105 protein-coding genes and 1 riboswitch (1 of these 106 only partly in view) are annotated in these 115343 nt (G+C 40.1%); of the genes, 88 read left to right on the top strand and 17 right to left on the bottom strand.

Annotated features, from left to right (window positions below):
* The 11 genes from ACQKKO_RS00765 to pcp all read left to right on the top strand — a co-directional run.
* Positions 1 to 539: the 3' portion of an ABC transporter ATP-binding protein gene (locus tag ACQKKO_RS00765; RefSeq protein WP_498643338.1), read on the top strand. The gene continues 397 nt to the left of window position 1, outside the view; 539 of the gene's 936 nt are visible here — the last part of the coding sequence; the start codon falls outside the window, past its left edge; its stop codon occupies positions 537 to 539.
* 1 nt (position 540) lies between these two features.
* Positions 541 to 1506: an oligopeptide ABC transporter permease gene (gene opp4B, locus ACQKKO_RS00760; RefSeq protein WP_498643336.1), complete on the top strand. Its 966-nt coding sequence runs from the start codon at positions 541 to 543 to the stop codon at positions 1504 to 1506.
* Between the two features lie 22 nt (positions 1507 to 1528).
* Positions 1529 to 2422, top strand: coding sequence for an ABC transporter permease (locus ACQKKO_RS00755; RefSeq protein ID WP_498643334.1), 894 nt, complete (start codon positions 1529 to 1531; stop codon positions 2420 to 2422).
* 17 nt (positions 2423 to 2439) lie between these two features.
* Positions 2440 to 4281 (top strand): oligopeptide ABC transporter substrate-binding protein, encoded by a 1842-nt coding sequence (gene opp4A / locus ACQKKO_RS00750; protein WP_498643332.1) that lies wholly within the window; start codon positions 2440 to 2442, stop codon positions 4279 to 4281.
* A 306-nt stretch (positions 4282 to 4587) separates the two neighbouring features.
* The gene (locus tag ACQKKO_RS00745) at positions 4588 to 5040 is read left to right on the top strand and encodes an Lrp/AsnC family transcriptional regulator (RefSeq protein WP_498643330.1); all 453 of its coding nucleotides are present in this window, start codon (positions 4588 to 4590) and stop codon (positions 5038 to 5040) included.
* Between the two features lie 32 nt (positions 5041 to 5072).
* Positions 5073 to 6062 carry an ABC transporter ATP-binding protein gene (locus tag ACQKKO_RS00740; protein WP_498643328.1) on the top strand — a complete coding sequence of 330 codons (990 nt, stop codon included), beginning with the start codon at positions 5073 to 5075 and terminating at the stop codon, positions 6060 to 6062.
* A complete protein-coding gene (locus ACQKKO_RS00735) occupies positions 6059 to 7066 on the top strand; it encodes an ABC transporter ATP-binding protein (RefSeq protein WP_498643326.1) in 1008 nt (335 codons plus the stop codon). The genes ACQKKO_RS00740 and ACQKKO_RS00735 overlap by 4 nt, the downstream gene beginning before the upstream one ends.
* A gap of 91 nt (positions 7067 to 7157) precedes the next feature.
* The gene (locus ACQKKO_RS00730) at positions 7158 to 8945 is read left to right on the top strand and encodes a peptide-binding protein (RefSeq protein WP_498643324.1); all 1788 of its coding nucleotides are present in this window, start codon (positions 7158 to 7160) and stop codon (positions 8943 to 8945) included.
* Between the two features lie 65 nt (positions 8946 to 9010).
* Positions 9011 to 9976 (top strand): ABC transporter permease, encoded by a 966-nt coding sequence (locus tag ACQKKO_RS00725; RefSeq protein ID WP_479823145.1) that lies wholly within the window; start codon positions 9011 to 9013, stop codon positions 9974 to 9976.
* Positions 9977 to 9987: 11 nt separating this feature from the next.
* The gene (gene opp4C / locus ACQKKO_RS00720) at positions 9988 to 10899 is read left to right on the top strand and encodes an oligopeptide ABC transporter permease (RefSeq protein WP_498643322.1); all 912 of its coding nucleotides are present in this window, start codon (positions 9988 to 9990) and stop codon (positions 10897 to 10899) included.
* A gap of 159 nt (positions 10900 to 11058) precedes the next feature.
* Positions 11059 to 11658 carry a pyroglutamyl-peptidase I gene (pcp, locus tag ACQKKO_RS00715; RefSeq protein WP_498643320.1) on the top strand — a complete coding sequence of 200 codons (600 nt, stop codon included), beginning with the start codon at positions 11059 to 11061 and terminating at the stop codon, positions 11656 to 11658.
* Here the strand turns inward: pcp and ACQKKO_RS00710 are convergent.
* Complete coding sequence (locus tag ACQKKO_RS00710) at positions 11651 to 12289, bottom strand: YigZ family protein (protein WP_498643318.1); 639 nt, start codon at positions 12287 to 12289, stop codon at positions 11651 to 11653. The two genes, pcp and ACQKKO_RS00710, sit on opposite strands and share 8 nt — an antisense overlap.
* 258 nt (positions 12290 to 12547) lie before the next feature.
* On the opposite strand from ACQKKO_RS00710, the gene ACQKKO_RS00705 reads away from it, so the two are divergent.
* From ACQKKO_RS00705 to ACQKKO_RS00655, 11 genes are all read left to right on the top strand, one after another.
* A complete protein-coding gene (locus ACQKKO_RS00705) occupies positions 12548 to 13672 on the top strand; it encodes a sensor histidine kinase (RefSeq protein ID WP_498643779.1) in 1125 nt (374 codons plus the stop codon).
* Between the two features lie 66 nt (positions 13673 to 13738).
* On the top strand, positions 13739 to 14446 hold the full coding sequence (locus ACQKKO_RS00700) for a response regulator transcription factor (RefSeq protein ID WP_203088197.1): 708 nt from the start codon (positions 13739 to 13741) through the stop codon (positions 14444 to 14446).
* Between the two features lie 127 nt (positions 14447 to 14573).
* Positions 14574 to 15425 (top strand): DegV family protein, encoded by an 852-nt coding sequence (locus tag ACQKKO_RS00695; RefSeq protein WP_498643316.1) that lies wholly within the window; start codon positions 14574 to 14576, stop codon positions 15423 to 15425.
* Between the two features lie 22 nt (positions 15426 to 15447).
* Positions 15448 to 16818 (top strand): ATP-dependent helicase ComFA, encoded by a 1371-nt coding sequence (locus tag ACQKKO_RS00690; protein WP_498643777.1) that lies wholly within the window; start codon positions 15448 to 15450, stop codon positions 16816 to 16818.
* Positions 16819 to 17529, top strand: coding sequence for a ComF family protein (locus ACQKKO_RS00685; protein WP_498643314.1), 711 nt, complete (start codon positions 16819 to 16821; stop codon positions 17527 to 17529).
* 22 nt (positions 17530 to 17551) lie between these two features.
* Entirely contained in the window at positions 17552 to 17959 is a 408-nt protein-coding gene (locus tag ACQKKO_RS00680) for a TIGR03826 family flagellar region protein (protein WP_498643312.1), read from the top strand.
* Between the two features lie 35 nt (positions 17960 to 17994).
* Complete coding sequence (gene flgM, locus ACQKKO_RS00675) at positions 17995 to 18264, top strand: flagellar biosynthesis anti-sigma factor FlgM (protein WP_498643310.1); 270 nt, start codon at positions 17995 to 17997, stop codon at positions 18262 to 18264.
* 13 nt (positions 18265 to 18277) lie between these two features.
* Positions 18278 to 18769: a flagellar protein FlgN gene (locus ACQKKO_RS00670; protein WP_498643308.1), complete on the top strand. Its 492-nt coding sequence runs from the start codon at positions 18278 to 18280 to the stop codon at positions 18767 to 18769.
* A 15-nt stretch (positions 18770 to 18784) separates the two neighbouring features.
* Positions 18785 to 20464, top strand: a complete 1680-nt coding sequence (flgK, locus tag ACQKKO_RS00665) for a flagellar hook-associated protein FlgK (protein WP_498643306.1) — start codon at positions 18785 to 18787, stop codon at positions 20462 to 20464.
* A gap of 15 nt (positions 20465 to 20479) precedes the next feature.
* Positions 20480 to 21637 carry a flagellar hook-associated protein FlgL gene (gene flgL / locus ACQKKO_RS00660; protein ID WP_498643304.1) on the top strand — a complete coding sequence of 386 codons (1158 nt, stop codon included), beginning with the start codon at positions 20480 to 20482 and terminating at the stop codon, positions 21635 to 21637.
* A gap of 6 nt (positions 21638 to 21643) precedes the next feature.
* Positions 21644 to 22204, top strand: a complete 561-nt coding sequence (locus tag ACQKKO_RS00655; RefSeq protein ID WP_498643302.1) for a DUF6470 family protein — start codon at positions 21644 to 21646, stop codon at positions 22202 to 22204.
* A gap of 102 nt (positions 22205 to 22306) precedes the next feature.
* Here the strand turns inward: ACQKKO_RS00655 and ACQKKO_RS00650 are convergent, their stop codons facing one another.
* Positions 22307 to 22885, bottom strand: a complete 579-nt coding sequence (locus ACQKKO_RS00650; protein WP_498643300.1) for a hypothetical protein — start codon at positions 22883 to 22885, stop codon at positions 22307 to 22309.
* Between the two features lie 193 nt (positions 22886 to 23078).
* Between ACQKKO_RS00650 and fliW the strand changes: the two genes are divergently transcribed.
* The 6 genes from fliW to fliT all read left to right on the top strand — a co-directional run bounded on the left by fliW (position 23079) and on the right by fliT (position 27157).
* The gene (gene fliW / locus ACQKKO_RS00645; protein WP_498643298.1) at positions 23079 to 23522 is read left to right on the top strand and encodes a flagellar assembly protein FliW; all 444 of its coding nucleotides are present in this window, start codon (positions 23079 to 23081) and stop codon (positions 23520 to 23522) included.
* A 1-nt stretch (position 23523) separates the two neighbouring features.
* Entirely contained in the window at positions 23524 to 23760 is a 237-nt protein-coding gene (gene csrA / locus ACQKKO_RS00640) for a carbon storage regulator CsrA (protein ID WP_498643296.1), read from the top strand.
* Between the two features lie 76 nt (positions 23761 to 23836).
* A complete protein-coding gene (locus tag ACQKKO_RS00635) occupies positions 23837 to 24187 on the top strand; it encodes a flagellar protein FlaG (protein ID WP_498643294.1) in 351 nt (116 codons plus the stop codon).
* A gap of 108 nt (positions 24188 to 24295) precedes the next feature.
* A complete protein-coding gene (fliD, locus tag ACQKKO_RS00630) occupies positions 24296 to 26368 on the top strand; it encodes a flagellar filament capping protein FliD (RefSeq protein WP_498643775.1) in 2073 nt (690 codons plus the stop codon).
* Between the two features lie 28 nt (positions 26369 to 26396).
* The gene (gene fliS / locus ACQKKO_RS00625) at positions 26397 to 26798 is read left to right on the top strand and encodes a flagellar export chaperone FliS (protein ID WP_498643292.1); all 402 of its coding nucleotides are present in this window, start codon (positions 26397 to 26399) and stop codon (positions 26796 to 26798) included.
* Positions 26798 to 27157, top strand: a complete 360-nt coding sequence (fliT, locus tag ACQKKO_RS00620) for a flagellar protein FliT (protein ID WP_498643290.1) — start codon at positions 26798 to 26800, stop codon at positions 27155 to 27157. Before fliS ends, fliT begins: the two co-directional genes overlap by 1 nt.
* Before the next feature lie 36 nt (positions 27158 to 27193).
* Here the strand turns inward: fliT and ACQKKO_RS00615 are convergent, their stop codons facing one another.
* The gene (locus ACQKKO_RS00615) at positions 27194 to 28162 is read right to left on the bottom strand and encodes a DUF6612 family protein (RefSeq protein WP_498643288.1); all 969 of its coding nucleotides are present in this window, start codon (positions 28160 to 28162) and stop codon (positions 27194 to 27196) included.
* Positions 28163 to 28568: 406 nt separating this feature from the next.
* Here ACQKKO_RS00615 and cspD point away from each other — a divergent pair, with 406 nt between their 5' ends.
* The 11 genes from cspD (at position 28569) to ACQKKO_RS00560 (ending at position 42338) form a co-directional block, all read left to right on the top strand.
* The gene (cspD, locus tag ACQKKO_RS00610) at positions 28569 to 28766 is read left to right on the top strand and encodes a cold-shock protein CspD (RefSeq protein ID WP_143846676.1); all 198 of its coding nucleotides are present in this window, start codon (positions 28569 to 28571) and stop codon (positions 28764 to 28766) included.
* 167 nt (positions 28767 to 28933) lie between these two features.
* Positions 28934 to 29494 (top strand): ribosome hibernation-promoting factor, HPF/YfiA family, encoded by a 561-nt coding sequence (gene hpf / locus ACQKKO_RS00605; RefSeq protein WP_498643286.1) that lies wholly within the window; start codon positions 28934 to 28936, stop codon positions 29492 to 29494.
* A 157-nt stretch (positions 29495 to 29651) separates the two neighbouring features.
* The gene (gene secA / locus ACQKKO_RS00600; protein ID WP_498643284.1) at positions 29652 to 32174 is read left to right on the top strand and encodes a preprotein translocase subunit SecA; all 2523 of its coding nucleotides are present in this window, start codon (positions 29652 to 29654) and stop codon (positions 32172 to 32174) included.
* 34 nt (positions 32175 to 32208) lie between these two features.
* Positions 32209 to 33313, top strand: a protein-coding gene (gene prfB, locus ACQKKO_RS00595) for a peptide chain release factor 2 (RefSeq protein WP_498643282.1) whose coding sequence is annotated in 2 segments (ribosomal slippage) — positions 32209 to 32280 and positions 32282 to 33313 — 1104 coding nt in all. Because the reading frame shifts where the segments join, the coding sequence is not laid out codon by codon here.
* Positions 33314 to 33464: 151 nt separating this feature from the next.
* On the top strand, positions 33465 to 34310 hold the full coding sequence (locus tag ACQKKO_RS00590; protein WP_498643280.1) for a YitT family protein: 846 nt from the start codon (positions 33465 to 33467) through the stop codon (positions 34308 to 34310).
* Positions 34311 to 34561: 251 nt separating this feature from the next.
* Positions 34562 to 35248 carry a cell division ATP-binding protein FtsE gene (ftsE, locus tag ACQKKO_RS00585; RefSeq protein WP_498643278.1) on the top strand — a complete coding sequence of 229 codons (687 nt, stop codon included), beginning with the start codon at positions 34562 to 34564 and terminating at the stop codon, positions 35246 to 35248.
* Positions 35238 to 36131: a permease-like cell division protein FtsX gene (gene ftsX / locus ACQKKO_RS00580; RefSeq protein WP_498643276.1), complete on the top strand. Its 894-nt coding sequence runs from the start codon at positions 35238 to 35240 to the stop codon at positions 36129 to 36131. The genes ftsE and ftsX overlap by 11 nt, the downstream gene beginning before the upstream one ends.
* 51 nt (positions 36132 to 36182) lie before the next feature.
* Positions 36183 to 37610 (top strand): murein hydrolase activator EnvC family protein, encoded by a 1428-nt coding sequence (locus ACQKKO_RS00575; RefSeq protein WP_498643274.1) that lies wholly within the window; start codon positions 36183 to 36185, stop codon positions 37608 to 37610.
* 123 nt (positions 37611 to 37733) lie between these two features.
* Positions 37734 to 39401 carry a YndJ family protein gene (locus ACQKKO_RS00570; protein WP_498643272.1) on the top strand — a complete coding sequence of 556 codons (1668 nt, stop codon included), beginning with the start codon at positions 37734 to 37736 and terminating at the stop codon, positions 39399 to 39401.
* Positions 39402 to 39516: 115 nt separating this feature from the next.
* Positions 39517 to 40980, top strand: a complete 1464-nt coding sequence (locus ACQKKO_RS00565) for a S41 family peptidase (RefSeq protein WP_498643270.1) — start codon at positions 39517 to 39519, stop codon at positions 40978 to 40980.
* A gap of 173 nt (positions 40981 to 41153) precedes the next feature.
* Positions 41154 to 42338, top strand: coding sequence for a PDZ domain-containing protein (locus tag ACQKKO_RS00560; protein WP_498643268.1), 1185 nt, complete (start codon positions 41154 to 41156; stop codon positions 42336 to 42338).
* 414 nt (positions 42339 to 42752) lie between these two features.
* Here the strand turns inward: ACQKKO_RS00560 and ACQKKO_RS00555 are convergent, their stop codons facing one another.
* A complete protein-coding gene (locus tag ACQKKO_RS00555; RefSeq protein ID WP_498643266.1) occupies positions 42753 to 43625 on the bottom strand; it encodes a TetR/AcrR family transcriptional regulator in 873 nt (290 codons plus the stop codon).
* A gap of 141 nt (positions 43626 to 43766) precedes the next feature.
* On the opposite strand from ACQKKO_RS00555, the gene ACQKKO_RS00550 reads away from it, so the two are divergent.
* Positions 43767 to 46901 carry an efflux RND transporter permease subunit gene (locus ACQKKO_RS00550; RefSeq protein WP_498643264.1) on the top strand — a complete coding sequence of 1045 codons (3135 nt, stop codon included), beginning with the start codon at positions 43767 to 43769 and terminating at the stop codon, positions 46899 to 46901.
* A gap of 54 nt (positions 46902 to 46955) precedes the next feature.
* On the opposite strand, the gene ACQKKO_RS00545 is transcribed toward ACQKKO_RS00550, so the two are convergent.
* On the bottom strand, positions 46956 to 48569 hold the full coding sequence (locus ACQKKO_RS00545) for a PucR family transcriptional regulator (protein ID WP_498643262.1): 1614 nt from the start codon (positions 48567 to 48569) through the stop codon (positions 46956 to 46958).
* Between the two features lie 154 nt (positions 48570 to 48723).
* On the opposite strand from ACQKKO_RS00545, the gene uraD reads away from it, so the two are divergent.
* From uraD to ACQKKO_RS00490, 11 genes are all read left to right on the top strand, one after another.
* A complete protein-coding gene (gene uraD, locus ACQKKO_RS00540; protein ID WP_498643260.1) occupies positions 48724 to 49233 on the top strand; it encodes a 2-oxo-4-hydroxy-4-carboxy-5-ureidoimidazoline decarboxylase in 510 nt (169 codons plus the stop codon).
* A 102-nt stretch (positions 49234 to 49335) separates the two neighbouring features.
* Positions 49336 to 50682, top strand: coding sequence for an allantoinase AllB (allB, locus tag ACQKKO_RS00535; RefSeq protein WP_498643258.1), 1347 nt, complete (start codon positions 49336 to 49338; stop codon positions 50680 to 50682).
* A 70-nt stretch (positions 50683 to 50752) separates the two neighbouring features.
* Positions 50753 to 51727 (top strand): factor-independent urate hydroxylase, encoded by a 975-nt coding sequence (gene pucL / locus ACQKKO_RS00530; protein ID WP_498643256.1) that lies wholly within the window; start codon positions 50753 to 50755, stop codon positions 51725 to 51727.
* Positions 51728 to 52084, top strand: a complete 357-nt coding sequence (uraH, locus tag ACQKKO_RS00525) for a hydroxyisourate hydrolase (RefSeq protein ID WP_498643254.1) — start codon at positions 51728 to 51730, stop codon at positions 52082 to 52084.
* A gap of 23 nt (positions 52085 to 52107) precedes the next feature.
* Positions 52108 to 53133: an XdhC family protein gene (locus ACQKKO_RS00520; protein ID WP_498643252.1), complete on the top strand. Its 1026-nt coding sequence runs from the start codon at positions 52108 to 52110 to the stop codon at positions 53131 to 53133.
* Complete coding sequence (locus tag ACQKKO_RS00515) at positions 53130 to 53744, top strand: nucleotidyltransferase family protein (RefSeq protein WP_498643250.1); 615 nt, start codon at positions 53130 to 53132, stop codon at positions 53742 to 53744. The genes ACQKKO_RS00520 and ACQKKO_RS00515 overlap by 4 nt, the downstream gene beginning before the upstream one ends.
* 4 nt (positions 53745 to 53748) lie before the next feature.
* Entirely contained in the window at positions 53749 to 54597 is an 849-nt protein-coding gene (locus ACQKKO_RS00510; RefSeq protein ID WP_498643249.1) for an FAD binding domain-containing protein, read from the top strand.
* Between the two features lie 32 nt (positions 54598 to 54629).
* A complete protein-coding gene (gene pucD, locus ACQKKO_RS00505) occupies positions 54630 to 56885 on the top strand; it encodes a xanthine dehydrogenase subunit D (protein ID WP_498643247.1) in 2256 nt (751 codons plus the stop codon).
* The gene (locus tag ACQKKO_RS00500) at positions 56882 to 57412 is read left to right on the top strand and encodes a (2Fe-2S)-binding protein (protein WP_498643245.1); all 531 of its coding nucleotides are present in this window, start codon (positions 56882 to 56884) and stop codon (positions 57410 to 57412) included. The genes pucD and ACQKKO_RS00500 overlap by 4 nt, the downstream gene beginning before the upstream one ends.
* 212 nt (positions 57413 to 57624) lie before the next feature.
* Entirely contained in the window at positions 57625 to 58866 is a 1242-nt protein-coding gene (locus ACQKKO_RS00495; RefSeq protein ID WP_498643773.1) for a Zn-dependent hydrolase, read from the top strand.
* Between the two features lie 13 nt (positions 58867 to 58879).
* Positions 58880 to 60109 (top strand): pyridoxal-phosphate-dependent aminotransferase family protein, encoded by a 1230-nt coding sequence (locus ACQKKO_RS00490; RefSeq protein WP_498643243.1) that lies wholly within the window; start codon positions 58880 to 58882, stop codon positions 60107 to 60109.
* Positions 60110 to 60144: 35 nt separating this feature from the next.
* On the opposite strand, the gene ACQKKO_RS00485 is transcribed toward ACQKKO_RS00490, so the two are convergent.
* On the bottom strand, positions 60145 to 61107 hold the full coding sequence (locus tag ACQKKO_RS00485; RefSeq protein ID WP_498643241.1) for a DMT family transporter: 963 nt from the start codon (positions 61105 to 61107) through the stop codon (positions 60145 to 60147).
* A 180-nt stretch (positions 61108 to 61287) separates the two neighbouring features.
* Positions 61288 to 61428, bottom strand: a riboswitch (FMN riboswitch).
* 234 nt (positions 61429 to 61662) lie between these two features.
* Here ACQKKO_RS00485 and uvrB point away from each other — a divergent pair.
* From uvrB to hisIE, 20 genes are all read left to right on the top strand, one after another.
* A complete protein-coding gene (gene uvrB, locus ACQKKO_RS00480) occupies positions 61663 to 63648 on the top strand; it encodes an excinuclease ABC subunit UvrB (RefSeq protein WP_498643239.1) in 1986 nt (661 codons plus the stop codon).
* 4 nt (positions 63649 to 63652) lie between these two features.
* Positions 63653 to 66529 carry an excinuclease ABC subunit UvrA gene (gene uvrA / locus ACQKKO_RS00475; RefSeq protein WP_498643237.1) on the top strand — a complete coding sequence of 959 codons (2877 nt, stop codon included), beginning with the start codon at positions 63653 to 63655 and terminating at the stop codon, positions 66527 to 66529.
* A 75-nt stretch (positions 66530 to 66604) separates the two neighbouring features.
* Complete coding sequence (locus tag ACQKKO_RS00470) at positions 66605 to 67699, top strand: DUF4097 family beta strand repeat-containing protein (RefSeq protein WP_498643235.1); 1095 nt, start codon at positions 66605 to 66607, stop codon at positions 67697 to 67699.
* Between the two features lie 60 nt (positions 67700 to 67759).
* Entirely contained in the window at positions 67760 to 67960 is a 201-nt protein-coding gene (locus ACQKKO_RS00465; protein ID WP_498643233.1) for a PspC domain-containing protein, read from the top strand.
* Positions 67953 to 68306 carry a phage holin family protein gene (locus tag ACQKKO_RS00460; RefSeq protein ID WP_498643231.1) on the top strand — a complete coding sequence of 118 codons (354 nt, stop codon included), beginning with the start codon at positions 67953 to 67955 and terminating at the stop codon, positions 68304 to 68306. Before ACQKKO_RS00465 ends, ACQKKO_RS00460 begins: the two co-directional genes overlap by 8 nt.
* A gap of 139 nt (positions 68307 to 68445) precedes the next feature.
* Complete coding sequence (gene hprK, locus ACQKKO_RS00455) at positions 68446 to 69381, top strand: HPr(Ser) kinase/phosphatase (protein WP_498643229.1); 936 nt, start codon at positions 68446 to 68448, stop codon at positions 69379 to 69381.
* 30 nt (positions 69382 to 69411) lie between these two features.
* The gene (gene lgt / locus ACQKKO_RS00450) at positions 69412 to 70257 is read left to right on the top strand and encodes a prolipoprotein diacylglyceryl transferase (protein WP_498643227.1); all 846 of its coding nucleotides are present in this window, start codon (positions 69412 to 69414) and stop codon (positions 70255 to 70257) included.
* A 13-nt stretch (positions 70258 to 70270) separates the two neighbouring features.
* Positions 70271 to 70918 carry a pyrophosphatase PpaX gene (gene ppaX, locus ACQKKO_RS00445; RefSeq protein ID WP_498643225.1) on the top strand — a complete coding sequence of 216 codons (648 nt, stop codon included), beginning with the start codon at positions 70271 to 70273 and terminating at the stop codon, positions 70916 to 70918.
* A complete protein-coding gene (locus ACQKKO_RS00440; RefSeq protein WP_498643223.1) occupies positions 70915 to 71430 on the top strand; it encodes an acyltransferase in 516 nt (171 codons plus the stop codon). Before ppaX ends, ACQKKO_RS00440 begins: the two co-directional genes overlap by 4 nt.
* A 128-nt stretch (positions 71431 to 71558) precedes the next feature.
* A complete protein-coding gene (locus ACQKKO_RS00435) occupies positions 71559 to 73226 on the top strand; it encodes a PucR family transcriptional regulator (RefSeq protein ID WP_498643221.1) in 1668 nt (555 codons plus the stop codon).
* A gap of 189 nt (positions 73227 to 73415) precedes the next feature.
* Positions 73416 to 74609 carry a M24 family metallopeptidase gene (locus tag ACQKKO_RS00430; RefSeq protein ID WP_498643219.1) on the top strand — a complete coding sequence of 398 codons (1194 nt, stop codon included), beginning with the start codon at positions 73416 to 73418 and terminating at the stop codon, positions 74607 to 74609.
* 168 nt (positions 74610 to 74777) lie between these two features.
* Positions 74778 to 75986, top strand: a complete 1209-nt coding sequence (locus ACQKKO_RS00425) for a cystathionine gamma-synthase family protein (RefSeq protein ID WP_498643217.1) — start codon at positions 74778 to 74780, stop codon at positions 75984 to 75986.
* Between the two features lie 302 nt (positions 75987 to 76288).
* A complete protein-coding gene (locus tag ACQKKO_RS00420; RefSeq protein WP_498643215.1) occupies positions 76289 to 77479 on the top strand; it encodes an ATP phosphoribosyltransferase regulatory subunit in 1191 nt (396 codons plus the stop codon).
* A complete protein-coding gene (hisG, locus tag ACQKKO_RS00415) occupies positions 77472 to 78104 on the top strand; it encodes an ATP phosphoribosyltransferase (protein WP_498643213.1) in 633 nt (210 codons plus the stop codon). The genes ACQKKO_RS00420 and hisG overlap by 8 nt, the downstream gene beginning before the upstream one ends.
* 3 nt (positions 78105 to 78107) lie before the next feature.
* Positions 78108 to 79388, top strand: coding sequence for a histidinol dehydrogenase (gene hisD / locus ACQKKO_RS00410; RefSeq protein WP_498643211.1), 1281 nt, complete (start codon positions 78108 to 78110; stop codon positions 79386 to 79388).
* The gene (hisB, locus tag ACQKKO_RS00405; protein WP_498643210.1) at positions 79381 to 79977 is read left to right on the top strand and encodes an imidazoleglycerol-phosphate dehydratase HisB; all 597 of its coding nucleotides are present in this window, start codon (positions 79381 to 79383) and stop codon (positions 79975 to 79977) included. Before hisD ends, hisB begins: the two co-directional genes overlap by 8 nt.
* Positions 79978 to 80619: an imidazole glycerol phosphate synthase subunit HisH gene (hisH, locus tag ACQKKO_RS00400; RefSeq protein ID WP_498643208.1), complete on the top strand. Its 642-nt coding sequence runs from the start codon at positions 79978 to 79980 to the stop codon at positions 80617 to 80619.
* The gene (hisA, locus tag ACQKKO_RS00395; RefSeq protein WP_498643207.1) at positions 80612 to 81346 is read left to right on the top strand and encodes a 1-(5-phosphoribosyl)-5-[(5-phosphoribosylamino)methylideneamino]imidazole-4-carboxamide isomerase; all 735 of its coding nucleotides are present in this window, start codon (positions 80612 to 80614) and stop codon (positions 81344 to 81346) included. Before hisH ends, hisA begins: the two co-directional genes overlap by 8 nt.
* Positions 81347 to 81350: 4 nt before the next feature.
* Entirely contained in the window at positions 81351 to 82109 is a 759-nt protein-coding gene (hisF, locus tag ACQKKO_RS00390; RefSeq protein WP_498643206.1) for an imidazole glycerol phosphate synthase subunit HisF, read from the top strand.
* Positions 82106 to 82729 carry a bifunctional phosphoribosyl-AMP cyclohydrolase/phosphoribosyl-ATP diphosphatase HisIE gene (gene hisIE, locus ACQKKO_RS00385; RefSeq protein WP_498643205.1) on the top strand — a complete coding sequence of 208 codons (624 nt, stop codon included), beginning with the start codon at positions 82106 to 82108 and terminating at the stop codon, positions 82727 to 82729. The genes hisF and hisIE overlap by 4 nt, the downstream gene beginning before the upstream one ends.
* Positions 82730 to 82927: 198 nt before the next feature.
* On the opposite strand, the gene ACQKKO_RS00380 is transcribed toward hisIE, so the two are convergent.
* From ACQKKO_RS00380 to ACQKKO_RS00365, 4 genes are all read right to left on the bottom strand, one after another.
* Positions 82928 to 83398 carry an Asp23/Gls24 family envelope stress response protein gene (locus ACQKKO_RS00380; RefSeq protein ID WP_498643204.1) on the bottom strand — a complete coding sequence of 157 codons (471 nt, stop codon included), beginning with the start codon at positions 83396 to 83398 and terminating at the stop codon, positions 82928 to 82930.
* Between the two features lie 21 nt (positions 83399 to 83419).
* Positions 83420 to 83629, bottom strand: a complete 210-nt coding sequence (locus ACQKKO_RS00375; protein ID WP_498643203.1) for a DUF2273 domain-containing protein — start codon at positions 83627 to 83629, stop codon at positions 83420 to 83422.
* Positions 83630 to 83641: 12 nt separating this feature from the next.
* Positions 83642 to 84193 carry an alkaline shock response membrane anchor protein AmaP gene (amaP, locus tag ACQKKO_RS00370; protein ID WP_498643202.1) on the bottom strand — a complete coding sequence of 184 codons (552 nt, stop codon included), beginning with the start codon at positions 84191 to 84193 and terminating at the stop codon, positions 83642 to 83644.
* Between the two features lie 566 nt (positions 84194 to 84759).
* Positions 84760 to 85995, bottom strand: a complete 1236-nt coding sequence (locus ACQKKO_RS00365; protein ID WP_498643201.1) for an ROK family protein — start codon at positions 85993 to 85995, stop codon at positions 84760 to 84762.
* 191 nt (positions 85996 to 86186) lie between these two features.
* Here ACQKKO_RS00365 and ACQKKO_RS00360 point away from each other — a divergent pair, with 191 nt between their 5' ends.
* The 5 genes from ACQKKO_RS00360 to ACQKKO_RS00340 all read left to right on the top strand — a co-directional run bounded on the left by ACQKKO_RS00360 (position 86187) and on the right by ACQKKO_RS00340 (position 94588).
* A complete protein-coding gene (locus tag ACQKKO_RS00360; protein WP_498643200.1) occupies positions 86187 to 88529 on the top strand; it encodes a beta-galactosidase in 2343 nt (780 codons plus the stop codon).
* 18 nt (positions 88530 to 88547) lie between these two features.
* Positions 88548 to 89990, top strand: coding sequence for an ABC transporter substrate-binding protein (locus ACQKKO_RS00355; RefSeq protein WP_498643199.1), 1443 nt, complete (start codon positions 88548 to 88550; stop codon positions 89988 to 89990).
* A gap of 72 nt (positions 89991 to 90062) precedes the next feature.
* Positions 90063 to 91055 (top strand): carbohydrate ABC transporter permease, encoded by a 993-nt coding sequence (locus ACQKKO_RS00350; protein WP_498643198.1) that lies wholly within the window; start codon positions 90063 to 90065, stop codon positions 91053 to 91055.
* On the top strand, positions 91052 to 91882 hold the full coding sequence (locus ACQKKO_RS00345; protein WP_498643197.1) for a carbohydrate ABC transporter permease: 831 nt from the start codon (positions 91052 to 91054) through the stop codon (positions 91880 to 91882). Before ACQKKO_RS00350 ends, ACQKKO_RS00345 begins: the two co-directional genes overlap by 4 nt.
* A gap of 27 nt (positions 91883 to 91909) precedes the next feature.
* Complete coding sequence (locus ACQKKO_RS00340; protein WP_498643771.1) at positions 91910 to 94588, top strand: family 78 glycoside hydrolase catalytic domain; 2679 nt, start codon at positions 91910 to 91912, stop codon at positions 94586 to 94588.
* A 391-nt stretch (positions 94589 to 94979) separates the two neighbouring features.
* Here ACQKKO_RS00340 and ACQKKO_RS00335 read toward each other — a convergent pair whose 3' ends face one another.
* The 6 genes from ACQKKO_RS00335 to ACQKKO_RS00310 form a co-directional block, all read right to left on the bottom strand.
* Complete coding sequence (locus ACQKKO_RS00335) at positions 94980 to 96077, bottom strand: NADH:flavin oxidoreductase (RefSeq protein WP_498643196.1); 1098 nt, start codon at positions 96075 to 96077, stop codon at positions 94980 to 94982.
* A gap of 146 nt (positions 96078 to 96223) precedes the next feature.
* The gene (locus ACQKKO_RS00330) at positions 96224 to 96403 is read right to left on the bottom strand and encodes a hypothetical protein (RefSeq protein ID WP_498643195.1); all 180 of its coding nucleotides are present in this window, start codon (positions 96401 to 96403) and stop codon (positions 96224 to 96226) included.
* Positions 96404 to 96457: 54 nt separating this feature from the next.
* Entirely contained in the window at positions 96458 to 97111 is a 654-nt protein-coding gene (locus ACQKKO_RS00325) for an SDR family oxidoreductase (RefSeq protein WP_498643194.1), read from the bottom strand.
* A 52-nt stretch (positions 97112 to 97163) separates the two neighbouring features.
* Positions 97164 to 97907 carry an SDR family oxidoreductase gene (locus tag ACQKKO_RS00320; protein ID WP_498643193.1) on the bottom strand — a complete coding sequence of 248 codons (744 nt, stop codon included), beginning with the start codon at positions 97905 to 97907 and terminating at the stop codon, positions 97164 to 97166.
* Between the two features lie 14 nt (positions 97908 to 97921).
* Positions 97922 to 98956, bottom strand: coding sequence for an NADH:flavin oxidoreductase/NADH oxidase (locus ACQKKO_RS00315; protein WP_498643192.1), 1035 nt, complete (start codon positions 98954 to 98956; stop codon positions 97922 to 97924).
* 114 nt (positions 98957 to 99070) lie between these two features.
* Positions 99071 to 99502: a MarR family winged helix-turn-helix transcriptional regulator gene (locus ACQKKO_RS00310; protein WP_498643191.1), complete on the bottom strand. Its 432-nt coding sequence runs from the start codon at positions 99500 to 99502 to the stop codon at positions 99071 to 99073.
* A gap of 466 nt (positions 99503 to 99968) precedes the next feature.
* Here ACQKKO_RS00310 and ACQKKO_RS00305 point away from each other — a divergent pair, with 466 nt between their 5' ends.
* The 4 genes from ACQKKO_RS00305 (at position 99969) to ACQKKO_RS00290 (ending at position 105329) form a co-directional block, all read left to right on the top strand.
* The gene (locus ACQKKO_RS00305; RefSeq protein WP_498643190.1) at positions 99969 to 102020 is read left to right on the top strand and encodes a beta-galactosidase; all 2052 of its coding nucleotides are present in this window, start codon (positions 99969 to 99971) and stop codon (positions 102018 to 102020) included.
* A gap of 238 nt (positions 102021 to 102258) precedes the next feature.
* Positions 102259 to 103155: a carbohydrate ABC transporter permease gene (locus ACQKKO_RS00300; RefSeq protein WP_498643189.1), complete on the top strand. Its 897-nt coding sequence runs from the start codon at positions 102259 to 102261 to the stop codon at positions 103153 to 103155.
* Positions 103156 to 103172: 17 nt separating this feature from the next.
* Complete coding sequence (locus ACQKKO_RS00295; RefSeq protein WP_498643188.1) at positions 103173 to 104048, top strand: carbohydrate ABC transporter permease; 876 nt, start codon at positions 103173 to 103175, stop codon at positions 104046 to 104048.
* Between the two features lie 18 nt (positions 104049 to 104066).
* Positions 104067 to 105329 carry an ABC transporter substrate-binding protein gene (locus ACQKKO_RS00290; protein WP_498643187.1) on the top strand — a complete coding sequence of 421 codons (1263 nt, stop codon included), beginning with the start codon at positions 104067 to 104069 and terminating at the stop codon, positions 105327 to 105329.
* Positions 105330 to 105348: 19 nt separating this feature from the next.
* Here ACQKKO_RS00290 and ACQKKO_RS00285 read toward each other — a convergent pair whose 3' ends face one another.
* Positions 105349 to 106191 (bottom strand): AraC family transcriptional regulator, encoded by an 843-nt coding sequence (locus tag ACQKKO_RS00285; RefSeq protein ID WP_498643186.1) that lies wholly within the window; start codon positions 106189 to 106191, stop codon positions 105349 to 105351.
* A gap of 77 nt (positions 106192 to 106268) precedes the next feature.
* Here ACQKKO_RS00285 and ACQKKO_RS00280 point away from each other — a divergent pair, with 77 nt between their 5' ends.
* The 8 genes from ACQKKO_RS00280 (at position 106269) to ACQKKO_RS00245 (ending at position 114958) form a co-directional block, all read left to right on the top strand.
* Positions 106269 to 108425, top strand: coding sequence for an alpha-galactosidase (locus ACQKKO_RS00280; RefSeq protein WP_498643185.1), 2157 nt, complete (start codon positions 106269 to 106271; stop codon positions 108423 to 108425).
* Positions 108426 to 108965: 540 nt separating this feature from the next.
* On the top strand, positions 108966 to 110006 hold the full coding sequence (locus ACQKKO_RS00275) for a tetratricopeptide repeat protein (protein WP_498643184.1): 1041 nt from the start codon (positions 108966 to 108968) through the stop codon (positions 110004 to 110006).
* Between the two features lie 82 nt (positions 110007 to 110088).
* Entirely contained in the window at positions 110089 to 111033 is a 945-nt protein-coding gene (trxB, locus tag ACQKKO_RS00270) for a thioredoxin-disulfide reductase (RefSeq protein ID WP_498643183.1), read from the top strand.
* Positions 111034 to 111348: 315 nt separating this feature from the next.
* A complete protein-coding gene (locus ACQKKO_RS00265) occupies positions 111349 to 111825 on the top strand; it encodes an 8-oxo-dGTP diphosphatase (RefSeq protein WP_498643182.1) in 477 nt (158 codons plus the stop codon).
* A 17-nt stretch (positions 111826 to 111842) separates the two neighbouring features.
* Positions 111843 to 112736: an RNase adapter RapZ gene (gene rapZ / locus ACQKKO_RS00260; protein WP_498643181.1), complete on the top strand. Its 894-nt coding sequence runs from the start codon at positions 111843 to 111845 to the stop codon at positions 112734 to 112736.
* Complete coding sequence (locus tag ACQKKO_RS00255) at positions 112733 to 113695, top strand: gluconeogenesis factor YvcK family protein (protein WP_498643180.1); 963 nt, start codon at positions 112733 to 112735, stop codon at positions 113693 to 113695. Before rapZ ends, ACQKKO_RS00255 begins: the two co-directional genes overlap by 4 nt.
* A 29-nt stretch (positions 113696 to 113724) precedes the next feature.
* Positions 113725 to 114675, top strand: a complete 951-nt coding sequence (gene whiA, locus ACQKKO_RS00250; RefSeq protein WP_498643179.1) for a DNA-binding protein WhiA — start codon at positions 113725 to 113727, stop codon at positions 114673 to 114675.
* Positions 114676 to 114703: 28 nt separating this feature from the next.
* Positions 114704 to 114958: an HPr family phosphocarrier protein gene (locus ACQKKO_RS00245; protein ID WP_498643178.1), complete on the top strand. Its 255-nt coding sequence runs from the start codon at positions 114704 to 114706 to the stop codon at positions 114956 to 114958.
* Positions 114959 to 115343 lie beyond the last annotated feature (385 nt).

Here is a 115343-nt window from a genome sequence, read left to right as displayed (position 1 = left end):
AAGAACTGCTTGAAAAGGTAGGCTTAAACCCTGAAAGCATCTTCAAGTATCCTCACGAATTCTCAGGGGGCCAAAGACAGCGAATTGGGATTGCTCGTGCTATTGCTTTGAAACCGAAGTTAATCATAGCTGATGAACCTGTTTCCGCATTAGACGTATCGGTACAGGCTCAAGTACTAAATTTCTTGCAGGAAATTCAAGAAGAATTAAACTTGACGTATTTGTTTATTAGTCATGACTTAGGGATTATTCGTCATATCTGCGATCGAATTGGGATTATGTATAAAGGACGTTTTGTGGAAGAAGGGACAAGCGATGACATCTTTAACAACCCTCAACATATTTATACAAAACGATTATTATCGGCCATCCCAGATATTGATCCAGATAGTCGAGATGAACGTGATGCAATGCGTAAAGAGGTATCTAGAGAATACGATGAATCGTTTAATGATTATTTCGATGAAGAAGGACAGGTTCTTGACTTGCAGCGAATCTCTGATACGCACTTAGCTGCTTTACCTGGAAAGGGTAATTAATATGTGGAAATTTATAGTTAGAAGGTTACTTGTAGCAATCCCACAAATTTTTCTCTTGTCTTTGTTAGTATTTATAATGGCTAAAGCAATGCCAGGGGATGCACTTACTGGATTGATTAATGATCCAGATCTATCTGCAGAGGCTGTTCAGGAATTAAGAGAAAGAATGGGAATTGATAACCCTTGGTATATACAATATAAAGATTGGATTATCGGAGCATTTCAAGGTGATTTCGGAAATTCATTCACTCAAAAAGTACCTGTTACAGATTTAATTAGTTCTAGAATTTGGAATACAGTTTGGTTATCTTTATTATCTACAATTCTAATCTATTTAATGGGTATCCCTTTAGGTATTTGGAGTGGAAAATATCATGACACATTAAAGGATCGTATTATTACAGGTTATACGTACATTGGTTTTGCGACTCCTTTGTTTATTTTCGCATTAATTATGTTATTAGTATTTGGATTTATGCTTAGATGGTTTCCGACGGGCGGAAGTGTTGCACCGGGACTTACGCCAGGTACATGGGAATACATTCTGAGCAAAATCTATCATTTAATTCTACCATCCTTTTCGATAGCATTAATAGGTCTTACTGGTACAGTTCAATATTTACGTAGTGAAATTATTGACACTAAACAAAAAGATTTTATTAAATTAGCGAGATCTAAGGGTGTTACTGAAAAAAGATTATATAATAACCACATTTTTAGAAACTCATTAATGCCAATTGCAGCTCTTTTTGGCTACGAGATTACATTGCTTATATCTGGATCGATATTTGTTGAATCTATTTTCACCTATCCTGGAATGGGGCAACTTTTTGTACAGTCAATTACCACGAGAGACTTTAGTGTGGTAACGGCAATTGTACTATTGTTTGGATTTGCATTTATCATTGGCGGATTATTATCAGACATCATTATGAGCATTGTAGATCCAAGAATTCGAATTAAATAATAGTGAGCTGGGGTGAAATGTTTTGGCTAAGAGTGTTGCCACGGTTACGGAAGAGAAAACACCTTCTGGTTTCCGTATAATTTGGCGGGAAATTATCCGCGATAAAATAGCTTTAGTTTCGTTTTTGATTGTTGCATTGCTTGCACTAGCTGTATATGGAGTATCTATCATCTTGGACAAAGATCAGATTGTTACAGTAGATTTGTTTGCTATGTACGAGCCGCCTTCATCTCAGTTTTGGTTAGGGACTGATTATGGGGGGCGTGATATTTTTGGTCAGTTGATTATTGGCACACGTAACTCTCTTTCTGTGGGTATACTCGTTACACTCATAAGTGGAGTTACAGGTATTCTTGTTGGTTTATCAGCAGGCTACTTTGGTGGATGGGTAGATAACATATTAATGAGAATACTTGATTTCTTTCAATCACTACCAACAATTATGATTATTATTGTTTTTGTAACAATTGTACCAAAGTATGATGTTCCAACATTTTCTTTGATACTGTCTATCTTCCTTTGGATGGGAATCGCAAGAATTATAAGGGCAAAAGCCATGCAGGAATCTTCTCTTGAATATGTTCATGCTGCAAGAACACTAGGTTCTTCACATCTAAAAATCCTTTTTGGACACGTTTTACCAAACGTTATGTCTATTATTATTGTTACCATGACACTGAATTTAGCTGCAAATATAGGTATTGAGGTTAGTTTATCGTTTTTAGGCTTTGGTTTTCCAGAATCTACGCCGAGTTTAGGGACATTAGTAGGCTATGCAAGAAATCCCCAGGTATTAGAGTTAAGACCTTGGATATGGTTACCTGCATCATTATTAATTTTCATTCTGATGCTGTGTATAAATAATGTCGGGCAAGCGCTAAAGCGGGCGACTGACGCAAAACAAAGAAGAGGATAAAAAGGAGGAGTCAGAGTATGAAAAAGTTTGATCGTACGAAGAAAAAAACAGCTTTGCTAGCTTCAACAACTGCAGTTATCTTAGCTTTAGCCGCGTGTAGTGGTGATTCAGATTCAGAAGGAGGTAATACTTCTGATGGTGGTGGAACATCTGACGCAGGTGATTCCGAAGAAACAGAAGATGCTTTGTTTTCTATTGATGACTTTGAAACAGTTAAGGGAGAGAATGGAGAAGAGATCATAGATGGTGGAACACTAAATGTAGCATTAGTTACAGACACACCATTCGAGGGAACATTACATCCTAACTTTTATCAAGGCACGTTCGATGCACAAATTCTAGATTGGTTTGAAGAAAGTCTAGTTAGTGTTGACGAGAACTTTTCGTATACACAGGATGGTGCTGCAACTTTTGAAGTGAACGATGATGGAGATGTATTTACATTCACTATTGGTGATAACGTCAATTGGTCTGATGGAGAACCTGTTACTGCTGAAGATTGGGCATTCTCTTTTGAAGTATTAGGGGATGAAGACTATGAAGGTGTTCGTTTTACAGAAGCTTCAAACGTTCAGGGTTTTAACGAGTACCGCGCAGGGGAAGCAGAAGATATTTCTGGATTAAATATTATTGATGATAAAACATTAGAAATTACATTTACTGAAGCAAATCCATCCCTACTTGCAAGTGGAATCTGGACATTTGCAATGCCTAAGCATATTTTTGAAGATGTTCCAGTAGCAGATATGGAGTCTTCACCGGAAGTAAGACAAAACCCAATTGGCTTTGGTCCATTTGTTGTTGATTCTATCACACCGGGAGAAGCAGTCGTGCTTAAGAAAAATGCAGATTACTGGCGTGGAGAACCAAATGTAGATGAAGTCGTACTATCAGTAGTGAATCCTCAAGTTATTACTCAATCAGTTGAAAACGGGGATGTAGATATTGCAATCTATCCAGGTGATCAATATGCTGACAACTATGAAAGCTTAACAAATGTTGAAATGCTAGGGATTATTGAGCCTGCTTACACATACATTGGGTTCCAAATGGGAACAATGGAAGATAATAAAAACGTGACGGATCCTGATAAAGCAGTGTCGGATATTAACCTTCGTAAAGCGATGGCTTATGCTGTAGATAATACAACTGTAGCTAATCAATTTTATGATGGCTTAAGATGGGCTGGTACTACATTAATTCCACCATCCCACCCTGCTTATCATGATGAAACAGTTGAAGGTTATACGTATGATCCTGAAAAGGCAGAGCAACTTCTAGACGAAGCTGGATATGAAGATATTGATGGTGATGGCCTTCGTGAAGATCCAAATGGAGAAAAGTTAACATTGAATTTTGCCTCTATGAGCGGAGGGGACACAGCTGAACCACTAGCTAACTATTATGTTCAAGCTTGGAAAGCGGTTGGTATCAATGTTGAATTATTAGATGGTCGCTTACAAGAATTTAATACCTTCTATGATCGTCTTAAAGCTTCGGATCAAGCAATTGATGTCTATCAAGGAGCTTGGGGTGTAGGTGCAGATGTTGACCCAACAGGTCTTTGGGGAGAAGAAGCTGCATACAACTATACTCGTTGGACTGATGAAAAGAACAATGAATTATTAGCACAAGGTACTTCTACAGAAGCACTTGATTCAGAAAAAAGACAAGAAATCTATAGTGAGTGGCAGGAATATATGGTTGAACAAGTTCCAGCATTCCCTACTCTATATCGTTCTCAATTGACAGCTGTTAATAATCGTGTTGTTAATTTTGCTCCGGCAGATGCAGAGGGCACAGGTGTTTACCTTAACGAATTAGGTTTAACGGCTGACACAGCTGAAACGGCTAATTAATATCTCGGAAGAAGAGTTTGGATCTAATCCAAGCTCTTTTTTTATTTCAGAAAAACATTACACAAAACTAGTGTATTTCAATTTTGAAAGATTCGTAACTCTAATTAATTTCTAGGCAGTTATCGTATTAAGCTAAGTGCTTTGATACGAAAAAATGAGCAATTAAATAACATTGTCAGAAAATTTACTAAAGAAATACTATTTAAATAAAAAGAATATTGCGTACTGTGTGAAAATCTATTATAATTTAAAAAACAATTCAAGAATTTGTTAAAAAGAGTAAGGGTTTAACTGAAAGGAGGGTTTATGGAAAAAATTGATGCGGTGGATCGAGCCATATTAATGCACTTACAAACAAACGGAAAGTCTGCCTTCACACGTATTGCATCCAGTTTGCAGGTAAGCGAAGGAACTGTTCGTATGCGTGTAAAAAAAATGCTAGAAAAAAAATACTTTCAATTTATGATTCATATGGATCCAGCTAGTGTTGGTCTGGAGGTTCAAGTCATTATTTGGGTGAAAACTCAGCTTGGTCAACAGGACCTGGTAGCTGAGGAATTAAGTCATCTCCCAGAAGTACGTTTTACAGCAGCTTTCTCGGGTCAGTATGATCTCATCGTTCAGGCTTATTTTAGGAATAAAGAGGAGCTCATTCAGTTTGTGAATAAGAAGTTAGCATCAATTAATGGAATTATTACATCCGATTTAAGTATTGAATTAAAACAATATAAAGATTCGTTTTCATATATTACAGATTAATAGAATATATGTGAGGTGTGAGGGGGGACAGGATGTCAGAGCCACTTCTTCAGGTTAGTCATTTAAAGACTTATTTTGAACCAAATAAAACAAGATTAGTGAAGGCTGTAGATGATATTAGCTTTCAAGTGAACAAAGGTGAGACATTAGCGGTTGTAGGAGAGTCAGGGAGTGGGAAAAGTGTTACGTCCTTAACCATCATGGGATTATTGTTCTCACCACCAGCAAAAATTGAGGGTTCTGTAAAACTAGAAGGGCAAGAGTTAATTGGGTTGTCTGATCGTAAACTTGATCAAATAAGAGGAAATGATATGTCAATGATTTTTCAAGAGCCCATGACCTCTCTTAACCCTGTATTTACAATTGGCAATCAAATTGCTGAGACCTTAATTAAGCACAAAAAGATTTCCAAGAAAGCTGCTAAGGACGAAACCATTCGTCTTCTAAAGCTAGTAGGGTTTGGTCGAGCTGAAGAGATGCTGAGGGAGTTTCCTCATCAATTATCAGGTGGGATGAGGCAAAGGGTAATGATTGCCATTGCTATGGCGTGTAACCCAAAACTTCTCATTGCAGATGAACCAACAACAGCATTAGATGTAACGATCCAACAGCAAATACTTGATCTCATGATTAAAGTAAAAGAAGAGTTTCAATCGTCTATCTTGTTAATTACTCATGATTTAGGTGTGGTTGCCGAGATGGCTGATCGTGTGTTGGTTATGTATGCGGGGCAGGTTGTTGAACAGGCAACTGCTTATGAGCTCTTCACAAATCCGAAGCATCCTTACACGGTAGGGCTTTTAAATAGCATGCCAAAGATAGATGATGAGCAAAAAGAGCGCTTAGATGCCATACCTGGAACGGTACCAGCGGCTCACAGGTTTCCAGAAGGATGTCGTTTTGCTCCGAGATGCCCGCACGCAAAAGAAGAATGCACAGCGAGTATGCCTCCACTTCTAGAGCTGGATCAACATCGATCAGTGCGTTGTGTTCTCTATAAAGAAGAGGCGGTGGGAGTATGACAGTAGAAAAGCAACCCTTAGTAGAGGTAAAGGGGTTAAAGAAATACTTCCCTATTAATAAAGGAATCTTACAACGTAAGGTAGGCGATGTAAAAGCCGTTGATGATGTAAGCTTTACTATTTATAAAGGAGAAACATTAGGAATTGTTGGAGAGTCTGGCTCCGGGAAGTCCACACTTGGTCGAATGGTACTAAAGCTTATTGATCCAACAGAGGGCGAAATCATTTTTAATGAACAGAATTTTGGTACTATTAAGAATTCTGAAACACGAAAGCTACGTAGAGATATGCAAATGGTGTTCCAAGATCCATATGCATCGCTAAACCCCAGGATGAGTGTTGGAGAGCTTTTAGAAGAGCCGTTGCTTGTACATAAGACCATTTCTAGCAAACAAGGCCGAAAGGAAAAGGCACTAGAGCTTTTAGAGAAGGTAGGGCTGCCTCGTGAAGCCTATTCAAAATATCCTCATGAATTCTCTGGTGGGCAACGTCAACGGATCGGAATTGCAAGAGCGCTGAGCACAAATCCTGAATTCATCATTGGTGATGAACCAGTATCAGCCTTGGACGTATCAGTTCAGTCACAGGTATTAAATTTAATGCAAGACCTGCAAAAAGAGTTCAACTTAACGTATATGTTCATTGCGCACGATTTAAGTGTAGTGAAACACATTAGTGATCGCGTGGCTGTTATGTATTTGGGTCGGATTGTTGAAATTGCTGATAAACATGCTCTTTACAAACAACCGCTTCATCCTTATACACAGGCTTTAATTGCAGCAGTTCCGTCTACTGACGTCACTGTAAAACGGGAGAAGGTGGCATTAACAGGCGAGCTACCTAGCCCTGCTAATCCTCCAAAGGGATGTGCTTTCCATACTCGGTGCCCACATGTTCATGAGCGGTGCAGGGAAGAAAGACCGTTACTTGTAGACCAAGGAAATGGACAACTGACAGCTTGTCATCTGTATTCAACAGACAACCATGAAGCAAAGGCTACGTAAGAAACTGTATATGCTTTAAGGAGGTGAGGGTTTAAAGGTTTTCTGTACGATGCATGCTCAAATATGGTAACGAAAAAGTGAGGGGGATTTGATGAAAAACAAACATTCTTGGTACGTCATAAGTGGTGCACTTTCTTTAGGGCTTATTCTTGGAGCCTGCTCTGGTGATACAGTAGATAGTCCATCTGATACAGGAGGCGGCACTTCTGATGGTGGCGGAGATAGTACAGAACAAGGTGGTCCGGTTGAAGGCGGAAACGTAAATCTGGCTATGTTCTCACCTCCTGAGAATCTATTTAACCCTATTTTTTATACGGCTTTATATGATGCACATATTTTAGACATTACACATGAAGGACTTGTGAGCCAGGACAACGAGTTCGGATTTATACCTAAGCTTGCTGAAGACTGGGAATTCAGTGAAGACAATACCGAGCTAACATACAACCTACGTCAGGATGTTAAGTGGCATGACGGCGAAGACTTTACTGCTGATGACGTTGTTTTCACATTTACGAGTCTAGCAGATCCGGATTACATCACAGCTGGTGGTGTACGTGTTGAGTATGTAGATAGCTTAGTAGGTTACGAGGAGTACAGCTCAGGTGAGGCTGATGAGTTTGAAGGCATTGAAAAGGTCGACGACTATACGGTCACTTTCAAATTCAAGGAAGCTAGTGTAAAAGCATTAGCTGATACGTCCCTTGCCATTATTCCTGAGCACGTGTTTGCAGAGATTCCTGTTGCAGAGATTCCGGAAGTAGCAGAATCTCGTGATGGTGGAGCTGTTATTGGAACAGGTGCCTTTAAATTAAAAGAATATATGGAAGGTGAACAATATATTCTTGAAGCGAACGAAGATTATTATGCTGGTGCACCTCATCTAGACACGATTACGTGGAAGATTGTTGGTCAATCGGTTGCAGCTGGAATGCTTGAAAATGGTGAATTAGATTACATCCCACGTGATCTTGCTCCACAAGATGCAGCGACAATTGAAGATATTGATGGTGTAGAAATCTTTGAACAAGCACAGTTAGGCTATCAGTACATGGGCTTCAAGCTTCATCATGGTCCTGATGATGCATTAACTGATAAGTCCACATGGGAAGTAAACGAAAAGCTTGATAGTAAAGAGTTAAGACAAGCGATTGCTTATGCCTTTAACCGTCAAGGAATTGTCGGAGATCCAGAAAAAGCAAACGGACTACTTGGTGGCCGTGGAAGTGTTCTAGATGCTCCATTCCCAGAAGCTTCGTGGGCGTATAATCCTGACGCGATCGAAGGGTACGAATATAGCCCTGAGAAAGCTGAAGAAGTTCTTGATGCAGCAGGGTATGTTGATACAAACGGTGATGGTTTCCGTGAAGATCCAGATGGAAATGAGCTTGTCCTAAACCTTGATTACCCAGTTGGAAATGAAACACGTGAGAAAATGGCACCAATCATTCAACAGGATCTTGAAGAAGTTGGCCTAAAAGTTGATCTTAAAACTCCACGTGAAGCACCGGCTCACTTTGAGCTAGTTGAAATGAATAACAATGAAGTTGACTTGTACTTAGCTGGTTGGTCGTTATCTTCAGGTGACCCGGATCCGGCATCACTTTACAAATCAACAGCTCCTTACAACTACCCAAGATGGGATAACGAAGCATCTGATCAACTATTGGATGATGCAGTTAACCCAGAGTTTGCCTTTGAACAAGAGTATCGTCAAGAGAAGTATGTTGAGTGGGCTCAGAACTTTGTAGACGAATTACCGGTTCTTCCAGTTTACTCGGAAAATGAAATTCATGCTTGGAACAGCAAACTGGATGGCATTACAATTAAACCGTTTACGTTTAAAGATGACACTCACTTATGGCAGTGGACTGAGTAGTACACCAACAGAGAGGCGTATGGCAATTACCATACGTCTTCTCACTATAAAAGAGGTGAACAACATTGACGAAGTATATCATTCGCAGAGTGCTTCAATTCATTCCAATGGTCATCTTAGCAAGTATCGTTGTGTTTTTTATGGCGTATCTCGCACCGGGTGATGCATTAAGTGGTGAAAATTTAGATCCGAACATTCCTCGTGAAGTGCTTGAGGAACGGAGAGAAGCGCTTGGCTTAAATGACCCCTTACATATTCAATATTTTAATTGGGCAAAACGTGCGGTTACAGGTGACTTAGGGATGTCTATGCACCATACGGGCAGATCGGTTTCTGATTTAATTGGAGGTAGACTTGAGAATACACTTAATCTATCTATCTTTTCTTTATTTATTACCATCATTATTTCTATTCCAATTGGAATTTATTCCAGTAGGAAACCTTATTCGATAGCAGATTATTCTGCAACAACGTTTGCTTTTATTGGTCTAGCAATACCCAATTTCTTTGCAGCCTTACTTGGAATCTATATCTTTTCATTTGGCTTAGGTTGGCTACCCTCTCAAGGTTCCATTTCCGCTCCGAATCTAGAAGGGTTAGATTACATTGCGAGCAAGTTAAAACATATGATTCTACCGGGCTTTACATTGGGATTGGCCAGTACTGCCATTTACATGCGCTATATGAGAACGGAAATGCTAGAGCTTCGTGGGAGCGACTTCATTCGAACAGCTCGAGCAAAAGGACTAGGAAATCGTTCCGTTTTGTATAAACATACGTTACGAAATGCTCTTATCCCAATCATTACATTACTCGGCTTAGAATTTGGTACGTTATTAAGTGGGGCTGTTCTAGTTGAAACGGTCTTTAACTATCCGGGATTAGGTACTTTGTTTGTAGGCTCCATCCAAAACCGTGATTATCCGGTAATTATGGGGATTAATCTAATCCTTGCTATGACAACTTTGATTGGGAACCTGCTTGCTGATGTGTTATATGCAGTGGCTGATCCGCGAATTCGTTATGATTGAGGTGAATCTTCATGGAGCCTGAACTTTCAAGACAACCGGATATTATTGTAGAACAAAAAGTACCTGATGAAGGAAAAAGCTTAAGTCCCTTTCAGCTAGCGCTAAGGCGCTTTTTGAAAAATAAGCTTGCGATTGTTGGAGTAATCATCATGATCTTAATGATCTGTGTAGCTGTTTTTGCAGATGTCATTGCGACACATGATCCGACTCGAGCTGACTTGCTTAATGTTGAACAACGAGCAAGTGCAGAGCATATCTTAGGCACGGATGGTTCTGGACGAGATAACTTTTCGAGACTTGTATATGGTGCGAGAATTTCATTGGTTATTGGATTTTTCTCGATGCTATCCACAGTTATTGTTGGAGGAACACTTGGGGCCATCGCTGGTTATTACGGGAAATGGATCGATGGGATCATCATGCGTCTAACCGATTTAATTCTTATTTTCCCTTTCCTACTCATGGTGTTAACTGTTGTTTCGATCTTGGAACGAATGAGTATTACAATTTTTATCCTAGTTATGGCCTTAACGAACTGGCCAAACATCGCTAGGGTTCTCAGAGGAACCTTTCTTTCAATCAGAGAGAAAGATTTCATTATGAGTGCTAGAAGTATTGGTTGTTCCGATTTTCGAATCATTCGTAAGCATTTTATTCCAAATGCAGTTGGACCTATTATCGTTAATGCCACGATTATGATGGCCATTATGATTATTATTGAATCTGGTTTAAGTTTTATTGGAGCAGGAATTCCGCAACCAACACCAACGTGGGGGAATATGCTTTCAGAGGCTCAAAGTATTCGGGTGTTACGGAATAATCCTGAAACATGGCTTCCTCCAGGTCTGAGTATCCTTTTAGTTGTTCTCGCCATCAACTTTATTGGTGATGGGTTACGAGATGCATTTGACAGTAAATCATAAACATGTAAAAACCGCGAGTGCTAATGCCTCGCGGTTTTTACATGTTCCTTCGTTTCCGAAAATATCTTGCTTTTTAGCTAAAAAGAGTCGTAGAATAGTGATACTCACAATCTTACATAAACATACATACAAAGAAAGATAGAAAGGACCATTCTTCTTATGAAAACTTTATTATTAACCGGGTTTGAACCATTTTTAGACCATCCATCAAATCCAACAGATTTTATAGCTCGTGCCTTAGATGGCGAACAACTTGGAAACTACGTTGTAAAGAGCAAGATTTTGCCGGTCGCATTTGATGAGTCAGCTAAAGTGCTGCTTGAAACTGAAGGGGAGTTATCTCCAGATGCAGTGATCATGCTAGGTTTAGCAGCAGGTCGCTCAAGCATCACACCAGAACGCATTGCAATCAATGTTCAAGGTGGGGCTGTTGATAACAAAGGTGTTAAATTGGAAGATGAAGAGATTGTGCCAGCGGGACCAGCCGGCTATTTTTCCACATTACCTATTCATGCCTTTGTACAAGCCTTGCATGAGCAAGACATTCCAGCTAGCATTTCAAATACGGCAGGAACGTACCTTTGTAATAAAGTGATGTATAGTATGCTGCATTCATTAGAAGAACGTGGCTTGCATTCTCAAGCGGGTTTTGTACACATTCCTTACTCACATGACATGCGTCTTAAAACAAAAAGCCCAAGTCTTTCAATGAGAGAAATGGAATCAGCCGTGAGAATTATGATTCAGCAGCTTACGTAGTATAGTCCTGGTTCAAATACGTCATGGTTCCTTCGTTAATTTGAACCTGGGCATTTGTTAAGTTAATGATCCACTCTTTAAAAGAAGAGAGATCAGATGGCTCAACAAAAAGAGTTACTTGTACATTTTCAGCATAGTCGAAGGTTTTAATTTGGAAGGAAGAGTTTCTAAGCTCATTCTCCATTTTGCCAAGCCAACCATAATCAAATGAAATAGATACTTCGTGGACAAGTAGACGTTGAATCATACCAACTGCATCTAATCCGTCACTAACAGACCGACTGTATGCTCGAATTAATCCACCTGCACCGAGCTTAATCCCGCCAAAATAACGAGTCACAACAACGGTTGTATTCCGTACATTGCGTTTTTTTAAGACTTCTAGCATAGGAACGCCGGCTGTACCAGAAGGTTCTCCATCATCATTTGCTTTTTGAAGGTCGTTATTTTCTCCAATCACATACGCAGAACAATTATGATTCGCGCCAGCATGTTCTTTTTTTATCTCTAAGATAAAGGCCTGAGCCTCTACTTCAGATGGAGTATGCTTAAAGTGTGAAATGAAACGGGACTTCTGAATGATGATTTCATGAGACCTATTATCATGTGTGGTCAGATAAGTAGGGTGCATCGGGTTTCTCCTCTTTGATTTTTTCATAGTTTTACAAATAGCCGAAATCAGCATGTAATAATGGTCTGTTACGATAACACTGTTAAATCGACTAGATAAAGACTAATATAATCGATTTTTGGTAAAAATTAAGAAAACAACTTATACTTTAGTGTTGTATGATAAGGATAGCTAATAAAGTAGAAGGGCGCAAGGAAACGGATCAGGTACTAGGTCCTAGATTTTCCTTTAAAGCGCTAAAGGTGAGTGAGACTACTGATTGCAAATAAGAATATGCTAGATGACATTATTACTCATACATTGGACTCTGTAGGGACAAGCCGTGAAAAAATATTTAATATTGGCGAAACATCTAGGCAAGAGTATGAGACGTTACAAAGTCAATTAAAAGATGTACGGATAAAAGTAGCTGACATTATAGAGAAGCATGATAAAACAGAAATGCATTCTAAGTTTGCCAGGAATCGATTAGCTGAAGTTAGTCGAGCATTTAACCGATATAGTAGTGAAGAAGTTCAAGCTGTTTATGAACAAGCAAATGAATATCAAGTAAAGTTAGCCGTGCTTCATCAAGAAGAAACGCAATTAAGAGAGAAAAGAGATGATATCGAACGAAGATTAATTAGCCTTAATGAAACCATTGAGCATGCTGAACAGCTTGCTGTGCAGATGACGGTTGTTTATAACTTTTTAACAAGTGACCTGCAACAGGTGGGAGAAGCGCTTAAGGATGCAAGAGAAAAACAGGCTTTTGGCTTGCAGATTATTGAAGCTCAAGAGGAAGAGAGAAGAAGACTGTCTCGTGAGATTCATGATGGACCCGCTCAGACGATGGCAAATGTACTATTGCGATCAGAGCTTGTAGAGCGAGTATATTTAGAGGATGGCATGGACGCTGCTTTACTCGAAATTCGTGACCTTAGAAAAATGGTGAAAGCATCATTAGCTGAGGTTAGGCGAATTATCTATGATCTACGTCCTATGGCATTAGATGATTTAGGGTTAGTTCCAACGTTATCAAAATATCTAACAACATTTGAAGAGCGACATAACATTCCTGTTGCCTTTCGTCATTTCGGCAAGGAGCATCGACTCTCTCAGCACTTTGAAGTAGCCATGTTCCGACTCGTTCAAGAGGCCGTTCAAAATGCCTACAAGCATGCAAATCCACGAGAAATTCAAGTGAAGATTGAAATCAAACCGACAATGGTGATAATCATTGTTCGTGATGATGGAACTGGATTTAATCCTGAACAGCAAAAAGAAGGTTCGTTTGGATTACTTGGAATGAAAGAACGAGTGAATATGTTGAAAGGTGAACTTAAGATTCATTCCAAATTAAAGATGGGTACGACTGTTTTTATTCATATTCCAATCAATTAAACAACATACATTACTTAAATTACAGATGAATCGATTACAAAGAGGGTTTCCAGAGAGGTGATACCAATGAATGAAGCAGAACAAAAAAACATACGAATCGTTATAATCGACGATCACCAGCTATTTCGAGAAGGTGTAAAGCGAATTCTTGCACTTGAAAATAATTTTGAGGTTGTAGCAGACGGAGAAGATGGAGAGGAAGCTGTATCTTTAGTGAGACAGCATAGCCCAGACGTCATTCTAATGGATATTAATATGCCAAAATTGAATGGTGTAGAGGCAACAAGAGATTTAGTAAAAGCCTTTCCTCATGTGAAAGTGCTAATCCTTTCCATTCATGATGATGAAACGTATGTGACGCATGTCTTAAAGACAGGAGCGTCCGGTTATCTTTTAAAAGAGATGGATGCAGAGGCGTTGATTGAGGCAGTGAAGGTCGTTGCTTCTGGAGGAGCGTATATTCACCCGAAGGTCACTCATAACCTCATTAAGGAATATCGTAGACTTGCAAAAGAAGACGAAGAGCATGAGGAATCCATTGGTTTTAGAGAAGTAGAATACCGCAAGCCTTTACACATCTTAACTCGACGTGAGTGTGAAGTGCTTCAGTTAATGACGGATGGTCAAAGTAACCGTGCCATTGGTGAAACATTGTATATTAGTGAGAAAACAGTCAAAAACCACGTAAGTAACATCTTACAAAAGATGAACGTGAACGACCGTACACAAGCTGTAGTAGAAGCAATTAAAAAAGGGTACGTTGTTGTTCGATAAGGGGAGTAGAGAGAGAATTCAAGCGTCATTGAATTCTCTCTTTTCTTGTCGATTGTCTTGAAACAAGTGAGAAATCAAGGTACATTAGGATAAGATTAGGATTGTCACAATAAAAGCGAGGAACTCTATGAAAAAAACAGCGATCGTTACAGATAGTACAGCATACATCACGAAAGAACATGTAAATGAATATGGCATTCACATTATTCCGTTAAATGTGGTGATTGGAAATGAAGCATATCAGGAGCTTGTTGACTTAAGTACAGATCAGTTTTATCAAGAAATGGCGGCGACGGATGTATTACCAACCACGTCACAGCCTGCAATTGGCCGGTTTGTTGAGTTATTTGAACAACTAAAGGCAGAAGGATTTGAAGACATTGTTACGATCCATTTGTCTTCTAAAATAAGTGGAACCTATCAAACGGCATTAAGTGCTGCGGATATGGTAGATGGAATTCAGATTGTTGGGTTTGACACAGAAATTAGCTGTTCGCCTCAAGGATACTTTGTGATCGAAGCTGCAAAGCTAGCGAATGAGGGGAAATCTGCTAACGAGATCATTGCTCATTTAAATCAGCTAAAGCAACAAGTGTCTGCTTATTTTATGGTAGATGATTTAAACCATCTGCATAGAGGCGGAAGATTAAGTGGAGCCCAACGAATTGTTGGTAATATGTTAAAGATCAAACCGATCCTTCACTTCATGAATGCAGAGATCGTTGCGTTTGAAAAAGTCCGTACGGAGAAAAAAGCGCTCTCTCGTATCCTTGATCTTTTAAAAGAATCAGCAGATCAGAAAGGAATTTCAGAAATCACAGTCATTCATGCGAATCGTCCAGATAAGGCTGCAGAAATTCGTGATCAGTTAAGTAATATACATCCAGAAGCTGATATAACCGTTAGTTTTTTTGGACCGGTTATTGGTACGCACCTTGGGGAAGGTAGTCTTGGAATTGGTTGGCGAAACGAAAACTAGGAGCGTGAAGCCTTTGCCCAATATGAACCATGAGGTCGTAGTACCTTGGGAGCCTTTGCGCCGGCACTTAGCCGGGCGAAGGCTAACTGAAAAAGAAATTCCCTTCACAGAAGACATACTTGAAGCCCACGTGCAAGCTGGTTATCTCAAACGTTCAAAAGGCATCATAGTGAATGGCGCCCACACTCAATGTCAACGTTGTGGCAACTATACATCCTCTCTGTTTGGATACTACCAATCTCCTTTATTCACCTCAACCATCTGCTATTGTAGACACTGTCTTGCATTAGGCAGAATCTCCTCAATAACCTCTTTATATAGCTGGAACGCTTCTCCTCCATCTTATGACATCCCAAAAACCCCTCTTACTTGGCAAGGAACCTTATCAAAAGGACAACTTCATGCATCTAATCAAGTGATCCAAGCCATTGAAAATCAATCCTCGCTTTTAGTTTGGGCGGTATGCGGATCAGGAAAAACGGAGGTTCTGTTTCGAGGTGTGGAGACGGCTTTATTAGCTGGAAAAAGAGTGTTAATTGCTACACCACGTACAGATGTCGTAAAAGAGTTAGCCCCGCGTTTTCAACATGTATTTCCAGATGTAACACAATCAGCACTATATGGTGGGCAAACAAAGGCTATTCCTACGGCTCCTTTAATCATTGCTACCACTCATCAGGTTCTCAGATTCTATCAGGCATTCGATGTGGTCATTGTTGACGAGGTTGATGCATTTCCGTATACCTACGACGAAAGCCTACAATACGGTGTGAAACAAGCGCAAAAAGAAGACGCAGCGATGATTCTACTAAGTGCTACCCCATCAAAAGCAATAAGAGAGACCCCTCACCTACAAGTCTCACGTATTGCTAGACGATATCACGGTTATGATCTCCCCGTCCCTAGATTAGTCTGGTGTGGACCATGGCATAAGAAGTTATTAAAAGACCTGCTGCCCTCTAAGATCTTAAAATGGATTTTGGACCATCACCATCGAAACGCACCCGCGCTTGTGTTTGTTCCCTCCATACGAGTTCTCCATCAAGCATCCGCTATCTTACAAAAACATCATATCTTGCACGCAGCCGTTCACTCGTCCTCATCAGATCGCCATCAGCAAGTTGAAGCGTTCCGGCAAGCCAAGATCCCAGTTGTTCTCACTACAACAATTCTTGAGCGAGGGATTACCATTCCTAAGGTTGATATTGCCGTTATCGGAGCAGAGGCAGATATATTTACAGAAGCCGCCCTTGTACAAATGGCCGGGAGAGTAGGGAGACATAAGGACTTTCCATCAGGAGATGTTGTGTTTTTTCACTATGGAAAAACCATGGCCATGCGAAGCGCAGTCCATCATATTAAGCAGATGAACGCAGAGGAGGCGGGCAGGTAATTGAATAGATGTTTAAAGTGTTTGTCCTCTTATTTTGAAAAACCAAGTTGGTCATTGTTATTTATGAAGAAGAACCTTAATCCATTGTGCTATGAGTGTTTCAATGAATTAAAATGGATTAGTGGAGTACGATGTCGATTATGCTCACGCTCGTTAGATAAGATAAGTGTACGCTTACAAAAGAACGGGACTTGCTTTGATTGTATAAGGTGGATCAAAGGGACTGAGACTAAAGATCTATTGGAGTCGAACATTTCTATCTTAGAATATAATGCATTCTTAAAAGAATGGTTTGCTCAGTTTAAGTTTAAAGGTGATGCGGTTGCTGCTTCTTACTTTGGAAATGTACTATACAAGACCTATAAAAGTAAGTATGCTGAGTACACTGTAGCTACTATTCCATTAAGTCAAAAGAGCTTAGAGGATCGGACCTTTAACCAGGTTGATTTAATGATTCAGAATTGGCGTTGTCGAAGGCTTATATTGGGAAGATTGGAACGTGACAAGCAGAGTAAGAAGTCAAGAGAGGAACGAATTGCTCTTGTTGGGCATAGTCCTTTTTATGTAAAAGAAATCGCTGAAAAAGACCTATTAAAAAAAGTTGTACTAATAGACGATATTTATACTACAGGCACAACAGTGCGACAGGCTGCCAAATCATTAAAAGAAGCAGGTGTCGAAACGGTCGCATCTTTAACCGTAGCAAGGTAACATGTAAGTAGGGAGTGTTTTCATGAATAACTTAGCGAATTGTACGGAGTGTGGAACGTTATTCGTTCAAAATCTTAGACCCATTTGTACCCCCTGTTATCGTAAACAGGAAGAAGATTATAAAAGTGTATCTTTATATATGAGAAAAAAGCAAAACCGTATGGCGACGTTAGTGGAGGTTTGTGAACATACAGGCGTAGCAGAGAAAAAAATTCGCCAATTTATTCGAGAAGGTCGTTTGATTGTTACTTCTTTTCCTAACTTAGGCTACCCTTGTGAATCGTGTGGGAAATTAATTCAAATGAATCGACTTTGCCAGCCTTGCAAACAAGAATTAGAGGGAGAAATTAACTCACTCAGTCAGAAAAACCAACAAGAAAAGAATGTGAACCATCAAGCACAACAAAGTAGATTAAATCAGTTTCTATAGGAAGAATAATTATTCAATAAGAGGGAGGTTTGACGATGAAAATTAATCCATATTCATCGATCCAGTCAACATCTGCATCACGTCAGTCAAAGGTTAGTGGACAAGATGAGTCAACGTCTTCTAAATCCCAAAAGAAAGACCAAATTGAAATTTCATCTGAAGCACTGGATCTTCAAGTGAGTAAACAAGAAGAAGCGAAGCGTACGGAACGGGTAGAGGCACTGAAAAAACAAATCGAATCCGGTGAATATAAAGTAGATGCCAAAAAAGTAGCTGAACGTTTTCATGACTACTGGAAGCAATAGAGGTGACTAAAAGGTGTTTATTCAAGAACTAGCTAATCGCCTTCAAGAGTTAATTGAACTTCATCAGCAACTGCTTCTCATTGCAGACAAGAAGAAAGAAAGTCTATTAAAACAAGATATCAAAACGTTACAAGCGACAGTACGAGATGAATCAAAAGTAATACGTGGGATTCAGCTTAGTGAAGCAAATCGTATCAAAGCGGTTCGATCTCTTCTATTGTCATTACAAGTACCACCAGTTAAGGATACGCTCTCATATGTACTTGAGCATGTAAGTGGGGAAGAAAAAATTCAATTAACGGATTTAACACATGAGTTAGCTGACGTTCTTTCCACTGTGAAAATGGTTAACGAACAAAATCAACAGCTTATCCAAGATGCTCTTCAATACGTTCACGTATCATTAGATGTATTGACGCCATCAGCAGAGGATTTTCAATATAATGCAAAGCATCAAGAGCTTGAAAAGAATTCATCCTACTCTTTATTTGATTCAAAAGCATAATATCAGGAGGCATGTATGTCATCTACTTTCTTTGGGTTAGAAACAGCAAAACGTGGAATGAATGCACAACGCTACGGCTTGCAAACAACCGCTCATAATATTGCTAATGCAAATACACCTGGATACTCAAGACAACGTGTAAACTTAAGTCCAACCAGTGCCTTTCCTACTGCAGGCATGAATCAGCCATCTATTCCCGGTCAAATTGGAACAGGGGTTGAAGGCGGTTCTGTTCAGAGAGTCCGCGATCAATTTTTAGATGTCCAGTTTAGAAGCAGAGCTAGTGATTCGGGATTTTGGCACGCATCGTATAAAAGTTTTGAGCGAATGGAAGATATATTTAATGAAACCTTTAAATCGCCTGAACTCGAAGCGCAATCAAGTAATATCTCAAAACAGCTTAATCAGTTTTGGAATGCTTGGAGTGACCTTGCCTCAGGGAAGGAAAATCAAAGTGTTCTTAAAGAAGAAGCGAATACGATTGTAGAGAGCTTTAACGGGGTGGCACGTGATCTTATTGAAACACGAGATCAGATAAAGGAAGAAATTAATGCTACTGGTAGAGAAGTGAATGCCCTCTTAGATGCAATCAATCAAATCAACATTCAAATTCGAAGCGTTGAACCTCACGGATTTATCCCCAACGATTTGTATGACAAGCAAGACGCACTAATCGATGAACTATCTAACCTTATGGAGATCTCTGTCACGCGCTCGCCAAGTGGAGGCCAAGCTAGCCCAGTGGCTGAAGGGGCCGCAACTATCAAGATGCTCGGTGCTGACGGAACGGAAGTGGATCTTGTTTCATTTAACAACCCTAGTGATTTGGCTGAGGTTACTATTCAATACGAAGCTGACTCCGCGTTTGGAGCTGTTTCTGGTATCACCATTACAAAAACGTCTGAAACAGTTGAACTGACAGGTGAAAGTCTTGCAAAGGGTGAATGGTCTGGTCTTATAAAGGCATTTGGTTATGTGAGTGAAGAGACCGATGGCGAATCCATTGAAGGTGACTATGTCTGGGCTCTAAATCAATTAACTGAAGTAGCTCAAGCGTTTGCCCAAGAAGTAAATGCGGTCCATTCCATTGGATACACATCACCTAGCGCCAATGGACAGATGGAGCTTGGAGGGAATTTCTTTGATTTTTCTGATGCGGGTATGCCATTTACATTTAGTGTGAATCAAGAAATCTTAGCTAATGCTAATAACATTGCATCGCTTGGAGTAAATCTTGCGTCACTTGAGAACCCATCTGCTTATCAAAGTCTTCTTAACGCGTCTCCGGTTGATCATGCAGCCGTTCAAGCGTTTTTACGTAATGAAGATAACTTCAAACCAGGTGTGCCAAAAGCGGTTACAGGAAACCATACAAACGCTCAGCTTATTTCTTCTATACGAGATATAAAAGTATCATTTGGCGAAGAGTCTAAACAAATCGGTACGTTTTATCGCGACTTTATTGGACAACTGGGTACAAAAGGAAAACAAGCAGCACAAAATTATGTGAATTCAGATTTGCTTCTCTACTCAATTGATAGCAGACGTCAAGAAGTTAGTAATGTATCAATGGATGAAGAATTAACGATGATGATTCAACTCCAGCATGCGTATAATGCTGCAGCAAAAATGATCACTGTCACAGATGAAATGCTTGATCGAATGATAAATGGAATGGGCGTAGTCGGCCGATAGAGAGGAGGAAGTGAAATGAGAGTCACTCAGCAAATGCTTTCTGCAAATACAATGAGGCATATAAACCAAGGGTATTCACAGTTAGGGAAGCTACAGGATCAATTAACAACTGGAAAACGGATCACGCGTGTATCTCAAGATCCGGTGATTGCCATGAAAGGTTTACAGCACCGTCAAGCTTCAGCAGAAATAAGTCAGTTCAAACGAAATATATCAGAGGCACAAAACTGGCTCGATCATTCAGAAGGCGTACTAGATCAAGGGGCACAAATTTTAAAAAGAATCTCAGATCTAACCATTCAAGCGTCTAATGATACGTACGATGAAGGACAACGCGATAACATCGCAAAAGAGATTGGTCAGCTTAAGCAATATATGCAGGATCTCGGAAATTCAAAAGTTGATAATCGCTATTTGTTTAACGGAGCGAATACGGATACAGCTCCTATTCAGAAGGATGCAAAGATCGAGATGGGGATCGGTCCTATATTAGAAGGTAACGATGCTGAAGAGTACACCATCGTTTACAACAATCAACGTTTTCAATACATAGAGGGCGGAGATGGGACGTATGTTTATCAAGATATCCGTCAAATCGGTCAAGAGTTGGATGAAGATGATCGCGTATTACTCACAATTAATATTCAAGACGAAGAAGACCCATCTATTATATACAGCAGCCCAGTTAATGGGGGAACGACAGAAAATGTTGAGATTAACCAGCTAGCGACCATTGAAAATCGAGCGATCTCCATGAACACACAGGATGTAACGATTGAAGTAAACAAAGGCATTCATATTCCAGTAAATGTTCAGGGAAGTGATCTTTTTTCTGCGGAATTATTCGGAGAGATTACACGCTTAGAAGCGGTCTTAAAGGATCCGAACACAACTGGGGAAGATTTAACGTCATTTATCACAACGATCGATCAGCATCACTCTACTTTTGTATCAGAAAGGTCTGAGGTGGGTGTACGATTAAATCGAATTGAAATGATGACCAATCGTCTTGAAGATCAAGATGCGAATCTAAAGAAAATGATGACAAACAATGAAGATGTGGATATTGAAGAAACGATAATGAATCTGATTATGGCTGAAAATGTTCATCGAATTGCTATGTCATCAGGCGCTCGGATCATTCAACCTTCCCTTATGGACTTCTTAAGGTAAACTACCATGATATCGAGTCAAATTCAGATTCAAACCAATGATGCTAAGCTACAAATGAAAACATCTCGACTAGCTATGAAGATAGAACAAGGTCCAGCTGATGTGAAGATTCATAGAAATGGTTCGGACACACTCAAGATTAGTCAAGAAGCAGCGACATTATTCATTGATCAGTCCAAAGCATTCGCAGAAGCTAATTTAAAGCCAACGACTCAGCTAGCCGCCGATTGGGCTGCAAAGGGTCAAGCGGTAGCGAATGAATATGTAGCTGCGAAATCTCAAGAAGGAAAGCAATTGACGAGAATTGAACGAGGTGTCACATTTGCTAGGCTTGCCCAGCAACAAAACGTGTCGCCTCCTCCTTCGAGCACGCTTGCATACATGCCACATTCCATTGATCGGGTGAAGATTCAAGTGCAGCCTGGAAAGCTTCAAATAAAAGCACCGCACTCAGAGCTTTCTTTCCAAGTAACCCCTAAACCGGTAAAAATCGATATACCTAAGTGGACAACAACTCAACAGCTTGTTCAGAAACCAGCGATCTCGTTTAAGGTAGACCAAGCATAAATAAGAAACAGCAGCCACAGGAGAGTAGGCTGCTGTTTCTTATCGAATCAAACCAATGTCCGATAATAACGAATATTAAAATAATTATTACCGGACCATCACCTACAGCCCGAGGATAGAACGATAAAAGTGTGATGCCATGACTAATGCTGATTCTGCTGTTACCTGTAAATCATCAAACAGATAAGGTTGTCGGGTATTCCCAATTACTCTCTCAAAAGATAATGTTAAATCTGGTGGCGGGGATGTAACAGGAATCGTTTTAAGAGGAAATAATGGGTACACCTTGAATTCACGGACGTGAGTAGAATCAAGATAATTGAAGGTCTTGATAGTAAGATGATGTGTTGGATCGTAGATGATAATACCACAAACATTCAAAGGCTGTGAGCTGACTCTGTCGAGTGAGGAAAAGGCTTCAGACAGGGACTGAATAAATTGTGGATTTTGATAAAATTCTTTTCTAACATGCGCAATAACGTGTAACGAATGAGATTGCTGCTCGCACTGAATAAACAGGCTTGCAGAGTGATTTGATTCTACTCTAAACGTTTCTTGCATTTCGCCCGTGAACATACAGTGATCCTCAAATGAATAGATTGAGCTTGGAATACGCCAGGAATCATAACAGAACAGTTGCGCAGAGTGCTGGTTTTGGTTTGAAAGTGAGGTAATAGTCACGGGGTGTACTCCTTTTGTAACGCGTAAATTACAGGGCTATAGTAATGGATTCTACATAAGACGCCAAAACCCTTCAACTTTTTTCAAAAAAATGAACTTTTTTGGATTTATATTATATATAAATCTTCTCTTGATTGTTATCGGCTTATTTCCCTATACTTTAGAGGATGACAAGAAAAAAAGGATGAGTGCATTGAATATACAATCAAAATATTTCGGTGAGGTAACGATTTCTGAAAACGAATTAATTAAAATACCTGCAGGAATACCTGCTTTTGAGGAACTGAAAACTTTTGTATTGCTTCCGTTTGATGAAGGTACACCCTTTTATGTGTTGCAGTCCATCCAAACCCCAGAAGTAGCCTTTATTACGGTTTCTCCTTTTCAATATATGCCAAATTATCAAGTAGAATTATCAGAATCGACGATTGCACAACTTGAAATTAAGCAAGAAGAAGACGTTGCCGTTTATGTTTTATTAACTGTACACAATCCATTTGAGCAAACAACTGCAAATCTTCAAGCGCCAGTTATTATTAATACGGTTTCAAAGATTGGAAAACAAGTGTTTACAAACGATTCAATTTATCATACAAAACACGCATTATTTGAACCTGTTAAAAAGGGGAGTGAGTAATATGTTAGTGCTCACACGAAAGAAAAATGAACATATTCAAATTGGTGAAGACATTTCCATCTCCATCTTGGCAATTGAAGGGGAACAAGTAAAGGTTGGAATTCATGCGCCAAGACACATTGATATACATAGAAAGGAAATTTATTTGGCGATCCAAAAAGAAAATGCAGAAGCAGTTAATAAACTGTCTCTTGACCAACTGAAAGAAGTCCTACCAAAGTTGCATCTTGACAAATAAGTCTTAAGCCAATTGTAGGGTTGTCCGATAAAACTAGTAGATGCACGTACATTCTACTAATAAGGAGTATGAGAAAATGGACATTCATTCAACTTCTGCTATTCCAGATGTCGGTCGCCCTCACCCCGTTGTGAAGCCGGACCTAGAGCAAAAGCCTTCAGATAAAAAGGGGATAGGCTTACCACTTGGTCAACGAGTTATAACTGAATCAAATGTAGAACATCAAATTGATAGTATGAATGATTTACTAAGTACTACACCAACCTCAATAAAATTCAACATGCACAAAGATTTGGACCGAATTTACGTTCAAGTGGTAGATCAGCAAACAAAAGAAGTCGTAAAAGAGATTCCACCAGAGGAATTTCTTGATATGGTTGCCTCCATGCTTAAAAATGCAGGACTAATCGTAGACGAGCGAGTATAGGAGAGAGCGCATATAAGGTGACTCTCTTTTTTTGTTTGGACTTAATCTCTTATCTAAGAAGCCGATATAAAAGATAACGAATAAAACATCCGAGGTGAATGAAAATTGATGCGTATGACCGGTATGGCCACAGGAATGGACATAGATCAGATCGTAAAGGATCTAATGAGAGCAGAGCGGATGCCTCTCAATAAAATTGTAAAAAAACAATCAACACTTGAATGGAAGATGGAAGATTATCGGGAAATCAACCTTAAGCTGCGTACATTCAGTGATTCGATTTTTGATACAATGATGAGAAGCTCTGTGATGAAAAAACGAACGGTGCAAAGCTCGAACTCAGACTTAATCACAGCGACAGCAAGCTCAAATATTGGGAATACGTCGTTCTCGATCTCGAAAGTGGAGCGGTTGGCGACGTCAGCGTCTAATAAAAGTGATGGATCTGTTTTTAAAGGTGACGCAGAACTAAAAACTTCTACATCTACATTAAAGGATCTTAACAATTCGTTTGCTGAAGGTCTCGAATGGAAGACAGGTGGGATTCGTAATGAAAAATTATCACTTAAAGCTGGTGAAAATGAAGTTGAGTTGGAAACTTCTCCTCTAGATAAAGAGAGTGTAGTTGTAAAAATTAACGGAAAGACTATGGATGTGGTCGGGGATGATGTTACTGAGCTTGGTGAAGGTCAAGTTCGAATCAGCGGAGAAAAACTTTCATTCCATAAAGATTTTAATGGTAACACTACAGTGGATGTTACATATGCAGCAAAAACAGCCGAAAAATCTTTCACTTACACAGCGCCTGCTGAGGGTGCAAAACCTAAATCAATTTTTAATGTTGGGATTAAAAATATTAGTGGTGTAGAAATTAAAGTTAAAGGTGAAACCATTAGTAATTCTAATTACGAAGTAAATGATAAGACCGGGCAAATTACCTTTAAAGAAGGATTTGAACCTAAAGATAATATAACAATAGAATATAAGCAAGACTATACAACTGCAGGAGTCGACACTGTAAATGCCAGCAATGAAACTGTTCGTGCGAGATTTTTATTCACAGATTCACAATCATTAGACTCTGTTATGAAGAGCTTTAATGATTCACCTGCTGGAGTTAATATGTTCTTTGATGACCATACTGGGCAGGTTTCTGTGACGCGTAAGGAGACTGGAGTTTATAACCAAACTAGAATTCCTTTTGTGGAAGGTATGGAAGTTGAGAAAGGTGCATGGATCGAAGAAGATAAGGATAAGAATAAATTCAAAGTAACATCAAATGAAATGACCTTCACAGGTTCACTCATGACAAAAACTCTTAAACTTGTTAATGACGAAGAAAAACCAGGCTCCAACGCTTCCTTCACAGTCAACGGTCTTGAAACCGAACGCCGCACAAACTCCTTCACCATCAGTGGCATGACAGTTACACTTAAAGATACGTTTACTGAAGGGAAAGCAGTTACTCTAAATGCTTCAACAGATGTAGACTCTGTGGTCGACACAGTTAAAGAGTTTGTTAAACAATACAATGAACTCCTTGAACATGTGAATGGAAAGTTAACGGAAACCCGCAACCGGGATTTTGATCCGTTAACGGAGGAAGAGCGTGATGGATTATCTGATAAGGAAGCGGAGCGTTGGGAAGAAAAGGCGCGGGCTGGTCATTTACGCAATGATCCAATGCTTAGAGGAAGCTTTGATCAAATGCGCCAAGTGATGTATCAGCCGATTACGACTGGAACAGATAGCGAGTTTACTCATTTATCTGCGATTGGCATTACGACGTCGAGTGATTATATGTCGAGAGGTAAATTGGAAATTAATGAGGACAAGCTTCGGGCAGCGATTGAGAAGGACCCTGATGGAGTGTTTGATCTTTTTAATGCGGACGGTGAAACATCCGGAGAGCAAGGAATTGCCAGAAGGCTTCGAAATTCCATTTCCACAACCGTTGATTCTATTTCTAAAACAGCAGGTGGTGCTGGTTATGCTCAGAATCATCAGTTTGCGATTGGGCGCGAGTTAAATGATATAGATAAACGAATTAAGACGTTTGAGATGAGATTAGAACAAAAGGAAAAACGATATTGGGCACAGTTCACAGCCATGGAAGCGGCGGTTCAACGAGCGAACAACCAAGGGGACATGCTCATGTCGCAGCTAATGGGTAATGGTTGATTTTAATTAGAAGAGGAGATGGAATGAGATGGCCGTATCAACGATGCAATCAGCTTATAAGCAAAATGCATTAAATACAGCAAGTCCTGGTGAGCTAACGTTAATGCTTTATAATGGGTGCTTAAAGTTCATTCATCAAGCCGACAAAGCAATGGTTGAGCAGGATGTTGAACGAAGAAATCTGTATTTAACAAAAGCACAAAATATTATTCGCGAGCTTATGGTTACGTTAAAAGCGGAGGATGAAGTAGGAAAGAATATGTACAGAATGTATGAATTTATTCTTTCAAAACTCATCGATGCGAATGTGAAAAACGACCAGCAGGCATTAAAAGATGCTGAAGGATTTGTTGTCGAATTTCGAGATACGTGGAAGCAAGTTATTCAAATTGATCGTCAAAAGCGACATGGTTCTGGTGGACGGGCCTAATGTCGATTTTAACTCAGCTCTTTAAACAGACAGCTGAGCTCCAAAAACATGTGGATTCAGGTCTGCCGCCTGGGGATGATGAACGAATGGCTTTTATTCAACAATTAGATGAGGGCTTAATTGAACGCGGTAAATTAATTGAGCAGTTAGCTGAAGCTAAAGAGGACCCATCAAAGGATGAATTAAGAGATAAGGTTATTAAGCAAAACACAACCTTTCAGGCCAATCTTCTACTTCTTCAACAGCACATTCGAAACGATCTGAATCAACTTCATCGGAAGAAAGAAACCGGTCGAAAGTATGAACAACCTTACGAAGGCATGACAGACGGAGCTTTCTTTGATAAAAGAGGCGTATAAAAAAGCGTAGAGATTAACATCTCTACGCTTTTTACATTATTCGCTGTCACTTTCTTCTTCAGTTGTATCCCATTCTCCGCCCATTGAGCCTAGGTCTTCTTCAGTCATTTCAACAGCATTATCGATCGCTTCGCTTGGTACCGTGATTTCATCAATCTCGTTAAACTTGCCAAACGTTCCGCTTGAAACTTGGCTAATGGTAATCGTATCACCGTCAGCGTCCATTTCCATATCAAGATTCATACTCATTTCTTCTTGAAAGTATGTTTCTTTATTAATGTAGAGAACATAATCAAGCTTAGTAATATTCATCCCTTCAAAAATCTGATCCATTTCCGCTTGCATCGTAGCATCTGATTCTGCATTTGCTAATTCTTGAGCAATTTCCTTTAACTCATTACCAGATCCGTTAATGGTTAAAGCATAGCGATCGCCGTCATCTTCAACTGTAATGTCATCAGCAAAATTCATTAATGTTTCAAGCTGCTCATCTGGTGACATTTCTAAATCTTCAATGTCGTTCATACCGATTAAGTCTCCAGACATCTTAATCCACATTTCTTGAGAAGGATCATATGTGTAGATCTCACCGTCCACAAAATACTGTTCTACTTCTGCTAGTTCGCCTGATAACGGATCAGGGGATTCAATGACTTGATAGAATGATAGTGGATCTTGAATTGCATCCATCTTTAGGTTCGTGGATATTTCAAGCGGCTCTTCGCCTTCCATTTCCATCGTTTGATTCATGGTCATGTCTATATTAAAGCTTTCAACATCACTCATGGCATTAATGGATTGTTCAAGAATGGACCGCGCATCCTCTGATGTTCCTTCATCTGTTGTGTTCTCTTCATCTGTTGCCTCTTCTGTACCTTCCTCACTTGCTGCAGCTTCTGTTTCGTTGTTCGTGTTATTCTCTTCAGTTGATGCGTCCTCGTTTCCGCATGCAACCAAGGCTACCGTACAAACTAAACCTGTTACTAGCCACTTGACCTTCTTCATGTTAACTCCCCCAAGTTGTTAAATAATCTCAGACATAAATACCTTTTTCAATTACCCTATATTATGAAAATCAAACCAACTTTCAACATGTTACATGGTAACAAACATACCCAATATAAACCAACAGGTAAAAGGTCTCAAATTTTAAAAATCTATTTTTCTAAAAATCTACGAAAACTTTTCGACATTTTTTGCTATTGTCTGAGAACGTGTAATTAAGATGGAAAAACGTGTGAAACCCTTGATACAAAAGAAAGCGTTATCAGAAATCATTTTAAAAATCGTCAGAAATCCTCAAACTTAGACGATTTTAGCTCTGCTCTAGCGTTTGACATTAACATAGTGCACTGATATATTAAAAACGTGGAAAGACCACATGAATTAAGTTACGAAGGGAATGTGAAGCATGCAAGGAAAAGTAAAATGGTTTAATGCAGAAAAAGGATTTGGTTTCATCGAACGTGAGGATGGGGATGACGTATTCGTACACTTCTCAGCTATCAATTCAGAAGGATTCAAATCTCTTGACGAAGGTCAAGAAGTTGAGTTCGAAATTGTTGAAGGTGCTCGTGGACCTCAAGCTTCTAACGTCGAAAAGCTTTAATTCACATTCCTGGGTTTAGGAAATGAATCATTGCTAAATAACTACAAAACCTGCCTCCGGGCAGGTTTTTTTTTTTTTTTTGTGACTTTTCTAAATTTTTCATAATGTTTATGTGAGCATTTGTTAAGGGTATATGTTACTGTATAGATATAAAGGAGGCGTTCTTAATGAATTATAATATTCGTGGCGAGAACATCGAAGTAACTCCAGCTCTTCGCGACTACGTAGAAAAAAAGGTAGGTAAGCTTGAGCGTTATTTTGACACAACTCCGGTTGCGGATGTCAATGTCAAGCTATCAGTGATTAACAGCCAGCAGGCAATTGAAGTAACCATTCCGATGCCACAGCTTTTATTACGTGGTGAAGAAAGTCATTCTGACATGTATGCAGCAATTGATAAGGTCATTGAAAAGCTCGAACGACAAATTCGCAAACATAAAACAAAGGTTAACCGTAAATTCAGACAGGAAGGCAGTCTGAAATATATGTTTAAGAATGAACTTGAGCCGTTAGAGGGCGAACAAGAAGAATTAGAATCTGAAGATGAGCTTGAAGTGGTTCGCACAAAACGTTTTAACTTAAAACCGATGGATGCCGAAGAGGCTATTTTACAAATGGACATGCTAGGGCACAACTTCTTCGTTTTCTCAAATGCTGAGGGTGGAGACACAAGTGTAGTCTACCGTCGCAAGGATGGAAAGTACGGGTTGATTGAGCCAGAAGCCTAAACATAGAACGTAGAGGACGCGAGGAAACTCGTGTCCTTTTTGAGGTTGGTATCCTACCATCTTGTAAGGCTTCATTTAAACTGATAAAATAGGCTTTAACTGTAGTGTGATTTGCCTTAGATGAAGAAGTAGGCAAAAGGAAGAGAGGACGAGTTCCATGATAGGTCTATTAAAAAAGGTCATTGGTGATCCGAGTCAGAAGCAATTGAAAAAAAACGAACGTTTTGTTGATAAAATAGAAGCTCTTGCTGACGACATGAAGAAACTGTCTGATGATGGACTCAAACAAAAGACTGTTGAATTTAAAAAGCGAGTTGAAGATGGAGAAACACTTGACGATTTATTAGTCGAGGCATTTGCTGTTGCTAGAGAAGCGGCAGGCCGTGTGATTAACGAGTTTCCGTATCGTGTGCAAGTACTTGGTGCCATTGGTCTTCATCAAGGGAACATCTCAGAAATGAAAACCGGAGAAGGGAAAACATTAGTTGGGACAATGGCCGTTTATCTAAATGCACTAGCTGGAAAAGGCGTTCATCTTGTCACAGTAAATAACTACCTTGCTCGTCGTGACATGGAAAAGTACGGTCAAATATTTAACTTCTTAGGACTCTCAGTAGGTCTAAATGAAACAGGTTTATCTAAGGAAGAGAAACAAGAAGCCTATGCTGCGGATGTAACGTATAGTACAAATAATGAACTAGGATTTGATTACTTAAGAGACAACATGGTCTTATTTAAAGAACAAATGGTACAAAGACCATTGTTCTTTGCTTTAGTGGATGAGGTGGATTCCATTTTAGTTGATGAAGCGAGAACACCACTTATTATCTCTGGATCGGTTGAAAAATCGACTCAGCTTTATGTACAAGCGAATTCATTTATTCGGATGTTGAAGGCTGATACAGACTATACATTTGACGAGAAAGCAAAAACCGTCCAATTAACTGAGGATGGAGTGAATAAGGCTGAACGAGCATTCCGGATTGAAAATCTGTATGATCAAAAGCATGTTCAACTAAACCATCATTTAAATCAATCCTTAAAAGCACATGTCGTGATGCAAAGTGATCAGGACTACGTCATTGAAGATGGCGAAGTGGTTATTGTTGACCAGTTTACAGGGCGATTAATGAAGGGTCGTCGTTACAGTGATGGACTTCACCAAGCGATTGAAGCAAAAGAAGGCATGCAGATTCAAAAGGAAAGCATGACACTTGCTTCTATTACATTCCAAAACTATTTTAGAATGTATCAAAAGCTTGCAGGTATGACAGGTACAGCGAAAACAGAGGAAGAGGAATTCCGCAACATCTACGGAATGGATGTTATGGTTGTGCCAACAAACCGTCCGATCTCAAGAGATGACAAAGCCGACTTGATTTACAAAACAATGGAAGCGAAATTCCGTGCCGTTGTCTTAAAGATTGAAGAGCTCCATCAAACAGGCCAGCCTGTACTAGTAGGTACGGTTAGTGTTGAAACGTCTGAGCTTGTTTCGAAACATCTAAAGCAACGTCGCATTCCGCATCATGTCTTAAATGCAAAGAATCATGAGCGTGAAGCTGAAATCATTGAGAATGCTGGTCAAAAGGGAGCGGTCACGATCGCAACCAATATGGCTGGACGTGGAACGGACATCAAGCTTGGAGCAGGTGTTCTTGATCTTGGTGGTCTGCATGTACTTGGAACAGAGCGCCACGAAAGTAGACGGATTGATAACCAATTACGTGGTCGTGCTGGACGTCAAGGAGATGCAGGTTCTTCTCAATTCTATCTTTCAATGGAAGATGAACTCATGCGTCGCTTTGGATCAGACAATATGAGATCAATGATGGAACGACTTGGGATGGAAGAAGACCAGCCGATTGAAAGTAAAATCGTTTCTAAAGCTGTAGAGACGGCTCAAAAACGTGTAGAAGGAAATAACTTCGACGCGCGTAAACAGATCCTCCAGTATGATGATGTCATGCGTGAACAGCGTGAAATTATCTACAAGCAGCGACTTGAGCTACTTGAATCTGATAACTTAAGTAAGATCGTAGAAGATATGATGAAATCCGTTGTTGAACGGGTTGTTACACTTCATACACCAGATGCTGAAGTACAAGAGGACTGGGATCTGACTGCGATTGTTACGTATATGAACACTCAGCTTTTAAGTGAAGATGAAATGACAGAGCAAGAGCTCAAAGGAAAAGATACACCAGAAATCATTGAAATTGTACAAGATAAAGTTCTCCAAGCTTATAAAGCGAAGGAAGAGCAATTCACACCTGAGAACATGCGTGAGTTTGAGAAAGTAATCTTACTTCGCACAGTCGATCGTAAATGGATGAACCATATTGATCAGATGGATCAGTTACGTCAAGGTATTCATTTACGTGCGTATGGTCAAAATGATCCTCTAAGAGAATATCGTTTTGAAGGCTTTGAGATGTTTGAAGCGATGATTTCTGCAATTGAAGAAGAAGTCGCTATGTACATTATGAAGGCACAGGTGCAGCAAAACCTTGAGCGTCAAAAAGTCGCAGAAGGTAAAGCAGTACAACAGAGTGCAAATGAAGGCGATAAAAAGCCAAAGAAACGACCAATCCAAAAAGGTGAGGTTATTGGAAGAAACGACCCGTGTATTTGCGGGAGCGGAAAAAAATATAAAAATTGCTGCGGCCAAAATCAATAGGATTCAGGTACGGTAATTTTGGGGGTCAAATGCAATGGATATGGTAGAAATCAAACAAGAACTTGCTTCAATTGAGAAACGAATCACAAACTTCAGGGGGTCTCTTTGACCTTGATGAGAAGCAAGAACGTATTGCAGAGCTAGAGGAAAAGATGACTGACCCGGAGTTTTGGAATAACCAAGATACCGCTCAAGAAGTCATTAATGAGTCAAACGGATTAAAAGAACAAGTGGATACCTTCCTTTCAATGGAGTCCACATATGAGGATCTTGAAGTTTCCTACGAACTTGTAAAAGAAGAGGCAGACAGTGAGCTTGAGGCAGAGCTCGCAAGTGGGGTAAGTGAACTCTCTCAAACCATCGATCAGTTTGAGCTTCAGCTATTACTAAGTGAGCCATATGACAAAAACAATGCGATTTTGGAATTACATCCAGGTGCTGGTGGAACAGAGTCACAGGACTGGGCTTCCATGCTGCTGCGTATGTATACAAGGTGGGCGGATCAAAAAGGATTTAAAGTTGAAACGATGAACTACTTGCCTGGGGATGAGGCAGGAGTGAAAAGTGTGACACTGCTTATTAAAGGCCACAACGCATATGGTTATTTAAAAGCTGAAAAAGGTGTACACCGTCTTGTCCGCATTTCTCCATTCGATTCATCGGGTCGCAGACATACTTCCTTTGTATCTTGCGAAGTGATGCCTGAGCTCGATGAAAATGTAGAAATTGAAATATCAACCGAAGATCTTAAAGTAGATACGTATCGAGCGAGTGGAGCTGGTGGTCAGCATATTAATACAACCGATTCAGCTGTTCGTATTACGCATATTCCTACAAATACAGTTGTAACGTGTCAAAACGAACGTTCACAGATTAAAAACCGTGAGCAAGCCATGAAAATGATGAAAGCAAAGCTTTATCAGTTAAAGATCGAAGAACAGCAGCAAGAGTTAGCTGAGATTCGTGGAGAGCAAAAAGACATTGGTTGGGGAAGTCAGATCAGGTCGTATGTATTCCACCCATATAGTATGGTAAAAGACCACCGTACGAATCATGAGATTGGAAATACAAGCTCAGTAATGGATGGAGATTTGGATCCGTTCATTGACGCGTATCTTCGTTCATCTCTGGCACTTTAAATGAAAACAGACTGGCTACCACTAGCCAGTCTGTTTTTTGCGTTACTCTGCTAACGCGTCACTAGAGGCGCGTTTACATGAGAACGCTGCAATGCTATACTACACCGGGACTTTTCCTACTTTTATTTAATGCAAAAAAGGGGCTATGTGTATGAAAAATTGGCATCGAATAGTCATTGATTATCTCTATATTTTATCTGGTTCGGCCATCGTGGCACTTGCATTTAACCTATTTTTATTACCTAATCAAATTGCTCCTGGTGGAGTTAGTGGAATTAGTACAATTGTTACGAACTTAACTGGTATTGAACCTGCTTACATACAATGGTCATTAAATATACCACTTTTTATCGCAGGCTTACTGCTTCTAGGTGGCTTATCTTATGGAATGAAAACATTAGTTGGAACGTTGTTTCTTCCGTTTGTTGTGTTTCTAACCCGAGATTGGGATGTTGGATTTACGGATCCTCTCCTTGGAGCTCTTTTTGGTGGAATAGGTGTTGGCGCTGGTCTGGGGTTAGCATTTAGAGCTAGAGCCAGCACAGGTGGAACGGACTTAGCTGCACAAATCTTGCAGAAATATACTGGCTTAACATCTGGTTTTGCAGTTGCTTTGATCGATGGTCTAGTTGTTATTTCTTCAGCCATTGTGTTTGGACTAGAACTCGCTCTTTACGCTTTAATTTCTCTTTTCGTGACAGGTAAAACCATTGATTTAGTACAAATGGGACTTGGGTACGCGAAAATTGCATATATCATTTCTCAACATGAAGAGAAAGTGACTCAGTCGATTCTTCGCGACATTGATCGTGGAGTGACAAAGCTCAGTGCACAAGGAGGCTATACAAGCGAAGAGAGGCCTGTGCTGATGTGTGTCGTTAACCAACACGAGGTGACAAAATTGAAAGAAGTTGTACGGTTGGCAGACCCCAATGCTTTTGTCATTGTTTCAAATGCGACGGAGGTCTTGGGTGAAGGATTTAAAAAACAAATGTAACGATTTTGAACACAGTAATAAAAGAGTTTTATATACTTTATGGTTAGTATTCCATTTTAAGTTAGATCATATAGGTCTTTAGGCTAATAATCCTTTGCAAAGCCTATTTATTTGACACAAACTGAAATAAAACTGTAATGATATAAAGGTTTGATGAATGGTATAATGAACAAGCAATACGACAGAAGCTTATAGAATTAGTGTTTTTTCTACAAGATCTTTACGTAATACAGCAAGGAAGTGATTGTTTCATGATCGAATTAAAAGATGTATGGAAAGTCTATTCTAATAACGTCAAAGCGATTAACGGAATGACTTTAAAAATAGATAAAGGTGAATTTGTCTACATAGTAGGACCAAGTGGGGCAGGTAAATCAACGTTTATCCGTTTGTTATATAGAGAAGAGAAAGCAACAAAAGGTGAAGTGATTATTGATCAAACGAAGCTTAATAGCATTAAAGAAAGACATGTGCCAAAGCTTAGACGAAAGATCGGTGTGATCTTTCAGGATTTTAAACTTCTTCCAACTCTAACAGTCTATGAAAATATTGCTTTTGCACTTGAAGTCATTGAAGAGCCAAGTGCTTCAATTAAACGACGAGTGATGGAAGTACTTGATATTGTTAAGTTAAAAGGCAAAGCTAAATTTCTACCTGATGAACTTTCTGGAGGCGAGCAACAGCGTGTTGCCATCGCTCGGGCGATTGTAAATCGACCAGAAGTCTTAATTGCCGATGAGCCAACAGGAAACTTAGATCCCGACACTGCATGGGGGATCATGGACATTTTAGATGATATTAGCCACCGTGGGACTACTATTATTATGGCTACCCACAATAAAAGCATTGTAAACACGTTAAAACGAAGAGTCATTGCCATTGAGAATGGCAGAGTTGTTCGTGATGAAGTAAGGGGGAACTACGGTTATGAAATTTAGAACCGTCGGTCGCCATTTGAAAGAAGGAACAAAGAATTTAGGACGTAACGGATGGATGACTTTTGCTTCAATTAGTGCGGTCACTGTTATGCTTCTAGTAGTAGGAATTTTTCTCTTACTTATTCTTAATATGAATCATATGGCAACACAGGTTGAAGATGACGTTGAAATTAGAGCCTATATTGAATTAACTGCGAATGATGAGCAACAAGATGAATTAAAGGCAAACATCGATGAGATAGCCGATGTAAAAGAAGTAGCGTTCCTTGGTAAAGATGAAGGATTAAGTAACCTTATTGATAGCTTAGGAGACGGTGGACAGGCCTTTGAATCGGTTCGAGATGAGAATCCTTTAAACGATATGTTTGTTGTAGAAGCAGCCAGTCCACAAGCTATTGAAACAGTTGCAGAAGAAATTGAGGCATTGAGCAATGTGGAAAGTGTTGCTTACGGACAAGATTTTGTTGAGAGATTGCTTCAAGTCACAGACATGGGCCGTTACATTGGGCTTGGACTTGTTGTCGCTTTAATGCTTACAGCTATGTTTTTAATTGCTAACACGATTAAATTGACCATTTTAGCGAGACGTAAAGAGATTCGAATTATGAAGCTAGTTGGAGCAACAAACGGGTTTATCAGATGGCCGTTCTTAGTAGAAGGACTATTACTTGGTTTAATTGGCTCACTAATCCCTGTTTTACTTGTTATTTACGGATATCAATTTTTATATGAAAATTATGGTTCACAAATAGAAGGTAATTTCTTTGCGTTACTACCTGTATATCCTTATATGTTACAAATAGCCTTATTATTGCTTGCGGTTGGATTGTTCATCGGAGCATGGGGCAGTGTGATGTCAGTACGTAAATTCCTAAAAGTATAAGCGAAACCGAAGCACTAGTAGATGCAGATCACTTAAGGAGGAAACGATTTAATGAAGAAGTTTGGATACGTTACACTTGCCGCGGTTATGGCACTGGGTTCGATTGGTTTTGGAGGGCTTGGAAACACAGCCTATGCAAATGAAGATTTAAGAAACAAGATTGAAGATGTTCAAAGCGAACGTGGTGAAAATCAGGAGCTAGCTAGACAGAAAGAAGCGGAAGTTGCTGGGTTAAAGCAAGAAATGGAAACATTAAGCAATGAAATTAATAAGCTTGAAAAAGAAGAAGCAGAGACTGCAGATGAAATCTCTACTAAGGAAGATGAGATTGCAGAAGTAGAGGCTCACATTGAAAAGCTTAAAGAAGAAATCAAAGAATTAGAAGAACGCATTGCTGAACGTGATGAATTATTGAAAGACCGTGCGAAAAATATGTATCAATCAGGCGGCGAAGTAAATTACTTGGAAGTCATCTTAGGTGCAAAAGATTTTGGTGATTTGCTTGACCGCATGAACGCACTTAGCACAATTGCTAATCAAGATAAGTCTATACTTGATGCACATGTTCAGGATCATGAAGATCTTGAAGCAGCTAAAGCAGAAGTAGAAGACGAGCTTAGTAAACTTGAGGGACATCTAGCAGACTTGGAAACATTGAAAGCTGATTTAGAGAATCAACGCTCTGAAAAAGACAGCAAACGTGGAGATCTTCAGTCAAAAGAGAACGAACTTGAAGCTGAATTAGGCGAGATTGAAAACGAAGATGAAATTCTTGCTCAACAAGAAGCAGCGTTTGAAAATGAATTAGCTGCTTGGGAAGAAGAACAAAAGCGACTAGCTGAAGAGAAGAAACGTCAAGAAGAAGAAGAAAAGAAGAGACAAGAAGAAGCAGCTAAAGCACAATCTGAGCAAGCTTCCGCTAAACAAGAATCACCAGCACAAAGTAGTTCAAATGCATCTGCAAGTTCAAATAATAGCTCAAATTCTTCATCAGGGACAAAAACGCAGTCTTCACAGCCACAGGTGAAAAGCGAGACTACAAGTAGTGAATCGGCTGCTCCACAAAAATCAACAAGTGGATTTGTTCGTCCGACGACTGGATCTTTAACGTCTCCTTATGGAATGCGTAACGGGAAGATGCACCATGGTGTTGATTTTGGTAAAAATGGACGTACTGGAGACGTACCAGTTAATGCAGCTAAAGAAGGAACCGTTTCTTCTGCTGGCTGGATGAATGGTTACGGGAATACCGTTATTATCACTCACGTTGTTGATGGTCGTACAGTGACTACTTTATATGGACATTTAGAACGTATTGATGTAAGTTCTGGACAAAAAGTTTCACAATCTCAACAAATTGGACTCATGGGTAATACGGGCGTATCTTTTGGTGCTCACTTACACTTTGAGGTTCATGAAGGTAACTGGAATGGTGCAAAGTCAAATTCCGTTAATCCGTTAAACTATGTATCTAGATAATATATGATAACTAATAATAAACTTAAAACAAGCGTGGGTTACATTTCCTTTTCACCATTTATGGGTGATACACTAGAAATGTGAACTACGCTTGTTTTTTATTATGTTTTAGGAGCGCGTTATATGAGAAATAAACGAGTGATCTTCGGATTCATCGTCTGGACGATGTGTGTCATCGGATTCGGATATGAGCAATCGATTAAACTTCTTTTAAGTTTCTCCATCTTGGTTTTATTCCCACTAGTCACTGAACTAACCTATCGTCAAAAGGGAAAACGAGATTGGTTTTTAAGGGCTCAACCCTTTTTCTCTATTGTAGGAGCTGGGAGTTTATTTATTGAAATAGGACCTTTACCGGGAATACTCGCTTTCATTTGGTTTATATTCACAGGTTGGATCGCTTGCATTGGGATTGCACGTGCAACCACACGAGGGTTTGTGCGAATGGAAGAGAACGCCATTGATGCAGCCTATGTGTACATGGCTTTGGGTGGTCTATGGCTATTTATGAGTCAGGCAGGGATAGAAGGTTTGCCTTTTACACCTGTCATTGTGTTGTTAACAGCGGTTCATTTTCATTACTCTAGTCTGGTCGTACCGATTGTGGTGGGATTACTTGGGCGATATGCGTTTAATCATACGATTCACATTCGTTGGTATGGTTTGTTGTCAGGGTTACTCATTATAGGACCATTACTTGTTGGAATAGGGATTACTATTGGTGGAGTAGCTGACATGTTATTTGTGGCTATTTATGTTTTAGCGATGTTCTGGTTAGCATTCGAAACGTTTCGTGTTCTTATAGGACTCCGTCAGCATCTCATCGCTCGCGTTACGATCATTGTAGCTTCAGTTATATCAATAGCTGCCATGGTTTTATCTGCATTGTATAGTGCGGGTGTTTCTATAGGAACTACATTAATCACCATTGATCAGATGGTTCTCTATCATGGATATACACAAGCGTTTGGCTATAGCTTTCTGATCTTGATGGGTTGGACGTTGATCAAACCTCGCCCTTTATACTCGTTTGGGCAATTTAGACTTAGTCGACTTCGTGGTAAGTGGAGAGTGGGAGATCACTTTCTAGAAGAAACACAGATTTTGAATAAGAATGAAGTGGTTGACGGGTTGGTCGAATCATTTTTTGCTTTTACACGAGACGAGTTCTCTCCGGCGCAGATTGATTCATCTATTAGGGATTTTTATGAACAAACAAATCATTATGAGATGTCAGCTACAACAAGGTGGCATGGAATCTATTACCCTCTTTCAAGACCCTATCATTGGGTGACAGGAAAAATTGGTCAGCTTTACTTAAGAGCTGCAAGCAAGCATCCAAAAAGTCAGAGGATGGAAGCTGTTATCTACCCAATTGATGAAACCATTGATGGGAGGCATCCAGTAAGAGCATGGATACGGAAAGACTATGAGACAAAAGAAGAAATCTTTGTTGCATTTTATGCCTATTACGCCACTAAAGACAAAACCTATATGGACATTGCTTTGCCACTACCCTATTCGGTTATGACAGGGATCCTTCGTCCACAGCACGATGAATCAAATGGTCTGATTTTAACAAGTTTCAGGGAGCCGGGTTCATTGGGGGATGAAGGCGTATATGTAACGATTGGGAAGTGGACGATCAGGGTACCGATCGAAGAATATTTCCACGTTCGAGCTACTGATGATCCTGGGCGTTTGACCGCGGTACACGAGCTACGTTTTTTAGGATTGCGGTGTTTAACGATCGATTATGAAATTACATGTAAGCTCTCAAAACAGCTTTGACTTCATAGTAGTGATTGTCTAAAATGGTAGTAATCGAGTAGCGACATAATGTGTACAGGCAATGCATATGATGATGGCAGGCTTGTTGATGTTTTAATACATGGGAGTGGTGAAGGTGAACAGTAAACGGTTGTTTATTGTTGTAATACTTGTAGCGATCTTTGGGGCGGGAAGTTATTATCTAACTGGAAAATTTGCAACAAATGCTTCTCCAATCAATATGGGTAACAACGATTCACAAGAAAGTGAAGTCGTAGAACTTAATGACGACGAGTTAATGAAGAAGTTTGAGAAAGCCTTAAATACGATTGAGGATCGATATGTGGAGGAAGTTGACCGTCAAGCATTAATTGAAGGGGCTATCTCTGGCATGATTGATGAATTAGGAGATCCATTTTCGGATTATATGGATCAAGAAACAGCCAATGAATTTGTAGAGTCGCTTGGCTCTGAATTTCAAGGGATTGGTGCTGAGGTAAGTATGATTAATGGGAAGGTTACCATTGTATCCCCTTTCCGCGACTCACCAGCAGAGCAAGCGGGCCTGCAGGCGAATGACCGAATCATTGAGATTGACGGTGAAAATATTGAAGGCCTTTCTGTGAATGAAGCAGTCCTTAAAATTCGTGGTGAAAAAGGAACAACGGTTCGACTAACGATTGAGAGAGATGGCAGCTCAGAGCTGTTAGATGTCCCAGTTGAACGTGATACCATTCCTATTGAGACGGTTCGAACGCAAACATTTGAACAAGATGGTCAAACGATTGGGTTACTTGAGATTACATCGTTCTCTGAAGACACAGCGATTAACTTTAAAGACCAACTGCAGGAGTTAGAACAGGATGGAATGGATGCTTTAATTATTGATGTCCGCGGAAATCCAGGTGGCTATTTAAATGCAGTTGAGCAAATTGGGGATGAGCTCATTCCGGATGAAAAAGCCATTGTTCAAACGGAGGATCGTGATGGAGCACGTACAGGATATACTTCAAAATTAAAAGAAGCAAAGGATTACCCAATCATTGGTCTAATCGATGAAAGAAGTGCCTCTGCATCTGAAATCTTAGCTGCTGCATTAAAAGAATCTGGCGGTTACGACCTAGTAGGAAATACAACGTTTGGAAAAGGAACGGTTCAACAAACAGTTGATCTAGGTGATGGCAGTGATTTAAAACTGACGATGATGAGATGGTTAACGCCAGATGGGAACAGCATTAACCAAGAAGGTGTGACACCAACCATTGAAGTCACTCAACCTGAATACTTCTTCTCAACAGCTGTTTCTGTTGAAGAGGATTCTCCGATCGTTTTTGACTCACTTGGAGAACAAGTTAAAAACGCTCAATTCATTCTAAAAGGCTTGGACTACAACCCTGGTCGTGAGGATGGCTACTTTGATCAACAAACAGTTGATGCAGTAAAGTCATTCCAAGAGGATGAAGGCCTTGAAGCTAGTGGAGAGATTAACCAGGAAACAGCTACAGCCCTTCAAGAACGAATTGTAGAGGAAATCCGTAAAGCAGAAAATGATTCACAGCTACAAAAAGCCATTGACGTGGCAGTTGAACAGATTAACTAATTAGATGTATGCTCAATTCGTGAGTTAAGAGATAAGCACTGATGAAAGACTGTCCCCATTGGAAAGCAGGTTATGTTTTCTGTATGCTCCTGCAAAAGGGCGCAGATTCATGTTTCCAAGGAGGCAGTCTTTTTATAAGATGTGTAGAACATATAAGCTGGGGGAGGGCGTCAATGGAAATCGTTCAAACGATCTTAATCGCATTAGCTAGTTTTTTCGCTAATCCAATTACTTATGTTGGATTGCTACTTGTATACATTATCGCTTCAAAACGTGTAAAAAAAGAACGGTCGTCTTTTCATACAAGGGTTTATCGTCGATTGGCAGATTTTATTGTGCCCTTTTGGCCGGCTTTAGTTATAGGGTTATGTTTGTCTGTTCTATTAGTAGGTATTGGATTTGTATTGGAGTGGCAGGCATTAGCCATCATGATGATCATCATGTTTCTAATTATGCTTACATTTCAGCTTAGGTGGCTTTCGCCGTCATACATACTTGGATTAACAATCATTGTTTTAGCAGTCATCCCATTTACGGGAGAGTATGCCTTTATAAATGAATACATAGATACGATGCAATTGGACAGGCTTATACCGATTTTATCTCTATTACTCGGGTTGCTAGTGATGGCCGAGGGAATTCTTATTCAAAAAAATGGAACGATGTACACCTCGCCAAGACTTGAGAGAGCATCAAGAGGGAAATGGATTGGTTTTCATTTATCAGAACGAATTTGGTTTCTTCCACTCATCGTATTTATTCCAAATGGTATAATCCCGACATTTGACTATTGGCCAGTACTCCCTATTGCGGGAATGGAGCTGCAGCCACTATTCGTTCCATTTTTAATTGGATTTAAGCAAAAGGTAACCTCCTCTCTTCCAAAGGACGCCATCCGTTCCGCTGGGAGGCAGGTACTCGTTTTTGGAATCGTATTGCTTCTTCTAGCTATTTCATCCCTATTCATTGGGTGGGTGGCTTACATTGTAGCAGGAGCTGCAATCATCGGAAGAGAATATCTATGGCATGTGGCAAGGGATCGCGATAAAAAAGGGTTGCCTATGTATGTTGAGCGAACGGAAGGGTGCACGATCCTTGGAGTCTTGCCTGGAAGTTTGGCTGAAAAACTAGAATTAAAAGTTGGAGAGACGATTGTGAAAGTAAACGGGCGTAAAGTTGTGGATGAGACAAGCTTCTATGAAGCACTTCAGGCCAATTCTGCTTTTTGTAAATTGGATGTTCTCGATTATGATCAAGAAGTCCGTTTCGAACAAGGTGCACTGTATGATAGTGAGCACCACCAGCTTGGTGTGTTGTTAGTAAAGAAAGATGTATCCTTATCAAACTCGGTTACATAAAGGATAAAGTAAAAGCTTTGAGTATCACACTCAAAGCTTTTTTATCATGTTCTGAAACATTAATAATAATTAATGAAAAAATGGCGGATGATTCTACGATCGAATCATTCGCCATTCGTGATTTTATTTGAACAAGCGGGTGAGAACCTGAGACTTCTATGGAAGAGAACGCGGTGAAGACACTGTAACGGATATTGTGCTATGTTTGCGTTTTGCTATTCACACTAATGTTTTGTAATAAGCTCGTTCTAAAAGAAAACCCTTTACTAGATATAAGAGCAACACAACGCATTTCTCTCGTAGTAAAGGGAGGACAAACATATTCCATCCAAGAATTGTTAGAAGCCGTTCCAGCCCCAGAAGAAGTTGAAAAACGATATGAACAATTTTTAGAAGCATTTAAATTATGACTAATTAGTCATTGAATAGTGAGTCATTGAGTTCATAATGGGTGACAAGTCTTTGAATCAGTTTTCGCAATCCAGGTTCATTGTGTAAATTTAATAGCATTCCCTGAATGATCGGTAAACGTGGATTGTCTTTTTGAGATTCTTCTTCAAGCATGTCGACGGATACAAAAAGTTCATCTTGATTATCGAACTTTTTAATGACATTTCGTATCTCTTTGAGCGTATCTGAAACCGAGATTGAGTGATCTATTTCAAAAAAGTCAGATAAAACAGAAGCTACTTGTTCTTCTTTTAACAGAGCATCCTCAGGTTTTAATCCACGAACGATGGAATCGACTCTCTCCAAGATGTACGGTACAAGCGTGCGAATTTCTACTACTGGTGCATGAATTAAAAACTTTAGGTATGAATGAAATAATCCATCAATGATCAGTGTTAAGTCCCAGAGGATAGGCTTTATCTGCTCACCATACAGCTCAACCAAATAACTTTGATGGAATTGAGTCATTTTATAATTCAGGCGCTTGAGGCTTGACTTCATCTCATCTGTTAGTGGGATGGAAGGGTCTTTCATTTGAACAAGAATAAAGTCTTTGTGATTGAGAATGGATTCAAATAGATCAGTGAGCTTGTGGTTGTATTGTTCTCTTGACGCAAGTTCATCGTAGTCACTTTTCTGGATACAGCTGGTTATTAAATCAGAATAATAGTTAATAATAGCAACAACTAAGGCATCTTTTGATTTGAAATGTAAGTAAAAAGCGCCTTTAGAAATACCACTTTCAGTCGCGATATCTTGAATCGATGTGGATGAAATACTGTTTGTTGAAAATAGTTTTATCGCATTCTCAATAATAAGCTTATTTTTATCGGTCATTTTTTCAACTCCTTTTATGATTTGTTCTTGACTTCTGACTATCTGGTCAACTAACATAAGGTGAGTAATGACTAGGTGGTCAAATTATATACGCTTAAGTAAATGGAAGTCAAGAATAGAAAGAGGGGGAAACAGGAAACAATGAAAAAGATTATTGAGTTTTCATTAAGAAATAAGTTTGCTTTATGGTTACTCACCATTATGGTTGTAGTAGCCGGTCTGTATTCTGGTTTAAACATGAAGATGGAAACCATTCCGAATATTAATACACCAATTATTACGATCTCAACAACCTATCCAGGTGCTACACCTGAGGAAGTTGTAGATAAAGTAACGCAACCGATAGAACAGCAGGTGGAAGGGTTAAATGGTGTTTCAAACGTCACCTCTAGCTCCTTTCAAAATGCTTCATCAATTCAAATAGAATACCGATTTAGTAAGGATATGGATGAAGCACTAACAGAAGTGAAAGACGCGTTAGATGGTCAGGAGTTTCCTGATGGCGTGACAGATCCTTCAATATCCAGGTTAAGCTTAACAGCCTTTCCTGTCCTGACATTAAGTGCGTCTGGTGAGGATTCGCTTACTGAACTGACTGATTTAGTTGAGAACGATGTAGCACCAACATTAGAAGGATTAGATGGTGTTGCCTCTGTTAGTTTAAGTGGACAGTCAGTGAAAGAGGTTCAGCTTCGGTTTGATGAGGATGAACTTGTAGCTAACGGATTGGATGAAGAAACCGTCTTACAAATCATTCAAGGCTCAGATGTGACCTTCCCACTTGGATTATATACATTTGGAGACCAAGAACAGTCTGTTGTCATTGATGGTGATGTGAATACGATTGAGGATCTTGAATCTATTGCGATCCCAATTAGTCCAGGTGGAGGAGAAGAACAACAGCCCCCTATGGATATGGATTTGGGTGCAGAAGCAGGAATGCCTCCAGTTGGGGAACAGGATCTACCAGTTGATATTGAGATTCCAACGATCTCACTCGGAGAGCTTGCAGATATTGAAGTTGTAAATGAATCTAGCTCTATCTCTAGAACAAATGGAAAAGATGCAATCGGCCTTCAAATTGTCAGCACAGCAGACGCGAATACGGTTGATGTCGTTGATCAAGCACTTGAAGCAGCTGCAGATCTTGAGAAAAAATATGATGGACTTGAGATTGTTTCTACACTTGATCTAGGTGAACCAATTAAAGAATCCGTTGAAACCATGATCAGCAAAGCGTTATTCGGTGCATTGTTTGCGATGATTATCATTTTGCTGTTTTTACGAAATGTGAAAACAACAATCATCTCAGTCATCTCGATCCCGTTATCGCTGCTAATTGCGATACTCCTTTTAAATCAAATGGATATTACGTTAAATGTCATGACGCTTGGAGCAATGACCGTTGCAATTGGCCGAGTCATTGACGATTCCATTGTTGTTATCGAAAATATTTTCAGGCGGATGGGTATGGCGGATGAACCACTAAAAGGAAAAGCGTTAATTGTGGATGCCACAAAAGAAATGTTTATGCCAATTCTTTCGTCCACCATTGTTACAATCTCTGTTTTCTTGCCACTAGGGTTAGTAGAAGGAATGGTTGGCGAACTGTTTCTACCATTCGCTTTAACGGTTGTCTTTGCGCTACTTGCTTCATTATTAGTTGCGATTACGATTGTGCCTATGATGGCTCATTCAATGTTTAAAAAGGGCTTAAGTAAAAGCAACATGTCACATGAGGAAAAGCCAAGCCGACTATCTAATGGATATAAATATGTGTTGAATTGGTCTCTAAACCATAAATGGATTACATCGATTGTGGCGATTGCTTTATTAATCGGTAGTTTGTTCTTAGTCCCTGCTGTTGGTGTGAGCTTCCTACCGGCAGATGAGGAAAAAGCATTGTACATTACCTATAATCCAGAACCAGGTCAGACTCTATCAGAAGTGGAGGAGATTGCTGGAGAAGCAGAAACCTTCCTTACCGAACGTGAGGGTGTTGAGCTGATTCAATTATCTATAGGTGGAGACAATCCGATGAGCTTTGGTCCATCTAACTCATCAATTATCTTTGTGGAATATGCTGATGATTTCAAAGGGTTTGTAGATGAACAAGAAAAGGTAATGGATGAACTAACAGCAATGACGGAAAAAGGTACTTGGGCAAACCAAGACTTTACTGGCATGTCTGGAGGCTCAAGTGAGCTTTCTGTGCAGGTAAGTGGCCCATCGATTGAAGTCATTGAACCGGTTGTAAAAGAAGTTGAACAACTGTTATCCGAGCAAGATGATCTTTCGGATTTAGATACAAGTCTGTCTGAACAATATGATCAGTTTAACTTAATAGCTGATGCAGATGAGTTGAGTAAAAATGGTTTAACAGCTGCCCAAGTCGGAATGGCTCTTTCAAACCAGGGACAACGTGAAGTTCTCACAACTGTTAACGAAGATGGAGCAGAGCTTGACGTGTTTGTTGAATCAGAGGAAGAATCGTTTGAGAGCATTGATGAATTACTAGACAAAACAATTGTTACGGCACTTGGCGAAGAGATTACAATTCGCGATGTCGTAAATGTGGAGGAAGGAACAACTCCAAATACGATTTCAAAACGAAATGGCGACATTTATGCAGACGCATCAGGAAAAATCACAAGTAATGATATTAGTGCAGTGGCAACATCCGTGCAATCAGAGCTAGATGAACTGGATCTACCTACTGGTGTAGACGTATCAATGGGCGGCGTGTCTGCTGATATTGAGGAATCATTTACTCAGCTTGGTCTAGCCATGCTTGCAGCCATTGCCATTGTCTACTTTGTCCTTGTCTTAACATTTGGTGGAGGGTTAGCTCCATTTGCAATCCTATTTTCACTGCCATTTACCGTAATTGGCGCACTTGTCGCCTTACTCATTGCTGGTGAGACAATTAGTGTATCATCTATGATTGGTGCACTCATGTTAATTGGGATTGTTGTAACAAATGCAATCGTATTGATTGACCGAGTCATTCATCAAGAAAACGAAGGCTTGTCTACACGGGAAGCATTACTTGAAGCAGGATCTACGCGACTACGTCCGATTCTGATGACAGCCATTGCAACAATTGGTGCGCTTCTCCCACTAGCCTTTGGATTTGAAGGCGGAGGATTAATCTCTAAAGGGCTTGGAGTCACTGTTATTGGAGGATTAACAAGTTCAACCCTACTTACCTTGTTAATTGTGCCATTAGTCTATGAGTTACTAATGAAATTGAAAAAACGTGTAGTAAAAGAGTAACAATCGTTAAAAAACGAACCAGCTTACATGGGCTGGTTCGTTTTTTTATGACATCTATGATTCGATTAATTGCTTAATTCGCATAGCAGTACGTACTTGCAACGTGAATTCTGGATCCTTTAATGAGGTTTGTAATAACTCCTCACACTTTTCTAAACGATAGACCACAGTATTACGATGAACAAAAAGCTGTTTGGCGGTTTCGGAGATCTGACATTGGCATTCCATGTACATAAACAGTGTATGCAGCAGTGTTTGATCTTCATCTAAGTAATCTAACCGCAATTGCTTATAGGTCTGATGATAATAGCCAATTAATTCTTTCTCAGGAATCATTCTGAGTAAGCCACTGATATCGGTGGACTGAAAGAAGTGGATAGAGGAAGGTTGGCGCCAGCCACTCTGTTGAAACAATGCTTTTTGTGCTTCCTCAAAGCCTTGATGTACTGCAAAGAAGGATGAACAAACATGACTAACTCCAAACGAAACAGTCATTTCATAAAAACGAGACAATCGTAATTGAAGAAGCTCTAAAAAGGATTCACAGAATGCTTGTGTGTCTTCCATTAACTCATTCACAGAAAGAAGGAGAATTAATTGTTCTCCTTTTGTAAAAAGATAACAAGGGACAACTAATGATTGCAATTCATTTTCTAGGAAGTCATAAAGCTGATCCATTTCTTTATGATGGCTTTGATCGTTCCACATGTCATGCAGGGGATCTAATTCTCCTACTGCACAAATGTATTCTTGCTCAACCGGCAAACCAAACTCACTTGCTCTGTTCTCCATTTCCCTTGTACTTGAATACGTCTGATCGAGAAAGTTTGAAAAGAATTCATTTCGAATTCGGCGAGTGGTCTGTTTGACGGCTTCTTCTCGAATCCGTTCAAAGGATAACACATTTACAGCTTGCTCTATGGTCAGTCGGTTCACATGGTCAGAAGGAGCGATTGTATCTTTAATAAATAAAAGATCTGGCTGATTTGTATGCTTGTGGACTGGATAAACGGTCAGTTCTTGTTTGCTCGCTATATCACAAAATGAAACTTCGGTTGATTTAGGAAGCAGCAAATATCCATACTGTGCAAGCTCTGTTAAATAAGGCATCGACTTAAGCAAATGTTCCTGCCCGGCAATCTGCGTTAAATATGAATTGGTTAGGGTAACGGGACGTTGGATGAGCCCACTCAATCGAGCAAGTAATGTATTCAGTCCTTTTCCGTTCATCATTTGTAATGTAAATTGTCGATGCGTATCAATGGCGTGACGAAGCTCGTTTGTCCGTTTATCTAAAATAATGGATAGCAGTTGGTTTACTGTGTCACCGAGAGACCAGTCTGATGGAAGGTTCAAAATAGGGAACGCCAGTGCATTCGCAACATCAATAACCTGTTGCGGGAGTGTGTGGATAAAGCGTTCTGTTTTAACAAAAAGCCCTGCACAGTGTCTTTTACTCATTTCTTCAATTAAATGAGCCATTTCCTCGGGCTGATCTTTAAAATGATAGCCTGTTGTAACAAGAAGATCGTTTGCTTTTAAATAAGGTAAAATATCTGGCGCATCCATCATTGTCACATGACTGATATCATGGGTGAGTCCAGAATGGCCGGCAATCACAGAAAGCTGAGTAAATGGTTCGCGTGTAAGTAAGGTTTCTAGCTTCATCTCACTCTCCCAATCAACATCTTTTTTATTATCGTAGCATAGGCAGATTCGTTCTGGAAGAAATGACTGTTTCTTTTAAAAATTTAGTCACATTCACCAATGACAGACGGTGCTCGGTTCCGTAAACTAATGAAAATCAAAGTAGAAAGGTACGATGTCATTGAGAAAACATATACTTGGCCAGCTTAATCAATGTTCTCCTGATGAATTTATCGAAATCCTTGCAGGGATCTATGAGGATTCTCCTTGGGTGGCTGAACAAGTGGTGAATAGTCGACCTTTTAAATCCATTCAATCTCTACATGAAGCAATGAAGATTGAAGTAAGTCAATCAGATCAAGTAACCAAGATAAACCTACTTTGTGCGCACCCGAATCTTGGAGAAAGAATTCAGATGACAGACTCATCAAAAGCAGAACAAGGCCAAGCGGGCCTTACTGAGTTAACTGAAGAAGAATATAAAAACTTTCAGACACTAAACAAACGCTATATGGATACCTTTATGTTTCCATTTATTTTAGCTGTAAAAGGTAAACATAAGCAGGAGATTTACAATGAAATGGAAAGAAGAATCCTTCACTCTCCTGAAACGGAGTTTGCGACTGCACTAACGGAAGTAGACAAAATTGCCTTATTCCGCTTAAAGGAATGTATTCAAGAGTAGATGAAAAAGATTGGAAGATAATCTGATAAGGACACCCGAAAAAAAGAGAACAGTGCTACGATCAATGTACCCGAGCGTTGTTGTGGATGTAGGAGGAGTAACATGTACGATATAGTGATTCGCAATGCAAAGGTTGTGTTGGAAACAGGGATAGAGGAAAGGGAAATCGGTATTAAAAATGGAACAGTTGCTGAGCTTTCCGAGCGTATCTCCAAACAGGGAGTAAAAGAAATAGATGCAAATGGACAATACGTGTTTCCCGGAGCAGTAGATGTTCACGTTCATTTAAATGAACCGGGCCGTGCGTTCTGGGAAGGCTTTGAAACCGGCTCAAGTATGTTTGCGGCAGGTGGAACGACCACATTTGTTGATATGCCCTTAAACGGCATTCCTTCCACCATTACAAAAAAAGATCTAATTGATAAAGCGGAATTAGGCAAAGAAAAATCAATTGTCGATTTTGGTCTCTGGGGTGGACTCGTTCCAGGGAATCAACATGAGCTTGCTGGATTGTCTGAAGCTGGATGTTTGGGCTTTAAAGCCTTTTTGTCTCCAACAGGAAATAAGGAATTTGAATCTGTAGGAGATCAGGATTTAATTGAAGGTATGGACCGAATTGCAGAGCTTGGTAAGGTGCTAGCTCTTCATGCTGAAAGTGGACCAATGACAACTTTTTTAACTGAGAAAATGAAGAGGCAAAAGAGAGATTCTTACGATGACTACTTAGCATCACGTCCGATTGAAGCTGAAGTCGAGGCTGTCGAACGAGCGTTACAATATGCAAGAATAACGGGCTGCCCTCTACATTTTGTACATATAAGCAGTGTGGAGGCTGTTTTAAGAATTGAACAGGCAAAAGCACAAGGGATGAACGTATCACTTGAAACATGTCCTCATTACTTACTGTTTTCACATGAAGCTTTATCTAAAAAGAAAAACCTTGCAAAGTGTGCACCGCCGCTTAGAAAAAAGGAAGACCATCTTCTACTTCGCCAGGCCATGAAAGAGGGACGAATTGACTTTTTAACATCTGATCATTCACCATGCGCGGCCGAGCTAAAGAATGCTTCAACCTATTCAATTTTTGATGCATGGGGAGGTATTAATGGAGGAGGAGTCACATTGCTTGGCGCCATTCAATTTGCTTTAGAGGAAAAGCTAGATTTTTCTCATGTAGTGAACTGGACGGCAAAGCATCCAGCTGAACGGTTTGGCCTGAGTCATCGCAAGGGGTCAATTCAGGTAGAGAAAGATGCGGATCTCGTCTTTGTCTCTTTACAGCCACATGAAGTAACACTTGAAAACATGTATGCGAGACACCCTCTTTCCCTTTACACAAATGAACCATTTGATGCGCGCATTGAAATGGTTCTTGCATCAGGTAAAAACGTTTTCTCTCGCGAGACTGGACCTATTCAATCAAGAAATGGACACTGGATAACAGCTTAAAGAAATTTAAGCTGTTTCTTCTACACTTTATTTGACGGAATATTAGTACGATTCTGAAAGGATGGTAGGTATGACTAAATCTGAGCATGAAGTTGCATATGGGAAAGGGAGCGTTCTCGCTTATCGGACGTATCTTCCTCCTCTTGTGGGAATAAAAGAAATTCCAGAATCGTCTTTTAAAGGGCGATCCAATATTTTATTTGCAACAAATATTCAAGTGAAGGTGGCAGGCGAAGCTTTTCGTCCCTCCTTTTCGGAAGGAGATAATTCTTTAGTTGTGGCAACTGACTCTATGAAAAACTTCATTCAGCGTCATCTAGGAAGCTATAACGGATCGACAGTGGAAGGGTTTCTCGATTATGTCGCTAAAGCCTTTTTAGATAAATACAATCAAATTTCATCCGTAGAGCTTACTGGAGATCTTCTCACGTTTGAGAAGATGGATGTCACAAAAGGCGGGGAGCGCTTTACTAGTGAACTTGTTTTCAAACAATCAAACAATGAACAATCCCAAGCATCTCTGCTCATCGAGCGGAAGGACCAGTCGTACGAAATAACAAAGCAACAAAGTAGCTTAAAGAATCTTCAATTGATAAAGGTTCAAGGAAACTCGTTTTCTGGATTTGTAAGAGATGAATACACTACGTTACCCGAAGATTCCAATCGACCATTGTTTATTTATTTAGACATTCATTGGGCTTATGAACATGCGTATGATGCGCTTGGTCATCAACCAGGCACATATGTAGCAGCCGAGCAAATTCGTGATCTTGCGGCGTCTATTTTTGACCAAACGGATACAAAATCAATACAGCATTTAATCTATGAAATTGGATGTAGCATTCTATTAACGTTCCCACAGCTCATACATGTGTCATTTGAATCGCAGAATCATACGTGGGACCTTATTGTAGAAGACATACCAGGATCAGTTGGGAAAGTCTATACAGAGCCGAGACCACCTTATGGATTCCAGCTATTTACTGTAACTAAAGAAGATGTGAACCATAGACAAAAACAACAGTCTCAAGAAGGTGTAGGGTAAATGACTAAATTAACGACTCATGTTCTTGATTTAACAAGAGGCTGTCCAGCTGAAGGAATTCATATAGAGGTGTATGTTCTTGAATCAAAAACAAAGAAACGATTAATTTCAACCAAACGTTCAAATGCAGATGGTCGAATGGATTACCCACTCATTTCATCTGAGCTATTTCTTGAAGGTGAATACGAAATCCATTACGCCACTGGGGCTTATTTTAGGCAACACAGCTTAATTGATGAGAAGCCACATTTTCTGGAATGGGTGATTACTAGAGTCTTTTTAAGTACAGATAAAGATCACTATCACATTCCACTGCTCGTTTCACCATGGGGATATCAAGTGTATCGCGGAAGTTAAAAAGGTTCATAGGAGGGTTCGGTATGAATGATATACATGTCGTGTTGGATCACCTAGATCAAATAAAGTTGCCAGCGTTTCTTGCAACCATTGTTCATGTTGAGGGTTCTGCTTATAAAAAAGAATCGGCATGTATGTTAATCCAAAACGATGGAACGTCATCAGGCTTTATAAGTGCTGGCTGCCTAGAACAGGACCTGATTGAACGTGTGAAACGAGGAGAGGACTCACAAACAATTACTTACGATATGAGCGCCGAAGACGACATAGCATTTGGAATGGGAGCAGGGTGTAATGGGATCATCCATGTTCTACTTGAGAGAATAGAGTCTGGGTATCTCACGCATTTACAGCAAGTGAATAAGCTTGTTCGAAGTGGGAAGGAGGTTCTTATGATGAAAGACCTTTTTCAGAACAACTATCTATTTATTCCAGAAGGAGAAAAACCATTTGGAAGTGCAACACACTTCTCTTCACTTGAAGTAGAGCATGTGATAGATCAAGCATCTTTAGGAGGTGCAAATAAAAAAGTGTACACACAGGTAGGTAATCCCATCTTTCTTCAACGAATTAGTCCAAAGCCACGTTTAATCCTGTTTGGAGCTGGAGAAGACGCTCTCCCGCTTGTTAAGGTGGCCGCAGATGTTGGGTTTAACGTCGTTGTTTCGGATTGGCGACAGAGTTTTTGTGCGGTTGAACGATTTCCTGAGGCGACACATGTGTTACATGGGTTTCCCAAAGCAGCAGTCCAGGCGTTAGATCTTTCTTCAAAAGATTTTGTAATTCTTATGACTCATCACTTTGAGCATGACCGTACACTTCTTCAGTTGCTTAGAGGCAGAGGGCTTTCTTTCTTAGGGGTGCTTGGATCAGCTAAACGAACGGCGCGTTTGGTAGAACAAGAAGAAGTGCCAACGGATGTCCGCTCGCCTGTTGGGCTTTCAATTGGAGCACAAGGCGCTACTGAAATTGCTGTCAGTATTGTTGCAGAGCTCATTCAAATGATTCGTTCATCTACAACGTGTGTAAATAAAGTGCTTGTTCAATGAAAATTATTAGCATTATTCTTGCTGCAGGCCAAAGCAAACGTATGGGACAGGACAAATTACGTTTACCGATTCGCGGCGGGACCATCGCTGGAAACGTGTTGTCATCGGCACTTCAGTCGAACGTGAACCATACCATCGTTGTGACAAACCCAAACAACCCTTGTCAATGGGCTCCACAGAAGTATAGCCAATCAGATTGGTCGCATAAGTGGTCAATAATTGTTTGTCCCGAGGCTTGGAGGGGACAATCGTATTCGGTTAAAAGTGGAATCGAAGCCTGTAAACAACTTGCTGCCGATGCTGTCATTATTTTACTTGCCGATCAGCCTCAAATCACCAACAGCCATCTTAACCACATTATTAGTCGCTTTGAACAATCGGAGGATCGTTTATTTGTAGCTAGCCGTTTCAATGGAATTCCACAACCCCCCATTCTATTTTCAAAGCAGTTATTTTCGCTGTTTAATGATTTGGAAGGTGATCTGGGAGCTGGTCAATTGATCCGCAAACCTTCACTTAGTTCCAAAGGTACGTACATTAATAGTGCGAGCGTTAAAGATATTGATACCCCCTCAGATTATAGGGAGTTTATTGCAAAAAAAGGGAGCTGAGCTAATGGAGGAGACCATTCCTCAACCACCAAGTGTTTGGCTACCTCAAACGGTAGAGGAGGCTTGGCAATATAAAGAAGCATATGGGAAAGAGTCTGAGTTTGTTGCTGGTGGTACGCTTGTCCAGGTGATAAGAGAAAAGCTTGGTATTCTTGCCCCTCAACTTATTAGTTTGCATCTCATCTCAGCGTTACGAGGAATTGAAGAAACAGTTGAAGGCACACTCACCGTAGGAGCAAACGTTACGTTAAGTCAATGTACTCGCGACCCACTTTTTACAGGGATGGCACCACTCGTTGCAAAAGCCATCTCGAAAATTGGTGCACCGGCTGTCCGTAATCAAGGCACACTCGGGGGCAACGTTTCCTATAAGATTGGCGACACATTGCCTGCTTTGTTTGCCTTAGATGCAATGGTTACTACCTTTAAAGCTGACGGGTACTCAACCATTTCTTTGGATGAGCACTTAAACAATACAGAACCAGCCATTCTAGTTGCTATCCATATTCCCATTGTAAAACCTGAAAACACTCATTTATTTTATGAAAAAATCGGAAGAAGGGAGGCTTTTGTTCCATCCACTGTTACGGTCGCGATGTGTTTAAGTTGGGATGATGCAAAGAGCTTTCAATCTGCCCGGCTTGTTGTAGCAGGAGGAGATCATCCGCCTCGACTATTGCAAACGACTCAATCGATTATCGAAGCTTCAACGATTCCCACTTTAGATTTGGAACAATTAAAAAGGTGCTTGCATTCGGAAATTACGTATAGTGGGGATGCATTTACATCAGGTTCCTACCGTGAAACAGTCGCAACAAATCTCATGTACCATGAGTTAAAAGAGCTTGTTTAATGAACGTTAAGAAAAGGAGGGGCTTGAGACGAATGGAACAAACAGATACGAGAAATCGAATTCGTCCGGATGGTAAAGCAAAGGTGACGGGGCGCTTAACCTATCTGACTGATCTGAAGATGCCGGGAATGTTATATGGCAAGATCCTGCGAAGTGCTCATGCCCATGCCAAGATACACGCGGTTCATACCGAAAAAGCAAAACGCATTCCAGGTGTGCATGCCGTTTTGACATCTAAAGATGTGCCAGGACTAAATGGATTCGGGATCATTATGCCAGATCAGCCAGTCCTTTGTACGGACCATGCGAGATACGTTGGTGATGCCATCGCTTGTGTCGCAGCTGAAACAAAGGAAATAGCAGCTTATGCATGTACGTGCATAGAAGTGGACTATGAACCACTGCCGGTAATCGATACGTTAGATAAGGCTCTTGATCCAACGTATCCAGCTCTCCACCCAAACGGTAATATCCTTCATGAAGCCGGCCACTCGAGAGGAAATCTCGAAGAAGCTTTTTCTAATGCGGTTCATACAGTCGAACAAACCTATGAGCTTCCAAGACAGCTTCATGGATATATGGAGACAGAGGGAGGCGTCATTGTTCCAGAAGATAATGGTGAACTTACAGTCTATGTGGGAACACAGCACGGGTTTAAGGATCAGTTCCAGTTATCGCGTATCTTGAACATGCCTCAATCAACCATTCGAATTGTGTCCTCCCCAATGGGTGGATCATTTGGAGGCAAAGATGAACTCAATATCCAACCTTATGGTGCGATGCTCGCATTGGCAACCAAGCGACCTATTCATATTCATCAAACAAGACAGGAATCCATTCGTAGTAGCATTAAGCGCCACCCGATGACGATTACAATGAAAACCGGTGTTGATAAAGACGGAATGATACTCGCGCATGAAACGTTGATCAAGGCAGACACAGGCGCGTACTCAACGCTTGGTCCAGCTGTTCTCGATTTCTCAGTGGAACATGCGACAGGACCTTACGTCATCCCTGCTGTTAAAACAAAAGGATATTCCATTTTCACAAACAATGGTGTGGCCGGCGAATTCAGAGGATTTGGAGGAAATCAGGTTACATTTGCACTGGAAGGTCAAATGGATCGATTAGCTCAAAAGCTGCAGATGGAACCGTACGAGTTTAGAAAACAAAACCTTCGTAAAGCACACGATCTCGGTCCACTGGGACAACGAATAGCTGAAACAGATGGCGCGTCCCAGGTTCTAGAAGCCATTGCTCATTTACACAAGGAACAACAACAACCTACAAAATCTCCAACGTCGCACGTCATCCAAGGCTTCGGAACGGCTATTACGATGCATGGGGGAGGGTTAGGGTACGGAAGACTTGACCCTGCTGGAGGAAGAATCTCACTTAAACGGAATGGAAAGATTGAGCTTGCCTTTGGGTTTGAAGAAGCAGGGCAAGGAATTCTAGCAGTCATTGAAACATTGGCATTAGAAGAGATTGGGTGTGATGTAGTCGATTTGTCTATTGTCATCGGAGATACGTCACACGTTCCTACTTCGGGTTCCACAACAGCATCAAGAGGAACAAGCATGGTATGGCACGCACTGCAAAAGCTAAAGCAACCATTTAAAAAGAAGTTGATTTCATATGCTGCATTACAATCAGGAATAGACAAAACAATGCTGACAGTAGGGAAACAAGGGATTTGGGTTAATGAAGAGGACGAACCTCGCCTTCTTCTAACCTACTCCGAGCTCGCTTCTGAGTTAAACGAAGACATTGTTATGGATACACGCTTTGACTTTCCAACGACACCAGACCCCATTGATTCTGGACATTTTTTATATTCGTACAGTGGTGTGCTAGCAGGAGTAGAGATGAATGTCCTTACTGGAAAAGTAAAACTGATTCAGCTTGATCAAGCAGTGGCGGCGGGGCCGATTGTGAATCGTAATGGGTACATTGGCCAGATTGAAGGTGGTGGAAGTATGGCAGTGGGTTATACGCTAATGGAAGAAGCGCTGATGCAAGATGGTCAATATGAAACGACAAACCTTGATACGTATCTAATGCCTGGACTTTCTGATCTTCCTTTTAAAATGAAGACCATTCCAATTGAAGAGTTACCGGAGCATGATCTTTATGGTCCAAGAGGCGTAGGAGAAATTGGCACGGTTGGTGTTGCCCCAGCTATCGCAAGTGCCGTATATAACGCGATTGGAGTAAGAATTCATAAGTTGCCAATCTCTCCTGAATTCATTCTACACTCTCTAAACCAAAGGGAGGCGCAATTATGAGTCATTCAGGGAACAAACAAGCTTTAGGTGAGGTGACTATCCTCTTTCAGGTGAACGATGTATCGGTCCAAAAAGAAGTCCAGCCAACCAAGTTGTTAGTAGATGTCTTGCGAGAAGAATGTGGACTAACAGGCACAAAACGATCATGTGGTATTGGCCGATGTGGTGCCTGTACCGTGCACATTGATGGGGAACTCTCTGCTTCTTGTCTGACCATGGCTTATCAGGTAGAAGGAAGGTCAGTCAAAACAATTGAGAACCTGACATCGGGTGAAGAGCTTCATCCGGTCCAACAAGCCATGCTCCAGCATGGCGGGTTTCAATGTGGCTATTGCACTCCAGGTATGGTCATGGCTATCGATGCACTGCTTACCACTTATTCAAATCCTACAGAAGAACAGATTAATGACGCATTGTCGGGCAACCTATGTCGATGTACAGGTTATGGCGGAATTATCAGGTCGATTCAACATTTACTAGTGGGGTGCCATAAAGAATCAACTCCTAGAAATCAATCTATTAGATGAAGACTTTGAAACGGAAGACATATTCACTACAGAATTCCTTCCAGAATCTTGATTAAAAACAGAGGCCAGAGAATGGCCTTTTTTTCTACCTTTGCTTTAGTTACTTTATCTAAAAAATAAAGTGTTTTTTGGTGATTACACCAATGTACCTTTGGGTTGAAATCGGTATGATAAATCTAATAGAGCACGTTGAGTAAAGGAGGAAGAGAACGATCGCACAAATACAGCCGGTTCATCCAAAACAATCAGTTAGCGATTGGATTCAGTGGTTAGCAACCTTCGGAAAAACGGAAAACGGAGGAGTGACGAGGCTTCTTTATTCAGAGTCTTGGCGTGAAGCCCAGTTGGCGTTACAAGTACAAATGATTCAAAGGGGATTCACAGTGCGCTTTGATGAGGTGGGTAATCTGTTTGGACGGTACATCGGTACAGATGAACCAGACTCCATTATTCTAACAGGCTCCCACATTGATACGGTACGTGATGGAGGACAGTTTGACGGTGCATATGGTGTGTTAGCTAGTTTTTTGGCGGCGAGTGAGCTTTTTGCAGAACATGGTCCTCCTAAGCGAACGATTGACGTTGTTTCTTTAGCGGAGGAGGAAGGCAGTCGTTTCCCTTTTACATTCTGGGGATCCAAATGGGTTACTGGACAGAGTATTTTGAACACTGCTCATACATTTATTGATTCTGATGGGGTCTCGCTCCAGCAAGCGATGGTCAAGGCTGGGTTTGGGCATGGTGTATCGACACAAACCTCTGCTGAAACCATTCAGGCATTTATTGAGCTTCATATTGAGCAAGGAATCCTCCTTGAACAGAAGAAAAAGGATGTTGGGATTGTGAGCGACATTGTCGGACAACGACGATATATGATTCAGTTTAGTGGCGAGAGCAATCATGCAGGCACAACACCAATGTCAATGCGAAAAGACGCGATGCGACTAGCTGCTGAATTTATTACATATATCTCGAAAGAGGCCGAACAACTAGATCCATCACTCGTGGCGACGGTCGGTCGTTTAGTTGCATCACCCAATGTGCCAAATGTGATTGCGGGAGGGGTCGAGGCAAGCTTAGATGTACGACACGCACAAACAAGTGTTTTAGATCAATTTGAAGCAATCATTCATCAATTTAAAGAGGTAGCTAAGCAAAATGAAATGGAGATGAGCCAAGATTGTTGGTTACAGATCGAACCAGTCCATTTAAGCGATGTGTTTGTTGAACAAGCATTATCTCATGCAGACACGCTCGGCTTCTCCTCTCAAAAAATGGTGAGTGGGGCAGGGCACGATGCACAGGTTTTTGGATTAACCTGTCCAACCTTGCTTTTATTTGTACCAAGTCAAAAGGGAATTAGTCATTCTCCTGAAGAATGGACAGAACCAGAATCACTCGAAAAAGGACTTCAACTTTTAAAAGCACAGCTTTACACGCTTGCTTATGAATAGGAGGTATCATTTTATGTATCAAGATTTATCAACTCCTTTGCGCACAATTTTAACACCGGGGCCAGTCGAGGTTGATCCGAGAGTATTGCGTGTTATGTCGACACCCATCGTCGGTCAATTCGATCCAGCCTTTACAAAGGTTATGAATGAAGTGATGGATATGCTGCGTCAATTATTTCAGACAAAAAATCAATGGGCATTTCCAGTTGATGGCACGTCACGCTCTGGAATTGAGGCCATGCTTTGTAGTGTTATTCATCCTGGCGACGTTGTTCTTGTACCCGTTTATGGTCGCTTCGGAAATCTGTTAATTGAAATCTGTGAACGATATGGAGCAACTGTGGAGGTCATAGAAAAAGAGTGGGGTAGCGTATTTGAGCCAGCGGAAATTATTGAAGCGATGAACGAAGTCAATCCAGATATTGTTGCACTAGTGCATGCCGAAACATCAACTGGCCGTATGCAGCCATTAAAAGAAGTTGGGGAGGCATGCCGCAAGCAAGAGGTCTTATTCATTGTAGACGCCGTAGCTTCAATTGGTGGAGCAGATGTTCGAGTGGATGAATGGTGCATCGATGGATTAATCGCTGGTACTCAAAAATGCTTATCCGTGCCTTCTGGTCTCGCTCCACTAACGTACAATAAACGAATTGAAGAACGGATTGCTAAACGGAAGAAAGTAGAGAGGGGAATTGCAACAGAAGAGGAGCTTAAATTGACCAATCACCAATTTATTCGAAGTAATTACTTTGACTTATCCATGCTTCAAGATTATTGGGGACCTCGTCGTTTAAATCACCACACAGAAGCGACTTCCATGCTTTATGCGCTGCGTGAGGGATTACGTTTAGTATTAGAAGAAGGGTTAGAAGAGCGCTTTAAGCGTCATGCTTATCATGAAAAAGCATTAATGATCGGACTTGATGAGATGGGATTAGAGCGATTTGGAGATGACGCAGTTAAACTCCCAACCGTTACATGTATTAAGGTGCCTGAAGGTGTGAAAGCCGATGAGGTCAGAAGTACATTACTTGAGATGTTTGGTATTGAGATTGCTAGTTCATTTGGACCTCTTCACGGAAAGATTTGGCGAATTGGAACAATGGGGTATAGCTGTCGAAGAGAAAATATTCTCGCTGTTTTAGGTGCACTAGAGGGCGTACTAGTCTATTACGGTGTGCCAATAAAGAAAGGTAGGGCTCTTGAAGCGGCTATCCGCTATTATGCAGAGGAACAAAATTAAAGCCAGAATGGACCCGGTCCATTCTGGCTTTTTTGTTAGGATGTTTTTGATAGTACTGGTGCAGGATCCTTTGAAATAGGTGCAATAATCTCACGTTGCTTAGAGATTGTAAAGAGTACAACCCAAATCAAAATGAATCCAGTGAACTGAGCAGCAGTGACGCTTTCTTGGAAAACCAGCCAGTTCACAATCATACCAGTCATCGGGAAGCTTAGTTCAGCGAGTGTTGCTACACTTGCTTTAGTATTCGTTAATCCTTTGTAATATAGCAGCATACTGAACAAACCTGGTAACAACGCAGATACTAAGAGGTTTACACCAATTAACGTCATACTAACGGAATCACTAGGTAGTGTCCAAGCAGCATTTTGGATGAGCATGATGACTGTTATAAATGGAATAGCTAATACAAATCGTAAAGAAGTGACTGTTTCAAACTTCATTTGCTTTAGCAATAAACGACCCATTACGGTTGACCCACCCCATAGTGCTGCGGCACCTAATGAAAGAATACTTCCCATTTGAATGACTTCACCCATATGACCAAGAGGTAATGAGAAGCCAAACGTTAAAAAGTATGTTCCAATCAAGGCGACAATAACAAGAGGTGTAAAGTGACGTGGAAACATCTCTTTTAATAAAATTCGAGCGAGAACAATCGCAAACAATGGCTGCATTTTCTGAAGCAACAAGACAGCATTAATATTTCCGTATGTTAGCCCAGCCGTAAATAATAATGTAGCTAAGGCTGACCCTCCCCAAGAAATGAAAAGCAAAGCACCAATGTGACTTTTTTTCAGTCCTCTTAATTCCCGGCGATTAAACCAGAGAATAGGAATCGTAATAAAAGCAAGTAAGATGTGTTCAATAAAGACAATTTGTGCAGATGTTAATGTATCAAGAAGTAACACACGAAAGAGCGGGTTAACGCCCCAGAAGGCAGCACCTATGACGATGAGCCAAAACGTGTTTTTTGATTTCAGTCCTGTTTGTTCCATGATTCAAACCCCTTTTAGTAGTTTGAATATGGGATCGTTCGTAAGAAATAAAAAAGATGCATGGATTTCGCTTGTTCTGATTAACCCGATCAACTTAGTAGACAATCAGGGCTTGAAGTCAGAAAAAGCACAAATAAGCATGCATCTTCAAATAGGTACACTTAAAGAAAGTGAACTATTTATTATCTTCTCCCATCCGGACTTTAACCGTCGGCTCTGGAATTACACCAGATCAGTCCAAACTGCAAGCAGCTGGAGTCGCGGGCTTTGTTTAAAAAACATCACCGCCGGTCAGGAATTACACCTGCCCCGAAGATCCATATTCTTTTTTCATTTCGATAATTCATATCATAGCTCACCCATCTGAATTCGTCCAGTAAAAAGTTTTGCCATTTTTATTCTTTGAAGAAACGGGTATGGATGGTTTATAGAGTATGTGAGTGTCTTACATTGGCTACAATAATGGGGGTACGAACGTTCGCTTTTTTGTGTGTATTTCATCTAATTATGATATACTTAATCATGTGATCATATGTTCGATTAGGAGGCTGGCTTGTGGAACAGAAAGAATTTGAACTTGTTTCTGATTATGAACCTCAGGGTGATCAGCCAGAAGCAATTAAAACGATAGTTGAGAAGTTAAATAGTGGTGAAAAGTTTCAAACGTTACTTGGAGCAACGGGTACCGGTAAGACATTCACCATGTCAAATGTGATTAAGCAAGTCAATAAGCCGACGTTAATTATGGCTCATAATAAAACACTTGCTGGTCAGTTATATAGTGAGTTCAAAGAATTTTTTCCGAATAATGCGGTGGAGTATTTTGTTAGTTACTACGATTATTATCAGCCGGAAGCGTATGTGCCAAGTTCTGATACATTTATAGAAAAAGACGCAAGTATTAATGATGAAATTGATAAGCTTAGACACTCTGCTACAAGCTCATTGTTCGAACGAAACGATGTCATCATTGTTGCGAGTGTTTCGTGCATTTATGGTCTAGGTTCCCCGACGGAGTATAGAGACCTTGTTTTATCATTACGAGTAGGAATGGAGCTTGATCGCAACGAGCTATTACGCAAGCTGGTTGATATCCAATATGATCGAAATGATATTAACTTTACTCGTGGTACATTCCGCGTGCGTGGAGACGTAGTTGAAATTTTCCCGGCCTCTCGTGACGAGCAGTGTATTCGTGTAGAGCTTTTTGGAGACGAAATTGACCGGATTACCGAGGTAGATGCCCTTACAGGAGAAGTAAGAGGCGAGCGAAAGCATGTAGCGATCTTTCCTGCATCTCACTTCGTTACGCGTGAAGAAAAGCTAAAGCGTGCCATGGCAAATATTGAGGCAGAGCTTGAAGAACAGCTTAAGAAAATGCAAGAAGAAGGAAAATTGCTGGAAGCTCAGCGCTTGGAACAACGAACAAGGTATGACTTAGAAATGATGGCTGAAATGGGTTTTTGTTCAGGAATTGAAAACTATTCACGTCATCTGACATTAAGAGAATCTGGTGCAACTCCATACACATTGATGGATTTCCTTCCAGATGACTACCTATTAATTATGGATGAATCTCATGTAACGCTCCCGCAGGTTCGTGGAATGTTTAATGGAGATAAAGCACGTAAAGAAATCCTAGTAAATCACGGATTCCGTTTACCGTCTGCTTTAGATAACCGTCCATTACGGTTTGAGGAGTTTGAAGAAAAGGTTAATCAGGTTGTCTATGTATCAGCTACTCCAGGACCTTACGAGCTCGAAAAAACGCCAGATATGGTTCAGCAAATTATCAGGCCGACTGGATTGCTTGATCCAACGATTGATGTACGGCCAAGTGAAGGTCAGATTGATGACCTTGTTGGAGAGATTCATGACCGGATGGCTCGCAACGAGCGTGTGCTGGTGACAACCTTGACGAAAAAAATGTCTGAAGACTTAACGGATTATCTTAAGGAGCTTGGCATTAAAGTAAGATATCTTCACTCTGAAATAAAAACGCTTGAACGAATTGAAATCTTAAGGCAGCTGCGTTTAGGTACATTTGATGTGCTGGTTGGGATTAACTTACTCCGAGAAGGTCTAGATATTCCTGAAGTCTCACTTGTAACCATTCTCGATGCAGATAAGGAAGGCTTCTTACGAGCGGAACGATCGCTTATTCAAACGATCGGGCGTGCTGCACGTAATGCGAACGGGCACGTCATTATGTACGCGAACAAGATTACGAATTCAATGAGGGTCGCTCTTGACGAGACGGAGCGTAGACGAACGATTCAGAAGGCCTTTAATGAAGAACACGGAATCACTCCTCAAACGATTCAAAAGAAAGTGCCTCAGGTCATTCAGGCAACTTATGCTGCAGAGGATACAGAGGATTATGCTGCATCTGCTGCTCCAAAAACAAAACTAAGCAAACAAGATAAGGCGGCTATGATTGAGCGTCTTGAAGCCGAAATGAAGCAAGCCGCAAAAGACCTTAACTTCGAACGAGCGGCAGAATTACGAGATATCGTGATTCAAATGAAAGCGGAAGGGTGAGCACATGGCACAGGAAAATATCATTGTAAAAGGAGCTCGATCCAACAATTTAAAGGATATCGATGTGACGATCCCAAGGGATAAGCTTGTTGTTTTAACAGGTTTATCTGGTTCAGGAAAATCGTCACTCGCTTTTGATACGATTTATGCTGAGGGGCAGAGACGTTACGTTGAGTCTCTGTCTGCTTATGCCAGACAATTTTTAGGTCAAATGGATAAACCGGATGTTGATTCGATTGATGGGTTATCACCGGCCATTTCCATCGATCAAAAAACAACAAGCCGTAACCCTAGATCGACAGTTGGTACTGTAACGGAGATTTATGATTACCTACGATTATTATATGCGCGGATCGGGCGACCGTATTGTCCAGATCATGGTAATGAAATCTCCTCACAGACGATCCAAGAAATGGTGGACCGCCTGTTAGGGTTTCCTGAACGCACAAAAATGCAAATTCTAGCTCCGCTTGTATCTGGCCGAAAAGGGACGCATGTGAAAGTACTTGAGGACCTAAAGAAGCAAGGCTATGTGCGTGCACGAATTGATGGAGAAATGCATGAGGTTGCTGAAGAGATTGAACTGGAAAAGAATAAAAAACATACAATTGAAGTTGTAATTGACCGCGTTGTTATTAAAGAAGGAATTAACAGCCGCCTTGCTGACTCGTTGGAAACCGCGCTTCAGCTTGCAGATGGACGAGTACTTGTGGATGTGATTGACGGAGAAGAAATTTTATTTAGTCAGCATTATGCATGTCCAATCTGTGGCTTTTCAATCCCGGAGCTTGAACCTCGCTTATTTTCATTTAACAGTCCTTATGGTGCATGTGGAAGCTGTGATGGACTTGGTACAAAGCTTGAGGTAGATGTGGATTTAGTGATCCCTGATCCTTCTAGAACGTTAAAAGAGCACGCCATTTCCCCTTGGGAACCGATAAGTTCTCAATATTACCCTCAGTTGCTTGAAGCAGTGTGTGATCACTTCGGCATTGATATGGACACTCCTGTGGAAAAGTTACCATCTACACAAATGGATAAAATCCTTAAAGGGAGTGGTAAGGAAAAGATCTTTTTCCACTATGAAAATGAATTTGGCCGTGTACGCGAAGGAACCATTGAATTTGAAGGTGTACTAAAGAATATCTCACGTCGTTATCATGAGACAAGCTCTGATTACATTCGTGAGCAAATGGAAGGCTATATGCGTCAGAAGCCTTGTCCGACTTGTAAAGGTTATCGATTAAAGAAAGAAGCGTTAGCAGTAAAGGTAAATGAGAAGCATATTGGTGAAGTGACGAAAATGTCCATTAAGGAAGCTCAACACTTTATTACTCATTTAGACCTTACACCAAAGGAGAAATCAATCGGTGCGTTAATTTTAAAAGAAATCTATGATCGAGCGGAATTTCTCATTAACGTAGGACTTGATTATCTAACCTTTTCACGTGCCGCCGGAACACTTTCTGGCGGGGAAGCGCAGCGTATTCGTTTAGCTACGCAAATTGGGTCATCATTGATGGGGGTTCTGTATATTCTTGATGAGCCATCGATTGGTCTTCATCAACGAGATAATGATCGATTAATTCGAGCTCTTGAGCAGATGCGTGACTTAGGTAACACACTTATAGTAGTTGAGCATGATGAAGACACAATGATTGCTGCTGACTACATTATAGATGTTGGACCGGGTGCCGGGGTGCACGGTGGAACAATTACTGCTGCAGGTACACCTAATGAAATTATGGCGGATGAACAGTCATTAACCGGACAATATTTATCTGGGAAAAAGTTTATCCCTGTTCCTGAGAAGAGAAGAGAGCTAACAGGACGCAAGTTTACTGTGAAAAATGCAACGGAAAACAACTTAAAAAATGTAACAGTCAGTTTTCCGCTAGGTGTTTTTGCTGCAGTCACAGGTGTGTCCGGCTCCGGAAAAAGTACATTAGTTAATGAAATTGTGCATAAGTCACTTGCTCACTCTATCCACCGTGCGAAAGAAAAACCGGGTGCGCATAAAGAGATCACAGGAACAAATGAAATTGATAAAGTCATTGATATTGATCAATCTGCGATCGGCCGGACACCACGTTCCAATCCAGCTACGTATACGGGTGTGTTTGATGACATCCGAGATGTGTTTGCTATGACCAATGAAGCGAAAGTACGTGGATACAAAAAAGGTCGTTTTAGTTTTAACGTAAAAGGCGGACGTTGTGAAGCGTGTCGTGGAGACGGAATCATCCGGATTGAGATGCACTTCCTTCCTGACGTATATGTTCCATGTGAGGTTTGTGATGGGAAGCGATACAACCGGGAAACACTTGAAATTACGTATAAAGGAAAAACGATTGCAGATGTTTTAGAGATGACAGTTGAAGAAGGACTTGAATTTTTCACGAATATCCCTAAGATTAAGCGTAAGATTCAAACCTTGGTTGATGTAGGTCTTGGCTATATCCGACTTGGTCAGCCGGCCACAACGATTTCAGGTGGAGAAGCACAGCGTGTAAAATTAGCTTCTCAACTTCATAAAAGAGCGACGGGTCGTACACTTTATATTTTAGATGAACCGACTACTGGCTTGCATACAGAAGACATCGGCCATCTCTTGCATGTACTCCAGCGTTTGGTAGATAATGGAGATACGGTACTTGTCATCGAGCACAATCTTGATGTGATAAAAACCGTTGATCATATTATTGATCTTGGTCCAGAAGGTGGAGATAAAGGTGGAACGATTGTGGCAGAGGGAACCCCTGAAGAGGTTGCAGCTGTGTCGGCATCTTACACTGGTCAATACTTGGATCCGATCTTAAAACGAGATAAAGAGAGAATGCGTGTCAGACTTGAGCAAAAAGAATTACAACAACAATCTTAATTCCTTGAAACATTTCTGCCCGAAGCCACGTATAGACTAGTAAGAATAACTAAATGTACCTGGAGGAGTGAAAGCATGGAAGAGAAAAAAATGATCCTGAAGATGATCGAAGATGGCAAGGTAACAGCTGAAGAGGGAATAAAGTTACTACAAGCGATTGAAAAGGACGACTCAACATCAAACTCCACTCAACTTTCAACAGAAGTGAACTGGGAAAAAGGGAATGAATCACGAGAAAACAAGTCAAAGTCATCAGACGCAGGTTCATACGCGACTAAGTTCACAGACTTTGTTGAAACAGCTTTTAAGAAAATTAAAGAGACTGACTTTGATTTTAATTTTGGTTCTCATGTGGTAGTGGATCATACGTTTCATCATCGAGATGAAACACCAAGCGTAATTGATGTATCACTTGAAAATGGAGCCATTACCCTTGTTCCTTGGGATGAGTTAGATATTCGGGTGGAATGTCAGGCTCATGTGTACCGGGTAAAGGATTCGGAAGAAGCTAGACGCATTTTTCTACAAGAAACGGCTTTCTCAGTGCAAGATAAAAAATTGACGTTCCATTCTAAGGTGAAGTCACTTAAAGTGAAAACGACTATTTATGTACCGAGATCAAGCTACGATCGCGTGAAGCTATACAGTTTTAATGGAGAAATTACAGCTTCTGATCTAAAAGTGGATACACTTGAAGTAAATACTTTAAATGGAGCATTATCATTTGAAGATGTTGAAGCGAAAAAAGCTAACGTTGAAACAGTTAATGGCAGCATCCAATTAAAAGATTCAACGATTCACCTTGTGGATGCGAAAACGTTAAATGGAACGGTGTTTGTAGGCGGGAAAATCCAAGATGCTGATATCGAAGCGATTAATGGAACATTAACGTATGAGCTTGAATCGTTAGATGAGGCAGGATTTGCAGAGTTAAAAACAACAACTGGAACGATTCATATTAAGGTTCCATCAACCATTCGTCTTGAAGGCAAATTTAAAACGAATGTTGGCGGCGTTTCAAATGCAATGGCTGACTCGGAAGTGTTAGAGGAGAAGAAGGACTTTGCTAACCGCTCCTTGCACTTTGTAGGCAACCCAAGTGCTTCTCCACGTGTTAAGGTTAGTGCGGTATCAAATACTGGCTCCATTAAAGCGAACGATTTAGGCTGATGAGTATATGGGGTCTGCCGGGTTAACTGGCAGACCGCTTTTAAATAGGAGGGATGAAGAGTGAAAAAATTATATCGCTCACAAAACGACCGGAAGTTAGCTGGGGTTTGTGGAGGTCTTGCTGAACAATACAACTTTGATGTCTCACTTCTACGCATTATTTGGGCATTACTTGTAATTTTCACTTCAGGAACAGCACTTTTGATTTATATTATTATGGCTCTAGTCGTGCCAAATGAAGAGGAAATGTTCGATGATTAAATTTATTGTAAGCTTGATTTTAAATGCGTTTGTACTACTCTTAATTGATTTCTTGTTTGAGGGTGTAAGCCTTTCAGGATACGGAGCTGCCTTTGTAGCTAGTTTAGTTTTGGCTCTCTTAAATGTAACGGTTCGTCCGATTCTCATTTTGTTCACTTTACCAGCGACGATTCTGACATTAGGATTGTTCTTACTTGTTATTAACGGGATTACACTTTACTTGGCTTCGTGGTTTATGGGTGATTCCTTTGTGATTAATGGATTCGGATTAGCATTGCTTGCTTCTTTAATCTTAACCATCTTTCAAACCTTCCTTATTAACCCTATTAAATCTGCAAATTCATAGCGAATACGACGGGTCGCCCAATCATTTGGCTGATTCGTCGTTTTTCTTTTGATGGTTTCTTGAATGTTTCTACTCAAAACGTGCTAAAATGGGTGAGTATACGTGTTTAGAATGAAGCTTCTGAAGGGGTTGGACAGGAATGGCAAAAGTGACTGCGAATGATCTATTGGAAAAGTTTCAATTTGAGCTGGTAGCTGGTGAAGAGGGAATCTATCGCCCCATTACAACGAGTGATATCTCTCGTCCTGGTATTGAGATGGCCGGTTTTTTTACATATTATCCAGCACGAAGACTTCAATTAATTGGTCGAACCGAATTGTCCTTTTTCAAACAGTTAAGTGATCAAGAGAAAAAAGAGCGAATGTTAAAGCTTTGCACATATGATACACCAGGTGTCATTTTATCAAGAGGATTGGAAGCGCCTAAAGAATTAGTAGAGGCAGCTGAAGAAGTCGGGGTTCCGGTTTTACGTTCCACTCACACGACAACTCAGCTCAGTAGCCGAATTACCAACTTTCTTGAAGGGAGACTTGCTCCTTTAACGGCTATGCATGGTGTATTAGTAGATATTTATGGAATTGGTGTGTTAATCACCGGTAGCAGTGGGGTTGGTAAAAGCGAAACAGCTCTTGATTTGGTGCGAAGAGGACACCGGCTTGTGGCTGACGATTCTGTAGAAATTAGACAACAGAATGAGGACACGTTAATCGGACATCCACCTGAATTAATCCGTCATTTGCTAGAGATTCGTGGTCTAGGTATTATTAACGTTATGACACTATTTGGGGCAGGAGCGGTTCGTCCGTTTAAACGAATTAGCTTGTGTATTAACCTTGAAAACTGGGATCAAGGAAAAGCATATGACCGCTTGGGATTAGATGAGGAAATGCTGAAGATCTTTGATGCGGAAATTCCTAAACTTACCGTGCCTGTCCGTCCAGGACGAAACTTGGCCGTTATTATTGAAGTAGCTGCTATGAACTTTAGGTTGAAGCGATTAGGATTTAATGCGGCGCAGGAATTCTCAGAGCGGTTAACTGAAGTCATACAAGATGGAGACCGTGATGAATACTAATCAATCAAAGTGGTTAAATGAGGTGTAAAGATGGAAGAAAACATACAAGCATTAAATCGAGTATTCTTTGAACTAGGTCCTATCACTATTTATTGGTATGGCGTAATCATAGGGCTAGGTGTATTACTCGGTTACATACTGGCATCTAGAGAGAGTATCAGAAGGGGTCTACCTAAAGATATTTTTGCAGATCTCTTATTATTTGCTTTACCTATAGCGATTATCTCAGCGCGGATTTACTACGTTATTTTCCGTTGGGATCAATTTGCTGATGATCCAATCCGCGTTTTCTACATCTGGGAAGGTGGCATTGCGATTCACGGCGCATTAATCGGTTCAGTCATCACTGCAGTTGTGTTTGCACGTAAGCGAGGCATTTCCTTCTGGAAGCTTGCGGATGTGGCTGCACCAAGTATATTGCTCGGACAGGCCATCGGTCGTTGGGGTAATTTCATGAATCAAGAGGTGTACGGTGGGGAAGTCAGTAGAGCCTTCTTAGAAAATCTACAACTGCCAACGTTTATTATTGATCAAATGTACATTAATGGTACCTATTATCACCCGACTTTTTTATACGAATCCATTTTAAGCTTCATCGGAGTCGCTCTCTTATTATGGCTTCGCCGCGTAAACCTACGTTTAGGTGAGCTATTCTTAATCTATGTCATTTGGTACTCTATCGCCCGGTTCTTTATCGAAGGCATTCGCTTAGATTACCTGTTAATAGGAGATGTTCTAAGGGTTGCGCAATTGATTTCAGTTGTGCTCGTAGTGGGAGCCATTGTGCTCATTGTGTACCGACGCTTGGTTGTTCGTCCGCCCGGTTACCTTGACGAGGATAAGCCAGCGAAAAAGACGAAGAATAAAAAGAAATAGAAAGGAAGGTTTGATGAAGAAAACGACGTTGTTATTTGATTTAGACGGAACCCTTATTAATACAAATGAATTAATCATTGCTTCCTTTTTGCATACGCTGGAACAATATCGACCGAATGAGTATACGCGGGAAACGGTCCTCCCTTTTATCGGTCCAACCCTTCAAGATACGTTCAAATCCATTGATTCCGAGCGATGGGAAGAGATGGTTGAAACGTATCGAGCTCACAATCATAAGCATCATGATGAGCTTGTCGAAGAGTATCCGGGAGTGTATGAAGGACTTCAAAAGCTACATGAATTAGGCTTTAAGATGGCGATTGTTACAACGAAGAAAAACCAAACGGCTCATATGGGACTAAAGCTTAAAGGGCTTGATGCCTTTTTTGATGTTGTGATTGGGCTAGATAATGTGACAAAGGCCAAACCAGATCCAGAACCTTTAATGAAGGCTTTAAAGGCACTTGGGTCCACACCTGAAGAAGCGATTATGGTGGGGGACAACTCTCACGACATACTTGGTGGCCAAAATGCAGGCGTGACAACGGCTGCGGTAGGCTGGGCCATTAAAGGAGAAGAATATCTTAAATCCTTTAATCCCGATTACATCCTACACACCATGGATGACTTGCTTGACATTGTTGGAGTGACTCAGTCGTGAGCCGAAAAACGGAACGTTATCCAGTTCCGTCGGCCAACTCCTTATGGCATATTTACAAAACGGTCCCTTTTTTAAAGGTCATGAAGAATTTTATTGTGATTCAACTCGCGCGATACACGCCTTGGCTAGGAATGAAAAATTGGCTTTACCGCCATGGCTTACGGATGAATGTTGGTGAGGAGACGGCTGTTGCTTTAATGGTTATGATGGACGTGATGTTTCCTGAGAAAATCTCCATCGGGCGGAATTCAGTGATTGGCTACAACACAACATTACTTGCTCATGAATATTTGATTAAGGAATATCGTCTAGGTGAGGTCAAGATTGGTGATGAAGTGATGATTGGAGCAAACAGTACCATTCTACCTGGAGTAACAATTGGTAATGGAGCAATTGTTTCAGCCTGTACACTTGTTCATCGAGATGTTGAACCGTATACCTTTGTAGGTGGAAACCCGATGCAAGTCATTAGGAAACTCCCTCATCCTGAGAATAAACGGGTACAACATTAAAATGGAATAAATAGGCAAATGATCCTTAATTGGATCATTTGCTTTTTTTATGGAACGATCAGAGGTATTCACATGCAGGATCAAGAACTAGTGATGAATAGGGTTTGGTTCAAGGGGGGATGAAATCTATGCTCACGATGAAGGATGTAATGGAATTAGACATCTTAAAAACGGCAGCCATAAAAACAGCGCATCCACGTCTTCACGAGCGTGTGGTTGAATGGGTATCCATTACGGAGGCACCTGTTGAAAATTTTGTGCGGAAAAATGAAATGGTCTTAACAACGGGAATTGGATACGCGCAGGAACCGGAGCGATTTTATGAGTTTGTACAAGATGTGATTCAATCAGGCGCGTCGGGACTCGGTGTCGCTACAGGTAGATATATTCTAGATATTGATCAGCTCTGTATGGAACTGGCTGAAGAGCATGATTTCCCGATTATCTGTCTGCCTTGGGAAGTACGCTTCGCTGACGTAACGCAGTCAATTACAACAAAGATTTTGGATATCAAACAAGGATATATGGACGAATTACAGATAATCGGACAAGAGCTATTATCCATCGTTTTAGGTGGTGGCTCGCTTTTGCAGCTTACACACTATATAAGTAGTGAGCTGCACTTATCCACTTATATTACAGATGATAAAGGGGAGTTAATGGGACCCGTTTCATTAGAAAATGAAGAACAGTCAAGCTGGGTTACTTTGATGAGAGACCAAGCAGACTCGCTTGCGCAGCCAATTCCCGGAAGTCAGTCTCATCCGCTTTTAACAAAAGTTGAAACCGGATCAACGTCTTACGGAACTTTTTTACGCTTACCCATCTTACAAGGAAAACAAGTTGTTCAAGGCTATGTGTATATGATATTGGATCACCATCCACCGTCTGTCCCTGATACCTTTTTTATTGTGTTAGAGCACATAGGCACGGCCGCAGCCTTTTGGTTTTTACGCGAGAATGCGGTGTTGGAAGCTCAGGCAAAAGTGAAAAATCATTTTGTTTGGGAACTTGCAAAAGATCTTTTTCGTTCAGTGGAAGAAATGCAATCTCGAGCAAAAGCGCTAGGGTATCATCTTGATTTACCGTATGTAGCGATTGTTGGATACCCTGACGTTACTCATTCCTTTTTCGGAGATACCGCTCATGATGCCTGGTCTGTTAGTCTGGAGCACTATGTTGAAAAAGAAGTGAATCATGTAGCAAGGTCCATCCATCATCAGGCTATGTCTACCTCCCAAAACAATCAGTTGATTATCTTTTTAGAAGTAACAGAGGACGCTGAACGTGAGACAGTCCACAGTTTTTTAGATTTAATGAATCGGCGATTAATGAATCTCTTTCCAAGCATGAACATGGATTGGGGAATTGGGGATGGTGGTAGCTCCTTATCCTCATTTTCACAAAGCTATGAACAGGCGTTTCAAGCTTTACAGATTGGCAAACGAAGAAATGATCGATCCCGTCGGGTCTTCTATTCTGATACTCGAGTAGACCGGGTATTACAAGCGATGGGAGATGACCCTGAGCTATATGATGTTGTGCTTGAGGTTATTACACCCTTATACCAGTATGATCTAAAGCGCAGTATGGATCTAATAGGAACATTTACAACCTATCACCGCAATCAAAGTAAAATCAGTCAGACGGCTCGAGTTCTGCATCTTCACAGACAATCATTATTGTATCGGTTACGAAAAATTGAAACGCTAACCCATCTGTCACTAGCTAATCCTGATGATGTTTTTTTATTAGAGCTTAGTATTCGAATATGGCAGATGCAAAAGAAGGATTGAGTCCGGTGATAGATTTTCTTTCATAAAGACGTATATAAGCTGTTCTTTTAGTCCCTTTGACTACAAGTTGGTTTAGAACTTCTTACACTTTGTCGATTGTTCATAACTCTTCTCCTCGCATATACTTTGAGTATTCAGATGATTAAAACAACTATTTGAATTGCTTGTAATGCCAAAGGAGGAATGGTGATGCTTTCATTCACAATGGAAGAATATCAGGATCGATTAAGGAAAACAAAGCAAAGGATGGAGGCATCAGGAATTGAAGTTCTCCTATTAAGTGATCCTGCCAATATGAATTATCTAACAGGATATGATGGCTGGTCCTTTTACGTACATCAGCTGGTTGTGGTGATTATAGATGAAGCACAGCCTCTTTGGATTGGTCGTTCACAGGATGCAAATGGCGCAAAGCAAACCGCTTGGTTACATCATGACCACATTATTTCGTATCCGGAAGAATATGTTCAGTCTTTAAGTAAGCACCCAATGGACTTTGTTGCACAATTTTTAACGGAGATCGGTCAAGGAAACCGGGTAGTGGGAGTAGAGATGGATCAGTACTACTTCACAGCCTCCTGTTATCAGCATTTAAAGCAGCATCTACCTCTTGGACAATTAAAGGATGCCACCAACTTAGTGAATTGGGTACGACTCATAAAGTCTGATCAGGAAATTGAATATATGAGGCGTGCGGCACGAATCGTTGAGCGCTCCATGCAGGCAGGAATGGACGCCATTCAAGTAGGAGTGCGAGAATGTGATGTTGCAGCAACCATCTATCATACTCAGATATCAGGGACAGAGGAGTACGGGGGAGATTATCCTGCCATCGTTCCACTGCTTCCATCAGGTATCAAAACGTCTTCACCACATTTAACGTGGACAGACGGGACATATAAGCAAGGAGAAACGGTCATTTTAGAAATAGCAGGATGTTATAAGCGGTACCATTGTCCGCTTGCTCGCACGCTTGTAGTCGGTCAACCGGATCCACACATTTCTGAGCTTTCAAAGATTGTGATTGAAGGTTTAAATGAAACATTAGAAGCAACAAAACCAGGTATGACCTGTGGAGAAGTAGAATCGGTTTGGCGAAAAAGCATTGCTCGGCATGGGCTGGATAAAGAATCAAGACTTGGCTACGCAATGGGTCTAAATTACCCTCCTGATTGGGGCGAGCATACAGCAAGCCTAAGAAAGGGAGATGCGACGGTACTCCAAGAAAACATGACCTTTCATGTAATCCCGGGTATGTGGTTTGATCATTTTGGAGTTGAGATTAGTGAATCCATTCGCTTAACGCAAAATGGATGCGAAACCTTTGCCAAGTTTCCGCAAGAACTTGTTTGTAAGCAACCGGATATTCACACGGCATCGTAAAAAATAGGGCAGGGACATAACTTAAAATGAAATAGCCAAAGGAGAATGGCTAAATAAGCGAGAGATTCTCCTGTAACGGATGGATGACTACGTTCGTGTTTTCATAAGCAATTAATTGTTATGTCCCAGCGTTCTTTCAAATGGAATGATAAAGAAGGGAGAGGTTATATGAGTCGTTTTGATGAGGCACGAATTGGTACAAAAGCTGTTTGGGGTGGAGAGAAAGACTATTTGGTGCATGGGGCAACTCAAGTTCCAGTGATCCCAAGTGTAGCTTTTGGATACGACGATATGGATGAATGGTATGACGTGGCGATTGGAAAGAAAAAGGGGCATATCTACGGACGGAATACAAATCCCACGGTACAAGCCTTTGAAGACAAAGTGAAGCTGCTTGAAGGCGCAAAGGCTGGGACTAGCTTTTCTACTGGAATGGCGGCAGTTAGTAATACACTTTACACTTTTTTAATCCCAGGAGACCGTGTAGTAACCATTAAAGATACGTATGGTGGAACAAATAAGCTCTTCACTGAATTTCTTCCAAGACTACAAATTGAGGTTGTATTCTGTGAAACAGGCAATCATGAGCAAATTGAGGAGGAAATCGCAAAAGGATGTACGCTCCTATACCTTGAAACGCCTACAAATCCAACCGTAAAAATTACAGATATCAAGCGGACTGCACAATGTGCAAAAGCCTCAGGAGCCCTTGTCGTTGTGGATAATACGTTCGCGACACCGATTAACCAAAATCCACTGACTCTTGGAGCGGATCTAGTGATTCACAGCGCCACTAAATTTCTTGGCGGACATGCAGATGCACTTGGCGGAGTTGTAGTGGGAAATGATGAAGGATTGGTAGAAGCAATCTATCACTACCGTGAAATTAACGGAGCCACGATGGATCCATGGGCCGCCTACTTGTTACTTAGAGGAATGAAAACACTGGATCTCCGGGTAAAGCGTCAAGCGGAAAACGCGATGAAGCTTGCAACATTTCTTCAACAAAGTGAGGTGGTTGAGTCCGTCTTTTACCCTGGACTCGGTACACACCCTAACCATGAGATTGCGAAAGCTCAGATGAAGGGATTTGGAGGCATGCTAAGTTTTGCTGTGAAAGGTGGTATCGATACAGTGCGTGAGCTGTTACCAAGACTCAAATTTGCCAATCGAGCAGCAAATCTAGGCTCCGTCGAAACAACCGTTGGACCAGCACGAACAACTAGTCATGTTGAATGCACACCAAAGGAACGCGCGGCTATGGGAATCTCAGAAGGACTCATTCGCGTATCATGTGGAATTGAAGACTCAGAGGACCTTTTGGCTGATTTTAAGCAAGCGTTAGAGTCGGTTGATGCAGTAATTTCGACGAATTAATTAAAAATAGATTCTGTGAGGACAGATGACTCTAGTGAGAGTTATTTGTCCTTTTTTAGTTTTTTTGAGTGGTAGGTGAAAATGAATCGTGGTGATTCTAGCTATATCTAAAAGGAAGCCACTTTCACTCACAACGTTGCGCCACCGACCACTTCCTTTATGACACGAATTGGTTGACGCAAAAGTGCAAGCGATGTAAACTATCATTAAATCCTTTATCTCGCTATTGATTTAGCGAACTAAAGCAAAACCGTATGATATACTAAAAATAAGATGATTTGATACATAGTGGGGTGCGAATTTTGTCAAAGTTATTCATGTTTGAGAAACCTCTTGGCATGAGAGACACGTTGCCGGAGCTGTACGAAACAAAAACGTATTTACGAACAGAGATTGTGAATGAAATGAAACATTGGGGCTATCAAATGGTTGAGACACCAACTGTTGAATACTACGATACGATTGGAGCTAAATCAGCCATTTTGGATCAGCAGCTGTTTAAGCTAATGGATAAACAAGGCTATACATTGGTGCTTCGCCCAGATATGACAGCACCAATTGCACGACTTGTTTCTTCAAGCTTAAAACAAACAGCTTACCCCATTCGTTTGGGCTATCACTCGAATTTATTTAGAGCGCAGCAATACGATGGCGGTCGTCCGGCTGAGTTCGAGCAAGTAGGAGCGGAGTTAATCGGTGATGGTTCAGTGAGTGCAGATGCTGAAACAATTGCTCTCTTAATTGAGTCATTAAAACGGACTGGATTACAGCAATTTAAACTGGCCATTGGTCATGTTGGATTTGTTGATGCACTTCTTCTTGAGATTGTTGGGAATAAGGAACGTGCAGAGGTTCTTCGCCGTTTTTTGTATGAAAAAAATTATGTTGGGTTCAGGTCGCATGTAAAAGGACTTCAACTTTCTTCTATTGATAAGAAGAGACTGTTCGGTTTACTTAAGCTTCGTGGTGGAAATGAGTTATTTGAACAAGCATGGAAGCTGGTTGAGTCAGAACAAGGCAAAGCAGCACTTGAGGAATTACAGGAGCTTTGGTCTGTACTCGAGGAATATGGTCTCGACTCATTTATCACGATTGATTTAAATCTGGTGCTTCATATGAGTTACTATACTGGCACAGTTTTTGAAGTCTACAGTCAGGAGCTCGGTGTTCCGCTTGGAAGTGGAGGGCGTTATGATGAATTGCTACAGCAATTTAATCGTTCTGCACAAGCCATCGGGTTCGGGATCCGGTTGGATCTATTAGCGGAGGCTGTTGGACAAATTGCTCCAACCGAAAAACGGACATGTGTTATTTTTAGTCGCGAAAGACGAGCGGAAGCAATTGGTGAGGCTCGTCGGCTAAGAGAAGAGGGACAGGTAGTTGTTCTTCAAGACTTAAATGGAATTGCAAATGTTGATCAAATGAGTGAGGAATACGACGATATCCTTTATGTCATTGGAAAATCAAAGCAGGGAGGTCAAGCTGATGAATGATTCATTAACCATTGCGATGCCAAAGGGGCGAATTTTTGAAGAAGCCTTAGACCTCCTGCGCAAAGCAGGATATCAGCTTCCTGAAGAGTTTGATGATTCGAGAAAATTAATTATTGAAGTTCCTGAAGAGAATCTAAGGTTCATCTTAGCGAAACCAATGGATGTGCCAACCTATGTAGAACATGGCGTGGCGGATGTTGGTGTGGCAGGGAAAGACGTCATGATTGAAGAAGAACGTGATGTGTATGAGGTACTTGATTTGAAAATTAGTGAATGCTACATGGCCGTTGCAGGCTTACCGGGTTATCAAAAGCAGGAGATCAACCCAAAGGTTGCTTCAAAATATCCTAATCTAGCTGCTCATTACTTTAAGAAACAAGGTGAACAAGTAGAGATCATTAAGCTAAATGGATCAATAGAACTGGCTCCTCTTATCGGACTAGCTGATCGAATTGTAGATATCGTTTCATCGGGTCAAACGCTACGTGATAACGGATTGGTCGAGCTAGAAACGATTGAGCCAATTACCTCCAGGTTCATTGTGAACCCTGTAAGTTACCGGATGAAAGCGGAGCAGATCGATCGAATGGTAGAGCGCCTGTTTGATGTGGTGGAGGGGGAATAACAGATGAAGATTCAAAGAGTTGATCAATCAACAACGTTTAAGCGAACGGTAGAGGGCGGGAAAGAAAAGGAACAACAAATTGTTGAATCCATTATTAAGGATGTCCGAGACAATGGAGATGACGCTTTGTTTCGCTACACCCAGGAGCTCGACGGGGCAGAACTCACGCAGTTAAAGGTTGAGCCCACTGAACTTGAGGAAGCCTATCAACACATAGAGCCAAACGTAATCGAAGCGATTCGTGAAGCGATTCATCGAATCCGTGACTTCCATCAAAGACAAGTGACTCAGTCTTGGATGACGACCAAAGCAGATGGAGTGATGCTTGGACAAAAAGTCACACCACTTGAAAGAGTAGGTGTGTATGTACCGGGTGGAAAGGCAGCATACCCTTCAAGCATCATGATGAACATTATTCCGGCTCAGGTGGCCGGGGTAGGCGAAATTGCGATGGTGTCTCCTGCACAAAAAGACGGGAGACTTCCGGCCGGGGTCCTTGTTACAGCAAATGAATTAGGTGTAAAAGAAATCTATAAAATTGGTGGAGCCCAAGCGGTTGCAGCACTCGCCTACGGAACAGAAACGATTGCGCCAGTCGATAAGATTACAGGTCCAGGTAATATCTATGTTGCGCTTGCCAAGCGTTCAGTCTATGGCATTGTGGACATTGATATGATTGCTGGTCCAAGTGATATTACCGTTTTAGCAGATAAAACGGCGATTCCTTCGCATGTTGCAGCGGATCTCCTTTCACAGGCAGAGCATGATGAGTTGGCTCAAGCAATTTTAGTAACAGATTCAGAAGAGCTGGCTGAAGAGGTATCAGAGCAGGTTGAGCTTCAGCTTAAATCCTTACCTAAAGAAGCGATTGCACGTGCATCAATTGAAGGTCAAGGTAAGATTTATGTTACTAAAAACCTGGAAGAATCAATTGAAACGGTTAATCAGATTGCGCCCGAGCATCTGGAAATCATTGTTCAGAATCCAATGGAACAGTTAGGCAAAATTCGCCATGCTGGCGCCATTTTTATAGGACCATATACAACCGAACCAATTGGCGATTACTTTGCTGGTACAAACCACGTATTACCAACAGAAGGCACCGCTCGTTTTTCGAGTCCTTTAAGTGTAGATGATTTTGTAAAGAAATCTAGTGTGCTCTCCTATTCAAAAGAAGCATTAATCGCTCAGGCAGATGCGATTACAACACTTGCACGACTAGAAGGATTAGAGGCCCACGCGCGTGCGGTAGAGATTCGATTAGGAGATGATCAAAATGACTGAAGAAAAACGCAATGCTAGTATTGAGCGCAATACGGGAGAAACACAAATTAAGCTGGCTCTTGATATAGACGGAGAAGGAACCACAACACTAGATACAGGGGTTCCTTTTATGAACCATATGCTAGATCTTTTTGCGAAGCATGGTCAATTTGATTTGTCTGTTCAGGCAAATGGTGATACAGATGTGGATGATCATCACACAACAGAGGATATTGGGATCTGTCTTGGGCAGGTAGTGAAGGAAGCATTAGGTACAAAAAAAGGAATTAAGCGATACGGGAATGCTTTTATTCCAATGGATGAAACATTGGCTCAAGTGGTTGTCGATCTAAGCAATCGACCGCACTTAGAGTTTAGAGCTGAATTTCCTTCACAAAAAGTAGGTACATTTGATACAGAGCTTGTTCATGAGTTTCTATGGAAATTTGCGTTAGAAGCACGAATGAATTTACATGTGATTGTTCATTATGGTCACAACACACACCACATGATTGAGGCTGTGTTTAAGGCATTAGCACGTGCATTAGATGAAGCAACGATGATTGATCCGCGTGTAAAAGGAGTCCCTTCGTCGAAAGGAATGTTGTAGATGATAGGAATTGTTGATTACGGCATGGGCAATTTGCACAGCGTCAGTAAAGCAATGGAACGAATTGGTCTGCCTTACCTCATTTCAGAGGATATAGACGAGCTTGCTAATACGGACGGCTTGCTTTTACCTGGGGTCGGTGCGTTTCCGGATGCCATGGATATTTTAAATGAAACAGGAAAAAGTGTATTCCTTAAACAATGGGCAGCAAACGGGAGACCATTAATGGGCATCTGTCTTGGCATGCAGCTGTTGTTTGAAGAAAGCGAAGAACATCGATTAACAGAAGGACTGGGTTTATTACCTGGAAAGGTTACGAAATTTTCGGGTATAACGAGTGAGGGTGAGTCTTACAAAATTCCTCATATGGGTTGGAATCAGCTCCAGTTTCACCAGGACCATGCCATTCTTCGCGATGTCGAACCGGGTTATGTTTACTTTGTTCATTCGTATGCGGTCCAAACAGACAATCAGGACATTCTGCTTGCGACCTCTGACTACCATCAGGACGTCCCTGCCATTGTTGGTAAAGGTTCTGTTGTCGGCACGCAATTCCACCCGGAAAAAAGTAGCCAGGTCGGTATGGATTTATTAGAGAATTTCGGACGTTTGGTTGAAAAAGGGGTGAAGCAATTTGACTGAATTCATCATTTATCCAGCAATTGATATGAGGGATGGAAAATGCGTTCGCTTGGTTCAAGGAGACTATAATCAGGAAACGGTGTATGGAGATTCCCCATTTGACATGGCTAAATCATTTGCACAAGCTGGAGCAAAGTGGATCCATATGGTTGACCTTGACGGAGCAAAAGCGAAAAAACGCGTTAATCATGAATTTGTAACACGTGTGGCAAAAGAATTAGACGCCAATGTACAAATTGGTGGAGGTATTCGTACGGCAGAAGATGTTGCTTATTATCTGGAGCGTGGTGTAGACCGAGTGATTCTTGGAAGTGTTGCGGTACAGAATCCGGATTTCACTAAAGAGATGCTTGCTACATATGGTGGAGATCGAATTGTCATTGGAATTGACGCAAGAGATGGGTACGTAGCAACAGAAGGATGGCTTGAAACATCCGAAGTAAAAGCAGAGGATTTGGCTCGTGAGATGGTACGCTTTGGTGCAAAGACCTTTATTTTTACCGACATCGCGCGTGATGGGATGTTGTCAGGACCAAATACAGAAGCCATTGAAGCATTAGCAAAAGCAAGCGGTGCAAAGGTCATTGCCTCTGGTGGAGTCAGTACACTCACAGATTTAGATGAGCTAGCAGCGAAACAATCATCGGGCATTGATGGAGCCATCGTTGGAAAAGCCTTGTATACGAATCAATTTACGCTTGAAGAAGCCCTGAAAAGAAAGGGATAGCAGAATGCTGACAAAACGAATTATTCCATGCTTAGATGTGAAGGAAGGACGAGTTGTGAAAGGCATTCAATTCGTTGGATTACGAGATGCTGGAGATCCGGTTGAACTTGCTGCATTTTATGATGAACAAGGCGCTGATGAGCTTGTGTTTCTTGATATTTCTGCCTCTCATGAAGGTCACGAGACGATGATTGAAGTGGTTGAAGAAGTAGCTGGGAAATTAGCCATTCCTTTTACTGTTGGAGGTGGTATTCGCACACTTGCTGACATGAAACGTGTGCTTCGTGCAGGAGCGGATAAGGTTTCCCTGAACACAGCAGCTGTTTTAAGACCGGAATTAATTAAAGAAGGCGCGGACTTTTTTGGTGCTCAATGCATTGTGGTTGCGATTGATGCAAAATACGATCCAGAACTTACATCTTGGCGTGTTTATACACATGGCGGACGCAAAGCAACCGATTGGGAAGTATCAGAGTGGGCGAATCATGCGGTCACACTAGGTGCTGGTGAGATTTTACTAACGAGTATGGATCAAGACGGGGCAAAAACCGGGTTTGATCTTCCACTTCTCCAGAAAGTGAACGAAGCGGTAACTGTACCGGTCATTGCTTCAGGCGGAGCAGGAGGCAAGGAACACTTTCTAGAAGCCTTCCAACAAGGACAGGCCGATGCCGCTCTTGCAGCGTCTATTTTTCATTATAAAGAAACATCTGTAGCAGAAGTGAAAAGCTATCTTAAAGAGGAAGGGCTGTCCATTCGATGAATATAGAAACGATTCAATTTGATGAAAAAGGTCTTGTGCCAGCCATTGTCCAAGATGCAGCAAGCAAAGAAGTATTAACTCTTGCTTATATGAATCAGGAGTCGCTAACAAAGTCACTTGAAACAAAAGAAACTTGGTTTTATAGCCGTTCTAGACAGGAGCTTTGGCATAAAGGAGAAACCTCTGGAAACACGCAGAAAATCCAGGATATTCGTTATGACTGTGATAAGGATGCACTACTAGTGCTCGTTACACCTGATGGCCCGGCATGTCACAAAGGTACGTACACATGCTTTTCTTCTTCTTTAGATGAACAAGAGGTAGCTGTTAGTGAAAAGAGCTCAGTAGCGATCCTTACAGAACTTGAACGGATTATTGCTGAAAGAGAAGCTGAACGACCTGAGGGAGCCTACACGACGTATTTATTTGAAAAGGGCGTCGATAAGATCCTGAAAAAAGTGGGCGAGGAATCAGCGGAAGTGATTATAGCGGCAAAGAATCGCGATCGCGAAGAACTAACAAATGAAGCTGCAGACTTGTTATATCACCTTTTTGTTTTACTCAGAGAACAGAAAGTATCATTTAGTGAAGTGACAGATATTTTAAAGGAACGTTCATAAATAAGAAGATCGAGGCCGAGACATCCTATTAATGTAGCTAGTAAAACACGAATCTAGTAACAAATCCGCTACAGTGTCTTCACCGCGTCTTGTTCCGTAGGATTTTCGGGTTCTCCCTCAGCTTGTTCAAATAAAATCAAAAATGGCGAATGATTCTGCAATCGAATCATTCGCCATTTTCTAATTGATTTTAAGTTATTATTCAACTCTACCAGAGGCAGACGAGTTTGAATTTGATTTTTTGTTTTCGAATTCTTCACGAGTATAGACATCGTCTACATTCATGTTAAACTCTACAAGCTCAAGTCCTGTCATGTTATGAATGTTTTTGCTTACACTCTCTTTTACTTCGCGGTAGATGCTTGGAATGTTTTTACCATATTCTACAAATACCTCAATGTCGATTGCGACTTGTTTTTCCCCAACATCTGCATGGATTCCTTTTGTGATCTTCTCGTCCCCACCAAATGTTTCTTTTACTCCTTGGAACAGGTTGCCGCTCATTCCTAAAATTCCTGATACTTCATTTGTAGCAAGCGCAGTGATTTTTTTAATGACTTCATCATCGTAGGTTAGCTTTTCACGATTTGTTTGCTCTGATGATTGTAGCTCTTGTTCTTTTTGTAATTGAGCGTTTGTTTTTTCGGTTGATTTTATGTTTGTTTCCATGTCTCGCATCTCCCTTTGTTGTTAATCTCTTCGGCTGAACAAAGCCTGAATGTAGGTACTTACATCTAAGTCCCCGTCTATCCACTTACCTATTAAGTAACCAATCAAAACAAAAATAGTAATGGCCAGTGTATAGCCAAAGCCAATCGTCAAATATAAAATACTAAAGACGATGGCGATAAGTAATCCTAGAATGCGCCCACGATAGCGCATGAAGGTTTCAGGATTCATTACGCTTCCTCCTTATATGACGCGTTCCCGTTTCTTTGAACTGTATGGTTCATTTTCAACAGCGATCTTTACTTCTTTTACAGGAATTTCTAGCCACTTCTCAAGTTCCGTTTTTATCGTTTCCTGAAGTTTTTTTGCATTTTCTTGTACTGGACTTGTCCCAAACGGCGTATAACGGACATTGATCAAAATCTGCTGGGACTTTGATAAAATATTCGCATCAACTTTGACGGATCGTAGCCCATCAAATCTTCTAATAATCGTTAGCACCGTAGATTCAATCGATGCTTTAGAAATACCGATGACTCCGATATCAGTCGGTGCCACATACTTAGAATGAGAAGAACGTTTCATTCTCATAGCTTGGATTAAGAGAATGAGCGATAACAACCCAATAAAACACAACACTCCAATGATGATCCAAAACCCTTCATTCGCTTGTTGAGCAGTTAGCCAAGAATCAATTGGGTTATACGTGTCTGTTACAGTTAACAAGACACTGGCTGTTAAAAGAAGTGTGAGGAAGGCATAAATGCCTAAAACAAATCGAATGAACAGATTCACACGTTCGCATCCTTTCTCTATAAAGCAAATCTCATCTTACAAAAGGATAGCTTTATCTATTTGTGTCGAATCATGAGAGGGTGCACCGTCTCTGACCTACATATTCCTTAACTTTTAGAAACTGAAACATGGAAATGCTTGTGGGAATGTTAGGGAAGTTTCAAGTAATTATAGACTCTGGAAAGATTCTTCGCTTAATTGTCATTCATAAACCCCCTTTTGTGCTTATACTCCGTCTAACTTATCATTGAAATAGCGTGTGCCTAAAAAACTACACTATTAAAATAATGAAACCATTAAGTGTACGCCATGTCCTATTCTAATTCATTGTTTGTTGCATTCAGTGAACCACATAAACGATTAATAGTTAGTCCTATTCATGCTTGTATGACTTCTATAAACACTATTTCTTTAATAAACTCAGGTGAAAAAAAGCAAAAAAGTAGGAGGATATTTGACTTTGAGAATCCTCCTACTTTTTTATACTGAAACTCTAAATGAATGATCCTCATCTTTATTATCATAAGCAGAGGCTTAAGTTTTGTTTTCATCAACAGCTAACAACTTTAAAATGTTACCAAATTTAAAGATTTAAGTGTTTCATGATGATTAAACAATTTGTCAATCCATAGAGATGCTGCTCCAATTACATCCCCGTGTTCTCCTAAACTAGATTTTAAAATGTTAAGATTTTCAATGTTTGCATTAATTGAATGATTAAATATAGATTGTTTAAAAGGTAGGAAGAATATGTTCTCAGAACGGAGTATACCACCAGTCAGGATAATTCGATCTGGATTTAAAATGTTTACTAGACTAGAAACTTCTTTTCCGGTGATTGTCCCTGCCTTTGAAATGATTGAACAAGAAAGTGTGTCATTTAACATTGCTGATTCATATAAATGTTGCATCTTTATGGAGTCAATATCACCAGCAATTTCTGTAGCTATAGAAGAAACACCGGATTTAACTTCAGCTATTAGCTGTTGTAGGATGGAGGATTCACTAGCAAACATTTCAAGACAGCCTTTATTTCCACATGGACAAACAGGACCATTTTCTTTAATGATATTATGACCAATTTGTCCTGCAGCATAATGAGAACCTCTAAAAATACTATTATTCACATATATACCTACACCTATTCCATAATCCACGTTTAAAGTAACAGTTGTTTCTCCTTCTTTTGCACAGCCCAACCATCTTTCAGCTAAGACCATCGCATTACAATCATTATCAATAAGAATTGGATAATGGAATAGCTCTTCTAATTTGCTTAATATCGGGAAATTCCTCCATGAGAGTTGAGGAGGGAATACAAGCAATCCCTCGTCCGTGTTAACAATTCCGTGTAATCCAACACCTAACCCTAAAATTTTATACTGTTCTGGTTGGCATTGTTTTACTAGCATTTGTAAATAACTAAGTGCCTGATTTGCAGAAGTTTTTGGAGGTAATGAGATCTGATAAAGTTTTTTTATTTGGCCATTAAGGTCAACAATTGAAGCTTTTATATAAGATGATGCAATTATGACAGCAATTATATGTATTCCATCTGTTTTTAACTGATACTTCGCTGGGTGCCGACCTCTGCTTGTATTTGAAAGAGTAACTTCCTCTGAAATTAATTGGTTTTCGCCTAGAGTTTTAACAATCTCTGAAACTGCAGGAACTGTTAATTTACTTAATTTTGAGAGTTGTGATCTTGATAAGATGGTGTGTTCTTTTAGAAGCCTTAAAATAACTTTTTGATTAAAGGTCCTCATCTGTTCACGACTTAGTTTCGAAATGAGATGTGACATAACGTTCCTCCTACTGTAATAAGTTTGCAGGTTATAATAACACAATTTAATTATAAAATAACTTAATTAATAACTTGACTAAATAAAGTTATTTAAGCTACTATGTGTTTATGAAAACGCTACCATTAATAATGGGTATAATCAATCAATTTCTGATATAAATAAAATTACTTTTTAAGGTCGGTGATAAGGTGCAAAAAAGTAAAATGGAACCTGTATGTATCTCTGGTGAAAAGAATTCATTCTCACCTGCATTGCCTGCTTTACAAGGGAAAAACCATATGAACGAGCTGCTACATTTCTCCAATCACTTTTTAATGGTTGATGATGTCCCTATTTTTGGAATTTGTGGGGAGTTTCATTTCAGTCGATATGATTATAGCAAATGGGAAGACGAGCTCTTAAAAATGAAAATGTGTGGAATCACGATTGTTCCCACCTATGTCATTTGGAATCATCACGAGGAGATCAAGGGAGAATTTGATTGGCAGGAGGATAAGGCATTACGTACCTTTATCCAGTTGTGTGGAAAACATGACTTACAATGCATTTTACGAATAGGCCCTTTCGCTCATGGAGAAGTGAGAAACGGTGGTCTTCCAGATTGGCTCTACGGTGAGCCATGTCGAGTAAGAAGTAATGACGAACGCTATATCTATTATGTTGATCGTTTATATAAGGAGATTGGCAAGCAAGCTGAAGGCCTAATGTATAAGGATGGTGGTCCTGTCATCGGCATTCAACTTGAAAATGAGTTTTATCATGCTGGGGCTCCTTGGGAATTTACTTCAGGAACAAGTAATGAGTGGGTGTCAGGTGGTGAAGACGGAGAAGCTCATATTATTTTATTAAAAGAGTTAGCTATACAGGCGGGTTTAGTCACACCGATCTACACAGCCACAGGCTGGGGTGGAGCGATTGCGCCAACCGATGAGGTCCTACCTTTGTGGGGAGGATACGCCTTCTGGCCGTGGGTGTTTTATGATGAAAATGTAAAGGAACACCCCATTACACCTGAATTTATTTATCGTGACTACAATCAAGAAACCTATAACTTTGATCCTGAGTATGATCCTGCATCTATTCCGTTTGCTTGCTGTGAGATGGGTGGGGGCATGACCGTTTTTTATAATTACAGATTCGCTTTGCCATATAAAAGTGTCGAAGCGATGGCGAACATCAAAGTAGCCGGTGGATGTAACTTCGTTGGATATTATGTATTCCATGGAAGTTCAAACCCTAGAGGGAAAAGGACTCCATATTTAAATGAGAACGCCACACCCAAAATATCTTATGATTATCAAGCTCCTATTGGCGAGTTTGGACAAATTAGAGAATCGTATAAACGACTTAAAAGACAGCATTATTTTTATAAAGATTTTGAAGAAAACTTTTGTCAAACAACCACTCTTTTACCTCATAATACAGATCATATGAATCCTGAGGATGTAGATACATTACGTTATGCGTTACGAGTCAATGAAGGTAAGGGATTTATCTTTATTAATAACTATCAGGATCATATTAAAACTCCTACAAAACATAATTTAACATTACAGTTTGAAATTAACCAAAAAAAACTACAAATTCCACACAGAGGTGGATTTTCAATAGGAGAAGACGTTAGCTGTATTTTACCTTTTCACCTTTCACTCACAGACGTACAGCTAGAATATGCAACGGCACAACTCATGAAAAAAGTTAATCTCTCAGACAAGGAAGATGCTTACTTCTTTTTCCATCCTACGGGGATGAAGCCGAGCTATCGCTTTGAAAGAAAAAATATTAAACGTATTACTCTTTCAAATGGGGATATCAAAAAACAGGATAGTCATTACACTGTGTTACCAGTTGATAAGGATTTAACGCGCATAGATATCCTTTCAAGTGAAGGGAAAATCATTCGAATCTACACAATGTCTGACGAAAAAAGTTTGAATTTTTGGTCTTTTGAGTGGGGAGGCAAGCATCATGCGATTTTAACGGAGGCAGCTCTTATTGTAGAGAAAGATCGAATTCGCTTCGAATCCGAGTCTGAGCTACTTCAAGTCACAGCCATAGATGGGCTTATGTCCAAAACACTCGAATCTTTTTTTTCAGAGAGAGTACAACATACATTACATAGTGAGTACTCAATTAAAAAAAAGAGGGTGGTGATTGAGCCAAAGATAGAAACGATAGATAATCGACGAAAGCTCGTTTCTATTCCTAGTGAATCCTTTACTGCGTGTAAAGAAATCTTGTTAAATGTTACCTATGAGGGGGATATAGGATATGCCTTTATAAATAATGAGCTGGTTCATGACAATTTTAACAATGGTGAGGTATGGCAGATAGGGTTAAGTCATCTGAAGTCAGACTTGCAAGAAAATCACCTTTATCTTCTTATTTCACCTATAAAGCAAGGTCGCAAAGTGAAAAGTGATTCACCAATGGCTGCCAGAACTGAATTAGCTAATAAAGAAATTGCCGACATTAAAATGATTTCATTAAAGCCAATTTATGAATTCGAAGCAGTAGCTAATAAAACATAAAAAAGGGGTTGAGGTTAAATGAGAAGATTCATTAAGAAAAAATCAGCAACTGTTTTAATGGGAATGGGAGTAGGATTAATTGCTTTGACTGCATGTAGTGGGGAAGATGCAGGGTCCTCAAATGATGGAGACGTGACGTTAACACTGTGGAACAGATATCCTGAATTAAGAGTTCCGTTCGATGCACTAATTGCAAATTTTGAAGAAGAACATCCAGGAATTAAAATCGAAAAGCAAGATCTCCCATTAGGAAGTCATGAAGCACAATTCCAAACCGCACTTTCTGAAAATCAACTTCCGGATTTATTCACAACTGCGGCAGATTTAAAGGAGTTAGTAGATATTGAAGCTGTTCGTGAACTGAATGAAGTATTTACAGATGATGTAAAGGATCAGTTTTATGAAGGAACTTGGTCTGAAAACGCAACTCAGCTTGAAGGAGATATCTATGTATTTCCATTTGTTTCTCCACAGAGTGGTGCTTTTGTTCTTTATTACAACACAGATGTATTTGATCAGTTAGGGTTAACGGAAGAGGACGTACCAACTACATGGGATGAACTTGAAGAAATCGGAAAGTTCATTAGAGAAGAATCGGATGGAGCCATCCATGGGCTGTCTTGGAATAATGAAGCTTGGTCTAATGAAGGAATCGTTAATATGATGGCGACTGCAATATCCCCAGACTCACCTTGGCGTCGGGACTTCAAAACGGGTAAACCGAGTTTTGCAACAGAGGGAATTGTTGAAACTGCAGAATATCTGAAGAAGTTATTTGATGAAGGTGTGATGATGCCTAATAGTATGGAAGTAGATACTGCAGCAGCTGAAGCAAGTTTTATTGCTGGTCAATCTGCTTTTTGGATTAGTGGAAACTGGACAGGTACCCAATTAGTAAATAGTAATGGCTTCGAAAATTGGGGTGTAGCTCCAATGCCTACTAAAAATGGAGACCCTTATTATTATCCCGCAGGAAGACAAGCGGATGGGTTACAAGTGAACAACAATACAGAGCATTGGGAAGAAGTAAAAATATTTCTTGAGTACTCTCTAGAAAATCTGCATGAAGAGTTGTATGTAAAGCCTGGCACAGCCATTCCTGCAAAAATGGATGTAGGTGGGGAAGCACCTTACGAGCAGTATGAAGATACGAAACAGTTAATGGAGCAACTTGCAATTCCAGTGCCAAACCCAGTGCAACGGAACTTAGAAACGATTGAATTTCAACGAGACAACAATGCACGTCTTGAGTTCACGGGTGTTGGTGAACCTGTAGTTGGTTATTTATCAGGAGCTATACCAGATATTAAAGAACAATTAGAAAAAATGGATGAAACAGCAAACCAAGTGTTTGAAGAGACATTAGAAGATTATCCCGAAGTGTCTATTGATGATTTTATCTTCCAAAATTGGGAGCCGTTTACACCGTATACTTTAGATGACTATGAGGAATTAGAATAGGTTAAAAACTGTATGTGCCGTCCACTCGAATTGAAAGGTGGCGGCACATATTTTTAAGAGGGGTGATTCATTATGATGAAAGTACCAACGGAAATCCAACAACCATCTACACCAAAAGGAAAACTAAGTCCGAGGAATAGAAAAAAAGCAATATGGGCATATGTCTTCTTAATGCCTCAAATTATCGTATTTTTTGTCTTATCGGCTTATCCAATTATTATGAGCTATGTGTATTCATTCTATGATTGGTCAGGTATAGGGCCTTTAAATCGATTTGTTGGATTAAGCAACTATCAACAATTGCTAACCTCTGAACGGTTCTGGCAATCTTTTATTAACTCAGTCTATTATGTAGCTGGGACAACGATTATTGGTGTAGGGCTTGCGCTCATTCTAGCCATTATATTAAACGATCGAAAATTAAAAGGAAAAACCTTTTATCGGACCGTCTATTTTTTACCTGTTGTCACAACAACAGCTGTTATTGGGATCGTTATGAATAACATCTTTGGTCTTAATGGCTTGTTTAATGACCTCATGACGACGATTGGAATCATGGGGCAACCCGTTTCTTGGCTAACAGATGGTGTCCTAGCTATGATTTTATTAATTGTAATTGGCTCATGGAAAGGGCTGGGAATTAATATGGTTTACTGGCTGGCGGGGCTTCAATCCATTCCGAACGATTTATATGAATCGGCTCAATTAGACGGGGCAGGGTTTTGGAGAACGTTGATTCATATTACATTACCACTTTTAAAACCAATGCTTTCGGTCATATTGTTACTATCGATTGTGGGGGGGATCAATGCATTTGATCTCGTCAAAACACTGACAAATGGTGGACCTTACTATCAAACGGAAACGCTTGATTTATTTATATACAATTACGCTTTTTCTTCTGAATTTTCAGGAGGACAAACTAGAATGGGATATGCATCTGCAGCAGGTGTGTTATTAGGTCTATTCACCTTTTTCATAAGTGTTGTATTCAGTTTAGGAGCGTTCTCAAAAGAGATTAGGCAGTTTCGTCTTAGTAGAAAGAAAGCGAGGCTGAAAAAATGATTACAAGTAAATTTGCCAGAACAACCATACATATCTGTTTGATTCTCTTTGGATTTGTATGGATTTATCCCTTCATTTGGATGATTTTGTCTTCATTTAAGACCAACACTGAATTTTTGGCAGGGGGGACAAATCCATTTCCTACAGAATTTCAATGGGACAATTATATTCGAGCATGGACAAGTGCAAACTTTTCAAGTTATTTCGTGAACACCGTAATCTTCACACTCGCTACAGTTGCAATTGTGTTGATATTAAGTGCATTAACAGGCTATGTTCTAGGCCGTATTCAATTTCCAGGGAAGAAAGCTATTCTATTTATGGTTGTAGCCATCATGTTTATACCAAAAGGTTACACCATTATCCCTTTATTTAAAATCGTGAGTGCGTTGGGTCTATCAGATTCTTTATTAGGGGTCATTGTGGCAGAATCATCGGGTGCACACGTACTCTTCATCCTACTATTTGCTGCCTATTTTGCCAAAATACCAAAGGAACTAGAAGAAGCAGCTGAGATAGATGGGGCTGGATTCTTACGGACATTTAGTCAAATTATGTTGCCGCTTAGTGCTCCAATTATTGCAACAGCTGGGATCATGCAATTCATCTGGACGTGGAGTTCGTTCCTCATTCCACTTATTTTTACGGCGAACAGACCGGAGCTTAGAACACTTGCTGTTGGAATGGAGAATTTTGTAGGGACATATACCTCAGATTATGTGGGGATGACAGCCGCCGCAACGATTTCATTAATTCCGGTCATGATTTTGTTTCTATTCATGCAGCGTTACTTTATAGAAGGTGTAGCAGGAGCAGTAAAATCTTAAATAAGGAGGAGTTAAGGTTTGAATAGCATGAAAGCAATAAACTTAACAGTAGAACAGATGCATGAGCCTTTTGGAGTAGAATTACGTCAGCCACTATTTGGTTGGGCGTTTTCACATTCAACTGTTAGAGGACAAAGACAAACTGCCTATCGAATACGTGTATCGACTCAAGAGGATTTGTTAAAACAAGGAAACGCCGATATGTGGGATAGTGGAAAAATTGATACGGTTCAGCATCAATTTATCAAATATGAAGGACATCCTTTATTACCTGAGAAAAGATATGTATGGACTATATGTATATGGGATGTAAACGGTGAAGAAAGCGGATGGAGTGAACCCTCAACCTGGACAATGGGATTAATGAATCAGGAATGGAAAGCAGATTGGATTGGCTTGACACCATTTCTTCAAAAAGAATGGAAACAAGATCCTTGTGAAGAGCCCATGCCTTTATTCCGACATAACTTCAATATTTCAAGATCACCTGTGCGAGTGTTTGCTCATGTAAGTGGACTAGGTCAATATGAATTTCGTTTAAACGGGGTTAAAGTAGGAGACGCTGTACTTGAACCAGGATGGACAGACTATGATCAGTCCTGCCTGTATCATTCCTATGACGTCACCTCTTATGTAAATGAAGGTGAGAATGCAGCGGGCATGATGTTAGGGTGTGGCTTCTATCACGTGAACGGCCAAACGAAAAGGTATGTTAAATACGAAGGAAGCTACGGTTTACCAAAATGTATTGTTCAACTTACGATAGAGTATTCTAATGGCGAAACGGAGACGATTGGTACTGGATCAGATTGGAAGATTGGTAGAGGTCCGATTGTTTTTTCATCTATTTATGGTGGAGAAGACTATGATGCACGTCTATACCAAACGGGATGGGACAATGTTGGATTTATCGACTCAGGTAATGAGTGGGTGGCAGCGCCTTTAGTACGTGCACCAAAGGGGACACTCTGTAGCCGAATGATTCCAAGAAATAAAGTCCAAGAAACCATCGCAGCAAAAAAAATAGACATTAATCGCAAAGACATAGAAGTATATGATCTAGAGAAAAACATCTCTGGCTGGCCACGTATTCGTGTAACAGGAAAAAGAGGTTCAACTGTTACATTGGTCACAGGAGAATTGCTGAAGGAAAATTGCGATATAGATCAATCTATGATCGGAGAACCTGTATCTTTTACTTATACACTGCGAGGAGAAGGTGATGTAGAAGAATGGGCACCACAATTTATGTATCATGGATTCCGATATGTACAAGTCCGTTTCACGCATCAAGAAGAACGGACAGAGCTCCTAAGTGTAGAAGGAGAAATGATATACCCAGATGTAGATAAGGTTGGAGACTTTGCCTGTTCGAATTCTGAATGGAACGATATTCATGACATCATAGATAGGGCAATTAAGAGTAATATGAAGAGTATATTTACAGACTGCCCACACCGTGAAAAACTAGGGTGGATCGAACAATTACATCTAATGGCGCCTTCTGTTTTTTATAACTATAATGTAGCACCTCTATATAAAAAGATCTTTATAGATATGGAGGAAGCTCAAGAAGAAAATGGCTTTGTTCCTAATATTGCGCCTGAATATGTAGAGTTTGAAAAAGGGTTTCGAGATTCTCCAGAATGGGGAAGTTCATTTGTTATGGCTCCTTGGTATCATTACAACTGGTATGGGGATGAGGACGTTTTAAAGAAACATTACCCACAAATGATTAGATATGTGGAGTATTTAGTATCTCGTTCTAAAGATGGCATCGTGAATCATGGCTTAGGTGACTGGGGAGATTTAGGAGAGGTTCCTGATGATAATCAGGGGTTTGCTGTTCATACACCTATTGCTGTTACAGCAACAGCCATGCTCTATGAAAACAGTCGTATTCTAGCCGAAATCGCTCACTTATTTGGATATCATGAGGATGTGAAGAGGTTTACGGAGCTTGTGCAGGATACAAAGAATGCATTCAATCAAGCATTCTATAATGAAAATGGGTCGTTTTATGCAACCAACAGTCAAACATCAAATGCGACTGCTTTAGCCTTAGATTTAGTAAAAAAAGAAGACGCACAGAACGTCCTGTTTAACCTAGTTACAGGAATTATTCAAAATGAGTATGCGATCACATGTGGTGAGGTAGGGCATAGATATTTGCTGTTAGCTTTATCTAAATATAGTAAATCTACGGTTATTGAGAATATGCTTCAGCAATCCAAGGAGCCTTATTACAGGTTTCTAGTAAACCACGGTGCAACCAGTCTAACTGAATTTTGGGATGGACCTGTCACGGGCCATTCGCATAACCATATTATGATGGGGCACATCGAGGAATGGTTTTACTCTCAATTAGGCGGCATCCAAAGAGATTACTCTGGAAGGAAAGCAGCACAGCCTCTCGTGATCTCACCATTTATAGCTGATCATGTTGATTGGGTTAACGTAAAGCATCATATAGCAGCAGGATGGGTAAACGTTCAATGGAAAAAACAAGAGGACCAAATCATAGTTGAGGTGTCGATTCCAGTTAATAGCAGTGCGCTTATTGCTCTACCCGTGACAGAATACGAGATTGTAAGAGAAAGGGAAGTTGGTAAAATAAATGAAGAAATAAAAGAAATAAATGGCGAGAGCAGAATGTACTTCTATGTTAAATCAGGAGAATACCACTTTAGTATAAAGAAAGAGTAATAAAATAGGTGAAATAAATATGGTTCTGTTTATTTTATTTTTACTTTTTCATTCTCTGCCCTATTTTTTGAATTTATAAAAATGGTATGGCTAACACCTCTTCTCTTAAGAGGTGTCGCCGCCCTTCGAGTTGATTTGCTACCAGTTATTCTCTAATGATAGAAGCAGCTAATACACCAAGTGGAAAAAGGGTTTAAGAGACAAAACCTTGAGAATCTATTTTTAACATATTAGTATTATCTCTAGAGTTCATACTTACTCACAGAGTTTTGTAAGTCACCTGCAATTTTTTTAAGTTAGTTGACGCACTCTTAATATCCTCCATAGAAGAGCATTGCTCTTCGGCTGCTGCCGCAACTTGAATTTAATGGCAATGCATTTGAAGCGTAAGTTATTCAACTTCAAAATCCTTAATGTTTGCTATTGGATACAACACACTATCTGCATCAAATTCAGATAGCTGTTTATTATTTTTTACTTTCTTAATCCAGTCATGGTCTGCTAGAGCACCCTTACCTAAAGCTAAAAGGTCAACATCCCCATTATTTAATAATTCTATAGCTCGTTCGGGATTTTCTAACTGACCGTTAGCTATGACCGGTAATTGACTATATTTTTTCGCTAATGATACCAATGATTTTTGTTCATTATCATTGAAAGCGGGTTGCCATGCTTGGAACTCCGTAACATGAATAAAGTGTAGACCCGATCCACCTAAAGCAGTAAAAATTGTTTTTGCATCTTCTTCTTTACCTGACCATGTGTACGTATAATCATTTACTTGAGATTGAGAAATCCTCATACCCACTGTAAAGTTACGACTTACTGCTTGACTTACCTCCTTGGCTATCTCTACTAAAAATCGAACCCGATTCTCGGTACTTCCTCCGTATTCATCTCTGCGTTGGTTGGTATATTCTGTTAGAAATGAATCTAATAGGTAGCCATTCGCACCATGCAACTCAATTCCATCAAACCCAGCCGATTCAGCTCTTTTGGCGGATTCGATAAAGCTATTTTTTACTTGGTTCATTTCTTCTCTTGTAATTTCCCTTGGTAGTTCATAGGCTCCCTCTCCCAAATAAAATTTCAGTTGTTCTCCTTTCGGCTGAATAGAAGACGGAGCGATCGCACCTTTAGTAAAATGATTACCTTGAGAAAGTGGGCCCGAATGCTGCAATTGGATAAAGATCTTTCCACCTTCTGAATGCACAGCATCTACTACTTTTTTCCACTCTTGGGCTTGTTCATCAAAAGCAATGCCAGGTTGAAATTGATAAGTTTGACTATGTTTATCATCAATATATGTACCTTCTGTAATAATTAAGCCAAAACCACCTTTAGCAAACGAACGGTAATAGTTAATCATTCTTTCCGTTACAAAGCCATCTTTTGTAGCACTGATTCGAGTCATTGGTGCTACACTAACTCTATTTTTTATTACTGTATGATTTATTTTAAAAGAATTAAATAAGACTTGTTTATTCACAATTGTTCCTCCTTAGTATTTATTTGGTTTTTAAAGGACATTATGTAACCACCTGCATTTTATGAATAATCAAAGGCTTGTATCTAAGTGATACAAGCCTTTGATATAACGTTTTCCCCTTAATCTACACAGACTAAAAGTGTAGGTTAAACCAAACGATCGTACTCTTTTATGACACTCTTAAAGAGGCTTACATTGACGTTCAGACGTCTTGCATATGCATTCGGATTCATTGAGCTGTTCGTCCACTCATGATAGATTTTTGGTAGTTGCTTTCTTTGAGACTGGCTTAAACTGCAGAGCGTACCTAACGAACAAGCTGGCATAATGATCCTCCTAATCTTAGCAGAAGGTAAATGAATACCTATAGCTATTTCTTCTTATTTAACAGTACTTAGTGCATTTTCGATACTACTGTCACCCTGTTTAATATAGAAACTCTTATCAAACAGATTTTCTTTACCTAAAGAATTCACAAGAACATGAGCAACATCTTCTCTTGTAATTAAGTAATCATTAAAGTGATCTTTGCGTGATGTTTGATGAAGTTCAATCTTGTCTGTTGCATTCTCATTATTCATTGGTCCTGGTCTTACAATTGTATAGGATAGATTGCTTTGCTCAATGTAATAATCGGACATAAATTTTGCCACTGCATAAGGCTTCATCTTGTCACTTTCTTCATCCACATCTAAGCTGTCAGCCGCACTAAGCTGTACAAAATGTTTGATGCCTACTTCGGTTGCGTAGTCAACAGCCTTTTTCGCACCCCAAAGATCAATTAATAACGTTTTATCAGGACCTGTTGATCCACCTGAACCAGCAGCGAAGATAACTGAATCAATCCCTTTAAAAGCATGTGAAAAATCTTGTTCTAAATCGCCTAAAATCACATGGTCTGCACCTAGAGTTTCTAATTCTTTTACTTGTTCTTCTTTTCGTACTAGTGCTGTTGAAATATGAGGTGTTTCTTTCAGTTTTTTAATAATTTCTTTACCAACTTGACCATTTGCACCAATAACTAAAACATTCATATGAAAACCTCCTATTATTTGCATGCATCTGCATGTGTATAATTAAAACGTTTTACCAAGTCTGTTTCGTTGGGGTGACGAAAATGTCATTTATCATCACATTATTAGGTTTGTTTACTGCAAAAGCAATCGTTTCAGCAACATGTTCTGGAGCAATTGCCACTTCGTTTAGACCACCAAGTACATCGCTAACATCTTTATCTGTTACTTCATCCTGCCAATTTGTTGCAATTACACCAGGCGATACATAAACAGCTTGAATGTTATGGTGAACAGACATTTCTTTACGAAGACTTTCTGTAATAGCTCTAGTTGCATATTTTGTGGCACTATATACACCATGACCTTCTCCAACAGCGTGTCCAGCAATTGATCCAACATTAATTATCTGTCCACTGCCCTGTTCCTTCATTTGAGGTAAGACTGCTGCAATCCCATATAACACACCTTTAAGGTTAAGATCAATCATCTTTTCCCATTCATCCACGTGGGCATTATCCCATTTTGAGAACAGCATTAAACCGGCATTGTTAATGATGGTGTCTACTTTCTTATATCTCTCAACTGTGAAATCAATTAAGTTTTGTACCTCTTGTTTTTTGGTGATATCTGTCACTTTATACTCTGCTTGTCCGCCGTTGTCTCTAATATTTGAAACAATTGAGCTTAATTCATCTTTATCTCGAGCAGCTAAGACAACACTTGCTCCTTCTTTTGCAAGGTGTTCAGCCGTAGCTTTACCAATTCCACCTGATGCACCCGTTACAACTATGACTTTTCCTTTAATATAAGACATTTTTATTCCTCCTATTAAAATCCAGCTTCGTATTGAACTGGGATGATTGTATTTTTGTCTTTTCTTAACTGTTTTGCTGCTTCTAAAGCCCAATATGGATTACGAAGCATACCTCTACCAACAGCAACTATATCTGCGTCTTGAGTCCCAATGACAGCATTAGCAAGAGTAGGTTCATCTAATCGACCCACAGCAATTACAGGGACGTCTAAAGCTTTTTTAATGTCTCTAGCTAAAGGCACCTGATAGGCTGCGTGAGTACCTGGTTTTCCCCATGCTGCAATCTGCCCTTCTCCTCCAGACGAGATATCGAATATATCGGCACCAGCTTCTTTATAAGCTTTTGCCAAATCAATAGCCCCATTAATATCATAGCCACCGTCTACATATTCTTTCGCAGATATACGCATAAGAAGTGGTCTGTTTTCTGGGATTTCTTTTTTAGCTACTTTCAAAATTTCCGAACCGAATTTTGTTAAATCTTTACCAAATTCATCATTTCGTTTGTTGGTTAATGGAGAATGAAATTGATGAATTAGGTACCCGTGTGCCCCGTGAATTTCAATAACATCAAAGCCAGCTTGAACAGCTCGTCTAACAGATAGTCTAAATTTTTCTATTAGATCGTATACTTCTTCCGTTGTTAGTTCTCTTGGCGTTTTAGAGTTCTCATCAAATGGAATCGCAGATGGTGCTACAGGTAATTCTGCATCTTCGGCTTTACGTCCAGCGTGTGCAATTTGAATTGCTGCTTTTGCACCGTGTTCGTGGATTCCATCGACAATACGCTTTAGTGCTGGGATTTGTTCATCAGACCACAAGCCTAAATCATAATCAGAAATTCGACCATCAGGCTCTACATCAGTCATTTCAACCATCACAAGTCCTGCACCACCAATGGCGCGGCTCACATAATGAATATAGTGCCAGTCTGTAGCTACTCCGTCTTTCTTTGGAACGCTATATTGGCACATAGGAGACATCATTATACGATTTTTAAGTTCTAAACCCTTAAAAGTAAATGAGTCAAAAAGATTAGGTTCTTTCATGGAAACACTCCTTAGAATTATATATGCATGCACCTGCATGTATTTGTTAAATTATCACCTGTTCTCCATAAAGTCAACTGGTATAATTTAAGAGAGGCTCTTACGATCCCCTCTCTATTTTACCCATCTATTTTCTTTTAAAACATTCGATAAGATACTTTGATTAATCTCTAAATTGTCAATCACGGCATTAAAAGTATTTAATGCTCTTTGGAACTTCTTTTGTCCAAGTGGACTTAATGATGTATAAATACCACGTTTATCATCTTCACACGTTGACCTCTCTAATGCTCCACATGTTTTTGCTTCAAGTCTTCCGACTAATCTAGACATAGCACTTTGACTTAATCCAATTAATTCTTGAAGTTGCTGTAGTCTTAGTTTTTTATTAGGCTCTTGTGATAAATAAAACATAACATAGAATTCTTTAAGGGATATATCATTGTTTTTTTTTAATGAAGCTTCTAATTCGGCAGTAATTTTATCTTGTTTAGTAGTTACTTCTAACCAGTTGGTTAAGAAATCTAATTGGGTCTCTTTCTTCAATTATAAACACCTTCTTCCATAAGAATTAAGAATCTAAACACAATGTCCATTGGTACAGTTTAACATCATTAGATTGATCGGACACTGTTATTTTATGTAAGTTATTAAAGGTTGAAAATGAGTAAAATACCTAATAGTTAATTTAACCAAGCCTAAGGTACTATAAAATACTATATTAAAAATTCAAAAAAATGGTAGTTTTGACGTGGCCTAAAATGGATTTTAGAAAAACGTTATAAGGGTATAACGCTAGGGTAATTGCCATCGCAGAACTTTATTTCTAAATGTTTTTTCAGAATTTTACGACTAATTACTATAGATTAATAAATTGTAACATGTTAAATTATAATGGATTATTTATAGCGAGTAGTTTTCTAAGCGAGTTATGGCTTGGTAAAAGTCAAATTTTAAGAAATATACCCTCATATGATAGCGTTATCATCCGAGGGTTAGGGGAGTGTTTGTATTGAGTCGATTGATACCTGGAAAGAGCATTGAATTGGGTGTCTGTTATTACCCGGAGCAGTGGGATGAAGCATTATGGGCAGATGATTATAAACGTATGGTTGAAATGGGGTTTACCTATGTACGTGTAGGAGAATTTGCATGGAGTGTTTTTGAGCCGGTTCAAGGAAGCTTTTCTTTTGACCTCTTTGATCGCGCTATCTCATTGGCAGAGGAATGTGGCTTAAAGGTCATTATGTCTACTCCTACAGCAACTCCTCCTGCTTGGCTGACACATAATCATCCAGAGGTCTTGAATGTGTCAAAGGATGGAACTATTCATCATCACGGTCTGAGGGGACATTATAATTATAATTCGTTTACTTATCGAGAATTCACTAAAATCATTGTAGAAAAGCTTACCAAGCATTATGCTAATCATTCGGCTATATGTGGCTGGCAAATTGGTAACGAATTTAATTGTGAGGCCAATGTTTTCTATTCTGATGCTGACCACGATGCTTTTAGAGAATGGGTCAAACAAAAGTATGGAACGTTAGATCAGTTAAATGATGCATGGGGGACGGTGTTTTGGAATCAAACTTATTCTGACTGGGAACAAATTTTTTTGCCAAGGATTACTCCAGCCGATTCAGACAATCCTCATCATGCGTTAGATGAAAAACGTTTTGTCTCTGATAGTACCATTCACTTCGCTAAACTGCAGGCTGATATGATTCGGGCACATGCACCTAATCATTGGGTTACTACAAACGGGAAGTTTGGTCATTTGAATCATCATCAACTAACAAATGAGTTACTTGATTTTTATGCCTACGATTCATACCCTAACTTTGGATATGTATTCTCAGAGGGAGAAGAGGGTCCACTTTTAGATCGGAAGTGGAGCTGGAACCTTAGCACAGTAAGAGATATTAGTAGCCAGTTTGCTATATTTGAACAACAGAGCGGTCCAGGAGGTTGGGTTAATCGGTTAGAGCAACCCACACCAAAGCCTGGTCAAATTAAATTATGGACTTATCAATCCATTGCTCATGGTGCAGATATGGTTCTGTACTTCCGATGGCGCACGGCTACCAAAGGAACAGAAATGTATTGGCATGGTTTAAACAATTATGACAACAAGCCGAACCGAAGATTAAAAGAAGTGGAGACTACTGGAAATGAACTTAAACGTGTTGGAGAAGAACTATTTGGGACGCATTTTTTAGCAGAAGGTGCCATTTTACATGATTATGACAATGAGTGGGATGGAGAGCTTGATACATGGCACGGGCCATTTACAGGGAAAAGCATAAGATCTTGGTTTAAAGCGTTCCAATATCAGCATATACCTGTAGATTGTTTCACTATAAATGACGATACGACTCTCGACCAACTCAAGACCTATAAAGTTCTGGTCTATCCACATCCGGCTATTATGACTTCAAAACGAGCTAATTTATTAGAGCGATACTGCGAGCAAGGGGGAACGCTCATTCTTGGAAGCCGTTCAGGCTATAAAAACGAATATGGGCATGCCTATATGAAGTCATTTCCAGGCTTACTTTCAGATCTAGCCGGCGTTGAAGTCAATGATTTCACCAGAATTAATAAGTTTGATGACACTCCTCATATTGAGTGGGGGGAACATACTCTGAAGACAGAAACTTTTAATGAGGTACTAACGATCTTAAGTGAAAAAACAACCGTACTAGCAAGCTATCAAAATAGCTATTATGCTAATGCGCCTGCCCTAGTTAAAACCAGATTTGGAAAAGGTACTTGCTACTATTTTGGCGGTGTCTTCAATGAGCAACTCGCAAGTCTTTTATTAACGGATACAGGGTTAAAGACAAGATCAGAGCTGACTCTTCCAAAAAACATTGAGCTCGCAATAAGAGCCAGTAAGGGAAAGGAATATTTCTTTTTACTAAACTATAGCGGAGATGAGCAAACTATTACCCTAAATGAACCAATGAACGAGCTTTTATCTAACGTGACTCTCCAAAGTACGAGTACAATCGAGCCTTATGGCGTCATGATACTTACAAAAGTAAAAGCTTTTAAATGATGCATTCAGTATTACAGTATTAAGAGAAGAGTATATAAATAAGTCAGGTAAAAATCATATGATTTTTACCTGGTTTATTTTGCTATTATTTTGCTGGGTGTTTTAGAGCTTACATAATAACAATCATTTAACCATATTCTCAACGTATTAAGCCATATCTTAAGTGCGAGATTTCAATATAAAATATCAATAATGAAAGCGTATACAAATTAACTGGTTTAATAAGGAGGGGTGGGTATTGGCTGGTAGAAAGAAAAGGAGAAATAATCAGACTCTTACATTTTATTTGTTTATTTCGCCTTGGTTGTTTGGTTTTTTAGTTCTTGCGGCTGGGCCGATGATTTATTCTTTATACATGTCATTTACTGATTGGCAGATCTTTGGTGGGGCTGAATGGATAGGTGTAGAAAACTATGAGAATCTACTCTTTAACGATCCGCTATTTTGGAAAACGCTCTGGAATACTTTTTATTATACGTTTTTTGGAGTACCAATAAGCTTGATATTTGGTTACTTACTTGCTGTTTTACTAAATCAAAAGGTGAAATTTATGGGTGTTTTTCGTACGATCTTCTATTTACCCTCTATCGTTCCTGCTGTAGCAAGCTCCTTATTGTGGCTTCTTATTTTTCAGCCGGAATTCGGCTTAGCTAATGCAGTCCTTGATTTTTTAAATTTACCTACTTCTAATTGGATTCTTAGTGAAACAATGGTTAAACCAGCCTTAATTATCATGGGTTTATGGGGTGTAGGTGGAGGAATGGTAATTTATTTAGCTGGACTTCAAGGCGTACCACCAAGCCTATATGAAGCTGCTGAAATTGATGGGGCTGGTAAGTTAAGAAAATTTTGGAATGTAACCGTACCCATGACCTCGCACGTGATTTTCTTTAATCTGATTATGGGAATTATTGGATCATTTCAAGTTTTCACTCAAGCATATGTAATGAGTAATGGTGGACCAAACTACGCCTCATTGTTTTATGTTCTCTATCTCTATCAAAATGCATTCCAATTCTTTAAGATGGGTTACGCCTCTGCATTAGCGTGGATCTTGTTCTTAATCATACTCGTGTTTACACTTCTACAATTTAAATTTTTTGGTAAGAAGGTCTACTATGAATACGATGACTAATAGAGGGGGTGAGTAGAGTGGAGAAAGCAATTTTAAATCCTAGTATGAAAACACATAAAAGTTATAAAAAAAGTAGAACGATTGACAGAATCATGATCTACGCGCTTTTAATTGGTTTTTCAATCTTATTTATACTACCGTTCATCTGGTTAATTAGTACCTCCTTAAAAACAGAGTCTCAGGCGATAACATACCCACCATCGATTTTGCCTTCTCCAATCGATTGGGGTAATTATAAGGAGGTTTTTGAACTTGTACCGTTTTTAAGATTTTACATGAATACAATTATTGTCACTGGGTTCACAGTCCTTGGAACAATCATTTCAAGTTCGATTGTGGCTTATGCTTTTGCAAGGATTAAGGGGAGAGGTCGGAATTTTTGGTTTGTTATTTTGTTAAGTACTATGATGCTGCCACCTCAAGTGACAATGATTCCCGTTTACCTTATCTTCTCTAATTTAGGGTGGGTAAATACCTTTTTACCTTTAATCGTCCCTGCATTCTTTGGGAACGCCTTCTTTATTTTCTTATTAAGACAGTTCTTTAAAGCTATTCCAAAGGAGCTGGAAGAATCCGCAATCATTGATGGATGCTCGACATTTGGAGTGTTTTGGCGAATTGTCGTTCCGCTATCTAAACCCGCTTTATTAACTGTTGGGATTCTATCATTTATGGGGAGCTGGAATGATTTTCTTACTCCTTTAATCTATCTAAATGATACAAGCAAATACACTCTTGCTTTAGGTATCCAACTATTTAATGGCCAACTAAACATGCAATGGGGTCCTATGATGGCTGCTAGTACAATGGTGATACTCCCACTCGTTCTTATCTTTTTCTTTGCACAAAAGCATTTTATTGAGGGAATTGCTCTATCAGGTATAAAAGGATAAAACTTAGGGGGAATTTTCATGAAGAGAAAATGGCTAATGGGTCTTGCTGGGACAATGCTAATTACTGGTTTAGTTGGATGTGGAAATGAGTCAGGTGGGGATGCCTCCGATAATAAATCTGTTACGTTAAGAATGCTTGCATGGGGGAATGGGCCAGCAGAGCTTGAAGGCGATCAAGAAATTTTAGAGGTGTTTGAGGAGGAGAATCCTGGAATAAAGGTTGAACTAATCCATGTACCTTACGATAACGTAAACGAGAAATTTGTAACCATGTCTGCGGGTGGAGATCAGCCAGATGTGACTTGGGTTCGAGATACAGCCTTGCAAAGCTTTGCTAGTCAGAATCTACTTATGGAATTAGATGATTTGCTGGAAGAAGGCGGATTAAGTGAAGATGAGTGGCTTCCAGGTGCTTGGGAGATGGGGAGATATGAGGATAGCGTGTATGCCTTACCTCGAGATTTGATTACTCATCATCTTGTGTATAACAAAGATATGTTTGATGAAGCTGGCGTGGACTACCCTGAAGAAGGATGGACATGGGATGACTTTTTAGAGAAGGCAAAAGAATTAACCATAGAGGAAAACGGAAAAATAACTCAATTCGGAACTAGTGGATACTATTGGATGGAAGCGTTACTTCAAAATGGTGGAGAAGTATTCAGTATGGATGGAACAGAAGTTATGATTGATTCTCCTGGGTCAGTTGAAGCCATTTCATGGATTCGTGATCTATCAAACTTGCATAAAGTTGCACCAACGGCAACTGAATCTGAAGGCTTAGGCGATCTATTTTTAGCTGGTAGAGCGGCGATGGGTATAGCTGGCCCTTGGCATTGGCGTGCTTATTCAGAAGACGGGAATTTTGAATGGGATATTCAAGAACTGCCTGGAGGAAAGGAAGGTAATAAGTCTCAGCTGCTAGGGCTTCCGGTTGCCATTGGTTCACAAACGGAACACCCTGAAGAGGCTTGGAAATTACTTGAGTTTCTTACTTATGGGAAAGGTCAAGAGATTCAAGCTGATATTGTTGGCGCTTATCCTTCTGTCATTCGTGCAGCTGATACATTTGGAACGAGTCATTATGCACCTGATAATATCGCAATCGTAGCAAAAGCTATGGAAGAGAATACGGTTGTACAGAGCTTTTTCCCTGAGAAGTCTGAAGCTCTTACTAATGTTCAGCCGGTCATTGATCAAATCAATAACAAAGATTTAGATGTTGAAGAAGAACTCAAAAAGTTGGGTGATAAGCTACGAACTGAATATGATAAAAAATAAAAAAAGGAAGTCCGTCTTTTTATAGGACCTCTTCCTCTTCTCCCCTATTATGCTTTTGTTCCATTCTATAATTCTTAGGGGAGATCCCCATTTTCTTTCTGAATAACTTGGAAAATAACAATGAGTCATGATAACCCACTGAACGTGAAATATCTCCAATTGCATGGTCAGAGTTCTTCAAAAGAAGACATGCCTTAGATATTCGATAATTAACGAGATATTCCTGAATACTTAGACCAATATACGTTTTGAAGAGAGATGTGAGATAGCTCCTATCAAGACCAACAAATCTAGCAATTTGAAAGACGGTAAGTTTATCAGAAAAGTGCATATCAATAAAATCGATGACCATTTTGACATAGATTTCTTGTTTAGAAATCGTTAGTTCAGAGTGAACTTGACGAGGATTGGATTTCGTCAGGTCATCAAGTAATAGATATAAAAGAGCAGTTTGTCTTAATACGGAATCAGCTGTAAGCATTTGAGTAATACGATTGGCAAATGAGGCGTCTTTATCTTGAAAAATGGGTTCATTTCTTGTTAGTGAAGTCTGCTTAATGAAGTGCTTTGCTTGAAGGCCATGAAAACCTACCCAACAGTATTGCCATGGGTATTCTGCATCTGCTTGATAAAACGAGACGACATCTGGAGGAATTAAAAACCCTTGACCAGCTGATATCTCAAACAGTTGATTGTCGATTTTATACATTCCTTTTCCTTCAAGAACGTAATGTATAAGATGATACTCTCTAATAGCAGGCCCGTAAGAATGATAAGGTGTACATTTTTCTTCACCGAAATTATGCAGATACAGATCAAGAAAATGAATGTTCTTAGGAACATAAACCATTTTTTGAGACATAGAGTTAACTCCTCCTAGTTGTCTTATTAAATATTTTACCGTATTACTTACTATTAAAAAAGCATCGGAGGTTATTTATGGTTATTTATTCTCAAACAGAACATGGTTTATTTCACCTTCAATCAAAAGAGATGAGTTATGTATTATCCATTAACGAAGGTTACCCTGTTCATTTATATTGGGGTGCTCGGTTACATAATAATCAGAATCTAGTAGATATCGTACAAGATGATGAAAAATACGGGTTAGATCGATTACCACAAGAATACCCTCAATATGGAACGGGAGATTTTAGACATCCCGCATATATAGTTCAGCTTGAAGATGGAACAAGGGTTACTGAAGCTCTTTATAAAAGTCATCGTATTTTCAAGGGCAAATCTTCATTAGCAGGTCTGCCATCTGTATATACTGAGAAAGAAAGTGAAGCGGAAACGTTAGAAATTGAACTCGTTGATTCATACGCTAGTCTTAGTATTTATTTATCTTATACCATTTTTCATGATCGGTCTGTTATATGCAGAAATACTAGATTTGAGAACAGGGGTACGCAATCATTACGCCTTTGGAGTGCATTAAGTGCAAGTATTGATTTTCCTGAAGGAGATTCATTTGAATCGCTTTATTTATCAGGTGCTTGGGCACGGGAAGGAAATCTTGAACGGCGTGCATTACATTCTGGTAGCACCATTATTGAAAGTCGTAGAGGAATGAGTAGTCATCAACTTAATCCATTTATGGCATTGGTTAAGCCTGAGACCGATGAAGATCAGGGTGAAGCATACGGCTTTAGCTTAGTTTATAGTGGAGGTTTTAGAATTGAAGCAGAGATTAACTCCTTCCAATCGGTAAGGCTATCTCTAGGAATCAATCCATTTGATTTTAACTGGGTGCTAGAAGCAGGCTCTGAATTTCAGACGCCTGAGTCCGTAATGGTGTTCTCGCAAAACGGAATAGGTCAAATGTCGCGAACATACCACTCATTATACCGAGAACGTTTATGTAGAGGGAATTTCCGTGATAAACAACGACCGATTTTGGTGAATAACTGGGAAGCAACCTACTTTAACTTTGATGAAGATAAGCTACTTGCGATTGCTGAAGAAGGAAAGGAAGCAGGAATTGAATTATTTGTGTTAGATGATGGCTGGTTTGGAAAAAGAGACGATGATACCACATCTTTAGGTGATTGGTCCGTTGACAAAAGAAAGCTTCCAAATGGTTTAAAGCACTTGGGTGAGAATATTAACAAAAAGGGGCTGGACTTTGGGCTATGGGTTGAACCAGAGATGGTATCACCTGAAAGTAACCTTTACAGAGAACATCCAGATTGGTGTATCCATGTAGATGGACGAAGAAGATCAGAACATAGAAGTCAACTCGTCCTTGACTTAACGAGAGAGGATGTTCGGGAGTATTTGTATTCTACTCTAAAAGATTTATTTCAATCGGCACCTATCCGTTACGTGAAATGGGATATGAATCGTAGTCTTACTGAGATAGGTTCAGCCAACTTATTAAGTGAAAATCAGGCAGAAACAGCACACCGCTATGTACTGGGCTTGTATAGTTTATTAGAGCGAATTACAACTGAGTTTCCTGATATTCTATTTGAAAGCTGTTCAAGTGGCGGAGGAAGATTTGACCCAGGTATGCTCCATTATATGCCGCAAACATGGACAAGTGATAATACAGATGCGATTGAACGATTAAAGATTCAATACGGAATAAGCTTAGTATATCCAATTAGTAGCATAGGTGCTCATGTTTCTACGGTTCCAAATCATCAGGTTCACCGTTTGACACCTCTTGATATACGAGGGAATGTGGCGATGTCAGGTAATTTTGGTTACGAACTTGATTTGACAAAGCTTACAAGTGAAGAGAAAAAAAGTGTTAAAGAACAAGTTACAGCTTACAAAGAAATTCGACCACTCATTCAAAACGGAGATTTTTATCGATTAAAAAGTCCATTTAATGAGAACGAAACGAGTTGGATGTTTGTGTCTAAAGATAAGAAGGAAGCCATTGTCTTTTTCTATAGAGTATTGGCAGAACCTGTCCCTATTAAAAAACGAATTAAGTTAAATGGCTTGAACCGTAACTGGCAGTATTTTATTAAGGAACAAAATCGATCCGATTATGGAGATCGTCTCGAACAAATTGGATTGAATATCCCTGTATTGAAAGGTGATTTTGTCAGTGTGATCTATTCATTAAAAGCAAAGGCATAACAAACAATACATTAAGAAAATCCAGGATACCGATATAGGTTTGAAACAGCTATGGGTTTAGACCCGTGGCTGTTTTATTTTATAGACTATATATTGCTCTTACTATTTACCTGAAAACTCCAATATATTATTTCGGGTTATAAAGTGAGAAAATAACGCAAAAGTTTTAATTCTTAAATATTTCTTTTCAATTCTATTCATACAATTTGCTGCGCACAGTTTCTTAACTATGTTATAGACGGGACAGAACAGAACGCAGATATTAGCGGCCACCCTATCTAAAAAGGGAATTTTGAAGAAACATTTAGTCTTATCATAGCTCATAAATATGTGTTGCCAGTTAAAATCAACTTATTCTGTAATGCGGGCGATAACGAGTATGAGGCTAAGCATATAGAATAGTGTTTACTGGTATGAAGGATCTTTTAGATGAACTCGTATAATCAGGAGTAATCTTTCAATCGCTTCTCTCCCATTTTTCATACAGATGATGTATACTGGACAAGCACATAGAAGACATCTGGAGGGAAAGCAGTCTATATGGATGTATCGGTTTATCAAAAAAAGCATACCAATGTAATCCCATTCCTACAAAATGGAGATTACTTCTTTCATAGAGGCATTGATGCCTACAAAAAAAAGAACTTAAAGCGTGCTGTTACGTTATTTGAACGTGCGGTAAAGCTGACAGATAAAGAACCTGTTTTTCAAATTCAACTAGCTGCTGTATTGTCAGAGCTTAGTGAATATGAGCGTTCGAATGATATTCTTCGTGATGTGTTAACCGTGACGAAGGATTATCCTGAATGCTACTTTTTTATGGCCAATAACTATGCTTATTTAGGTCAGTTTTTAGTAGCTGAACAATCAGTAAAAACATATCTTAAGGAGACCACACCTGAATCTCGTCTCGAGGGTGCTGAAGAGTTACTGGAAATGCTTAAGGAAGAAGAACTAGCAATGGAGGATGAGTCAGAAGAGATTGAAAGCTTAATTTCTGGCCATACTACAGCTGGATCTTTTCTAAAGCAAAACAAGCCAGAACAGGCCATTCCAGTGTTAAAAGAAATGGTGGAGGATTACCCAAACTGTTGGGCTGCCTTTAATCATTTAGCTGAAGCCTATTTCAGATCAGGACAAATTGGAAAAGCATTTACGATCTCTAAGCATGTACTTACGGAGGATAAAGGTAATCTATTTGCCTTATGTAACCTTGCTTTATTTAATCAGGAGCTAGGTGAAATAAGCGAAACAAAATCTTATGCGAAAGTGCTTGGTCAGGTCTATCCAATGGATACAGATCATTATTTAAAATTAGCGCGTGTACTTTGTGCGTTAGGCGAGTATCAGGAAGCAGAAAAACGCTTAGCAGAGGTAGACACATTAACCTTTGATCTTGATCCTGAGCTGTACGATTGCCTTGGTGTTGCCCAGTTCCATCTTGGAAAACAAGAGAGAGCCATTTCTTCATGGAAAAAAGCAATCAAAAAAGGACATACTGAAACAGAAGAAAGATTGGAAGATCTCGCTCATTTAGACAAAAGTAAGTTATGCTTTCGTTTATGGCCACAGACTTTGTGAGCAGATCAATAGACAGTTTACAGTGATTTGAGTACGATAGACACACATACGTTCTAACGTGTATTTTAGGAGGGTACGAACCATGAGTGAAGAAACCATTTATGATGTCATTATTGCAGGAGCAGGTCCTGCAGGAATGACCGCAGCTGTATATACATCTCGTGCACAATTAAGCACATTAATGCTTGAGCGAGGTGTTCCAGGTGGTCAAATGGCTAATACTGAAGAAGTTGAAAACTACCCTGGTTTTGATCATATTTTAGGACCAGATCTTTCAACAAAAATGTTTGAGCATGCAAAGAAATTTGGTGCCCAATATGCATATGGAGATATTAAGGAAATTATAGATGAAGGCGACACGAAACGAGTGATTGCGGGATCAAAAGAATACCGCGCACGTGCTGTGATCGTTACCACAGGGGCAGAATATAAGAAAATTGGCGTACCTGGTGAAAAAGAGCTTGGCGGACGCGGTGTATCTTATTGTGCGGTTTGTGACGGAGCATTCTTCAAAAATCGTGAGCTAGTAGTAGTAGGTGGAGGAGACTCTGCAGTTGAAGAAGCGGTTTACTTAACGCGATTCGCTTCTAAGGTAACGGTTATTCACCGTCGTGATGAATTGCGTGCCCAAAAGATCTTACAACAACGTGCATTTGATAATGACAAAGTGGAGTTCATCTGGAATCACGTCGTTACTGAGATCGATGAAGAAGGCGGAAAAGTAGGTAGCGTCAAACTGAAAAATACAAAAACAGATGAAGTCTCTGATTTTAAAACAGACGGCGTATTCATTTACATTGGCTTACTTCCACTAAATGAAAGTGTGAAAAACCTGGGTATCCTGAACGAAGAAGGATACATTGTGACAAATGAAGAGATGGAAACAAAAATTCCTGGTATCTTTGCAGCAGGAGATGTTCGCGAAAAATCTCTTCGTCAAATTGTAACGGCAACAGGTGATGGAAGTGTTGCAGCGCAAAATGTGCAACATTACATCGAAAGTCTTGCTGAAAAAGTCAATCCGTGACGAATTGCCAAACTGTTGTATAAAAAGTAGTCATAAAGACGGTATAAAATAGTCAATTTTCGAAAATGGACTTATGCTGAAACCCTTGCGTGCCAAGGGTTTCGTAATTCCTTCTTAATCATTCTGTAACAATCATGAAATATTAAACTGTTATACTATGTTTAAGTAATTGACCCCCTTTTTATATATCTTTAGCACGAGCTTTTGAAGCTCGTGCCCTTTTTTTTGTCAAATCCTTTAAATCGTTCCTTGAATAATTGTAGCAGTCCTAAAATAAATGTATACTTATGAGGTATAGACAATGAGGTGATCGAATTGCAAAGGGTTACAAATTGCGTACTTGTAACAAATGATCAAGTACTTCTTCTCCAAAAACCCAGTCGAGGCTGGTGGGTCGCTCCAGGAGGAAAGATGGAATCTGGAGAATCAATAAAAGAATCGTCCACAAGAGAAATTAGGGAAGAAACAGGCTTATCAGTCAGTCATCCAGAATTAAATGGTGTATATACCATTGTAATAGAAGAAAACAATGAAACTCGTTCAGAGTGGATGCTGTTTACATTTAAAGCAGAAGCGTATTCAGGTACCTTGCTCGAGCAATCTCCTGAAGGGGAATTAAAATGGTGGCCGTGCGAAGAAGTAGCTCAGCTGCCAATGGCTGAAGGAGACAAGTTCATCATTGAACATGCCTTAAACGGTCACGGCGTTCAATATGGGACGTTTTACTACACGCCGGATTATAAGCTTTTACGGTCACGCCTAGACCCAGCCGCACAAACGAAGCCAGAATAGGAAAAGGGTGTTAATGAATGGGTGAGACAGAACAAACCATTGAGATTGTCATAATTACGGGGATGTCAGGAGCAGGAAAAACGGTTGCTGTACAGAGCTTTGAGGACTTAGGTTATTTCTGTGTGGATAATCTTCCTCCTGCATTGCTCCCCAAGTTCATGGATTTAGTCGAAGGAGCCAGTGGCAAGATGAATAAAGTGGCGCTTGTTATGGATTTACGTGGACAACGTTTCTTTGATCATTTATTCGAAGCTGTTGATCAATTAAGCAACAGCCATATGAAACCAGCTGTGCAAATCTTGTTTCTTGAATCAAAAGATAATAAGCTCGTCCAACGCTATAAGGAATCGAGAAGAACCCATCCTTTGGCCAAAAATGGCTTGCCTCTTGAAGGAATTCGCTTAGAAAGAGAAATGCTCGAAGAACTAAAAGGACGCGCTCAATTAATTATTGATACAACGGATTTAAAACCGGTTGAATTACGCGAGCGTCTTATTCAGCGATTCTCAACTAATGCGAGACAATCATTTTCCATACAGCTTTTATCATTTGGATTTAAATATGGAATACCAATCGATGCAGACCTAGTATTTGATGTTCGTTTCCTGCCGAATCCACACTATATTGAGCATATGCGGCCACAAACAGGGTTAGATAAAGAAGTTTCGTCTTATGTACTTAAGTGGTCGGAAACTCAGCAATTTGTGGATAAATTAACTGATCTACTTGATTTTATGCTTCCTCAATATAAGAGAGAAGGCAAAAGCCAAGTGGTTATTGGCATTGGCTGTACAGGTGGTCAACACCGTTCTGTCACACTAGTGGAGCATTTCGCGAGACAATTTGAAGCGGAGTATGAGGTTCATGCAACGCATCGCGATATCGCTAAACGAAAGGTCCTTAACCTGTGAGTAAGAATGTAGTTGTCATAGGAGGTGGCACAGGTTTATCTGTTCTACTGCGTGGTCTTAAAACATTCCCGGTTAATATAACGGCCATTGTAACTGTAGCTGACGACGGCGGAAGCTCAGGCATACTACGCAAAGAACTAGATATCCCGCCACCAGGAGACGTGCGAAATGTATTAACTGCTTTAGCCGAGGTAGAACCATTGGTTGAAGAGCTGTTTCAGCATCGATTTGAAAACGGCAGTGGCTTATCAGGGCACTCGTTAGGGAACTTGCTTCTTGCCGGGATGACATCCATTACAGGTGACTTCCATCAAGGCATTGTTGCTGTCAGTCGAGTGTTAAATGTACGTGGGACCGTTCTTCCGGCTGCGAATCAAAGCATTGTGCTTCATGCAGAGATGGAAGATGGTTCCATTGTTACGGGTGAATCAAAAATTCCTACGGTTCGTAAGCCGATTAAGCGTGTTTTTTTAACACCTGAAGTGATTGAACCTTTACCCGAAAGTCTCGAAGCCATTAAGAATGCAGACCTTATCGTACTCGGGCCTGGCAGCTTATATACAAGTGTATTACCAAATCTACTCGTACCAGGAATCGTAGAAGCTATTCGAGCATCCAAGGCTCGAAAAATGTATATCTGTAACGCGATGACCCAATTAGGTGAGACAGATGGATATTCTGCATCTGATCATTTGTACGGACTGATTTCTCATTGTGGTCCTGATCTAGTCGATGATATCTTAGTGAATGGTTCAGTCGTTTCTCAGAATGTGCGCGCAAGATACGAGGAAGAGATTGCATTCCCTGTTACAGTTGATCATCAACGGCTACAAGATATGGGTGTAAACATTATCTGTGATGACTTTGTGTTAGAGCAGGATGGTCAATTGAGACATAACGCAAAAATGGTATCAGAGGCCATTCTTCGATCAGGGAGCATGGATGTGCCCCTGACTTAAATTTGATTCATCTGAAAGGGGGGGACAAGATGTCTTTTGCAGCTAAAGTAAAAAAAGAATTAACTCAGCTTGATCCTGTGACTCCACAAGCTTCAGCTGAGTTGGCTGCTCTCGTTCGTATGAATGGTTCACTCTCGTTTGCTAGGCAGCAGGTCGGTTTGGATATTACCACCGAAAATGCTGCGATTGCCAGGCGAATTTATACACTCTTAAAACAGTTGTTTCCAGAGATTTTTATCGAATTACTTGTTCGAAAAAAGATGAGATTAAAAAAGAACAATGTCTACTTGGTTAGGGTTTCACGAGGAGCTAAACCTCTAATGGAGAAGCTAGGAATAATTGGCGAAGGGTTTACACTGATTCGTTCGGTTTCACCAGGGTTTCTTCATACAGAACAGCGAAAACGAGCATATATGCGGGGAGCTTTCTTAGCGGGTGGTTCTGTGAATCATCCGGAAACCTCCTCCTACCACTTAGAAATTTTTTCTTCATCAGAAGAACATAATCAATCGTTATGTGAATTAATGAACGAATACGGATTACGAGCAAAGCCACTAGAACGGAAAAAAGGCTTTATTGTATACATTAAAGAAAGTGAGAAAATTACAGAGTTTCTGAGCATAATTGGAGCCCATCAGGCGTTGCTCTATTTTGAAGATGTTCGCATTTTAAAGGATATGCGAAATTCTGTAAATCGACTTGTGAATTGTGAAACGGCCAACCTGAATAAAACGGTTGGTGCAGCTCTTAGGCAGGTTGAAAACATTCGGTTGATCCAACGAACAATTGGATTGGATCAGTTGCCACCAAAACTAAGGGACATTGCTACGCTTCGATTAACTCATCAAGATGTGACGCTAAAGGAACTTGGGGACATGCTTGAGGGTGGTAAAGTGAGCAAGTCTGGGATTAATCATAGATTGAAAAAGATTGATGAGATTGCAGAGAAGATCCGATCAGGAGATATGATAAACAGCTGAATATACTTTAATCAAAGGGGGACTCGTTATGCTTAAGTCGGAAGTGAAGGTTGCCATTAAGGGAGGCTTGCAGGCAAGACCAGCAGCCATGTTTGTACAAGAAGCGAATCGTTTTACATCCGTTGTGAATATTGAGAAGGATGGAAAGGTAGCAAACGCAAAAAGCATCATGGGCATTATGAGCTTAGCTATTAGGCACAATGCAACAATTGTGATTAGTACAGATGGACACGACGAACAAGAAGCATTAGATACGCTAGTTGATTATATTCAGAACGCTTAAGGGAAAAGCAGCCGTGTGGGCTGCTTTTTTTGTGCTGCTCAAGAGCGATTAGAGCTAGATGTTATGATGCTGAGCAATGAGGTCGCTCCCGTGCTGGTCGGCACGCTTTCCAAGGGAAGGCGTTGAACTAATTCTGGCTGCGCCTGAATCATTTCAACCTTGCCTTTTCATCCCTTAGGAGTCGGCCGCCCATCCCGTCCGCTGTGTGTGGAGGTTCTGAAATAAATTAGATGTGCTAAAAAAAGTTTTAGAATGCGCAAAAAAGCGGGGTCCGTGCTCAAAAAGGTGTAGAATGCGCAAAAAAGCGGGGTCCGTGCTCAAAAAGGTGTAGAATGCGCAAAAAAGCGGGGTCCGTGCTCAAAAAGGTGTAGAAAGCGCAAAAAAG

This window comes from Alkalihalobacillus sp. NPDC127517 (genome assembly GCF_050276055.1).
Classification (GTDB): domain Bacteria; phylum Bacillota; class Bacilli; order Bacillales; family Bacillaceae_D; genus Alkalicoccobacillus.
The sequence above is the reverse complement of the archived record's forward strand: the minus strand, read 5'-3'. Positions and strand labels throughout refer to the sequence as shown.

What these genes read in the sequence shown, in the direction of transcription:
- lgt (WP_498643227.1), top strand. Translation starts at nt 69,412, where the DNA reads ATGGAAGAAAACATACAAGCATTAAATCGAGTATTCTTTGAACTAGGT.
- hpf (WP_498643286.1), top strand. Translation starts at nt 28,934, where the DNA reads ATGAATTATAATATTCGTGGCGAGAACATCGAAGTAACTCCAGCTCTT.
- ACQKKO_RS00575 (WP_498643274.1), top strand. Translation starts at nt 36,183, where the DNA reads ATGAAGAAGTTTGGATACGTTACACTTGCCGCGGTTATGGCACTGGGT.
- ACQKKO_RS00745 (WP_498643330.1), top strand. Translation starts at nt 4,588, where the DNA reads ATGGAAAAAATTGATGCGGTGGATCGAGCCATATTAATGCACTTACAA.
- fliT (WP_498643290.1), top strand. Translation starts at nt 26,798, where the DNA reads ATGTCGATTTTAACTCAGCTCTTTAAACAGACAGCTGAGCTCCAAAAA.
- ACQKKO_RS00695 (WP_498643316.1), top strand. Translation starts at nt 14,574, where the DNA reads ATGAAAAAAACAGCGATCGTTACAGATAGTACAGCATACATCACGAAA.
- hisG (WP_498643213.1), top strand. Translation starts at nt 77,472, where the DNA reads ATGAATGATTCATTAACCATTGCGATGCCAAAGGGGCGAATTTTTGAA.
- ACQKKO_RS00425 (WP_498643217.1), top strand. Translation starts at nt 74,778, where the DNA reads ATGAGTCGTTTTGATGAGGCACGAATTGGTACAAAAGCTGTTTGGGGT.
- hisF (WP_498643206.1), top strand. Translation starts at nt 81,351, where the DNA reads ATGCTGACAAAACGAATTATTCCATGCTTAGATGTGAAGGAAGGACGA.
- ACQKKO_RS00355 (WP_498643199.1), top strand. Translation starts at nt 88,548, where the DNA reads ATGAGAAGATTCATTAAGAAAAAATCAGCAACTGTTTTAATGGGAATG.
- ACQKKO_RS00690 (WP_498643777.1), top strand. Translation starts at nt 15,448, where the DNA reads ATGAACCATGAGGTCGTAGTACCTTGGGAGCCTTTGCGCCGGCACTTA.
- ACQKKO_RS00315 (WP_498643192.1), bottom strand. Translation starts at nt 98,956, where the DNA reads ATGAAAGAACCTAATCTTTTTGACTCATTTACTTTTAAGGGTTTAGAA.
- allB (WP_498643258.1), top strand. Translation starts at nt 49,336, where the DNA reads ATGTACGATATAGTGATTCGCAATGCAAAGGTTGTGTTGGAAACAGGG.
- trxB (WP_498643183.1), top strand. Translation starts at nt 110,089, where the DNA reads ATGAGTGAAGAAACCATTTATGATGTCATTATTGCAGGAGCAGGTCCT.
- ppaX (WP_498643225.1), top strand. Translation starts at nt 70,271, where the DNA reads ATGAAGAAAACGACGTTGTTATTTGATTTAGACGGAACCCTTATTAAT.
- ACQKKO_RS00340 (WP_498643771.1), top strand. Translation starts at nt 91,910, where the DNA reads ATGAAAGCAATAAACTTAACAGTAGAACAGATGCATGAGCCTTTTGGA.
- flgL (WP_498643304.1), top strand. Translation starts at nt 20,480, where the DNA reads ATGAGAGTCACTCAGCAAATGCTTTCTGCAAATACAATGAGGCATATA.
- ACQKKO_RS00285 (WP_498643186.1), bottom strand. Translation starts at nt 106,191, where the DNA reads ATGTCTCAAAAAATGGTTTATGTTCCTAAGAACATTCATTTTCTTGAT.
- hprK (WP_498643229.1), top strand. Translation starts at nt 68,446, where the DNA reads ATGGCAAAAGTGACTGCGAATGATCTATTGGAAAAGTTTCAATTTGAG.
- ACQKKO_RS00330 (WP_498643195.1), bottom strand. Translation starts at nt 96,403, where the DNA reads ATGCCAGCTTGTTCGTTAGGTACGCTCTGCAGTTTAAGCCAGTCTCAA.
- ACQKKO_RS00635 (WP_498643294.1), top strand. Translation starts at nt 23,837, where the DNA reads ATGGACATTCATTCAACTTCTGCTATTCCAGATGTCGGTCGCCCTCAC.
- ACQKKO_RS00275 (WP_498643184.1), top strand. Translation starts at nt 108,966, where the DNA reads ATGGATGTATCGGTTTATCAAAAAAAGCATACCAATGTAATCCCATTC.
- ACQKKO_RS00365 (WP_498643201.1), bottom strand. Translation starts at nt 85,995, where the DNA reads ATGTCACATCTCATTTCGAAACTAAGTCGTGAACAGATGAGGACCTTT.
- ACQKKO_RS00560 (WP_498643268.1), top strand. Translation starts at nt 41,154, where the DNA reads ATGGAAATCGTTCAAACGATCTTAATCGCATTAGCTAGTTTTTTCGCT.
- uvrA (WP_498643237.1), top strand. Translation starts at nt 63,653, where the DNA reads ATGGCACAGGAAAATATCATTGTAAAAGGAGCTCGATCCAACAATTTA.
- fliD (WP_498643775.1), top strand. Translation starts at nt 24,296, where the DNA reads ATGCGTATGACCGGTATGGCCACAGGAATGGACATAGATCAGATCGTA.
- ACQKKO_RS00735 (WP_498643326.1), top strand. Translation starts at nt 6,059, where the DNA reads ATGACAGTAGAAAAGCAACCCTTAGTAGAGGTAAAGGGGTTAAAGAAA.
- csrA (WP_498643296.1), top strand. Translation starts at nt 23,524, where the DNA reads ATGTTAGTGCTCACACGAAAGAAAAATGAACATATTCAAATTGGTGAA.
- fliS (WP_498643292.1), top strand. Translation starts at nt 26,397, where the DNA reads ATGGCCGTATCAACGATGCAATCAGCTTATAAGCAAAATGCATTAAAT.
- ACQKKO_RS00545 (WP_498643262.1), bottom strand. Translation starts at nt 48,569, where the DNA reads ATGAAGCTAGAAACCTTACTTACACGCGAACCATTTACTCAGCTTTCT.
- ACQKKO_RS00325 (WP_498643194.1), bottom strand. Translation starts at nt 97,111, where the DNA reads ATGAATGTTTTAGTTATTGGTGCAAATGGTCAAGTTGGTAAAGAAATT.
- opp4A (WP_498643332.1), top strand. Translation starts at nt 2,440, where the DNA reads ATGAAAAAGTTTGATCGTACGAAGAAAAAAACAGCTTTGCTAGCTTCA.
- ACQKKO_RS00570 (WP_498643272.1), top strand. Translation starts at nt 37,734, where the DNA reads ATGAGAAATAAACGAGTGATCTTCGGATTCATCGTCTGGACGATGTGT.
- opp4C (WP_498643322.1), top strand. Translation starts at nt 9,988, where the DNA reads ATGGAGCCTGAACTTTCAAGACAACCGGATATTATTGTAGAACAAAAA.
- ACQKKO_RS00555 (WP_498643266.1), bottom strand. Translation starts at nt 43,625, where the DNA reads ATGACCGATAAAAATAAGCTTATTATTGAGAATGCGATAAAACTATTT.
- ACQKKO_RS00380 (WP_498643204.1), bottom strand. Translation starts at nt 83,398, where the DNA reads ATGGAAACAAACATAAAATCAACCGAAAAAACAAACGCTCAATTACAA.
- ACQKKO_RS00550 (WP_498643264.1), top strand. Translation starts at nt 43,767, where the DNA reads ATGAAAAAGATTATTGAGTTTTCATTAAGAAATAAGTTTGCTTTATGG.
- pucD (WP_498643247.1), top strand. Translation starts at nt 54,630, where the DNA reads ATGGAACAAACAGATACGAGAAATCGAATTCGTCCGGATGGTAAAGCA.
- ACQKKO_RS00375 (WP_498643203.1), bottom strand. Translation starts at nt 83,629, where the DNA reads ATGAATCCTGAAACCTTCATGCGCTATCGTGGGCGCATTCTAGGATTA.
- ACQKKO_RS00435 (WP_498643221.1), top strand. Translation starts at nt 71,559, where the DNA reads ATGCTCACGATGAAGGATGTAATGGAATTAGACATCTTAAAAACGGCA.
- ACQKKO_RS00470 (WP_498643235.1), top strand. Translation starts at nt 66,605, where the DNA reads ATGGAAGAGAAAAAAATGATCCTGAAGATGATCGAAGATGGCAAGGTA.
- ACQKKO_RS00515 (WP_498643250.1), top strand. Translation starts at nt 53,130, where the DNA reads ATGAAAATTATTAGCATTATTCTTGCTGCAGGCCAAAGCAAACGTATG.
- ACQKKO_RS00740 (WP_498643328.1), top strand. Translation starts at nt 5,073, where the DNA reads ATGTCAGAGCCACTTCTTCAGGTTAGTCATTTAAAGACTTATTTTGAA.
- hisD (WP_498643211.1), top strand. Translation starts at nt 78,108, where the DNA reads ATGAAGATTCAAAGAGTTGATCAATCAACAACGTTTAAGCGAACGGTA.
- ACQKKO_RS00290 (WP_498643187.1), top strand. Translation starts at nt 104,067, where the DNA reads ATGAAGAGAAAATGGCTAATGGGTCTTGCTGGGACAATGCTAATTACT.
- pcp (WP_498643320.1), top strand. Translation starts at nt 11,059, where the DNA reads ATGAAAACTTTATTATTAACCGGGTTTGAACCATTTTTAGACCATCCA.
- rapZ (WP_498643181.1), top strand. Translation starts at nt 111,843, where the DNA reads ATGGGTGAGACAGAACAAACCATTGAGATTGTCATAATTACGGGGATG.
- ACQKKO_RS00460 (WP_498643231.1), top strand. Translation starts at nt 67,953, where the DNA reads ATGATTAAATTTATTGTAAGCTTGATTTTAAATGCGTTTGTACTACTC.
- ACQKKO_RS00710 (WP_498643318.1), bottom strand. Translation starts at nt 12,289, where the DNA reads ATGCACCCTACTTATCTGACCACACATGATAATAGGTCTCATGAAATC.
- ftsE (WP_498643278.1), top strand. Translation starts at nt 34,562, where the DNA reads ATGATCGAATTAAAAGATGTATGGAAAGTCTATTCTAATAACGTCAAA.
- ACQKKO_RS00615 (WP_498643288.1), bottom strand. Translation starts at nt 28,162, where the DNA reads ATGAAGAAGGTCAAGTGGCTAGTAACAGGTTTAGTTTGTACGGTAGCC.
- ACQKKO_RS00500 (WP_498643245.1), top strand. Translation starts at nt 56,882, where the DNA reads ATGAGTCATTCAGGGAACAAACAAGCTTTAGGTGAGGTGACTATCCTC.
- ACQKKO_RS00490 (WP_498643243.1), top strand. Translation starts at nt 58,880, where the DNA reads ATGTATCAAGATTTATCAACTCCTTTGCGCACAATTTTAACACCGGGG.
- uraH (WP_498643254.1), top strand. Translation starts at nt 51,728, where the DNA reads ATGACTAAATTAACGACTCATGTTCTTGATTTAACAAGAGGCTGTCCA.
- ACQKKO_RS00430 (WP_498643219.1), top strand. Translation starts at nt 73,416, where the DNA reads ATGCTTTCATTCACAATGGAAGAATATCAGGATCGATTAAGGAAAACA.
- ACQKKO_RS00485 (WP_498643241.1), bottom strand. Translation starts at nt 61,107, where the DNA reads ATGGAACAAACAGGACTGAAATCAAAAAACACGTTTTGGCTCATCGTC.
- flgM (WP_498643310.1), top strand. Translation starts at nt 17,995, where the DNA reads ATGAAAATTAATCCATATTCATCGATCCAGTCAACATCTGCATCACGT.
- ACQKKO_RS00510 (WP_498643249.1), top strand. Translation starts at nt 53,749, where the DNA reads ATGGAGGAGACCATTCCTCAACCACCAAGTGTTTGGCTACCTCAAACG.
- hisIE (WP_498643205.1), top strand. Translation starts at nt 82,106, where the DNA reads ATGAATATAGAAACGATTCAATTTGATGAAAAAGGTCTTGTGCCAGCC.
- ftsX (WP_498643276.1), top strand. Translation starts at nt 35,238, where the DNA reads ATGAAATTTAGAACCGTCGGTCGCCATTTGAAAGAAGGAACAAAGAAT.
- pucL (WP_498643256.1), top strand. Translation starts at nt 50,753, where the DNA reads ATGACTAAATCTGAGCATGAAGTTGCATATGGGAAAGGGAGCGTTCTC.
- uraD (WP_498643260.1), top strand. Translation starts at nt 48,724, where the DNA reads ATGTCATTGAGAAAACATATACTTGGCCAGCTTAATCAATGTTCTCCT.
- ACQKKO_RS00520 (WP_498643252.1), top strand. Translation starts at nt 52,108, where the DNA reads ATGAATGATATACATGTCGTGTTGGATCACCTAGATCAAATAAAGTTG.
- secA (WP_498643284.1), top strand. Translation starts at nt 29,652, where the DNA reads ATGATAGGTCTATTAAAAAAGGTCATTGGTGATCCGAGTCAGAAGCAA.
- ACQKKO_RS00730 (WP_498643324.1), top strand. Translation starts at nt 7,158, where the DNA reads ATGAAAAACAAACATTCTTGGTACGTCATAAGTGGTGCACTTTCTTTA.
- ACQKKO_RS00590 (WP_498643280.1), top strand. Translation starts at nt 33,465, where the DNA reads ATGAAAAATTGGCATCGAATAGTCATTGATTATCTCTATATTTTATCT.
- hisH (WP_498643208.1), top strand. Translation starts at nt 79,978, where the DNA reads ATGATAGGAATTGTTGATTACGGCATGGGCAATTTGCACAGCGTCAGT.
- ACQKKO_RS00280 (WP_498643185.1), top strand. Translation starts at nt 106,269, where the DNA reads ATGGTTATTTATTCTCAAACAGAACATGGTTTATTTCACCTTCAATCA.
- ACQKKO_RS00350 (WP_498643198.1), top strand. Translation starts at nt 90,063, where the DNA reads ATGATGAAAGTACCAACGGAAATCCAACAACCATCTACACCAAAAGGA.
- ACQKKO_RS00245 (WP_498643178.1), top strand. Translation starts at nt 114,704, where the DNA reads ATGCTTAAGTCGGAAGTGAAGGTTGCCATTAAGGGAGGCTTGCAGGCA.
- ACQKKO_RS00680 (WP_498643312.1), top strand. Translation starts at nt 17,552, where the DNA reads ATGAATAACTTAGCGAATTGTACGGAGTGTGGAACGTTATTCGTTCAA.
- ACQKKO_RS00345 (WP_498643197.1), top strand. Translation starts at nt 91,052, where the DNA reads ATGATTACAAGTAAATTTGCCAGAACAACCATACATATCTGTTTGATT.
- opp4B (WP_498643336.1), top strand. Translation starts at nt 541, where the DNA reads ATGTGGAAATTTATAGTTAGAAGGTTACTTGTAGCAATCCCACAAATT.
- whiA (WP_498643179.1), top strand. Translation starts at nt 113,725, where the DNA reads ATGTCTTTTGCAGCTAAAGTAAAAAAAGAATTAACTCAGCTTGATCCT.
- flgK (WP_498643306.1), top strand. Translation starts at nt 18,785, where the DNA reads ATGTCATCTACTTTCTTTGGGTTAGAAACAGCAAAACGTGGAATGAAT.
- cspD (WP_143846676.1), top strand. Translation starts at nt 28,569, where the DNA reads ATGCAAGGAAAAGTAAAATGGTTTAATGCAGAAAAAGGATTTGGTTTC.
- ACQKKO_RS00320 (WP_498643193.1), bottom strand. Translation starts at nt 97,907, where the DNA reads ATGTCTTATATTAAAGGAAAAGTCATAGTTGTAACGGGTGCATCAGGT.
- hisB (WP_498643210.1), top strand. Translation starts at nt 79,381, where the DNA reads ATGACTGAAGAAAAACGCAATGCTAGTATTGAGCGCAATACGGGAGAA.
- ACQKKO_RS00655 (WP_498643302.1), top strand. Translation starts at nt 21,644, where the DNA reads ATGATATCGAGTCAAATTCAGATTCAAACCAATGATGCTAAGCTACAA.
- ACQKKO_RS00700 (WP_203088197.1), top strand. Translation starts at nt 13,739, where the DNA reads ATGAATGAAGCAGAACAAAAAAACATACGAATCGTTATAATCGACGAT.